General features: G+C 43.0%; 95 protein-coding genes and 2 pseudogenes (1 of these 97 running past the window's edge). 39 read left to right on the top strand and 58 right to left on the bottom strand.

What is annotated here, in order from left to right:
- The 9 genes from EYR97_RS14170 to EYR97_RS14130 form a co-directional block, all read right to left on the bottom strand.
- Positions 1-985, bottom strand: partial view of a Na/Pi cotransporter family protein gene (locus EYR97_RS14170; RefSeq protein WP_131094317.1) — the 5' portion only. The gene continues 680 nt to the left of window position 1, outside the view; only the first 985 of its 1,665 coding nucleotides appear in the window; it begins with the start codon at positions 983-985; its stop codon lies beyond the left edge, outside the window.
- Positions 986-1,205: 220 nt separating this feature from the next.
- Positions 1,206-2,348 (bottom strand): kelch repeat-containing protein, encoded by a 1,143-nt coding sequence (locus EYR97_RS14165; protein ID WP_131094316.1) that lies wholly within the window; start codon positions 2,346-2,348, stop codon positions 1,206-1,208.
- A 6-nt stretch (positions 2,349-2,354) separates the two neighbouring features.
- Positions 2,355-3,623, bottom strand: a complete 1,269-nt coding sequence (locus EYR97_RS14160; RefSeq protein WP_165478049.1) for an oligosaccharide flippase family protein — start codon at positions 3,621-3,623, stop codon at positions 2,355-2,357.
- Positions 3,624-3,677: 54 nt separating this feature from the next.
- The gene (locus EYR97_RS14155; RefSeq protein WP_165478048.1) at positions 3,678-4,157 is read right to left on the bottom strand and encodes a glycosyltransferase; all 480 of its coding nucleotides are present in this window, start codon (positions 4,155-4,157) and stop codon (positions 3,678-3,680) included.
- Positions 4,154-4,597 carry a hypothetical protein gene (locus EYR97_RS14150; RefSeq protein ID WP_207308060.1) on the bottom strand — a complete coding sequence of 148 codons (444 nt, stop codon included), beginning with the start codon at positions 4,595-4,597 and terminating at the stop codon, positions 4,154-4,156. Before EYR97_RS14150 ends, EYR97_RS14155 begins: the two co-directional genes overlap by 4 nt.
- Before the next feature lie 238 nt (positions 4,598-4,835).
- Positions 4,836-5,786 carry a glycosyltransferase family 2 protein gene (locus EYR97_RS14145; protein WP_131094312.1) on the bottom strand — a complete coding sequence of 317 codons (951 nt, stop codon included), beginning with the start codon at positions 5,784-5,786 and terminating at the stop codon, positions 4,836-4,838.
- A gap of 10 nt (positions 5,787-5,796) precedes the next feature.
- The gene (locus EYR97_RS14140; protein WP_131094311.1) at positions 5,797-6,903 is read right to left on the bottom strand and encodes a glycosyltransferase family 4 protein; all 1,107 of its coding nucleotides are present in this window, start codon (positions 6,901-6,903) and stop codon (positions 5,797-5,799) included.
- 24 nt (positions 6,904-6,927) lie between these two features.
- The gene (locus EYR97_RS14135; RefSeq protein ID WP_131094310.1) at positions 6,928-8,199 is read right to left on the bottom strand and encodes a hypothetical protein; all 1,272 of its coding nucleotides are present in this window, start codon (positions 8,197-8,199) and stop codon (positions 6,928-6,930) included.
- A complete protein-coding gene (locus tag EYR97_RS14130; RefSeq protein WP_131094309.1) occupies positions 8,199-9,083 on the bottom strand; it encodes a sulfotransferase in 885 nt (294 codons plus the stop codon). The genes EYR97_RS14135 and EYR97_RS14130 overlap by 1 nt, the downstream gene beginning before the upstream one ends.
- Before the next feature lie 655 nt (positions 9,084-9,738).
- Between EYR97_RS14130 and EYR97_RS14125 the strand changes: the two genes are divergently transcribed.
- The 12 genes from EYR97_RS14125 (at position 9,739) to EYR97_RS14080 (ending at position 22,834) form a co-directional block, all read left to right on the top strand.
- The gene (locus EYR97_RS14125; RefSeq protein WP_131094308.1) at positions 9,739-10,719 is read left to right on the top strand and encodes a VWA domain-containing protein; all 981 of its coding nucleotides are present in this window, start codon (positions 9,739-9,741) and stop codon (positions 10,717-10,719) included.
- A gap of 3 nt (positions 10,720-10,722) precedes the next feature.
- Positions 10,723-13,563, top strand: coding sequence for an SLBB domain-containing protein (locus tag EYR97_RS14120; protein WP_131094307.1), 2,841 nt, complete (start codon positions 10,723-10,725; stop codon positions 13,561-13,563).
- Between the two features lie 14 nt (positions 13,564-13,577).
- Positions 13,578-14,549, top strand: coding sequence for a hypothetical protein (locus tag EYR97_RS14115; RefSeq protein WP_131094306.1), 972 nt, complete (start codon positions 13,578-13,580; stop codon positions 14,547-14,549).
- A gap of 20 nt (positions 14,550-14,569) precedes the next feature.
- Positions 14,570-14,743, top strand: a complete 174-nt coding sequence (locus EYR97_RS21915; RefSeq protein ID WP_165478047.1) for a hypothetical protein — start codon at positions 14,570-14,572, stop codon at positions 14,741-14,743.
- Between the two features lie 68 nt (positions 14,744-14,811).
- Entirely contained in the window at positions 14,812-15,162 is a 351-nt protein-coding gene (locus tag EYR97_RS14110; protein WP_131094305.1) for a hypothetical protein, read from the top strand.
- 197 nt (positions 15,163-15,359) lie between these two features.
- The gene (locus EYR97_RS14105; protein WP_131094304.1) at positions 15,360-17,252 is read left to right on the top strand and encodes a PAS domain-containing sensor histidine kinase; all 1,893 of its coding nucleotides are present in this window, start codon (positions 15,360-15,362) and stop codon (positions 17,250-17,252) included.
- A 136-nt stretch (positions 17,253-17,388) separates the two neighbouring features.
- Positions 17,389-19,011: an LruC domain-containing protein gene (locus EYR97_RS14100; protein WP_131094303.1), complete on the top strand. Its 1,623-nt coding sequence runs from the start codon at positions 17,389-17,391 to the stop codon at positions 19,009-19,011.
- A gap of 12 nt (positions 19,012-19,023) precedes the next feature.
- On the top strand, positions 19,024-19,578 hold the full coding sequence (locus EYR97_RS14095; RefSeq protein WP_131094302.1) for a hypothetical protein: 555 nt from the start codon (positions 19,024-19,026) through the stop codon (positions 19,576-19,578).
- Positions 19,579-19,897: 319 nt separating this feature from the next.
- A complete protein-coding gene (locus EYR97_RS14090) occupies positions 19,898-20,815 on the top strand; it encodes an alpha/beta hydrolase (protein ID WP_131094301.1) in 918 nt (305 codons plus the stop codon).
- A gap of 49 nt (positions 20,816-20,864) precedes the next feature.
- Entirely contained in the window at positions 20,865-21,374 is a 510-nt protein-coding gene (locus EYR97_RS22730; RefSeq protein WP_242635026.1) for an alpha/beta hydrolase, read from the top strand.
- 66 nt (positions 21,375-21,440) lie between these two features.
- Positions 21,441-21,800 carry an alpha/beta hydrolase gene (locus tag EYR97_RS22725; RefSeq protein WP_242635025.1) on the top strand — a complete coding sequence of 120 codons (360 nt, stop codon included), beginning with the start codon at positions 21,441-21,443 and terminating at the stop codon, positions 21,798-21,800.
- Positions 21,801-21,925: 125 nt separating this feature from the next.
- Positions 21,926-22,834, top strand: a complete 909-nt coding sequence (locus tag EYR97_RS14080; RefSeq protein WP_131094300.1) for an AraC family transcriptional regulator — start codon at positions 21,926-21,928, stop codon at positions 22,832-22,834.
- Between the two features lie 85 nt (positions 22,835-22,919).
- Here EYR97_RS14080 and EYR97_RS21910 read toward each other — a convergent pair whose 3' ends face one another.
- The 11 genes and pseudogenes from EYR97_RS21910 to EYR97_RS14025 form a co-directional block, all read right to left on the bottom strand.
- Positions 22,920-23,810 (bottom strand): hypothetical protein, encoded by an 891-nt coding sequence (locus EYR97_RS21910; RefSeq protein WP_165478046.1) that lies wholly within the window; start codon positions 23,808-23,810, stop codon positions 22,920-22,922.
- 133 nt (positions 23,811-23,943) lie between these two features.
- Positions 23,944-24,624, bottom strand: coding sequence for a Fe2+-dependent dioxygenase (locus EYR97_RS14070; protein WP_131094299.1), 681 nt, complete (start codon positions 24,622-24,624; stop codon positions 23,944-23,946).
- 20 nt (positions 24,625-24,644) lie between these two features.
- Positions 24,645-26,921, bottom strand: a complete 2,277-nt coding sequence (locus tag EYR97_RS14065) for a TonB-dependent siderophore receptor (protein ID WP_131094298.1) — start codon at positions 26,919-26,921, stop codon at positions 24,645-24,647.
- 225 nt (positions 26,922-27,146) lie between these two features.
- Entirely contained in the window at positions 27,147-27,863 is a 717-nt protein-coding gene (locus EYR97_RS14060; protein WP_131094297.1) for a hypothetical protein, read from the bottom strand.
- 200 nt (positions 27,864-28,063) lie between these two features.
- Positions 28,064-29,746: an alpha-glucosidase gene (locus EYR97_RS14055; protein WP_131094296.1), complete on the bottom strand. Its 1,683-nt coding sequence runs from the start codon at positions 29,744-29,746 to the stop codon at positions 28,064-28,066.
- Positions 29,737-31,074 (bottom strand): MFS transporter, encoded by a 1,338-nt coding sequence (locus tag EYR97_RS14050; RefSeq protein ID WP_131094295.1) that lies wholly within the window; start codon positions 31,072-31,074, stop codon positions 29,737-29,739. Before EYR97_RS14050 ends, EYR97_RS14055 begins: the two co-directional genes overlap by 10 nt.
- Before the next feature lie 285 nt (positions 31,075-31,359).
- On the bottom strand, positions 31,360-32,568 hold the full coding sequence (locus EYR97_RS14045; RefSeq protein WP_131094294.1) for a Xaa-Pro peptidase family protein: 1,209 nt from the start codon (positions 32,566-32,568) through the stop codon (positions 31,360-31,362).
- Between the two features lie 105 nt (positions 32,569-32,673).
- Positions 32,674-33,792 carry an adenosylhomocysteinase gene (locus EYR97_RS14040; protein ID WP_131094293.1) on the bottom strand — a complete coding sequence of 373 codons (1,119 nt, stop codon included), beginning with the start codon at positions 33,790-33,792 and terminating at the stop codon, positions 32,674-32,676.
- Between the two features lie 135 nt (positions 33,793-33,927).
- Complete coding sequence (gene pedF / locus EYR97_RS14035) at positions 33,928-34,425, bottom strand: cytochrome c-550 PedF (protein ID WP_131094292.1); 498 nt, start codon at positions 34,423-34,425, stop codon at positions 33,928-33,930.
- Between the two features lie 179 nt (positions 34,426-34,604).
- Positions 34,605-36,382: pseudogene (locus EYR97_RS14030) on the bottom strand (PQQ-dependent methanol/ethanol family dehydrogenase).
- Positions 36,383-36,556: 174 nt separating this feature from the next.
- Positions 36,557-37,429, bottom strand: a complete 873-nt coding sequence (locus EYR97_RS14025; protein ID WP_131094383.1) for an ABC transporter substrate-binding protein — start codon at positions 37,427-37,429, stop codon at positions 36,557-36,559.
- Positions 37,430-37,725: 296 nt separating this feature from the next.
- On the opposite strand from EYR97_RS14025, the gene EYR97_RS14020 reads away from it, so the two are divergent.
- The 16 genes from EYR97_RS14020 (at position 37,726) to EYR97_RS13945 (ending at position 55,190) form a co-directional block, all read left to right on the top strand.
- On the top strand, positions 37,726-39,030 hold the full coding sequence (locus tag EYR97_RS14020) for a hypothetical protein (RefSeq protein WP_131094291.1): 1,305 nt from the start codon (positions 37,726-37,728) through the stop codon (positions 39,028-39,030).
- A gap of 10 nt (positions 39,031-39,040) precedes the next feature.
- Positions 39,041-40,006 (top strand): PQQ-dependent catabolism-associated beta-propeller protein, encoded by a 966-nt coding sequence (locus tag EYR97_RS14015; RefSeq protein WP_131094290.1) that lies wholly within the window; start codon positions 39,041-39,043, stop codon positions 40,004-40,006.
- The gene (locus EYR97_RS14010) at positions 39,997-40,728 is read left to right on the top strand and encodes an ATP-binding cassette domain-containing protein (protein ID WP_131094289.1); all 732 of its coding nucleotides are present in this window, start codon (positions 39,997-39,999) and stop codon (positions 40,726-40,728) included. Before EYR97_RS14015 ends, EYR97_RS14010 begins: the two co-directional genes overlap by 10 nt.
- A complete protein-coding gene (locus tag EYR97_RS14005) occupies positions 40,728-41,510 on the top strand; it encodes an ABC transporter permease (RefSeq protein WP_131094382.1) in 783 nt (260 codons plus the stop codon). The genes EYR97_RS14010 and EYR97_RS14005 overlap by 1 nt, the downstream gene beginning before the upstream one ends.
- Entirely contained in the window at positions 41,507-43,135 is a 1,629-nt protein-coding gene (locus EYR97_RS14000; protein WP_131094288.1) for a leucyl aminopeptidase, read from the top strand. The genes EYR97_RS14005 and EYR97_RS14000 overlap by 4 nt, the downstream gene beginning before the upstream one ends.
- Positions 43,136-43,305: 170 nt before the next feature.
- Entirely contained in the window at positions 43,306-43,377 is a 72-nt protein-coding gene (pqqA, locus tag EYR97_RS22720) for a pyrroloquinoline quinone precursor peptide PqqA (RefSeq protein WP_071953288.1), read from the top strand.
- A gap of 113 nt (positions 43,378-43,490) precedes the next feature.
- Complete coding sequence (pqqB, locus tag EYR97_RS13990) at positions 43,491-44,411, top strand: pyrroloquinoline quinone biosynthesis protein PqqB (RefSeq protein ID WP_131094287.1); 921 nt, start codon at positions 43,491-43,493, stop codon at positions 44,409-44,411.
- Between the two features lie 5 nt (positions 44,412-44,416).
- Entirely contained in the window at positions 44,417-45,178 is a 762-nt protein-coding gene (pqqC, locus tag EYR97_RS13985; RefSeq protein ID WP_131094286.1) for a pyrroloquinoline-quinone synthase PqqC, read from the top strand.
- Entirely contained in the window at positions 45,178-45,537 is a 360-nt protein-coding gene (gene pqqD, locus EYR97_RS13980; RefSeq protein ID WP_242635024.1) for a pyrroloquinoline quinone biosynthesis peptide chaperone PqqD, read from the top strand. The genes pqqC and pqqD overlap by 1 nt, the downstream gene beginning before the upstream one ends.
- Positions 45,527-46,681 (top strand): pyrroloquinoline quinone biosynthesis protein PqqE, encoded by a 1,155-nt coding sequence (gene pqqE / locus EYR97_RS13975; RefSeq protein ID WP_131094284.1) that lies wholly within the window; start codon positions 45,527-45,529, stop codon positions 46,679-46,681. The genes pqqD and pqqE overlap by 11 nt, the downstream gene beginning before the upstream one ends.
- A 40-nt stretch (positions 46,682-46,721) precedes the next feature.
- Positions 46,722-47,456, top strand: a complete 735-nt coding sequence (locus tag EYR97_RS13970; RefSeq protein ID WP_131094283.1) for an insulinase family protein — start codon at positions 46,722-46,724, stop codon at positions 47,454-47,456.
- Positions 47,457-47,490: 34 nt separating this feature from the next.
- Positions 47,491-48,321, top strand: a complete 831-nt coding sequence (locus EYR97_RS13965; RefSeq protein WP_131094282.1) for a hypothetical protein — start codon at positions 47,491-47,493, stop codon at positions 48,319-48,321.
- A gap of 136 nt (positions 48,322-48,457) precedes the next feature.
- Positions 48,458-50,980, top strand: coding sequence for a TonB-dependent receptor (locus EYR97_RS13960; RefSeq protein ID WP_131094281.1), 2,523 nt, complete (start codon positions 48,458-48,460; stop codon positions 50,978-50,980).
- Positions 50,981-52,226: 1,246 nt separating this feature from the next.
- Entirely contained in the window at positions 52,227-53,456 is a 1,230-nt protein-coding gene (locus EYR97_RS13955; protein ID WP_131094280.1) for a porin, read from the top strand.
- Positions 53,457-53,535: 79 nt separating this feature from the next.
- Entirely contained in the window at positions 53,536-54,360 is an 825-nt protein-coding gene (locus EYR97_RS13950) for a hypothetical protein (RefSeq protein ID WP_131094279.1), read from the top strand.
- A gap of 170 nt (positions 54,361-54,530) precedes the next feature.
- Positions 54,531-55,190, top strand: coding sequence for a response regulator transcription factor (locus EYR97_RS13945; RefSeq protein WP_131094278.1), 660 nt, complete (start codon positions 54,531-54,533; stop codon positions 55,188-55,190).
- A 120-nt stretch (positions 55,191-55,310) separates the two neighbouring features.
- On the opposite strand, the gene EYR97_RS13940 is transcribed toward EYR97_RS13945, so the two are convergent.
- From EYR97_RS13940 to EYR97_RS13905, 9 genes are all read right to left on the bottom strand, one after another.
- Positions 55,311-57,500: a PAS domain-containing hybrid sensor histidine kinase/response regulator gene (locus EYR97_RS13940; protein WP_242635023.1), complete on the bottom strand. Its 2,190-nt coding sequence runs from the start codon at positions 57,498-57,500 to the stop codon at positions 55,311-55,313.
- Positions 57,501-57,592: 92 nt separating this feature from the next.
- The gene (locus EYR97_RS22455) at positions 57,593-57,817 is read right to left on the bottom strand and encodes a hypothetical protein (RefSeq protein WP_242635022.1); all 225 of its coding nucleotides are present in this window, start codon (positions 57,815-57,817) and stop codon (positions 57,593-57,595) included.
- The gene (gene nosP, locus EYR97_RS13935; protein WP_131094277.1) at positions 57,804-59,003 is read right to left on the bottom strand and encodes a nitric oxide-sensing protein NosP; all 1,200 of its coding nucleotides are present in this window, start codon (positions 59,001-59,003) and stop codon (positions 57,804-57,806) included. The genes EYR97_RS22455 and nosP overlap by 14 nt, the downstream gene beginning before the upstream one ends.
- Positions 58,972-60,843, bottom strand: coding sequence for a 4Fe-4S binding protein (locus EYR97_RS13930; RefSeq protein ID WP_242635021.1), 1,872 nt, complete (start codon positions 60,841-60,843; stop codon positions 58,972-58,974). Before EYR97_RS13930 ends, nosP begins: the two co-directional genes overlap by 32 nt.
- A gap of 369 nt (positions 60,844-61,212) precedes the next feature.
- Positions 61,213-62,730: an aldehyde dehydrogenase family protein gene (locus EYR97_RS13925; protein ID WP_131094275.1), complete on the bottom strand. Its 1,518-nt coding sequence runs from the start codon at positions 62,728-62,730 to the stop codon at positions 61,213-61,215.
- Positions 62,731-62,881: 151 nt separating this feature from the next.
- The gene (locus EYR97_RS13920) at positions 62,882-63,535 is read right to left on the bottom strand and encodes a response regulator transcription factor (protein ID WP_131094274.1); all 654 of its coding nucleotides are present in this window, start codon (positions 63,533-63,535) and stop codon (positions 62,882-62,884) included.
- Positions 63,532-64,833 carry a sensor histidine kinase gene (locus EYR97_RS13915; RefSeq protein WP_131094273.1) on the bottom strand — a complete coding sequence of 434 codons (1,302 nt, stop codon included), beginning with the start codon at positions 64,831-64,833 and terminating at the stop codon, positions 63,532-63,534. Before EYR97_RS13915 ends, EYR97_RS13920 begins: the two co-directional genes overlap by 4 nt.
- 110 nt (positions 64,834-64,943) lie before the next feature.
- Positions 64,944-67,112, bottom strand: coding sequence for a M3 family metallopeptidase (locus EYR97_RS13910; protein WP_131094272.1), 2,169 nt, complete (start codon positions 67,110-67,112; stop codon positions 64,944-64,946).
- A gap of 187 nt (positions 67,113-67,299) precedes the next feature.
- A complete protein-coding gene (locus tag EYR97_RS13905) occupies positions 67,300-68,184 on the bottom strand; it encodes a LysR family transcriptional regulator (RefSeq protein WP_131094271.1) in 885 nt (294 codons plus the stop codon).
- Between the two features lie 99 nt (positions 68,185-68,283).
- Here EYR97_RS13905 and EYR97_RS13900 point away from each other — a divergent pair, with 99 nt between their 5' ends.
- Both EYR97_RS13900 and mmsB read left to right on the top strand, forming a co-directional pair.
- Positions 68,284-69,783, top strand: coding sequence for a CoA-acylating methylmalonate-semialdehyde dehydrogenase (locus EYR97_RS13900; RefSeq protein ID WP_131094270.1), 1,500 nt, complete (start codon positions 68,284-68,286; stop codon positions 69,781-69,783).
- A 17-nt stretch (positions 69,784-69,800) separates the two neighbouring features.
- Entirely contained in the window at positions 69,801-70,676 is an 876-nt protein-coding gene (gene mmsB, locus EYR97_RS13895) for a 3-hydroxyisobutyrate dehydrogenase (protein WP_131094269.1), read from the top strand.
- Positions 70,677-70,760: 84 nt separating this feature from the next.
- Here the strand turns inward: mmsB and EYR97_RS13890 are convergent, their stop codons facing one another.
- The 7 genes from EYR97_RS13890 to dld form a co-directional block, all read right to left on the bottom strand.
- On the bottom strand, positions 70,761-71,105 hold the full coding sequence (locus tag EYR97_RS13890) for a hypothetical protein (RefSeq protein ID WP_131094268.1): 345 nt from the start codon (positions 71,103-71,105) through the stop codon (positions 70,761-70,763).
- On the bottom strand, positions 71,072-72,778 hold the full coding sequence (locus EYR97_RS13885) for a hypothetical protein (protein ID WP_131094267.1): 1,707 nt from the start codon (positions 72,776-72,778) through the stop codon (positions 71,072-71,074). The genes EYR97_RS13890 and EYR97_RS13885 overlap by 34 nt, the downstream gene beginning before the upstream one ends.
- Before the next feature lie 23 nt (positions 72,779-72,801).
- A complete protein-coding gene (locus EYR97_RS13880; protein ID WP_131094266.1) occupies positions 72,802-73,983 on the bottom strand; it encodes a cytochrome-c peroxidase in 1,182 nt (393 codons plus the stop codon).
- Positions 73,984-74,054: 71 nt separating this feature from the next.
- The gene (locus tag EYR97_RS13875; RefSeq protein WP_131094265.1) at positions 74,055-74,288 is read right to left on the bottom strand and encodes a hypothetical protein; all 234 of its coding nucleotides are present in this window, start codon (positions 74,286-74,288) and stop codon (positions 74,055-74,057) included.
- Positions 74,289-74,297: 9 nt separating this feature from the next.
- Positions 74,298-77,045, bottom strand: a complete 2,748-nt coding sequence (locus EYR97_RS13870) for a TonB-dependent receptor plug domain-containing protein (RefSeq protein ID WP_131094264.1) — start codon at positions 77,043-77,045, stop codon at positions 74,298-74,300.
- Between the two features lie 3 nt (positions 77,046-77,048).
- Positions 77,049-79,850, bottom strand: a complete 2,802-nt coding sequence (locus tag EYR97_RS13865) for a cadherin-like domain-containing protein (protein ID WP_131094263.1) — start codon at positions 79,848-79,850, stop codon at positions 77,049-77,051.
- 205 nt (positions 79,851-80,055) lie between these two features.
- Positions 80,056-81,789 (bottom strand): D-lactate dehydrogenase, encoded by a 1,734-nt coding sequence (dld, locus tag EYR97_RS13860; protein ID WP_131094262.1) that lies wholly within the window; start codon positions 81,787-81,789, stop codon positions 80,056-80,058.
- Positions 81,790-82,083: 294 nt separating this feature from the next.
- Here dld and EYR97_RS13855 point away from each other — a divergent pair, with 294 nt between their 5' ends.
- Positions 82,084-82,929, top strand: a complete 846-nt coding sequence (locus tag EYR97_RS13855) for a thioredoxin family protein (protein ID WP_131094261.1) — start codon at positions 82,084-82,086, stop codon at positions 82,927-82,929.
- A 19-nt stretch (positions 82,930-82,948) separates the two neighbouring features.
- Here EYR97_RS13855 and EYR97_RS13850 read toward each other — a convergent pair whose 3' ends face one another.
- The gene (locus EYR97_RS13850; RefSeq protein WP_131094260.1) at positions 82,949-84,421 is read right to left on the bottom strand and encodes a DEAD/DEAH box helicase; all 1,473 of its coding nucleotides are present in this window, start codon (positions 84,419-84,421) and stop codon (positions 82,949-82,951) included.
- Between the two features lie 616 nt (positions 84,422-85,037).
- On the opposite strand from EYR97_RS13850, the gene EYR97_RS13845 reads away from it, so the two are divergent.
- A complete protein-coding gene (locus EYR97_RS13845; protein WP_131094259.1) occupies positions 85,038-86,363 on the top strand; it encodes a mechanosensitive ion channel family protein in 1,326 nt (441 codons plus the stop codon).
- Positions 86,364-86,395: 32 nt separating this feature from the next.
- Here EYR97_RS13845 and EYR97_RS13840 read toward each other — a convergent pair whose 3' ends face one another.
- On the bottom strand, positions 86,396-86,824 hold the full coding sequence (locus tag EYR97_RS13840) for a hypothetical protein (RefSeq protein ID WP_242635020.1): 429 nt from the start codon (positions 86,822-86,824) through the stop codon (positions 86,396-86,398).
- A 167-nt stretch (positions 86,825-86,991) separates the two neighbouring features.
- Positions 86,992-87,591 carry an HTH-type transcriptional repressor FabR gene (fabR, locus tag EYR97_RS13835; RefSeq protein ID WP_131094257.1) on the bottom strand — a complete coding sequence of 200 codons (600 nt, stop codon included), beginning with the start codon at positions 87,589-87,591 and terminating at the stop codon, positions 86,992-86,994.
- A gap of 199 nt (positions 87,592-87,790) precedes the next feature.
- On the opposite strand from fabR, the gene EYR97_RS13830 reads away from it, so the two are divergent.
- The 3 genes from EYR97_RS13830 (at position 87,791) to sthA (ending at position 91,579) form a co-directional block, all read left to right on the top strand.
- On the top strand, positions 87,791-88,735 hold the full coding sequence (locus tag EYR97_RS13830; protein WP_131094256.1) for an alpha/beta fold hydrolase: 945 nt from the start codon (positions 87,791-87,793) through the stop codon (positions 88,733-88,735).
- A gap of 148 nt (positions 88,736-88,883) precedes the next feature.
- Positions 88,884-90,011, top strand: coding sequence for a fatty acid desaturase (locus EYR97_RS13825; protein ID WP_131094255.1), 1,128 nt, complete (start codon positions 88,884-88,886; stop codon positions 90,009-90,011).
- Positions 90,012-90,157: 146 nt separating this feature from the next.
- On the top strand, positions 90,158-91,579 hold the full coding sequence (gene sthA / locus EYR97_RS13820; RefSeq protein WP_131094254.1) for a Si-specific NAD(P)(+) transhydrogenase: 1,422 nt from the start codon (positions 90,158-90,160) through the stop codon (positions 91,577-91,579).
- Between the two features lie 62 nt (positions 91,580-91,641).
- Here sthA and EYR97_RS13815 read toward each other — a convergent pair whose 3' ends face one another.
- Positions 91,642-91,947 (bottom strand): pyridine nucleotide transhydrogenase, encoded by a 306-nt coding sequence (locus EYR97_RS13815; RefSeq protein WP_131094253.1) that lies wholly within the window; start codon positions 91,945-91,947, stop codon positions 91,642-91,644.
- A 124-nt stretch (positions 91,948-92,071) separates the two neighbouring features.
- Between EYR97_RS13815 and EYR97_RS13810 the strand changes: the two genes are divergently transcribed.
- Complete coding sequence (locus tag EYR97_RS13810; protein WP_131094252.1) at positions 92,072-92,644, top strand: uracil-DNA glycosylase family protein; 573 nt, start codon at positions 92,072-92,074, stop codon at positions 92,642-92,644.
- Here EYR97_RS13810 and EYR97_RS13805 read toward each other — a convergent pair.
- Positions 92,641-94,858: pseudogene (locus EYR97_RS13805) on the bottom strand (EAL domain-containing protein). The gene EYR97_RS13810 and the pseudogene EYR97_RS13805 sit on opposite strands and share 4 nt — an antisense overlap.
- Positions 94,859-95,008: 150 nt before the next feature.
- Here EYR97_RS13805 and EYR97_RS13800 point away from each other — a divergent pair.
- Complete coding sequence (locus EYR97_RS13800; RefSeq protein ID WP_131094251.1) at positions 95,009-95,914, top strand: TIGR03899 family protein; 906 nt, start codon at positions 95,009-95,011, stop codon at positions 95,912-95,914.
- Positions 95,915-96,120: 206 nt separating this feature from the next.
- Here the strand turns inward: EYR97_RS13800 and EYR97_RS13795 are convergent, their stop codons facing one another.
- The 12 genes from EYR97_RS13795 to EYR97_RS13740 all read right to left on the bottom strand — a co-directional run bounded on the left by EYR97_RS13795 (position 96,121) and on the right by EYR97_RS13740 (position 108,877).
- Entirely contained in the window at positions 96,121-96,876 is a 756-nt protein-coding gene (locus EYR97_RS13795; RefSeq protein WP_131094250.1) for a phosphoadenylyl-sulfate reductase, read from the bottom strand.
- Positions 96,866-98,587, bottom strand: a complete 1,722-nt coding sequence (gene cysI, locus EYR97_RS13790) for an assimilatory sulfite reductase (NADPH) hemoprotein subunit (RefSeq protein ID WP_131094249.1) — start codon at positions 98,585-98,587, stop codon at positions 96,866-96,868. Before cysI ends, EYR97_RS13795 begins: the two co-directional genes overlap by 11 nt.
- The gene (locus EYR97_RS13785; protein ID WP_131094248.1) at positions 98,587-100,410 is read right to left on the bottom strand and encodes an assimilatory sulfite reductase (NADPH) flavoprotein subunit; all 1,824 of its coding nucleotides are present in this window, start codon (positions 100,408-100,410) and stop codon (positions 98,587-98,589) included. The genes cysI and EYR97_RS13785 overlap by 1 nt, the downstream gene beginning before the upstream one ends.
- Positions 100,411-100,578: 168 nt before the next feature.
- Positions 100,579-101,334, bottom strand: coding sequence for a TIGR04219 family outer membrane beta-barrel protein (locus EYR97_RS13780; RefSeq protein WP_131094247.1), 756 nt, complete (start codon positions 101,332-101,334; stop codon positions 100,579-100,581).
- A 3-nt stretch (positions 101,335-101,337) separates the two neighbouring features.
- Positions 101,338-102,330: a DUF2333 family protein gene (locus EYR97_RS13775; RefSeq protein WP_131094246.1), complete on the bottom strand. Its 993-nt coding sequence runs from the start codon at positions 102,328-102,330 to the stop codon at positions 101,338-101,340.
- A 171-nt stretch (positions 102,331-102,501) separates the two neighbouring features.
- Positions 102,502-102,864, bottom strand: a complete 363-nt coding sequence (locus EYR97_RS13770; RefSeq protein ID WP_131094245.1) for a hypothetical protein — start codon at positions 102,862-102,864, stop codon at positions 102,502-102,504.
- A complete protein-coding gene (locus EYR97_RS13765) occupies positions 102,864-103,064 on the bottom strand; it encodes a PspC domain-containing protein (RefSeq protein WP_131094244.1) in 201 nt (66 codons plus the stop codon). Before EYR97_RS13765 ends, EYR97_RS13770 begins: the two co-directional genes overlap by 1 nt.
- Positions 103,065-103,142: 78 nt before the next feature.
- Positions 103,143-103,811 (bottom strand): phage shock protein PspA, encoded by a 669-nt coding sequence (gene pspA, locus EYR97_RS13760; protein WP_131094243.1) that lies wholly within the window; start codon positions 103,809-103,811, stop codon positions 103,143-103,145.
- Between the two features lie 281 nt (positions 103,812-104,092).
- A complete protein-coding gene (locus EYR97_RS13755) occupies positions 104,093-105,325 on the bottom strand; it encodes an FG-GAP repeat protein (protein ID WP_131094242.1) in 1,233 nt (410 codons plus the stop codon).
- A 185-nt stretch (positions 105,326-105,510) separates the two neighbouring features.
- Positions 105,511-105,798 carry a hypothetical protein gene (locus EYR97_RS13750; protein WP_131094241.1) on the bottom strand — a complete coding sequence of 96 codons (288 nt, stop codon included), beginning with the start codon at positions 105,796-105,798 and terminating at the stop codon, positions 105,511-105,513.
- Between the two features lie 191 nt (positions 105,799-105,989).
- Positions 105,990-106,964, bottom strand: a complete 975-nt coding sequence (gene dusA, locus EYR97_RS13745; protein WP_242635032.1) for a tRNA dihydrouridine(20/20a) synthase DusA — start codon at positions 106,962-106,964, stop codon at positions 105,990-105,992.
- A 197-nt stretch (positions 106,965-107,161) separates the two neighbouring features.
- Positions 107,162-108,877, bottom strand: a complete 1,716-nt coding sequence (locus EYR97_RS13740; RefSeq protein WP_165478045.1) for an alpha/beta fold hydrolase — start codon at positions 108,875-108,877, stop codon at positions 107,162-107,164.
- A gap of 282 nt (positions 108,878-109,159) precedes the next feature.
- Here EYR97_RS13740 and EYR97_RS21905 point away from each other — a divergent pair, with 282 nt between their 5' ends.
- The gene (locus EYR97_RS21905) at positions 109,160-109,315 is read left to right on the top strand and encodes a hypothetical protein (RefSeq protein WP_165478044.1); all 156 of its coding nucleotides are present in this window, start codon (positions 109,160-109,162) and stop codon (positions 109,313-109,315) included.
- Between the two features lie 11 nt (positions 109,316-109,326).
- Here the strand turns inward: EYR97_RS21905 and EYR97_RS13735 are convergent, their stop codons facing one another.
- From EYR97_RS13735 to EYR97_RS13715, 5 genes are all read right to left on the bottom strand, one after another.
- Positions 109,327-110,556 carry an AraC family transcriptional regulator gene (locus tag EYR97_RS13735; protein ID WP_131094238.1) on the bottom strand — a complete coding sequence of 410 codons (1,230 nt, stop codon included), beginning with the start codon at positions 110,554-110,556 and terminating at the stop codon, positions 109,327-109,329.
- Positions 110,557-110,740: 184 nt separating this feature from the next.
- Positions 110,741-111,511, bottom strand: coding sequence for an ABC transporter substrate-binding protein (locus EYR97_RS13730; RefSeq protein WP_131094237.1), 771 nt, complete (start codon positions 111,509-111,511; stop codon positions 110,741-110,743).
- A 45-nt stretch (positions 111,512-111,556) separates the two neighbouring features.
- Positions 111,557-111,958: a phosphate ABC transporter substrate-binding protein gene (locus EYR97_RS13725; RefSeq protein ID WP_131094236.1), complete on the bottom strand. Its 402-nt coding sequence runs from the start codon at positions 111,956-111,958 to the stop codon at positions 111,557-111,559.
- A gap of 21 nt (positions 111,959-111,979) precedes the next feature.
- Positions 111,980-113,176 (bottom strand): porin, encoded by a 1,197-nt coding sequence (locus tag EYR97_RS13720; RefSeq protein ID WP_131094235.1) that lies wholly within the window; start codon positions 113,174-113,176, stop codon positions 111,980-111,982.
- Between the two features lie 23 nt (positions 113,177-113,199).
- Positions 113,200-114,822, bottom strand: a complete 1,623-nt coding sequence (locus EYR97_RS13715; RefSeq protein ID WP_131094234.1) for a methyl-accepting chemotaxis protein — start codon at positions 114,820-114,822, stop codon at positions 113,200-113,202.
- 247 nt (positions 114,823-115,069) lie between these two features.
- Here EYR97_RS13715 and EYR97_RS22045 point away from each other — a divergent pair.
- The coding region (locus EYR97_RS22045) for a hypothetical protein (RefSeq protein WP_207308059.1) at positions 115,070-115,343 on the top strand (274 nt) is incomplete at its 3' end.

Below are 115,343 nucleotides of genomic sequence, written 5' to 3'. Positions count from 1 at the left end.
GTCGCGCAGCCTTCTCCTCAACTGACGTAAAACGCCTTTCCAAAAAAGAAGCAAGTTTGTCGTTAAGGGGAAAAATCAACACCACACCAAGTACGTTGAACAGTGTGTGAAATATTGCGAGGGTAATTCCTGGATTGGTTTCAATAGTAAGCCACTGTGTTAATGCACCTATCGCACTTAGCAACAAAGGCAAAATGAGCCCTGCAACAATAGCGGTAACCACATTAAACAACACCTGAGCGGTAGCAAGCCGTTTGGCGCTGGAAGTTGCGCCAATTGATGCTAGCAGCGCTGTGGATGTAGTACCGATATTTGCGCCAATAACCATAGCTCCGGCGGCATACAAGCCAATAATTCCCGATGTCGCCGCGGTAATGGTTAATGCGATGGATGCACTAGAAGATTGGGTTAATACCGTCATAACAAACCCAATCGACAAGTACAAAAAGAAACCTTGTAAGCCAGTAGCAGTAAGCTGACTAAGGTCAAATGCACTCACCATGCCTTCAAAGGCGAGTTTTAAAGTATCGATACCCACAAAGAACAAACCAAAACCCGCTAACGCCATTCCAACAGATGCCAAACGGCTTTTCGGTTTCACCAGTTTAAGCAGCATTCCCATTCCTATCATGGGTAGCGCGAATGCCTGAATATTAAACTTAAACCCGACTATGGCCACCAACCAGCCTGTCATGGTAGTACCGATATTTGCTCCATAAATGATGCCTAGTGCATGACGCATGCTAAGTAAACCAGCATTAACAAAACCAAGTGAGGCCACGGTTACAGCACTGGAAGACTGCACAAGCGCTGTCATTAGTGCGCCAGAAAAAATGCCTTTAAGCGGTGTATTACTCCACTTAGCTAAAAAAGCACGTAATGCGCTTCCTGCGGCTAATTTGAGACCATCGGTCATCATACCAATAGCAAGTAAAAACAGGCCTAATCCGCCGATAACTGTGCCAAGTAATACAAGGTTATCCATAAGTCTCTTTTTCGATAGTTAAGCCACAATAAACTCTTGCGCGACGAATCGCTTTCTCATACAGAAGAGTTCAATTGGCCTAAACACTATATGTCGGGTTGATTTAAGATAGTGTAGACAAGATTATAAGACTGGGTTGGGAAACGTCTTTGCTCTGCATCAAACAAATGGGCGGCACCTTATCATGCGCCCATTGCTGTGCTCGTACTGTTAGAGCCTGTTAATTCGAAAAGTGTGCGGAAGGTAAAAAAATACTCATTCTGTTGCTGGTTTGGTTTCCCCCCGCTTCAAGGGCACCAGCAATAACAAAAATGCCATCTTCAGTTGCAATAGCGCCAAAGCCATGACGAGGTTTGGGCATATGGCTTAGCGCTTGCCATGTGTCAGAGGCAATGCTGTATTCCCAAACATTACTGTAAACACCGCCACCATTATCGAAAAACTCACCTCCAAATACATAAATATGCTCATTTACGGCAGCGCACGCTATACCGCCTTGTGCCTCGGGCAGTGGCGCAAAAGTTTGCCACGTTTCAGAGTTCATATTATAGGCTTCATGTGTAGCGAGATTTCCCCCTTCAACGGTTCTACCGCCAATGGTGAAAATCGTATCTTTTACCGTAACACTACATGCACTATTTCTGGCTGTGGGCACCTCTTTTCCATACGACCAAGAGTGGGTGTCCACATCAAATATTAAGTGAGTATTTACGTCGGTTTGGTCGCGCCATTGACTATTCTGCTCGCTTTGCAACGGGCTACGTCCAGTGACCAGGTGAACCTGTGATCCAGACACTGCACCAAGGGTTTCAGCTAAAGGCGTCGGCATATTGGCAATTTTCTTCCAATTACCTGTCATCCCGCCTTTCTGATGCTGTGAATCGGTTTGAGTTGTTTTAGGGTTAGTAACTAACTCAAGTACGTCAGTACTGTTTTGCCACATAACATTTTCATCAATGGTAAAACCACCAAAAGCCAATAACCTGTCTTTTATCACTACCAACATAGGATGGTGACGCGGCTCGGGTAAACGCGGTCCTTCAAACCATTGCTTATTATCGAGGCTGTAAACAACGACACGGTCTGAAACACCAATGCGATTATCGTCGACATCCGGTGACAAACCACCCGCAACAACGATGTACCGCTTATACATTACAGGGTAAATTTCTTGCACCTTATAAGGCAATGGCGCAGCTTCACGCCATTGCGCTTTTCCTGTATCTGGTGCTGCTAATACGCTTGGAATAGCGTTACTTAGGCAAACAGCTAAAACTATATTGGCGAATAAATATCGACTGACTCTGACCATAAACACAGTCCGCTTTGTTTTTTGAGAACGCCAATATACCGAGTTTTTCACTCAGTATCACGCCTTCCAAAAACACAAAATATTAAACCCCAAGTACTTTTTAACCTGATATACACCTAATAAATTTTGCGACGCGACGCCACATGCATAAGCCACCGATGCGCCAATTAGGTTGTATTCAGGAATTAAAACTACTCCTAGTCCAACCGCGACCATTCCACTGGCAATCATGTTGTCTCGCACTTTGGTTTCATGGCCTGTCATTGCCAGTAAATGCCCTACTGAACCCGTTGCGATGTTAATAAACTGCCCTACTACCAGAATCATCAATGCTGTTGCTGCGTTTCTAAACTCTTCACCAAACAAACTCATTAGCCAAGAAGGAAACAGTAAAATGAATATCGTGACTGGTACGGTGAGGATCATCATTCCTTTAACAGACATAAGCGCTAATCGCTTAACTCCGGCGGCATCACCGGACGCATGCATTGCAGCAAATTTTGGCGCGGCAATAGCATTTACAGCAAATAAGATAAAACTTGTAAGCATCGCGGTGCGCTGCGCAGTTGCAAAGAAAGCCACTGATTGTGCATCGCTCCACATCCCCAACATGATTTGCGATGACCATTGAATGACTTGATGAACCACTGCCACAATCCACAGAGGCATGCATGTGGCGCGGAGTATCGCCGATGAGAATTGACTGGAAGTCTCTACAACTGGTGCCGACGAAGCCCAAAAATATTTACCTAGCAGTAGCGTAACAATACTGGCAATAACAAAATAGCCAGCCATATATTTGGCGTAAACTGCCGGCAGAACACCAAACTGAATGAGTATAACGATGGGCAGAAAAACACTGGCCACCAACATAGATTTCGATATTTGCTTAAGCCCCTGTAACACATGAGCATGAACTATATACAGTGCAATGAATGGCGTAGCCAACAGCATGGTTTCAAATACTGGGGTAAAACCCGATAACTTAAAGAGAGTGTCATTTAGCGCCTCGGCACTAAGCAGGAACACTAAGGTCAATAACAGTGTTAGGCCAAAAGCCCATGATGTCGCCTTGACGTATATACTGTGAATTTGGTTGCTTGTTTTACTTTCTCTGTCACGAGCAATAAAGCGCACTACAGCTTGGTCTAAGCCTAATCTACCGATGGTGGCAATTATCATGACTAGCGTAAACCCTAAAAAGAAGAGCCCCGCTTCATGTGCCCCCAATGCCCGTGTTACCACCACATTTAGTGCAAACAAGCTAAGTGCAGCCAACACTTTAACCACAAGGCCGGCCAAACTACCCAGCAACATCTCTTTCATGTGTGGCTCGGCCAGGTAGTCTCGCCATCTAATAACCCTAAACATGGGTGTATACTACCCTGCTGCCGAAATAAAATTGTCTATACAATTAAGCAAATCTGGGTTCGCGTACAAGCCTAAAGAGCCGCCTTTTAAGCATGTCACATCATCTAATGTCGAAAGTAGCTGTGATTTGTCATAGGTAACATAGCAGCCATCCAATGATTCAAAGTTGCGACATGTTGCAAGCTGGTGCTCATTGCGATGCTCGCCAAGCGCCGCAATTCGCGGAAACACAATAACCGGTTTCGATGCAATGAGAGACGTTATAATTGAGCCCATCGCCGCATGAGCTAGTACAAGAGAAGCTTTATCGAACTCCTGCTTGTAGGCAGCCTCATCGAGAAATGAACAATACTGCATGTGCTTGGGTTGATATTGGCCTTCACCTATTTGTGCGAATATCTCAATATTCGGATTTGTTGCCGCCCACGAATCGATTATTTCAACAAAGCGGTCAAAGGGTAATTGCGTGCCAACGGTAAGAAAAATCATAGCACTCTCCCTGAAAATTGCGGTCCAGTAGGCTCTACTAAATTTGGCCATTGAGTTAGCCATAAGTCAGCAAAAGCGCCTGCTTTTTTACCTGACAATGACAATTCTTCCGCATTGGCAATACTGTCTATCCATATGGTTTTTGCGCCAATCATTTTGCCTAACATCATCGCAAAGAAACCTGGTGCTGCCCCACTAGAAATAACCACATCAGGGCGTTTGGTTAGCATTACCCAACTCATTTGCGCGAACAAGATAAGCAGCTTTAATTTCTCATTGCCATTGGCATCGATAACCTGAGAATAGTCTTCTCCCATACCCTCGCGATATTGGTTTGACACATAACTGGTTTGATAACGGTCGAAAACAGGCTTAAGTCTTAAAAGTTGAATTAAGTGTCCGCCCTGAGAAGCTACAGCTAAAAGTTTTTTCTTTTTCATGGTGATACTCCATTAATAGCGACGGTCAATACAACGATTGTACTAACGACAAAGGAGTATCAGCAAAGCACAGGCCAACTTTATTTTTATAAATTAATCAATAAATTAACTTGAAATCAGCATTCAGATAGATTTGCATTTCGCAAATTGAAAATGCGTTTTGAAGGTCACTTATGCAGAATGCAAAATAGAGACAAAATAGAGAAAGCACTATCGATGAAATTGTAGTGAAGGCACACTACAGTGTGTTGATAGCGTAGCGTTGTTTACGGTTCCACCAGTGGCGAATGAGTTGGTGAAAGGTGAATAATGAAGGTTGTGCAGAAGCACGCTTGCACAATACCCAACCTCTCCACTTCGCAGCGACTAAAGCGTCTTCTGTAATACTTTGTCGATAGTCAATGGCTTCCAATAAATTATCGAAACAGCCTTGATGTTTTGCTGCGATGTGTTGTTCTGTGATACGGCGTAGCAACGCAAAGACGCTAATCAATTCTGATAAAAAGCGTACTTTATTTGCCCTTGATAATGAGCTTGGCGCTTCCGTGCGATAATACAAAGGTTTATTAACAAATTGACAACTCGCCCCAGTCAACAGCAATTGACAATAAAACAGTAAGTCTTCTCCACTTTTAACATGAGTTGAAAATCGCAAGCATTCTATTTTTTTTGCATTGATGAGAGGCTTAGTAGCTCCCAACCCGTTTTTAACAAAATAAGCAGCGTCAACAGGAATGCTTTCTCCTTCTGGGCATAAATTGCTGTGCTTAGTTGCATAACTAATGTGGTTATCTTTATCTGCCAAAAAGTAGCTGTCTATCACCATATCAACGCGTTTAGTAAGCGCAACCTCTAGTAGTTCGGCAAGCCTTGTTGGCGCAAACCAATCGTCAGCGTCAAGCACGGCTATCCAGTCTCCCGTCGCATGCGCTATAGCTAAATTGCGCGCAGCACTGGGGCCTGAATTTTCAAGTGTTTGATGCACACATACCCGTGGATCGCGCATAGCGTAGTATTTTGCTATCGAAAATGTATTGTCTGCTGAACAATCATCTACAACTATAAGTTCAACACAATAATGCGTTTGCTTCAAAACAGATTCAATTGCCACACCTAATGTACTTTCAGCATTGTATGCAGCAACAATCACTGATATTTTCGCCGTATTTTGTTGCGTGGTATCCATCATGAATGCGCTTTTAACGAAATACTGTGAGTTCGTGATTTAATAAGCCATCGAGTACATCTCTAATTACCGTTAAGTTGGCCGTACTTGAATACGCCACATCGTAACGCTTGCGAGAGTTCCTTGCCGCCAGCTCAATAAGCTCTCGATTATTGATGTACTTGGCGATTGCATGAGCGAGTGCTTGATGATTGCCAGGTTCAATAAGCAAGCCTGACTCTTCATTTGGTATTGCTTCCGGTATTCCACCTACAGTGGTACTAAGCACGGCTAATCCTGCTGACATGGCTTCAAGAATAGCAATAGGTAGCCCTTCATTATGTGACGGCAATAACAGTAAATCTGACTCTTTCATCAACTGGTATTTTTGCTCGCCTGTAACCCAACCAATAACCTCGAAATAGTCATTCAGCTGTCTCTCATCAATTAATGCCTTGAGCTGTTCAATTTCGCCATTTCCCCCTACGGTAATGGAAAACCCAGAAACGCCTTGCTGTTTCAGCATGTCCACTGCGTCAACGAGATCATAGATTCCTTTTCGTTGGCCTATGTACCCTAAAAATAACAGTTTGACCTGTTGATCATGATTAAAACACCGAGTTGCGAACAACTCCTCAAATACCGGCGAAGGAAAGTTATTGATAACTCGAATATCAGGGTTATTTGAAATTGAGCCTACATAGTTTGCCCAGTACTGAGAAAGTACAAATACGCTGTCGGTATTGTTTAACACGTAACGCACCAGCGCTTTGTAAAACCAACCCGCGTTATCGTAGGTACGTGCAAATACAGAACCGTGCAAATGAAAGATAACCTTGCATTGAAATAACCTACAGATAAAAACGAATAAGGCTTTGCGGTAAATACTTCCTTTATGAGAACCATGAAGATGACAAATGGCAATTTTTCCGCTTATCAATAAATGTAATAACGCTGCCAACGCAGCAAAATAGACATAGAAACGCTTTATGAGACTGCCATCATCATGGGAAACAATAAGGTAGCGTTTGTAATCATCATAGACACCGGCTTGAATGTGATTTTCAATAACAGCGTGGATCCCTCCTCGCGCTTTTGTTCCTACGATAGCAACACCTTGGCGTTGAGTTTCATTGTTCATCGTAATTCTCCTACAACAAAAAGCTTAAGAGTTTAAAACTGGCTCTGGTTCTGGCGCGTCTCGGCGCCATCCATTTGCATCACTTTCCAGCAATGTAATAAACCAACCAAAAATAGTAAGGTGATAGAGCGATTGCGCATTAGACGAGAGCGCACTAGTTAGTAAAAGTAAGAAAAGAAGTAGGCTTGCTTCAGGGCGCTTAAGCGCACACACCATAAACGTCATAGAAAGTAACAGAAGGAAATAGCCAGGCAGGCCAGTTTCACCAATGACATGGGGCCAATACGTGTCGTAAAAATACTGACCGAGCTTTATCCACCATAAATCTTTCATGGCGTTGTATTCATAGACCTTCGCCACATCAGCCGCCGCATGACTTCCTATGGTTCCCCAACCACCACCTAGAAAATCACTTTCAAACAATACAAAAACCGACTCGACCAAGAAAATGACTCGTGGTGATTCAAAGTTTTCAAGCACATGCCAAACATTGTTTTTATCCCAACTTAGGTAACCGATTAGCCACGTAAAAAAAGCAAAGACAATCAAGGACAGAATAAACCGGTAGTCGAAGTTGAAGATGCGCTGTACTTTCAATGCAAGCAAGGCCATAAATAGCAACATAAGTTCAAGACGTTGAATGGCACAAAAGACAAAGACAATACAAAGAAATACCAATGAGTGCCCAAAGCGAATATGACCTCTGTGGTATTCAACGCTAATAAGTACCGCGGCAATGGTAAAGAACAATGCCGACTGACCGGGATGCCAAAACCAGCCAACAAAACGAGGGACTAGACGCCCGCCAAGATGGCCGGGCTCAAAATGGCCTCCACTTTTAAATAGAGCATCATATGCCCCCGGAGCTCCGGCCTGAAAAATGATAAGGAGAATACATAAAAAGATAAGGGGCTTAATAACTTTAATAGTGCGCGATGTCCAAATTTCATCACAACGTGCTACGGCAAAAAGCATGACCATAGGGAAGAATTTTAGCTCGTGATAAAGCTGAACTAGTATGATCTTCATGCCTTTCTGGTTAGCTAAGGAAATAGCAATACCATAAAGCAAGTACCCAATATAGAAGCCCAGTGCAGCCCACCATTGGTAATTTAAACGCGGTCTAATAGTGGTAACCAGCAAGCCAATTGCAATAATAGGAAAAAGCTTCTCAAATAAATCAAAAGGGCCATAGAAAGTAAGATTGACCTTTTTGACCATAAGAAATATCAGTTCTAGGATAAACATCCCGAACAGGATATGAGGCACAATTGAGGTTTGCTGCGCAGTGTTCATTACTGATACAACGACTGTAATAACTGTGTATCTGGTGTATTCGGATGGATTTTGGCCCGTTCATCCTCGAGTAACCGAGTAAAGAAAGTACGTTCTTCTTCAGTCAAAACAGGCTTTTTTCCTGTATTTCTTTCTACCAATTTTCGCTTCAACGTGGTGACGAACTTTTCAGGAAAAAGCGAAACAAAAAGCGTTTTAGCAACAGACTGACGCATGAGTATCTTTTGTAATAGTTTCGAGTGAGGAATACCAGAACGGTTAGCAAAGTCTTGCTTCCAATTGATGTTGCTTATTCCAATAAAATCCGCAATGTCACTCATAACCTTGAGGTTGTCTTTTGCATAGTCGCCATAGTCAATCACTTTCAATCTGTCGCCTAGCAATGAACGGGCAAACTGGGTTGCTTCAACAAAGCGGCTTGACTTGATGTTTTGCCAAATAGGTAGGTAGTCGTCTCTTGCACCTGACAATTCGTGAGACAACGCTTGTTTAAATGTCAATGTTTCACGGGCATCTCTTACTAGGTGTGCATATGCAGAGAATGCTCTATCGATGGGATCTCGTAGCATTACAATGTATTTTGCATTCGGAAACTGCGCATTAATGTGCCTGAGCACATCAGGATGTTCGATAGACATCGCAGAGCCATCTATTGAGATTTTGTTTGGCTCGTACAACGCGTGATACTTAGCTTCATCAGTAACAAACATCTGACGAACAGTGTCATTATCTGCTGGCCCTGAGAATACGTCGCCTTTAACTTTAGCAAAATGAAAATGTGGCTCTTTGCGCTTTGTTTTCGATACATCAGGATGCTGCATCAATTGGTTGTACAAACTTGTTGTCGCACACTTTGTAAAACCTAATATGAATACGTCTGGCATATTTTGCTTCCTCTATTGTGCATTTGCTTATGCTGCCTACACTACTTCTAAATAGGCCTCTTAATGGGCTTCTTAATGGATAGATCTGCGCTACTCACATTGTTCAGCTAAACCCGTTGCTAACTTTCAGTTGTATGTTGGTTTATGTATATTGGTAGGCAGATATATATTGCTAGATATTGCTAAATTTGTGCCAGCGAATTTATCTCTACAACCCCACCTCTCTTACCCCATGATTTTTTTAAAAACTATCCTTTAAAAATAGAGAACTAATGAATAAACACTGCCATTTTTCGCAATTCGCAATCTGCGAATCGCCGTTTTTAGAATGCGAAAAATTCCTTTTTTGCAACTTTGCTTTAACAGGCTTAACTGGATGCAAGTGACATGTGATTGAGTCACACATTTAAGGTTTTTTCATTTACAAATCTTACAGTTAGCACGAGAAATTACACATCCATACTAATTTTTAATCCGCATGGAGTAGTTCTTGCTCTCTCCTATTAAGCACCGCGCATTTCTTTGCGAACCTAGATTTAAATTGGTTCCCACAAGAAACTCGACGCGGTGATGCACTGTAGCTGTCCGCTCTGCCCAAGTAAGAAAGTAACAAGGTAAGAAGGTGACAAAGTGAGAAGGTGAAAAGGTGAGCCAGATGAAACTAGCACAATGGATTCAAGGTATCGTTTACTTAGGGTTACTCAGTAATCTCTGGGGCTGCATTGCTACAGAAAACCTCGTACATGTTCCTGAGCATTCTCACATGGCTAGCGTTGATGATTACAACACAGCACTGCATCGCCAAACCGTTCATATATTTAATCCAATGCCCATCGATAACCGTGTAGCGCAATTTAGATTAGAGCCCCGCGTCGAGCATCTTGTCTTTGTAATTGACCAAAGTTCAGCCCTAGACAGAGAGTTTCGTGGCATTGATACGCGGTTTTATGCCAAAGAAGTTATTCGTAGGTTTGTTAAAACCATGCCAAATCAATCTTTTAGCAGTACGGTGATAACGTACAACGATGCGCAAAACCCACAGATTTTCGCACCGCTTGATGCCAGATTCAGTGTTGCCCCCTTGTTACCCAGTGAACTTGAGAATGCGCTATCAGGCGACCGTGCTTCACAGCATATCGAAGTGCAAACACTTTCTGTTGCGTTGGATTTCGTGTCAGAACTGGTGGGGAATTTGGCAGGTCCATCGGCGGTTGTTTTAGTTACTGCGTGGTCACAAATTGATGAATCGGTCGAACATGCTGTCATGCGTATGCGTCAGCGTGTGTCTTTTGCTCACAATGCCCACATCCTCATGCCAGAGTCCAGCGCCATCAACTGGCCGCACAGTCAAGCTGGGCTATGCTTCTACACCATTGGCGTTGGTAACAGAATGTCACGTAGTCGCTTGGAAAATGCCGATAGCTGTGGCTTTTCAGCAGCGGTAGATAAAGTAGCACAGTCTAGCACCATGGCTAACTTTGTAGAATCGGTGCTGTACAAAGGCCCAGCAGACGAAGACAGAGATGGTATCTACGACTATCAAGACAGATGCCCAAATACTCAACTCGGCAAAATAGTGGATTACAGCGGCTGTCCCCGTTTCCCTACTAATCGCTTTGCGCAAATGGAGCAGTAAATCATGAAATTGATGACACAGTTTGTACTTGGTTTTATAACCACAGGTATTGTCTGCACACATGTTTTTGCTCAAGTTGAGCGCATGGGGGTGGCAACATTGGAAGATAAACAGCGTCGCCAAGCGATAGTTTCAGCGCAAACGCCAGAGCTTGGCGAAGTAACGTCTAACCTTCCCATCGTTATACAGAGAGACGAAAATGATTTCAGCGAACCAACCACGCAACTTGAGCAAAACGTTTCGCAATCTCTGCGCCCTGTGAGCCTTGAAGAAGAAATTCTACAGCAACGCGTTCAGAGCAAATTAACCCTCTTTGGATACGATATGTTCGCAGGTGTTTCAACCACCTTTGCCCCCATTTCAGATATGCCGGTTCCTTACGATTATGTTATCGGCCCGGGCGATACCTTTACGGTTCAGGCTTTTGCAGCCACTAACGTGCAGTACAATTTAACGGTAACAAGAGAAGGGATGTTGCTCATTCCCGATGCCGGTGCAGTTACAGTAAGTGGGCTTACGTTTGAAGAAGCTAAACTCGCTATTTCAGAAGCCATTGAAACCAAGCGTATAGGTATCAAAACCATTGTAACCTTGTCTGAATTTCGCTCTATACAAATCATGCTTGTGGGTGAAGTTTCAAAACCAGGAAGCTATTCAGTAAGTGGTTTTTCAACACTTATTAATGCACTTGTATCAAGCGGTGGCGTTAAGCGCACCGGTTCATTGAGAAACATTCAAGTTAAACGTCACGGCAAGTTAATTACTACGTTAGATTTGTATGCGCTGCTTTTGCAAGGCGATGACAGTGCAAACATATACTTGCGTCAAGGTGACCTTATTTTTGTTCCTCCCGTTGGCCCTACTGTAGGTATTGCAGGAGAAGTTCTACGCCCAGCAATCTACGAGATTTCACAAGAAAACAATGCTGCGCAAATTCTTGCACTGGCTGGCGGTTTGCTGCCCACCGCCAACCCCAAAAATGCGCAAATAGAAAGAGTGACCACTAGTGGTATGTATACCCTTATGCAAGCCAACTTGGCTATTAAAGGTAGTAATGAAACATCAGCCAACGTCCAAAACGGTGATCTCATTCGCGTATTCCCCGTGCTGGATAAAATGGATGATGTGGTGTTGCTTTCTGGCCATGTTTTAACACCCGGTGGCTTTCAATGGTTCGAAGGCATGAGAGTGTCAGATCTTATTCACTCAAAAAGCATTCTAAGACAAGGTGCCGAGTTTGATGCAGCTATGATCCAGCGAGAAGACCGCACTGACAAGCGCACGCAAGCCATATATTTTAATCTTCAAAATGCCATTTCCGATAAATACACGAAAGACAATTTACTTCTACACCCAAGAGATCAAGTCATCGTTTTTGATACTCACTCACCGCGTGCAAGCCAATTGTCAAAAGTAGTAACCAAAATGGAAAATGAAGCAACAGCGAGCGCACCTGTTAAAGTTGTTGATATTAAAGGTGCTATCCCCCACCCTGGCACGTACCCTTTACATATGGGGGCGCGTTTGCTCGATATGATTCAGTATGCCGGAGGATTAGAAGGCGGCGTTGATTTGGAGTATGCACTGCTTGCGCGTACCGACTTGATATCTGACCGTCTCTATTTTGTGAGAGTATCGCTAAAAGAAGCTCTGGTAAACAACCTTGACCACAACCCTATACTTCAGCCCAAAGACAAAGTATTTCTCTTTAATCAAGACATAGACCGCGCATCACTGATAAAGACACCATTAGAGCGGGTTAAACGGGAAACACAATTTGGTCAGCAAGCGCCGGTCGTTCAGGTGAGCGGTGCCGTCTTTCATCCCGGCAGCTACCCTATGGTGCCCGGAATGCGTGTTGAAGACTTAATTAGCGCTGCTGGCGGCATGAAAGAAGAAGCTTATGGCGTAGCCGCGACGTTATCTCGTCAAGTATTGCTGGACAGCGAGTTCAGCAGAACAGATTCACGAGCAATAAGCTTAACGAAAAGCGACCCGCTACTCGATACGACCAACCTAATTCTACATCCTAAAGATCATCTTGTGCTTAGAGTAAAACCTGAATGGGTGCAATCACCACAGTACGTGCAAATTGAAGGAGAAATTACTTTTCCGGGTAAATATCGAATAGATAAAAGGGAAACCCTATGCTCGTTAATGCAAAAGGTGGGTGGTTTCACAGAAGATGCCTATCTCTTCGGTACCGTTTTCTTGCGGGACAGTGTGCGCCAAAAAGAGCAACAGGCCCTTGATAGAGTGTTCGACCAACTTGAACGCTTACTGGCCGACGCACACATCTCACAGGGTGTGAACAAAGATGAAAAAATGCCAAAAGACCAAAGGGCTAAAGATGTGTTTGATGTACTGAAAAATATGTCTCCGGAAAAGGCATTAGGGCGCATGGTCGTAGACGTACATAGCGCTGTGACGCGCTGTGATGAGTCATCAGATATCGTGCTAGAAGATGGCGATCGTATCGTAGTTCCAAAATATCAAGACGAAGTGAGTGTTATAGGGCAGGTCTACTTTCCCACTTCTCACAAATATCGCAACGACCGTGCAGCACTTGACTATATTGGCCTTAGTGGCGGTGTAAAAGAACTTGCGCAATATGAGCACGCTTACATTGTACAAGCCAATGGTGAAGTGATGTCGGTGCGCTCAAGTACTAGCTCGTGGGGCTTATTTAAGTCTCCTGCTAACGTAAAAGTCACACCAGGCTCAACCATCTTTGTGCCATTAAGTGTTGATCGCATTAATGGCAGAGAGTCTGCAGAGAAATGGGTAGATATTTTTTATAAAAATATCATTTCAACTGCCATGTTAGCTAACTTGCTAAACTGAGTAGGAGTTTTGTTATGACGCATCATACGCACGCCCAACGAAATAGCAGCACAAAACACGTTGCTGAATACGAACTACTGCTAAAGTTTTTACACCAGCTTTTGCGTTACAAATTCCGCATTGCATTGGTTGCCATTGTGGGATCGGCAATTGTCTTCGGTCTAAGCTTGCTACTGGAAAACCGTTACTCTTCTCAAGTTACTGTTGCTATAAATATTAGTGAAGATCCAGGTGGCATACAGCCCAACAATTACCGCGGCGTAAACACTATTGGTGTTTTGGAGTACGATTTTATTATTGATGGTAGCCAGGCCAATGAACGTGAACGCTTGTTAGCCAGAATGGACTCCTTTGGTTATATCAGCGCGTTCATCGAACAACAAAAATTATTGCAGTGGCTCTACGAAGACAGCTGGGACGAGCAAACTCAACAATGGACCGATGGGTTTGCGCCTGACATGCGCGAAGCGGTAAAGAAGTTTAAGTCAGACGCGCTTTATGTATTCACTGATAAAAAAACTGATTTGTTAAATGTGCGTATTACCTCTAAATCCCCTGAGTTTTCAGCAAAACTTGCCAATGCCTTTGTAAAATCATTCAACGAATACCTGCGCATGCTCGATTTAGACGAAATAAAGAATCGTAGAAATTACTTAGAGCAGCGTTTAAGCGAAGTAAAGAATACAGAAATACAGCGCTCTATTTTTCGTCTGCTTGAAACGCAACTGGCTGTGGAATCGCTAATAAATGCCAGAGCCAACTACCCGCTAGAAGTTATTCAGCCAGCAACTATTCCTTTGTTTGAATCCTTCCCTGCGCGAAAGCAATGGACAGCGTTAGCACTAGTGGCGTTGCTATTTCTTGGCGTAGGCTTCGTTGTGTGCATGAATGTAGGTATAGCGCTATGTCGAGATTTAAAAGAATACGCTCTTGAACACGAGCCTAAGAAGCTCAACCCGCCCAAACCAGCACATTATGTAAAATAAGATATGCAGGAGAATAAGGCATGAAAACATTAGTTCAGAGAATTATACAAATAGCGGGTAAAGCGCAATTCGACAACCACGCTCTCTCATATAGCATATTGTATTTGTTAATGGTTGCTCCTCCCCGTGCTCTTGAAATTAAGCACAAAGAAAAAAAGACGATGGGGAGCTTGCTAGAGTTCCCACTTATCTAGTGGTCTCTCTTGAAACCACGTTAAGAATTGCATCTGTATTGATAATTGCAGCATGTATAGAGCTTCTCATGGGTAATACACTTTATGAACTGCATCGAGTAGACACTTTTTTTGTTACTTTAGTAGTTGTTGGCGCTGTCCACAGTGCTACCTATTATCTAGTTTTTGGCTTATCACTCACAAGCGCCACAATGACGCAATTGGTTTTGCTTTACCGGGTTGTGCGCAATATTTGCTACTCGCTAACGGTAAGCTTTATAAGTGTTGTTCCAATCCTAATTTGGAATTGGGACCACGGGTTATCCCCCTTTGATGATGGACTGGCCTTAAGTAGTTACCTGATAACAGCCGCTTGTTTCCTTTTCATTGGCTTGATAGAAGCTTTGCTGATGAAACGCATGCCCTTAGGCACAACCTAAGGGTTATAAAATGAAAAGTACTTTAAAGTGAAGAATAAAAGCTTAAATAATAGAATTAATAAACAGTGAGTTAGAAGTTACACCCCATAATTACTTGCAGAAAATTGGCTTTTTTAGGGTATTAAAACAATACTTCGTAGGTAGCTTTCAAACATCTTCGTTTTATTCATTTTGCCGTTCTCTTCATAGGAGATAGTGTGAACAGATTTTTTCACAAGATAATATCTGAAAACTCTCCCGATCAGCTTGAGCAATTACTTTCAACTATGCTCGAACAATCTGTTGATGGTATCTGTATCATCGACGAACAATATCAGATAATAGGCAGCAACGATGCGTTTAAAGCTATGGTCGGATACTCTGCGGATTCTATCCAGAATTTGAATCTAAAGAATGTCGATACACAGCTGACAACCGAAAGTCACTTAGGACTGCACCAGTATTTTTCAAAAAATTCATCCTGTTTTGAAAGGCAATTAATAAGAAGAGATGGCTCTCTCTTCCCCGCGCAAGTATCAACCAGTATTGCCTCCGATGCCCAGCAAACATTTGCTTTTTTGATGATAAGGGATATTAGTGAGGAAAAAGCGTCAAACGAAGCACTACTTGAATTTAAGAGTATTGTTGATAAGACATTTGATTGTGTATTCATATTCACTCCCGACACACTTAAGTTCACCTATATAAATAGGGGAGCCAGAGAGCAAGTGGGTTATAGTTTTGACGAACTTAGCAATATGCACCCTTATGACATTAAACCTCATTTCGACGAAGCTAAGTTTAGAAAGTTTGTACAACCGCTACTTGATAACGATGTGGATTCACTAAGCTTCGACACCGTTCACCAGCATAAAGATGGGCATCTGGTTGATGTGAACATTTTGCTTCAACTGGTCACGGCAGAATCGGGAGTACAACGCTTTATAGCAATTGTACGTGATGTAAGCGAATACAAAACATTGCAAGAACAACTTCGTCATTCTCAGAAAATGGAAGCCATTGGCAGACTGGCAGGAGGTGTTGCACACGACTTTAATAATCAGCTTGCGGCGATTATGGGCTATGCGGAGTTAATAAGTCACAAAAGCGATGATAGCGATATACTGAATTACTCTAAGCGGATTGCCGAAGCATCACAAGTCTCTAAAAAATTAACGGAGCAACTGCTAACCTTTTCAAGAAAAAATGAACTGCAACTTGCAACGGTCAATGTCCACGACTTGATTAATGAAACCATGCAGCTTCTAAATCACACCATGAGTAAACAAATTACTGTGGGTGCTAATTTAGAAGCGACGGCTTTTCATGTGGTAGCCGATAAGGCCTTGTTGAAGACAGCTATTTTGAATATTGCCTTAAACGCCCGCGACGCCATGCCTGATGGTGGCTATCTATTTATAAATACCGCCAGACTTCCCTTTGCCGAATTCAAAGATGAAAAGTATGGTGAGGCAATACAAATCACAATATCGGATACGGGTTTCGGTATTGCTCAAGACAAACTTCTTCAAATTTTTGAGCCATTTTATACAACCAAACCCCAAGGAAAAGGAACGGGTCTGGGATTGTCTTCAGTAAAAGGTACTATTGAGCAACATGGGGGGATAATTAGCGTTTCCAGTGATGAAGGGAAAGGTACTACGTTCACCATTATTCTACCTGTATTATCGCCAGAAAACATAGACGACACTGACAAATCAGAACCAGTGCTAGAGAAGAAGGCGCCTAATAAAACAATATTACTCGTAGACGACGAGCCCTTGGTTAACAGCGTATGTTCAGAATTGTTATCTTTGCTGGGTTACTCCGTCATCTCAGTTAATTGTGGAAAAGATGCGGTAGCAACCTACTTAGCACAGGGCGATGACATCGACCTTGTTATACTCGATTATATGATGCCCGAAATGGATGGATTAAAAACGTTTAAGCTGTTAAAAAATGCTGACCCCACTGTAAAAGCCATTATTTCATCGGGTTACCTAGCTGACGCCAATATCACTGATTTAAAACAACAAGGCATCTTAGATGTTATCTCTAAACCTTTCACCTTAGATGAGCTTAAGCAAGTACTTGAGAACATTAAATGCTAATTGCATTGCATTATGCGAAAAATGTTTGAAACAAACAGCTTAAAATGATTTTTCTTCAATAATTACAAAAACTTAAACAACTGGCACACTTATAGCCTCTATACCTCTGTTGCATTTTCAACCAAGAGGAAAAGCTATGAGACACGCATTAATAGTCTGTGTTGCACTTGCCATTACCTTCATATCAACACAGCTGCATGCTGTTGAAGTTATTAACGGACAATATGTATGGCGCTTTGCTTCTGACCAAGCTTGGCCGAATGGTTATGAACTCACCACTGGAAAACCCGATGAGTTAGTCTATATAAGTTCATACCCAAATGATTTTTTTGACCGTATTGCCAACGCACTGCCAGAAAGTGAATTAAACGAAGCCTTTATCACTGATGACGCAGGGTCGACTATCCATTTGATAGAAGACGGGGAAGTGTTCATTACTTTTTTACACGAAGGCGCTGGTTATAGAAACGCTTTCGGCTACTTCACATTTGATCCCAGCGCTTTGCCAGCAACCCGTTTTGACGTTCGTGAAACCATCGTGTTTCCCAATTTGTCTTACCCTCATTTGCGTCAAGGTGATAGAGTCAGCATTGGGCATTTTCCTGCAGGCACCAGTATCGGCTTTTTCATTGCAGCGAACGGTTTCTCTAGCGATACAGGAGTGAAGAGCAGCGCAGTTCCCTATTACTATTCGTTAAAACACCTGAACCCAGAATCAAGTGAAAACCTTCGCCAACACATGGCAACCTTATACGACCCTTATGTACAAGAAGTAGTATTAGGATTCGAAGATTTACCACGGACTTGGGGTGACAACGATTTTAACGATGCCGTATTTTCTGTTAAGACCACCCCCTCTAGTGCATTAGATACTGCTGACTTGATAACAATACCTGAAGCAAATGACAGCGATGCTGATGGTATCGCTGACGCACTGGACGAATTTCCAAACAACTATCGTCGCGCATTTAGCAGCTATTACCCTTCAAACAATAACTATGTGTCACTCGCATTTGAAGACAAATGGCCGCGCTTGGGTGATTACGACATGAACGACTTAGTTATTCGCGAACGCTTGCAAACTATTTATAGTGCCGAAGGTACAATTACCGGCTTTAAACTTGAAGGGTTCATTGATGCCCGTGGCGCAGGTTTCAATAATGGCTTTGCGATGCGCATAATGAACACAACATCGTCGTTGTTTAAAACAGGTAGTATTAATGTAGATGGTCAGCAATTCACACTTAACGCCGAACAGGGACAAACCAATACCGTGTTAGTGCTGTGGGATGACACACATGACTTTACAGCAACAGATGGCGAAGGTGACTGCAAATTTTTCAATACGGTCAAAACATGCCCAGAGTATGCCCCAGTGCCTTTTACATTGGATGTTGAGTTTACCAATGGCATTAACGCGCTGTTGCATTCCGACCTCGATTTTTTCATTTTCCGAACAAACAAACGAAGTCATGAAATTCACTTTGCTGGCTATCCACCTACTGACAAAATGGACTACACATTGTTTGGTCAGCATGCCGATACCTCAGACCCTGATACAGGTCGCTTTTATAGAAGCGCAGAAAATCTAGCATGGGGTTTAAAAGTAAGTGGAACTTGGTACTACCCTCGCGAATACAAAGACATTGTGTGGTGCTATGCCGATTATGAAACCTGGGTAGAAAGTTCGGGAGAACAAGCCAAAGACTGGTTTCAAACCAGCAATCGCGACCACCTTTACTATGTACCTAATCGCTAAGAGGGCCTGACAATGGATTATCAATTCAATAAAACATTATTTTTTATGCTAACTGTTATATTTTGTCTTGGGATACTTAGTGCTTGTGGAGGTGGCGGTGGTAGCAATTCGTCAGCACCTAGTGAAACGCCTGCGCCGGCTCCAGCCCCTGTGCCTAACGACCCTGACGAAAATGAAGATGAAAACTACTTACCTGATGAAACAGGTTTAGACAACGAAGCAAACAACTCGGAACAATTATATATACAACCTGATTTTACATTTGATACGCACAAAGTAATCACCCTGGACATCAGTGCAATAAATGCCGACGGCCGCGCAATAGGCAATGCACTAATGTTCATTTCTGTGGTAGACAGTGACATCAATGAGCTAACCGATGAACGCCTACAGCAAAAAGCCTTACTGACTGTTGCACGAACTAATGCCAATGGAGAAGTATTGCGAGAAGTTGAAACAGCGAATACTGCAACCAAACTGTTAATTGAGCTAAATACCGTAGGAATAGAGAATGAAGTACTGGTTACGTTAACAGACAATAATTATGTAAATTATCAATTCAAATAACATTGGTTTGAGCTGGTCTTGTGTAAACAGTTTCAGCTTAAAAAGCACTATCAAATACCTGCTCTACAAGGAAGTCACAGAGCAGGATGCATTTATTCTAAATATACTACTTTCAGCTTTCCCCCTTGCCAGAGACTGATTGCGAGTTGGGTTTTCCATAACTAAGTACAAAATCACATTTCAGGCAATCAGTTCGTCATTTTAGGCAAACATTTCAACCGCTCACTTTCTATACTTATTCCCGTAGCGAATGCTGATGTAGCAATAAGGCAAATCAGCATCAACAGATGATTTAGGTTTAAGCTTAGGAGCGTTCAACATGAATAAAGTCAACTTCCCAAATACAAATGGTCTAGAAATCACTATGGCTGGACTGGTATTTCTTCCCAAAGACTTTGACGAGTCAAGCACCTACCCAGCGGTTGTTGTTTCTCACCCAGGCGGTGGAGTGAAAGAGCAAACAGCTGGTACATACGCTGAGAAACTGGCTGAAAATGGCATTGTTGCTCTGGCTTACGACGCATCTTACCAAGGAGAAAGCACAGGCACACCGCGTCAATTGGAAAACCCTCACGTACGTACTGAAGATGTCAGTGCTGCTATTGATTATTTGACTACTCTTCCTTATGTAGACAACGACCGAATTGGCGCGATGGGCATCTGTGCTGGCGCTGGTTATACCGCCAATGCTGCTATTAACGACAGACGAATCAAAGCCGTCGGTACGGTCAGTATGGTGAACATCGGTCAAATGTTTAGAAATGGTTGGGACAACAACGTAAAAGACAGTGATGCACTGCCTTATTTGCAAGCAGGTTCTGATTCAAGAACGTCAGACGCCAGTGGAAATGATACTGCGACCATGCCAATGGCGCCATTGAAAGAGGAAGATGCGCCCAATGAGGAGCTTCGCCAAGCGTGGGAATACTATCACACTGACCGAGCGGCATACTGTACTGCACCAGGTTTTGGTACTGCCAGAAGCTTAACGCAACTCATTAGCTACGATGCTTTCTTTAAAGCAGAAGCATTTCTTACCCAGCCACTTTTAACCGTAGTTGGTAGCAATGCTGGTAGCAAGTGGATGAGTGATGATTTGATGGAACGCGCTGCATCAACAGATAAAACCATGCATGTTATCGACGGTGCCAACCACATGGATTTATACGACGGCGAAAATGAAATTAAAAGTGCGATCAGTGTATTAGCCCCTTTCTTCAAGCGAACTTTAGCTTAATTTCCAACGTAGCAGAGGCCCCTATTGCCTCTGCTAAAAGGAGAATATTATGAACATTCAAAACGTTACTTTTCAGAATCACAATATGAACTGGCCAATAGCTGCATTAGTGCTGTACCCAGACAATTTTGACCAGAATTCAACCTATCCAACAGTCATCAGTGTACACCCGTTTGGCAGTTGTAAAGAGCAAACCTCAAGTGCCATTTATGGTAAGGCACTAGCGCAAGCGGGCTATGTTGTTATTGCTTTCGATGCAAGTTTTCAGGGTGAGTCTGGTGGTTTGCCCAGATTTATTGAAGATCCGTCACAACGCGTAGAAGATATCAGTCGAGCTATTGATTATGCCGTATCGCTACCTTATGTGGATTCAGATCGAATAGCAGGGATCGGCGTTTGTGGTGGTGGGGCATATATTATTAATGCTGCATTAACCGAAAAACGACTGAAAGCAGTAGTTGGCATTACGCCAGTGAACCTTGGGCGCTTATTTCGTGAAGGTTTCAGTGAGTTTAACCCACTTGGTGCGTTAATTACGATGGCAGAACAGCGTACATAAGAAGTAAGAGGCGAGGCACTACAGGTTAATGAACTTCTGCCGCCCTCTCCCGCTGTGGCAACTGAAATGGGACTGACAGAGCGAGATGTGTTTGAAGCAACGGATTATTACAAAACGCCGCGTGGACAAAGTGAAGGTGGTGCCACAAGAATGGTGTTTTCTAATGCCCAGCGCATACTAAGTTGGGATGCATTTGCTTATACCGAAACGCTACTAACACAACCAGTTATGACCGTAATAGGCAAAAATGTTGGCGCATTCGGTGCTTATCGAGATGGTCAGGAAGTCTATGGTAAAGCGACGACAAGTAAAGACCGTCGACTCGTAGAACTCGACGACATTTCACATTACGATTTGTACGATAAGGATGAGCCAGTTTCAAAAGCAATGGCACAGATTCTGCCATTTCTGGAAAAACACGTATAAAAAACGCGCCTCACTACCTGCAATCGTAGCGAAAGTACGCCGCTCATTGATTTGAGCGGTATATCAATAGGTATTGCAAAAGGACATGCTCGACACCTACAATCAATATTACCAAGGAATATCCAATGAATCCTGAGCAAAAGACGTTGATTAATGAAGAGCTACTTCAATTGGTAAAGGAATTTACTCGCAAAGAAGGGGATTTTGAATCAGGCATTCAGGGTTTGACAGTTCATGTTTGTAATGCCCCCACAGAGCCCTTACATTGTATCTACACTTTAAGTTTGGCCGTTGTCCTTCAAGGTGGCAAAGAGCTTTTACAGGACAATGAGGTGACTTACTGCAATGCTGGTCAAGCAATGCTCACTACGTTTGACCTACCCGTCGTATCTCATGTGTCTACTGCATCTCGACATGCGCCTTTTATTGCCCTGATCCTAAAATTGGACTACTCGCTTATTATGCAAACATGTGCGGAATTGAAACTTTCAAAACCGCCAAAAGACATGAAATTTCAAGCGTTATCCTCGTATGAAGTCGATGAAGGTCTTTTAGATTCATTAAAGCGACTGCTAGCGCTAGAGAAACAACCGTCACTAAAAAAAGGGTTGCTGCCTTTAGTTGAAAAAGAAATTGTCGTAAGGTTACTTGATAGCCCCCATGGTATGCACCTTCGTCACATGGCTGCATTAGGTTCACCCAATGGGAATGTATTAAAAGCGGCCACTTGGCTAAAACAGAATTTTTCCCAAGCTATTGGTATGAACGAACTGGCTGAACAAGCACACATGAGTGCTTCTACATTCAGGCAGCATTTTAAGGCGTTAACCGGCACCAGTCCATTGCAGTATTTAAAAACCTTACGACTACAGGAAGCAAGAGATCAAATGCTGGTTAACGGTGTTGATGCGACGCTGGCGAGTAATTTAGTTGGTTATGAGAGTTCATCGCAGTTCAGTCGGGAATATAGCCGTTTATTTGGCCTTCCGCCCCAAAAGGATATTCAACGTTTGCGACAAACACATAAAATGTAATAAGGCAACAAGCTGGCAAAGTGGTCTCATTGCTTCTTTATATTTCTCAATAACTCGCTTGTTGCTAACTGGTAGTGGCACAAGATTAATTTATTCCAGAAGTTAAAATATCATTGATAGCAATTTCAATAGCTCCGCGCAAATTTGGTATGTCTTGAGCAGGCAAATAGTTGGTGTGCGCCTCTATGAATTCAGGTCGTGTGTAAAGCAGCTTAATAGCCGAGTTAATTCGTTCTATGTGGCTTGCTCCCTGTTGCGTACTTGGACAAATGACGTGCCCTGATACAACACTTGGATTACCAGCAATAGCATAACTGCGCACTGCAACGGGCATGTCTTCACCAAAATTTCGATAAACGGTTGCAGGAAAAAGTAAAGCAAAATCGGACTTCCCATTAGCGAACATATTCATGAACCTTGAATAGTAAGCATCGTTCGCTACCCGAAGAATTTGGTTCTTATCTACTTGCCCTATATCCGCATCAACTTTTTCACCAAAGGAATAGAACTCGGGCAGCACAATAAAAGACTCTGGATAGGAAGCCAAAACGTCGTGTATGCTTTGAACTTCACCATCCGCGTTCAAAAAATACTCATTAATAGGCGGAAGCGAAGCTATTTGATAAAAGCGTTGTGTTTGGAAAAAGTTCAGAGGCAATGAGTAAAGAAAGCTTCTTTCTCGCTCCGGCGATTTAATTCTATTTAGCACACACACGTTTTCCCCGTTCTCCATATTAAGAAATGAACGAACCAGAGGGACATGAAGAACAGGTGAAGTGTAGCCAAGTTCGTCAAAAAGCATTTGCACGGTATCTACCGCGGTTGAGTAAGGAACATCTTGCAGATTAACGCGCTCTGTAAGAAACAAATTATCAGCGTGAAAAACAAGGTCATCACCCTGCTCCTGGCGACTGATATCATTTGCATATGCGAGTCTAATCAACAATATTAATAGAACCATTACGGCTCGGACCATTTACTGTCCCTCGTAAACGTTAACGCTGTATCTTACTTCGCAACTATAGCATTAATTTCCTTAGTGATGAGCAAATAAAAATAGTTTGTAAATTTGAACTACAAAAGATATCCACATTATGCCATTTGTATTGTTACAACTGGGCGTGCTTGCGAATGAGGTTGTGATAAACGTGATGCAAACTATCTAATTGCTCTCTAGACACGGTATTGTTGTTGATGAGTTGCTGAATATTCTGATCTAATTCGTAAAGAATTTCACGCATGTGCGTATCGGCCACAAGACTTTGCATCCAAGTTATCGCGGCTACTCTTACACCGGATGTAACGGGAGTAACTTTGTGCAAACTGCTCGAAGGATAGGTAACAGCATCTCCCGCTTTGGGCTTTACCCGTTGTTCGCCAAATTCTGTCTGAATGACCAGTTCCCCCCCTTCGTACTCGTTTGGCTCAGATAAAAACAATGTCATCGACATGTCTGAGCGCAAAACTTCCGAGGAATTAGGGATCCTCATGATTGCGCCGTCAACATGTAAACCATAGGTTTCACCATTGGTATAACGATTGAAGCAAGGAGGGAATATTTTTTGCGGTAAAACGGCAGACACCAACTTGGGTGTCTCACCATATTTTGCCAGCAGTGCATTGGCTAGCTGTTTCACCGTATCGTTGTTAGCATCTGCTTGGGCATTGTCTTTCACAGCGGCCGACATGCCCATAGCAGTACCCTTACCATCTAACCATGGTACTTGATCGAGATGTTCGCGAAAAAGAGCGACTTCTTCTTTACTGAGAAGTTGTTCGATCAAGACCATGGCGATTCCTTAGAGCTGGTTTAGAACTGGTAAGTAACGGTTGCGCGAAGTGACTGACGATCACCAATGTACATAAACTTCGGTGCACGGTAAGTCGACGTATAGTACTCTTTATCAAATAAGTTTCCTAGGTTCACACGCACAGTCAGATCATCAGTCATATTGTACAATGCGAAAAGATTGACTAGTGAGTATGAAGGTACTTCAGGACCATTTGAACCTGTATCTGGTTGACCACCGGTCATTTTGTCTTTATAGGTAAAATCACCACCAAATGCAAAATCTTCGGTTAACTGGTAACGAGCCTGCGCATAAAAGCTCTTATTGGCAAACAACGCCAGTGGGAGACCAACACTATCTGGGTTAGACGCAGATTCAAGAATTTCTGAGTCCATCACGGCACCATTAATCTGAATGCTCAGATTTTCTGTCACCTGACCGTTTACCGCTACTTCAACACCAGTAACTTCGTTTTTACCGGTATTCAATGCCCCAGTCACGTCGTAGCCACGACCAGAACCTTCCATAACGTCATCTTTAGTCAGCTTGAATGCAGAAACCTGAACAAATAGAGACTCGTCAATAAGTGACATTTTCGAGCCAATTTCAATGTTTTGCACATTCTCTGGGTCTGCTGCTGCATTGCCATCTGAATCGGTACAAACACCACCATAACCACAGTTACCGCCTACATCTGACTCACCACCGTTGATATTTGATGCGGTACCGTATGATGCATAAAGATTGATATCGTCTACTACTTCATACACTACACCAAGGTGACCATTAACAAGCGTATCGTCAAATGCATATAACGCTTCGCCGCTGCGGCCTACTGTATTATTGCTGTAATCATAGGAATCGATACGAATACCAGCAAATACCATCAGCTCTTCAGTTAATTGCATGGTATCCATTACTGAGACCGCGCTGACTTCATAATTATAATCAGCTGTAAAGTCACCTTGATACGCGGCAGAACGGTCGATAACGGTATTCAGGCCACTTACGGCTTTACCGTTGGCATCAAGACCACAGAACGTGTTGCTTACACCACCGCGACCAGAAGCCCAACAATTTGCTACTGAAGCAGAACCCGTATCAGCATAACGTCCATTCAATACGGAGTAATCTGCATACTCAGCGCTAAATAACAGCTTATGATCAACTGAACCAGTCGACACATTGCCAAACAGGTTTAGTTGCGTTGCAAAATGTTCAACATCCTGCCAGTTAGAGTGTGTGCCAAAAGTGAAAGTGGTATAGCCATTGGTTTGGTTAGTAGCGTCTTCTTCTGTCGCATAGCCAGTAGTCCCGCCTGCACTTGTAGCTAAATAACCATTGTCGGTTTTACCGTAACGAGTGATATTGTATATTTTCCAGTCGTCATTAATTTCGTATTCAACACGCACTGTGCCTGATAGCGCCTCTGAAGTCAGAAAATCACCTTTTTGCGCATACACGGGAATATCTTCAAATATGACGCCGTTAACAGCCGTTGAGCCCAAATCTGGTACGTCTTCTGCTTTTAGATAGTAAACATCAGCCCATACTTTGGTTTTCTGAAGATCATCATATAAACCCGACAGCAAAATACCAGTACGCTCACGTTTTGCACCATCGCGCTTAGGAGCATCTTCAGTCGACGTCATCACGTTTATACGCGTTGCGAAGTTATCAGATAATGGCGTGTTTACGTCAACCGTACCACGCAAGTAGTTATCTGTACCAAAGCCTACGTCTACACGACCAAAGTCATACCCTAGGTTGGCCTTTTTCGTAATACTGTTGATTGCGCCACCAGAAGAGCCTCGGCCTGCAAAAGTTGAGCTTGGGCCTTTTGTAATTTCAATTTGTTCAACAGAGAAACTTTCACGAGTATTCATACCTGGGTCACGCAATCCGTCGACGAAAACGTCTGAGCGGGCTTCATGACCACGAATAATATAACGATCACCGAAAGCATTACCATTTTCACCCGTACCTAAAGTGACACCAGCTTGGGTAGACAATACTTCTTTTAAGTCACTGCGTCCCATTTCTTCAATTTGGTCTTTGGTAAGAACAGTAATTGTAGCAGGTGTATCGACTAGGTCCGCCATACGGCGGGCGTCACCTGATTTTTTGACGTTATAAATAGAATTTCTAACACCGTGAATCTTGATGAGTTCAACTGCTTGTTTTTCTTTTTCAGCAGAGGATTGTTCGTCTTTGGTCTCTTGCGCATAGGCCGAAGAAACACTCAATGCCAACGCGGTAAGTAGTGCGCCAGAGCCAAGTTTATCTTTGTTAAACATAGTCGTTCCAGTGTTTTTTTAAAGTGTGTTTTCAATAAAGCGCGAAGAAATATAAATACAAATCATTATCATGTAAAGTTTTAGTTTCATTTCAAATGATGCATATTTTATGTGGATGGAGTGCTGAAATTCCGAAGTGAATAGGCGAATTAGAAAAGAATGAATAAGATGAGGAGCAGATCTCGATTTAAAACCCGCTTTCCATCGTTTTTGTTTGTTGCGACATTAGGCCAACGATTGAGCAGCTCTTCTTACAGACAACAAGAACACCATGAGACTAGTTAAGGAGAAGACCCCTGGTGCAGAGACAGTACCAACCTCCGATGCATTATAGGTTAGGCTTGTTAGGTTAAACTCAACAAAGTTTCGCTCACGCGTTCCAGCTACATTATCTAAGTCGTACCTATCAACATAAATCATCCCGTAATTTTTCACTAAGCCAGCTAAATCGCTTTCGTTTAATGAAAATGAAGAATTTAAGTCACTGCCAATGCCCCACCCTAAATCTACATAACTCATAATATCTATTAGTGCATAGGTGCTTTCGAATCTATTTGAGTCTGAATACTCATCTCGGTCTTCAATATTGAAACGAGATAATGAACTATTACTAGAGGTAAGTAATCTGTCTTTATTGGTGTACGCTGCACTGCTTGAATTACTGGCAAAAACTGCTTTTTCAGAAGATGAAACAAATTCTGTTTGACTATCAAAATCAAAAACCGTTGCACTTCCATTGCCATCAACAGGAAGGTTATCCAAATCAATGATAAATGAACCCGAGATAGTGTCACCAACGCCATAGCCAAAATTAAAACCCGTCGAAGAACCGGGATTCGCCTCAAAATAGACTTTACCGGTATAGTTAATGGTTATAACTGCAGCCGATACTAAGCTGGAAAATGAGTAAATTACACAAGAAAGAAAAAGTTTTCTAAGCATCGAGAACATCCTTTTAGTCGACTAGTTGTGTGAGCAGTGCTTGATTTAATGGTTCTGCTCAAATAACAAGCAAAAAACATTCCCTAATATTAATGTATAAATATCAATATATTAAAAACCACCTCTAAACTAATGTAAGTTTTTTCGACAGTCCTATATGTTTTTAAAACATACCTGTTAGCTGCTTCAAGACTTCACTGTCACTCCAATCTCAACACTACCGCTTGCCATGGAGCCAATTTATAGTCGTTAGCTGTTTTCTCTAAGGCCTGATAGTTGTTAATGAGTACTTCGCATTGTGCTGAAGCTTCAGGGAGTTGTACCACCTGTTCCTCACTTGAGTAATTCAAAACAACTAGAATAACGTCATCGTCTAAAGAGCGGGTGTAAGCATAAATATACTTATCATCAGGTAACAATAAATTGTATGCACCATAGACCAGTGTGAGATTGTCTTTTCTAAGCTTTGTCAGTTTGCGAAAAAAATTCAAGGGCGAATCTGGATCACCTTCCTGTGCAGCCACGTTAATGTCAGTGTAATTGCCTGTTACTTTTAACCAAGGTGTGCCTTCACTAAACCCTGCATTTGTAGTGCTATCCCATTGAAAAGGTGTTCTGGCATTATCACGCCCGCTAAGCTTGTGTGACTCAAGTAATTTTTGCGCATCGCCACCTTCAGCAACCGTCAGGTTGTACCAATTGATGGTCATCAAATCATTGTAGTCTTCAATGCTTTCAAACTTGGCGTTGGTCATGCCAATTTCATCTCCCATGTAATAGTAGGGAGTGCCGCGCATGGTTAGCAAAAAAGTACTGAGCAACTTCGACGATTGTTCACGGTGTTCGGGAGAGTCATCGCCAAACCATGTCACTTGCCGCGGAAAATCATGATTGGTATGCCACTGGGTGCCCCACCCCTTTTCGTCAAAAGCAGTTGCCCATGCACTCATGATTTTTTTGAACTTCACCAAATCCTTATGATCATCGTTGACAATTTTGCGCGCATCTAGACCTAGCTCAACATGTTCAAAGTGATAGTTCATGTTGAGCTCTTCACGATCTTCATCTACAAGGTCGTGAATATTTTCGAGGTTTGTACCCGGCCCTTCGGCCACAGTCATGATGTCGTAATGCTGGAGTACTTCGCGGTTCATTTCGTGTAAATACTGATGCAAACGCGGTCCACTGGCATACACATCAATCATCTTGTCGCCATGTACACCTTCAAATTCAGGGTAGCCGTCGTGTTTCGAAATGAAGGTGATAACATCCATTCTAAACCCGTCAATGCCCTTCTTAAACCAATAGTGCATCATGTCAAAAATCTCTTGGCGCACTTTAGGGTTTTCCCAGTTTAAATCTGGCTGGGTTTTGTCGAAGTAATGTAAGTAGTAGGCATTAGTTTGTTCATCAAACGCCCATGCACTGCCTTGTTCATCGAAATAAGACCAACGCTCAGGCGGCGTTCCTTTTTCTGCTGGCCACCAGTGGTAATAGTCGCGATAAGGGTTATCACGCGATGACCGCGAAGCTTTAAACCATTCGTGCTCACTGCTGGAATGGTTCACCACTAAATCCATCACCACTTTAATGCCTCTGGCGTGAAACCCTGCAAGCATTTCTTCAAAGTCGCTCATGGTTCCGAAGTCATCCATGATGTCGCGATAATCCGATATGTCGTAACCATTGTCATAGTTCGGCGACTTATATATTGGGTTTAGCCAAACAATATCGACACCAAGTGATGCGATGTAATCCAGCCGTTGAATAATACCGCGTAAGTCGCCTATGCCATCGCCATTTGAGTCTTGAAAACTGCGTGGGTAAATCTGATACACCACGCCTTCTTTCCACCACTGGCGACTCATATCTTTTAGCTGCATTGTTGTTTCTCCTGATTAGCCAAGTGATCAGGTTTTGAATTGATACGCAGTGCCAAACCAGCGCCGACGACGAACAATATACCTGAAAGCGCAAGGGCATTTCTGGGGTCTCCCGCCAGTAGCGAGTCGTAAATATAACCAATTGACAGCATCTCAAGAATTTGAGGAAGGCAGATCATGCCGTTAAGCAGTCCCATGTATACGCCTACACGAGCAGCAGGTGTTACATCGGCTGCAATAATAAATGGCACTGTCATTACCGCTGACCAGCCAATACCGATAAGTGCCATACAAGCAAACGTCATTGTAAGATCGGTAGTAAGTTGCATGGATAGGAAGCCAATTCCACCAATGAGTAAAAATAACGAGTAGGTTTTTGCATCACCCAACTTTTTCACAAAAGCGACGATGATAAATGACATAATGAGCATGGTAATATTCATTACCGTAAATGCCATCCCAACTTGCGCCGTTCCTTCTACAAAGCCTGGACTTTCAGGTGTTGGAGCATTGTAAACATGACGAGCGATAGACAATGCTAAATACTGCCACATAAGCGGTAAGCCAAACCATGTTACCAGCTTAACCCACCAAATCGCTCTGAGTGATTTAGGCATTTCTTTCAGCGCATTCCAAAGCTCGGTAAATACATGGGCCACACTTTTGTGCTCTCTATTGGCATGAAAGGCGGCCATGTCCTCTGGTGGATATTCCTGCGTATTGAAAAACGACCATGCAGAAGAAATAAGAATTACCACCACACCGACAACGAAAGAATACTTCACAATTTCTGGGATCTCTTTACCATCGGTTTCAATTGATACACCAAAGGCAATCATGATTAGCGGCATTAGCCCTGCTAACATCTGCCCTGCTGCGACCATGAATGATTGAAGCGCATAAGCGAAGGGACGCTGTTGGTGGTTGACCTTATCTCCAACCAAGGCGCGATAAGGTTCCATCGCGGTATTCATGGCGGCATCCAAGATCCAAAACAACCCAACAACCATCCAAAGTTCAGGCACATAAGGCATAAACATAACGGCGATAGAGCCAACAAGTGCCCCCATCATGAAAAAGGGCTTACGCCGACCAAAACGCGTCCACGTTCCGTCACTTAATACGCCAATAAGCGGCTGTATGAGCAGCCCAGTAACCGGCCCGGCCAACCATAAAATAGGCAATTCATGCTCTGCCGCGCCATGATAACGAAATATGGGGCTAAGGTTAGCTTGTTGTAACCCGAACCCATATTGAATACCGAAAAAGCCAAAACACATGTTCCAAACTTGCCAAAAGCTTAAGCTTGGTTTTTGCGAATCTTTCATATTGAAAACTCTTGTTGTTTAAACACACATAGGGCCTTGCTTGTCTTTTTCGTACCCTTGATCATTTGGCCCGTTTGTTTATCTACGTTTTAAGTTGATGTGAAACGAATAGAACAAATACACGAAAGACACAATTAAATGCACAATTTAATAACATAATCACAACAAAACTTAATCGATTAAGCTAATTCTGTCAATTAATCTTTAAGCTAAACAGGAAAAAAGGAACAAAGAGGTAAGGAGGAGTATAAATACGTATGTAACAACGAGAAAAAAAGCCCTTGGTTAAAAGGGCTCGTCAATAGATTTACTGGGTTGTGTGAACCACTTGGGGCCTGATTCCGTCACATAAAAATGATCTTCTAAACGTATACCAAATTCATTTGGTACCACAATCATAGGTTCATTGCTAAAACACATGCCGGGCGCTAAAGGATGTGGATTATCCTTAACTAAGTAAGGCCATTCGTGTATATCCATTCCTATACCGTGCCCTGTGCGATGTGGTAAGCCCGGTAAGTTATAGTCTGGTCCTAAGCCGTCAGCCATTAAGCTTTCTCTGGCTGCTTTGTCTACATCACCACAAGGCACGCCAACGCGAACTGCATTAAACGCAGCAAGCTGTGCGCGCTTTTCACTTTGCCACATATCAGCTTGTTGCTTCGTTGGCTCACCGTAGCAATAGGTACGCGTTATATCCGACAAGTAACCGTGTACCTTACATCCCGTATCAATTAAAACTAAATCATTCTTCTTGAGTATTTGAGGATCTTTAACACCATGAGGAAACGACGTCGCTTTTCCGAATAGCACAATACAAAAGTAGTTACCAGTTGCCCCCACCTTCTTGTGTGCTTCGTTGATAAACGCTTCAACTTCGGTGGTGGTTATACCTTCATACAAAATGCTTGCGGCGGCTTTGTGAACGGCTAACGTCATATCCATGGCTCGCTGGATAAGCGCGAGTTCATTGCCCGACTTATGCATTCTACAATGTGCCGTAACCTCGCTGCCATTGATAATGACAACATTTTCTGACAGCGCTTTATTAAAACCATCCACAATAAAAAAGGCTGTCGATTCATCAACCGCTACTTTACTGCCACCGGCCTTGTCGATAGATGCGAGTAAGCTCGAAAATAAAGTGTATGGGCTTTCATGTTCTTGCCACCCGACAATTTCGCCACTTATTAATTTGCGTTCGTTTAACGAGTCAATTTCAAACGTTGGGGCAATATAAATCACCTCGCCTTTGGCCGGCAAAATAGCGCCCACCAAACGCTCGCTGGCGTACCACTGCATGCCAGTGAAGTAACTCAAATTAGTGCCCGCATTAAGATAAAGCGCCCCAATATCATTCGCTTGCATGTAAGTTTGCGCTTTGGCAATACGGGCTAGATACTCCTCTTTTTGAATAGGTTTGAGATCGCTGGTCATTATCGACAACTCAGCCAGTGCCTCTTCGCGGGTTTTCCCACCAATTCCTATTGTCATTGATAAACCTCTTATTTGCGTGTGTTAACCTTTGCAGTACGTTTTCGCAACAAAAACGTACCGCTTAAGATCATCACGCTTTAGTTAGAACTTAAATTTTGGATTTTATAATGCACTTTTCCATGCATCTTCTGGTAGCAAGTAAAGCCCTTTCTCACAATGGGCGCCTTGCTTCACGATATGCCCTATGCCCTCGGCCATAACCGCTAGCGTCACATCAAATGCATTCAAACTGTCGCCATAGCCTGCGGTTAAATTAAACATGGAACCATCTGCCAGTAAGAAGAGGGTTTTGCCGTTTAGTGAGTAAGCATTAACGTAAGGCATCGGTAGGCTGTGAGATGCATTTTCTTTTAAATAGGGCACATCTATTTCTTGCGCCACGTGCCCCACATTAAGAATGAAGGTACCGTCTTGCATTGCATCTAGATGAGCTGCACTAACGACACCATAAGCGCCCGTTGCAGTAGCGATAACATCGGCAGTTTTTACTGCATTATGCAATGATACCACTGGCCAACCATCATACTTTGCCTGTAGTGCGCGAGCTGGGTCGAGTTCAGCCACACTTACTTGTGCGCCGAATGCTTTCGCGCTTGCTGCAACACCTTGCCCAACCAGCCCATAACCAATTACGACAACGTGTTTTTCATGTAACGTAAGGTGCGTGGTTTGAAAGAAGGTCTGCCATGCACTTAAACCAACCATGTGGCGGTTGTGAAGGCCTTCTTTCACAGGCAAATCATCCCAGTTAAAAATAGGATAATGCGGTGTCATACCATTTAAGCGATTAATACCAGAACCTGTCGCTTCAAGGCCTGCAGTAATAGTAGGTACCGCTTTACCTTTTTGAACATTCTCGTGCAAGCGTGTGGTGAGATCAGCGCCCATTTCACAAAGATGGGTCGGCTGCCACGCTAGCGCTTCATCAAAGGACACCGACCAATCATCATTGGTCATATCTCGCCACGCATGAGCTACCGCACCTTTTTTAACAAGATGAGCCACTACATCATCTTGCACGGTAGTCGGGTTACAGGTAGTAAGGAAAACTTCACAGCCACGAGACAACAAACCTTCAACCAAGGGCGCCATTTTAAGGTCTAAATGCATATTACAGGCAAGCCTTACACCCGTTAAATTAGGTAGGGCAGCAATAGATTTTTGCGTGCGCGGCATATGAAGGCGAGCCCATGCTAATTCCGCCTGAAAGTCTTGATACATGGTGGATTACTCAAAGATAAACGTTGGAAGGCATGATACGTGAGAAGCGGCTTTTACTAAAGAGACTCTTTTACCGCAAAGAAAAAAGCCGGATGACGAAGTCAATCCGGCTATCAGGCAAAACCGTACTAAACACTACTCTGCTTCAATTTCACCTTCTTCAATTGCCACTACTCGACGGGCTTCAACATAGGTTTTGATCGCCCATAGTGTTTCTTGATCTAAAATAGGGTCTGATTGCCCTTCAGGAATGCCACCTAGCGCAGGCATCCCCTTGGCAGAGCCAAAGCGCAAACGTTCGACAAACCATTCGTCGTCTTCAAAACTCTCAGGATCTAATTCTCGAAGGTCAGGGTTGATACCGCCAGACTGGGCGTGCAGTCCATGACAACCTGCACAGTTATTTGCGTAAGCTGACTCACCAAACTTAACTATTTTGGTTTTGGTTTCGGAATCTAATTCACGGTAAGGGTTTTGAAACACCCACCCATCTTCCGACTCATCGCCATCAGTAATCTTCGGCATTGCAGAGCTGTCAGCCCCCTGTGGGATCACATTTCCATGCGCCGAAACCTGACTAGCGACACCGGTTAACATCAAAGCGGCTATCAATAGTGATAATTTTGTTTTCATAATTCATACATCCCAAGAAGACTTTGATTTAAGTATACGTGTGGTAAAAATTGAGGTAACTCTACTTTGGTTTTGAAAGCCTCCTTCTTTGGGAGGATAAAAATACATGTGATAATGCCAATAAAAAAGGCCAATGACTTTCGTCATTGACCTTTCATTTGTTTTGAAAAAACTACGCCTTAGTTTTTCGCAACTTGCTGATAACGCTTAGGTAGTTTAAAGGTCCAAACCGTTCCGCCTTGGTTGAAGTGCTTAACGCGCTTGGCGACTTCCCCCCCCATAACGGTACTGCACCACCCCAACCTGACAAGACTGAGATATACTGTTCACCATCCATTTCCCACGTTACTGGTGACCCTACGATGCCTGAACCTGTTTGGAATTTATAAACCACTTCGCCAGTTTTATCATCAAAGGCCATCAAGTAACCTTCTGGGTTGCCGGTCCACACCAGGCCACCACCTGTTGTTAACACACCACCCCATAACGGTGAGTAGTTGTTGTAGCGCCATACCGTTTCACCCGTTTTAGGGTCAATAGCTTTAAGTACACCAATGTAGTCTTCATTCACTGACTTAATGGTAAAGCCTGCACCTAAATAAGCCGCACCTTTCTTATATGATGTTGGCTCATTCCAAATATCCATTTCCCACTCATTTGAAGGTACATAGAAAAGCTCGGTATCTTGTGAATAGGCCATTGGCATCCAGTTTTTACCACCAAGGAATGCAGGACGTGCTACTACTTGCGAGCCTTGCTTACCATCAACCGGGCTACCTGGACGGTTGTCTTCGATGTAAATAGGACGGCCTTTCTTATCAAGACCCGATGCCCAACTTAATTTATCAACAAATGGGAAACCGCGAATGAAGTCACCGTTTTCTCTATTAAGTACATAGAAGAAGCCGTTACGGTCAGCAGTGGCGGCTGCTTTTACTGTTTTGCCATTTTCGGTGTAGTCGAATGAAATTAATTCGTTAACACCGTCGAAATCCCAACCGTCGTGCGGCGTAGTTTGGAAGTGCCAAACAATTTTTCCAGTGTTAGGGTCGATTGCTAAACGCGATGAAGAGAAATAGTTATCGCCAGGGCGAAGGTGAGAGTTCCAAGGTGCAGGGTTACCTGTTCCAAAGAATAGCAAGCCAGTATCTACGTCATAAGTACCGCCTAGCCATGTCGCTGCACCGCCGGTTTTCCATAAATCAGCAGGCCATGTTTTACCTGGCGCGCCACCTGAAATACCGTTTTCAACTTTTTTGCCGTCTTTCCATATATAACCCATGTGGCCTTCAACCGTAGGGCGAACCCACAATTGCTTACCCGATTTGGCATCATAAGCATATACCTTGCCCACGATACCAAATTCACCACCCGAAATACCGGTGATCACTTTGCCATCAACAACAATAGGTGCTGCGGTAATTGCATAACCTGCGCGGTAATCTTCTACCTTTTTCTTCCAGACCGTTTTACCCGTGTCTTTATCAAGTGCAACCAACTTCGCGTCGAGTGTACCGAACAATACAAGGTTGTCGTACAATGCTACACCACGGTTAATGACGTCACAGCAAGGCATAATACCGTCAGGTAAACGCGCTTCGTATTGCCACAGCTCTTCACCTGTTCTTGCATCAATTGCCCATACACGCGAATAGGAACCTGTTACGTACATCACGCCATCTTTAATCAGTGGCTGAGATTCTTGACCGCGTTGTTTTTCACCACCTAAAGAAAATGCCCACACTGGACGTACTTCTTCAACGGTGTCTTTGTTAATGGCACTTAAAGGGCTATAGCGCTGCGCTTTAAGGCCCATACCATACGTGACAACATCGTCAGTTGTGGCTTGGTCATTTTGAATATCTTTGTCGGTTACAACAGCATGAACGGGCGTAAATGTACTTGCACAAACCAGCATCGATAAGGCAATTTTTTTAATTGGCATTTTATTATTCATAACGGTTCCTAGTTGCATGTAGGTCATGAAATTGTCTGTTATTCAGACTATTCGTTATGGTTAGCATAGCTAGGGGTGTTGTATATGCCTATGCAACAGCGGAGTGAAATGCGTCCTCCTTTAGGAGGAGGAAACCACGGGAAGATTCCCCTTTTTTATTGCTAAGGCTATCCTTTACTGATAATAGGGAGGCATCTCGTAGACAGTAGAATACTTATCAAAGATCGCCTGCATCTTACCATCAATCACCAACGCGGTAATAACATCGCCCACTTCATAAGACAGTGCGCGATAGTCGTTGTGAACCGCCAAACCAATATCCCATTTCTGCTTTCCAATAAGTGGAAAGGCATTTGCAGCCAATTTAAATTGACTACTATCGACAAACTGACTGAGGTACGAAATTTGTGAACGAAGGCCCATAACAGCCTCAATTTCACCTATCTTCATTGCATCAAAGGCAAGTGCATTAGTGGCGTAGTGAGAGGTTTTCTCCCGTAAGCGCCCACCAAAAGCAGAAGTAAGATAAAAATGAGGAATGCTGTCAATTTCCGCACCTATGGTGTGATATTGAAACATGCCCATGGTTTCCACTTCGGGCAAGGTTTTTGTGTTGTGAATAATTTGCCAACTCTCGCGGTGATAGGGAGCGAACATGTGAACAAGCTCGTTCACCAAAAGCCCAACATCATCGCGTTTTTGTGAAAATGAGCGGTCGTTGGGCGCACGCATCATCACATCAGCTTTGATGCGGTGGATGATGTGGCCCTTCCAAAGATAATTTCTAAAGTCGTCTTCTGTGGTCTCACCCGGCGTCATCCATACCAGCTCTAACGTCACCTCCAACGCACGGGCAATTTCATTGGCAATATCAATATCAATACCCTTGGCTTCATTTTCTTCTAAAAAAGAGAACGGCGGATAGTCGTTGTATACCGCTATGCGAATAGTGCCGCTCTCCACAATGTCATCAAGCGAGCGGGCATTGCTTTTACTGTTAGTTAACATTGCACAGCACAACAGCAATAGCGCCAGTGAAGAAAACATAAAACGAGAGCGAGTACGAAAACGTTGCATGGGCAATACACCTCAACCAATTATATTCCACGTATATTAAGGGCTTAGTGAGACTTTACTAATGCTACTTTAGCGCCATAGCTTTCCTCCTTTAGGAGGATTTTATTCGGGAAAAATGCCATATACCCTTAGCACATAACCAAAAGGCGGATGACAGGTAAATAGCACGCTGCTAACAGCTGAATAGCAGGCGGCTAGTAGGCGAAAGCACGGCATTCAAGCAGCGCATTAAACACGCACTAACACGGTATTAAGAAAGAGGCATTATGACAGTCCATTGCTCTAGCACCCTTTTACGTGCAATAAATTTTGTATGCTTAAAAAGCGCTGTGGCCAGTTTAGGCGGTGTTAAACACGGCCTAATGAAAACCCTTCTGCTATCCACTTGCACGCTCCTAGCACTTAGCACGTATACCTATGCCCAAGAAATACGCAGCGACATAGACACTATTTCAATACTGCATATACAACTACTTCAACCAAGTACGCCTGGCACACCTAGCTATTTGAAAAGACCTGTCAATAACGGTGTGGCCGGTGCAGCTATTGCCATTGAAGATGCCAACATAACTGGTAAGTTTTTAAGCTATCAATTGTCAATGCAAAGCCTAAGCGCGCCTACAATTACAGAAATCAAAACACAATTGAATGAGCCAAACTATCACAACGCAAACGCTATCTTGCTCGATGCGCCTAGTAGCGATTTTCAGGCTGCGATATCTGTACTTCAACAACGCCTGCCTGAAGCGGTTATTTTCAATATAGCGAATAGTGACGATGCGCTGCGCACGTTATCGTGTGGCATTCCTCTTGTTCACAGTATTCCAAGCTATCAAATGAAAGCCGATGCGTTAGCACAGTGGTTTCGAGTAAAGCGTATCAAGGAGATTCTTGCGCTACACGGAAAACACCACAATGACATGGCTTTCCTTTCAGCGTTTAAACAAAGTGCCAAGAAGTTCAAACTTGAGCTTGTGGATGTAAAACAGTGGAGTGACAGTTTTGACCTTAGACGCGCGGCGTTTTCGGAAATACCTCAGTTTACGCGCACGAAAACGCGCTACGATGCCGTCTTTACTGCAGATTTCGATGCACAGTTTGCTTATGCGCTCCCTTTTAACACCTACTATCAAGTACCGGTTGTCGGCGATGCCGGCTTAAAATCATTAGGATGGCATGCCACACACGAACAATGGGGCGCACGGCAACTACAAAACCGCTTTACTGAAACTTTTAACCGCCCAATGAATGAAGTGGATTTTGCCGCCTATTTAAGTGTTATAAGTGCTGCCACGGCAATTCAACAAATGACTTCCGATGCGCGAACAAGTGATACCAAAGTAGGCCAATCACTTGCCCTTACGTTGCTAAATGATGGTTTTACCGTAGCCGCTTATCGAGGGCGCCCACTTTCTATTCGCCCAAGTACAAAGCAAATAAGACAGCCCATTACACTTGCGCACGAAGATGCTCTTGTCACACACGCACCGTTAGAGGGCTTTTTACATCAAAATGATGAACTCGACACCCTAGGCAACATCAACACCACGTGTGCTAAGCACAACAATTAAAGGAAGTATTATGAAATTTCGCCTTGTTTCACTGCTGTGTAGTTTGGCTAGCTTTACTGCTTTTGCGCTTCCTCAAGCCTATGTTACCAACGAAAAAGACAACACCATTTCGATTATCGATATGCAAAGCTTTGACGTGGTAGACACCATTGACGTGGGAGAAAGACCAAGAGGGTTTATATTAAGCGCAGATCAACGTCATGCATATATCTGCGCCTCTGACGCTGATCGCATTCAAATTATGGACTTGTCCAATCACACCATCGTCGGCGACCTTCCCTCTGGCGCAGACCCAGAGACTATTGCCCTGCACCCCAATGGCACCACAATTTATACCGCCAATGAAGATGATGCGTTACTCACTGTGATTGATATTCCAAGCGGCGAGGTTATTTCCCAAATTGATGTTGGGGTTGAACCTGAAGGCTTGGCGGTAAGTCACGACGGCAAGATGATGGTGGTCACCTCTGAAACCACTAACATGGTGCACTGGATTGATACGCAAACGCACGAGAATGTGGCCAATAGCTTAGTCGACGCCAGACCTCGCGATGCCCACTTTACTATGGATGATAAATATTTGTGGGTTAGTTCAGAAATTGGGGGAACAGTCTCTATTTTTGATACGCAGACAAAGCAAAAAGTACACACGCTATCTTTTGAAATAAAAGGGGTATACCGCGACAAAGTACAGCCGGTTGGGATTGTTTTAATGAAAGACAGCCCCTATGCCTTTGTTGCGTTAGGTCCTGCCAATCGTATTGCCGTCATTAACACCGAGACCTTCAAAATTGAAGATTACATTCTGGTCGGAAGGCGAGTCTGGCAGCTAGCATTTAACGAAGACCAATCATTACTTTTGTCAACCAATGGTGTCAGTGGCGATGTTTCAATCATTAATACAACGAGCCATAAGGTTGAGCACACGGTGAAAGTAGGGCGTTATCCTTGGGGCGTGGCGGTCAAATGGAAGTAAACATTAGCGCCCTTTTCCATCGTTACGGCCAGCGCGAAGCGCTGTGCGATATAACCCTTGCATTGCGCCCCGGACTTACCATGTTATTGGGCCCAAATGGTGCGGGAAAAAGTACTCTATTTGCGCTTATAACCGGCCTTCAAAAAGTGGGGCGGGGCAATATACATTTTGACGGTAAAGCGTTAGCGAGTAACAGAACACAAGTACTCAGCAAAATGGGCGTGGTCTTTCAACAAAACACCCTAGACGTAGACTTAAGCGTTCAACAAAACTTGGCTTACTTTGCTGCCCTGCACGGAATGAGTATAAAAGACGCACTAAAACAGGTAGGAGAACTACTTGAACAGCTTGAGCTTACCGAACGCCTGCATACCAAAATACGGGATTTAAACGGCGGTCACAGACGCAGAGTTGAGCTAGCGCGTTGCCTCATTCATCGCCCTTCCCTGTTATTACTCGACGAGCCCACCGTTGGGCTAGACATCGCCTCACGCCAATTAATTTTTGATGTTGTACAAGACTTAGCGGATAAAAGCGGGATCACCGTACTTTGGGCAACCCACTTATTCGAAGAGGTGAAGCCTCAAAACCAATTGATAGTGCTTTCAAAAGGTCACGTTATCGCAGATGGTCGTTGTCGGGATTTACTTACCCTGCACAACCAGCCCGATATCGAGCATTTATGGCAAATTTTCATGCATACGCAGCAAAAGGTGAAATAATGTATTGGCGTTGTTTTGTTGGGGTATTAACACGTGAAATGCTTAAGTTTTGGCAACAACGAACTCGTTTATTAAGTGCATTGGTGCGCCCATTGTTATGGCTGTTTGTGTTTGCCGCAGGGTTTCGCTCAGCCTTAGGGTTATCAATGATAGAGCCCTACGACAGCTACATCTTATACGAAGAGTATATCGTACCTGGTCTTTCCGCCATGATCGTGCTGTTTAACAGCATGCAAAGTTCACTGTCGATGGTGTACGACAGGGAAATGGGCAGCATGAAAGTGCTGTTAATGAGCCCGGTTCCTCGCCCTTTTTTAATGGGTAGTAAATTAATTGCCAACACACTGGTATCGGCCATTCAAGTGTATATCTTTTTTGCCTTTGCACTCATTTTAGATGTGCAGCTGTCTTTAGCTGGTTACCTGTATGCCTTACCCATTATTGCGTTGCTGTCTCTTTTTCTTGGATCATTAGGGTTGCTGCTTGCTAATTACATCAAGCAGCTCGAAAACTTCGCTGGCGTCATGAACTTTGTCATTTTCCCCTTGTTCTTTTTATCAAGTGCCCTGTACCCGTTGTGGAAAATGCGCGAAGCGAACGAGTGGCTATATCAAATATGCGCATTCAACCCTTTTACCAGTGGCGTCGAACTGCTGCGTTTTGCCCTTTATGAAAAGCTGGCGACACAACCGTTGCTGATTATTATTGCGCTGACTGTGATCACCTTTACTTTTGCCGTAAGAAGTTTTCGTCCGAAAGCCAATAAAGGGCGCTTTGCATGAATAAGGATAACAACAACGAATACTCCTCGTTTTACAAAGCGAAGGCAGTACCCCTTGTTATTGAGCATGAACCAGCCGCCGAACTAACAAGCGATATATCAACAACCCTTAGTGGTAAAGAAACTGATTGTTTATTGCTGTTAATAACGTCAACTCAATTTGCAGCGTTGGAACATTATATCGGCCGCGATGCTATCACTTATGTGCAGAGCGTAGCCTGTGATGAAGGCTTTAAAGCACTTCCCTCAGAAGTATTGTTATTACATCGGGTAGCCCCGCTTAAAGCAAAACGATTGGTTCTTGCGGGTATTGATGACAGTGAGCTTGCAATGCTGTCATCCAATGTAACAAACGCGTTACCACCTCAGCTTTGTAAAACCCTGAAGAACATATTCAAACGAATTCATTCACTTTTTAACAATATAGCTCACATATCGCTTGTGATTGACCAGCCAGACAAGCTTGCCTGTGAATGGTTCTGCCGCGCAGCCCTTCGCACATTTTTAGACACGACATATCAGTTTGAAGGTTATAAAACCCAAGTTAAAGCAGACAAAAAAGGTAACAAGAGCAGTGTACCTAAAGCGCTCACGCTCATTACTTCACGTGCTACAGAATCAAACTCACCCGATATTACCGATGTGATTGCGCAAGAACTGGCACTTAACGAAGGTATTAGACTTGCAAAAGATCTCTCTCACATGCCAGCTAATCTCTGTACCCCAGATTATTTGGCCAATACAGCACACGCACTAGGTCAGGCGTTTGATACCATCCGCGTCAATGCGCTTGGTCAGTCTGAACTGAATGACTTAGGAATGAATGGCTATTTGGCAGTGAATGCGGGTTCTGCTTTTGATGCCTCCATGCCAATCATTCATTACACGGGAAACCCTGTAACTGATGCAAAACCTATAGTTTTAATAGGTAAAGGCGTAACCTTTGACAGCGGTGGTATTACTCTTAAGCGCAGCCCTGATATGCATCATATGATTTACGATATGGCGGGGGCCGCTTGTGTGCTCGGTGTCATAAAAACGGCAGCGCAACTAGGTTTAAACCTAAACATAATTGGTATTTTGGCAACCGCTGAGAATAGTATTGATGGTGGAGCTTATCGCCCGGGCGATATCATTGCCATGCACGCGGGGCACACGGTTGAAGTGATGAGTACTGACGCGGAAGGTCGCATGCTGATGGCCGATGCCATTAGTTATAGTCAACAGTTTAACCCACACGTTATTATTGATATTGCTACGCTAACAGGGGCCGCTATTACCGCGCTTGGCCATCACACCAGTGCATTGTTTTGCAATTCGCCTTCGCTGGAAAGCGCGTTAATGCAAGCAGGTGATATAGCAAACGATAGGTGTTGGCCATTTCCCCTTTGGCCTGAATACCAAGAGGCTATTACGTCATCACATGCTGATATGATGAACACGGGGATAAATTCGCCCGGCGCCATTTCTGCGGGCTGCTTTTTGTCGCGCTATGCCAGTAACACGCCATGGGCCCACTTGGATGTAGCCGGTACAGCGTTTAAGTATGGCGAAAAATTGTCGGCTACTGGTCGCCCAATCCCCTTATTGTTGTCTTATTTATTAACACAACAAAACACGCGATAGTGCCTATTCATTTTTGCTGAAAAAATGTACAAAAAAGGTGGGCACACTCTGATACTCCTTGTTCAAAATCATCAAAATTCATGACACTTCTCCTCCCTTAGTAGGATATCTGTTAACAGATATTCAACATATACTTATTCATGAATTTAAACAGCTAGAAAGGAAAGATTATGTGGACTAAACCTCAATACACAGAAATGCGCCTTGGTTTTGAAGTAACGCTGTATATCAATAACCGCTAGGCTCGTCCTATGGTGTTTATCATTAAAAAGGCTGCGTTTGCAGCCTTTTTCAACTCAGTCACACTTCATTTTTTGCGTTCTTCTACGCATAACTCTGCATCTTTGGGTGGTATATGCACGTATTAATTCTCGGCGCAGCGGCCGGTGGCGGCTTCCCACAATGGAATTGCCATTGTGAAAATTGCAAAGGCGTCCGCACAGGGTCTATTGACGCAAAACCACGCACACAATCGAGTATTGCCGTGAGTACCGACGGCGAGAAATGGGTACTCATTAATGCATCACCTGACTTACGTGAACAAATTAATAGTCATCCACAACTATGGCCGGCGCCTCATGTAAAGCGCGGCACACGTATTAGCGCAATTGTGCTTACCGATAGCCAAATCGACCACACAACCGGCCTACTTACCTTAAGAGAAGGGTTACCTTTACCGGTTTACTGTACCGATGTAGTTAAAGAAGATTTAACCACCAGCTTTCCGCTTTTCACCGTTCTCAAACATTGGCACGGAGGGTTGCAACAACACACTATCAGTACCAATTACGCCGACAGTTTTGTACCTGAAGGTGCAGACGGTCTGACGTTCCAACCCGTGGTGCTTGAGTCAAATGCGCCGCCCTACTCGACCTACCGAGACAACATTGTGAGCGGTAACAATATTGGCTTAAAGATTACCGACAACGCATCGGGCAATGTACTGTTTTATGCGCCAGGTTGTATGCAGGCCAACGATACCGTTAAACAAGTCATGCGTGAAGCCAGTTGCGTATTGTTTGACGGCACGCTGTGGGTGAACGAAGAAATGATTGATCACGGCTTTAGCAACAAGCTAGGTACCGATATGGGGCACATGCCTGTTAACGGTGATAACGGTGCAATCGCCTTGCTGAACGACTTTAATGTGGCCCGTAAAGTACTGATCCACATAAACAATACCAACCAAGTACTCAATGAAGGTTCATGTGCCTATAGAACACTGACACAACAGGGTATTGAACTTGCCTACGACGGCATGGAAATAGAGGTATAACGCCCATGAATAACCCGTGGTCAAAAGCAGAATTTGAACAAAAATTAAGAGAAAAAGGCGCTTATTATCATATCCATCACCCGTTTCATAAACGCATGAATGCTGGGCTGTGTGGCGTTGAAGAAATTCAAGGCTGGGTTGCCAATCGACTTTACTATCAAATGGCGATCCCCGTAAAAGACGCGGCTATTTTAGCAAATTGCGAGGACGTGGCGGTTCGACGTACTTGGATCCAACGCATTATCGACCACGATGGTCGCGAAGGTGAGACCGAGTTTGGCGGTAAAGGGGGCATAGAGGCTTGGTTGCGCTTAGGTGAAGCGGTTGGTCTAAAGCGCGAAGAGCTGCTTGATGAAACCCACTTATTGCCCGCAGTAAAGTTTGCCGTAAACGCCTATGTGAACTTCGCTCGACGTGCGACTTGGGAAGAAGCCGCTTGTTCTTCACTTACCGAAATGTTTGCACCAGAAATTCATCAAAGCCGTCTCGATACTTGGCCTCATCATTACAAATGGATTGATGAACAAGGGTTTACTTATTTCCAAATGCGATTAGGGCAAGCTCGCCGCGATGTGGAGCACGGCTTACAAATTACCCTAGATCACTTCACAACCCGTGAACAGCAAGAACGCGCTTTGAATATTCTTCAATTTAAAATAGATATTTTGTGGAGTATTGCAGATGCCATTTGCTTTGCCTATGAATACAAACGCAAACCCTTTGATGGCATTGCCGACCAACGGGTATGTCATGTAGGGAGGTTTTAATGACTATGTCGAATTCGCAAGATAGTGTCTCTGACAATGTGACGGGCTCGGGGCTTACTCAAGAGCTCACTCAAGAGCTTTCTCAAAAGCTCGCCAAAGCCCCAAAACTAAATCGGCTATTCAGGCTACAGTTTGAAAAGGCACAAGATTGCCACGTACTGCTTTTTCCCGAAGGCATGATAAAGCTCAACCCGTCAGCAGCAGAAATTTTAACCCGTGTTGATGGTGTTAAAACACAACAAGAAATATGTGATGAATTACGTGTTGCTTTTCCCGATGCCCCCGAAGACTTAGACGAAGATGTAAAAGCATTCTTACTTCACGCAGAAGAGAAAAAATGGGTTGTTTATGTCGAATGAAGTTTCGCAAGACACAATTACGCCACCATTATGGCTATTAGCAGAAATTACTTACCAGTGCCCATTACATTGCCCATATTGCTCGAACCCAGTCAACATGGAAGAGACACACAATGAGCTGTCTACTGACCATTGGAAAAGAGTACTAACCGAAGCACGAGAAATGGGCGCAGTCCAACTTGGCTTTTCTGGTGGTGAGCCCTTACTGCGTAAAGATCTAGAACAACTTGTAGAGCACGCTCGTGAACTAGGCTTTTATACCAATTTAATTACCTCAGGCATTGGCATGACAGAAAAGCGCATTGCAAAATTGAAAGAGGCTGGGCTTGATCACATTCAACTGAGCTTTCAAGCAGCGAATGCCGAAATTAATGATTTAATTGGTAATAAGCGTCATTCATTTGAGCAAAAACTCAAAATTGCAAAGCTGGTTAAGCAGTACGACTACCCAATGGTGCTTAACTTTTGCATTACCGCACAGAACATTCATGAAATTGAAGATGTTTTAGCGCTTAGTACCACACTTAACGCTGACTTCGTTGAATTGGCGACGGTGCAATACTATGGTTGGGCCTATGAAAATCGCGATCATTTGCTTCCCACCGCTGCGCAGTTAAAAGAAGCGGAAGACGCAGTTAATCGCTACCGCGCAAAGCAACAAGATAGTGGCCCCAAATTCATATTTGTTACACCCGACTATTACGAGTCGCGTCCCAAAGCGTGTATGAATGGCTGGGGAAGTACGTTTTTAACCGTAACACCTGATGGCAGCGCGCTTCCCTGCCATAGTGCGAAAATATTACCGTTAACGTTTCCTAATGTTAAAGCGCGTTCTGTTCATGACATTTGGTTTAATGACTTCAGTTTTAATCACTTTCGCGGTGACAGCTGGATGCCTTCACCCTGTAAAGACTGCGATGAAAAAGACAAGGATTTTGGAGGATGTCGTTGCCAAGCGTATTTGCTCACTGGGGATATGAACAAGACAGATCCTGTATGCAGTAAATCACCCGATCATCATTTAATGAAGTCGATAACCGATAAAGCAGGAGAGAAACCCAGCAAAGCAATTAAGTATCGGTCGGTGGATAAAAAAACTAGATGTGAATATGGTTTAAACGCAAGCCAATCTTACGCCATATGATCAGACACCAGCCACTCTGACACCACCAAGATTAAAGCTAATGACAATGCCAAGCACACAGTATATACAAACCGACAACCCAGAGCACTGTGCTGTGTTCGCCGTTAGAACGCCAGCAGTTGGACATAGCGGCTTGTCGCATTTAGCTGAGCACATGTGCTTTAGAGGGTCGAATCAATACCCAGCTGATTTTGAGCTGTTTGTACTTAACAGCACACTGCCGATTTCCATCAATGCAACGACCTATGCCGATTATACGTTTTTCTATGTTGTCACTGCGCATAACGCCTTGTTCATTAGCGCGATAGACTATCTGTATAGGGGGTTGTTACAGCAATGCTATGGTGAAGATGTATTCGTTTCAGAGCGTGATGGCGTACTGTACAACGAACTGGCCATGCTAGAAGCCAATAGCGACTATGCATTAAATGCCGCTGTCCGATTAGGCGATGACCACAAACACGCTTACGCACACGCGGGCGGGTTCACGCATACCATTTCCCAGAATTCTCTGGCTGACTTGGTGAGCTACAAAAGACAGTGGTACACACCTGAAAATATTAGCGTCGTCATAAGCTCTTCAGACAGTGAATTGTACGAACAAAGCAAGCAATATTTGCTTTCGGCGATCCATCAAGACAACTCAGCAAGCAATTCAACAAGCAAGACTGTTTACAAGGTAGCTAACAGGGTGGCCGATGACGTCACAGATACAATACCTAAAGCGAAGAACGACAAGGCCCCCGAAATACTGACTGAAAAAAACGCATGCTGATTTAGACAACAAGCCTAGCAGTTTAGAAAGCAATGTGGACGACTCACAAAGCGAGCTCACAGAATACCAAGTGTTTACATGGTGGTTCCCCCATGCTTTTTTAGCCTCACTACAAGCAAATATAAACAAATTGCAACGGGCTGTATCTGCTGATGATAGGGTAATTATCGATGACGAGGTGAATCAAAACGGTGATATTGCGCTTCGGCTTATTGCGCAGCATCACGCCCTCTATAAAAAACTGAAGCATTTTACTCGAGTTCTTAACAGCCTACCTGTTCGCGTGAAGAAAACCCCTTTTCAAGATAAGAAACTTCCCCAGCAAGTACAAAAGTCCATTGACGCTTCAAAAGTCATCACGCCAATACCGGCTAAACAAGATAGAACAGCCATATGGAAAACGTGCTGCCAATCAGTGAAGGCCAGTCGTGCAATTTCACTTGCTCAAGCTGATAAAAAAAGGCTCGGGCAACCATTAGCGCATTTACAAAAGCCTGCGAATGCAGAGTCTCTAACTTCTTCTTACTTTGCGAAAGAGTTTAGTCAGCTTACTGACAGTGAAAACATCCCTGCCTTGCCACGTTTATTAACGACGTTAGCAAAAGCATCGCATGCTGATGCTCCATTTGTAACCGAAAATAATCATTGGGTGTATTGCCTTTCTACTCTGCCTAGTGATCAGATTTTAAGATTAGTTCAACAGAGTGCCTTTTGGCAGCCCCGTCTGTCCGGTGAATGCTACGCCATCGGCGTAGGAAGATTTGAGGATGAGCTATATTTTTATGGAGCTCAAGATACTATAAGTACACAACGAGACGCTTGGTGCAAACAGCTATTCGAAAACGCCATGTTGTTTGTGGCGTAATTTATGATTCATAAGGTATTTTTGGGAAAAATCACTAGTACCAATTTATGACTATTCCTCACACTTAAGGAGGATATTTTTCGGGAACAACAAGGTTAATACTGACGTTATTACTTAATAATAAAAAGTCAGTATTATGAAAACACTCAAGCCCTTTGTACCGTTTCAACATGCCGCACTCACTGGTGCAATCTTGGCAGTATTTCAGTCAAGCGCCTTTGCTGACAGCGCCATGCTCGATTATGAAGTAATTGAGGTAAAAGGTGCCACCACACTGAACACCAATATAAGTGCCCAGGCCACGTTTGGTAATGCTCAACACCTTACCCAACAAGATATAGAAAACAGTGTCAGCCGTTCTTTGCCGGAATTACTTAAAACTCAGCTAGCCAGCGTTAATCTTAACGATGTGCAAAACAACCCTTTTCAACCAGATTTACAGTATCGTGGGTTCACTGCTTCACCACTACTTGGCCTACCGCAAGGTATCTCTGTGTATATCAATGGCGGGCGTGCAAATAATGTCTTTGGCGACACCGTACACTGGGATTTAATGCCCTTAGATGCTATCGATTCAGTCTCGCTGTATTCTGGCTCTAACCCGCTTTTTGGACAAAATACCCTTGGTGGTGCCCTTGCACTTAATACTAAAACCGGCTTTACGTTCAATGCCAATGAAGTCGACTTAACCATTGGGCAATTTGGGCAACAAGGCGCTTCATTCGAGAGCGGCGGTGTGATTTTTGAAAACTCAGGCGTCGGTGAAAGCGCAGGCGCTGTGGGAAGCGATACATCAACGAGGCCGCAAGGTTGGGCATATTACATTAATGTAAATCATTACGAAGAAGATGGATGGCGCGACTATTCACCTTCTGAAGTGCAACAACTTTTTAGTTCGTTGGCTTATGCCAGTAAGTCTATGAATGTAGACTTTAACTTCTTTGTTGCCGACAACGCTTTACTGGGCAATGGAGCATCACCAGTAGAGTTACTTGAAATTGAAGGGCGCAGTGCTGTTTATACCCATCCTGACCAAACTGACAATACATTAAAGCACTTCAATTTCACTGGCGATTTTGTGTTATCAGACAGCCTAACCCTGTCAGCAAACGTCTTTTATCGCGACAGTGAAACCCAATCCATCAATGGTGATGACAGTGACTTTGGCGCATGTCAATTTGCCGATGGCCGAGTTACGCTGTGTGAGCTAGAAGACGATGATGACGATTTTGAAGATGCTAGCTCTGAATCTGAAGACCATGCAGACAATGACGATGGCGATGATGACCACGATGACGAACTGCCCGTTGTAGGAGAATCTGATGACGTTGAAGCAGTTGAATTTATTGGCTACGAAGAAGGAACTGCACTTGCTGAAATAAGCGATGTTTCTCCCGATGACATTGACGGTACTTACAATACTGGTTTAGCTAAATCAAAAGCCTTGGGTATAACAACCCAATTGGCCAAACAATACAGCTTACAGGGCTATCCGTCTGAGCTCGTTATTGGGGCGAGCTATACCAAAGGTGATATTAATTATGCCGCTGATACCACGTTTGGCATATTGGAAAACGAAAGTGTAGAAGACTCTCGCACCGTACTGCCCATACAAGGCTTAATGTCAGAAGAAGCCCGAGTACGCCTTGATGTGGATACCACAGCGTGGTCGTTATTTTTCTTAAATACCACACAGCTTAACGACAATGTGTCGCTTAACCTTGGTGGCCGATTCAATCGCGACCATGTCTTGATGGAAGATTTAAGCGCTGATGGCGATGATTCACTCGATGGAGACCACCGCTTCACACAGTTCAACCCTGCTATTGGTGTTGATATTCAACTGTCGGAAACGAGTGCCTTGAACATAGCCCTGAGTCAGTCATCAAGAACTCCCAGTCCAGCGGAACTAAGCTGTGCAGATGAAGACGACCCGTGCCGCTTACCCAACGGATTTGTTGCTGATCCACCACTTGATCAGGTGGTAACACAAACGCTAGAGGCGAATTATTCGCTGAATCTGGATAATGCTTACATAACATTGAACGTCTATCGCAGTGAAAGCAAAGACGACATTATTTTTCAACAAGCAGGTTCAGTGGCATCAAGAGGCTACTTTATTAATATTGACGAAACACGTCGTCAAGGTGTTGAGTTCAGTTTCGACTCTGCATGGAAAAACCTGTCTTATCGAATTAATTACAACTACTTAGATGCCACTTACGAATCGACGTTCACTTCATTTAGCCCATTTAACCCTAAAGGCCCAAACAGTGAAGTAAGGCCGGGCGATACCATACCCGGTCAACCAGCGCATTTAATAAAGCTTTATGCAGATTATGCATTGTCTGACAAAGCCTTATTAGGAGCCGAAGTTATTTCAGCATCTAGCCAATATTTTCGTGGTGATGAAGCCAACGAAAATGAAAAAATTGATGGGTATGTTATTGCCAATGTGCACGCGAGTTATGTGTTTAATCACAACATTACCGCGCAACTTAGGATAAATAATCTCTTTGACCGTGAATTTGAGACCTTTGGAACCTACGGTGAGGCGGATGAAGTACTAGAAGATATTTATCCGAGCATTCAAGGAAAAGCCTTTGTCGGGCCAGCTCACCCTCGTATGGTGACCTTTAACATAAAAGCGCAATTCTAAAACTGGTGGTGCAGTTTATCGCCAATTTGTTATAGAGCCTTGATGTTATTAGAGAATGTTTAATTCCTGTAAATACTTTTTCAACTAGATGCGAGTTACGCTACTTGCATCTAGGCCAATTTGAGTAATGAACTCACGAGACCCGCTTAAACTCAACGATACATAAGTCGTTACGTATATTACACGTTCTATTTAGTCACAGAGATACCCGACAACTAAACTTAATACGGCCTTCTTTGCACTTAGATCGCAAAACCCATTTACAAAAAAACAATAATAATTATCATTATCGCTTACATTAATAAAAAGGAAGTTATTTAATGAGAGTAATTTTAATAATTTTGAGCTCAATATTATTTACTGTGAAGGCGCAAACTCAGCCCACGAAGATCATAGGCATTCATACCTGAGTTCATATAGCCGTGGATATAGGGATACAAACGACATTTGTTACAAGCCGCTCATGACAACAGGGATCGTACTGGTTGTGCTTTTGTTGGTGCACACTACTCAGTAGCACAAGATATGGTGGAAGCGGACCCTGTGGGCAGTTTCTCTATAAAATAGATCAAATTGGCAAGAACAGGAGGGCATATGCGAATATTAAGATTGATCAAGTTGCAACAGTGGATACTCATAGGCATTTTTTTAGGTTTGTGTTACGTTTCTAGCCAGATCTATTCAGCACTGTTGTCCATAATTTTGTTTATTTTTATTTTACAGTTGATAGATGACAGGTTGAATTAAAACTCGGTAGTCGCTATTCAGCGACTACTTTTACAATGTTCCCGACGCTTCGTTTATCGATCCGGCAGCATTCAGCATGCGTTTATCCAATCCCAACACGAAAATACTATTTCGGGCTTTTTGGGTTTGCACGTAATATCAAAATGCGTGCATAAGTGAAATTATCAATCGTCATTTAGTCGATGTTTCGTTCCTTTCCCTAGAGCCTGTAAGACGTCAATCCGAGAATTCAACAAAAGTAAATTAGGACCTCTTCAGTATCGAGAATACATTCGCACTCTTTTAATTTCTTTGGCTAAAAAATTAACGCCACATATTAAAAATCCCGCTCTTATCTGCTCATTTTTCCCACTACTAAAGAAGGAGATTAACTCGTCTTACGTCCTATGGCTCAAAAAACGATAAAAACTATTATCAAAAGTACTGAACTTCAGCGTTAAAAAAAGCCATTACAACAATAAAAATTGTTATCCAACACTATCAATATTGGGACAGTAAAATGAAAATTAAAACCTTTTCAAAAACGTGTTTATCACTTGCCATATTAAGTTCATTTAGCTTGCACAGTTACGCCGACGAAGAGAAATATTCTTGGAATATTTCAGGTTGGATTAACGAAGGCTTAACTTACTACGATGATGGTGTTGGAAGTGATGTTGCGCAGTTGTCTGATAACGGAACAACACTGGGCAGTCGAATTACGCTTTCTGGTAATTACAAGCTAGAAGAGCAAGGGATGGATGTTGGTTTTGAAGTTATTATTGAACCACTCTCTGGCACACCCAACTTTGCGGGCGGTGGTCACCAAACACCACTTCTTTTCGCTAACCAAGACAATCTTGACACGTTTAACGGTGGCGACGTGGGTCTTCTTGGCAGCAGCATTTACGTAGGTGGTGATTGGGGTAAACTCACTATTGGTTTGCAAAGTATGCCCACTGACAACATCGCTGTATTGGCAGACCCTTCTGGTACTATTTGGTCTGGCGTATCTCCGCTATTTAGAGCCAATGGCTTTTTCATTCGCGGCGTTGAAGAAGGTTCAACCAACGTTGCTTGGGGCCAGTTTGCACAGTGTCTTGCAACACCAGGCCTTGGTATAGGTATCGATTGTAATGGTATTTACCGTAACGGCGTTCGCTATGACTTACCAGCAATGGGCAACGTAAGTGTTGCCGTAGGTTACGCGAACGACGAAATTTATGACATAGCGGTGAAGTACTCAGCTGAACACGAAGGCATTAAAACCAACTTACACGCAGGCTACTCTGTGAATAAAGATGGCGGTAGTAATGTTGGTGGTAATAGCTCGTCTACTCTTCAATTCCAAGCTGGTTTGATGCACGTAAGCTCTGGTGTATTCGGCGTGGCTACCTATCAAATGGAAGAGGCAGATGATGCCATTGTAGGCTCGGGCGATGACACTGACGCATACTACTTTAAAGCAGGTATTAGAAAACAATTCAATAGCTTAGGCGACTCTGCTTTTTATGCTGAATACGCAACTTATAATGACCAATATGGTATGGCGCACTTAGATGGTGTAACGGGTTCTGAACTTAGTCAATGGGGCTTAGCAGCAGAGCAATACTTTGGTTCACGTTTCCTAATTTACGCAAAGTACGAAAATTTAAGCCTTAGCGTAGATGGTTCTGATGCTGCACGAAGCGCCTACAACAGTGCGAAAGATCTTAGCCTAGTTCAATTAGGTGGAACGGTATTCTTCTAGCTAACACCTTATTTCTACCTTTTAACAAAGCGAGATAAAAATCTCGCTTTTGCCTTTTGTATTTAGACAGGATATTAATATGAAAATTACACGTTCAAATTTAATTTTTATTTCAACTATTACTTTGCTGTTTTTTAATATTAACCTGTCTATAGCAGAAGATATTTGGCAAGAAGATAAAAACACCTATATTAAGATTTCTCCCTCACAAGGCGTTAATAATTCTCACCCATTTTCACTTTCTAACGAGGCCGTTTCTAAAATTTTGACGTCTATTCACGTTAAAAAAAGCAGCAAGAGTACAGAGCTATTATTCAGTGAAGAGCAAATAACGTTACTTTCAAATTATCTTCCCATAGCACTGTCTAAAGCAGCCAGTAATGAGGATGTGATTTTTGCACTCAGTCAGAAAAAGAGCTCGTTAGGCGGATTAAAAACCAGCACCTATTATGTGAGTGGGAGTGCTTTTGTCAGCGAAGGCAAGCTAAACATTCTTATTGGCGAACACAACAAGGTAGCCAATCGCGCTTATGAAATGGCTTATGACCCTACCAACCAAGGTATCGTTGAGTACGACTTTAATTTTGGTAATCGCATAAAGCCAAAATTTGGCTTTGATACACCAGTCTCTTTTACTGCCAACGGGTTAACATTGGCCAACAATAACCGCAACGACTGGATTGTATCGGAATTAGACGTTCAGCCAATGCCGTCAATGGCCAAAAATACAATGATGGTGTCGACTAACGCACAGCCGACAGTGATTAAAGCAAGCATGCAAGAAAATGAAAAAAGCGATGACCTGGTAGCGAGATTTAAGCAGCTAGAAGCATTAAAAAACGCCAATTTAATTAGCGAAGAAGAGTACAAAATGAAGCGAGAGCAACTTATTGACGAGCTATAGAACAAAAGCCCTTCTAGTACTGATTTTAAAGGCGTTTTTATTATAAGCTTTTGGTCTTATTTAGCTCTATCAATGTTGCATATATGTTAACATGACTATAATTAATGTTGACGTAAAAGTTACTACCAAGCTATCAGTCACGGCTGCGTTTTTAGCTAAGGAAATAGAGTATGCACAAGATCCTAATAATCGACGATCACCCTATCTTTCGTCATGCCATGATTACCATTTTGGGCAAGAAGTTCCCTGACTCAGAAACCCTTGAAGCCAACTCAATTTCAGAAGCATTAACACTGTTAGAAGAAAACGAAAACTTCGATCTGATCATGCTTGATTTAAACATGCCTGAAACCTGTGGTTTAAACGGCTTATTGGAAATACGCAATCAACACCCCAATGTACCTGTTGTGATCATTTCTGCGGAAACGGAAAAGCAAAATATCTTGCAGACTATTTCCTATGGTGCCGTAGGCTTTATTTCGAAAAGCAGTAAAATTGAAGAGATTGCAGCGTCAGTGGAGTCTATTTTTGAAGGTAATGTGTGTCTTCCTTCTGAAATACTTCGCACAACGTCAAACCTTACTCGTGTAAAGAACGACAACGGCATATCACCAGAGCAAATTCGCTCGCTTACTCGCAAAGAGCTAACCGTGTTGAAATACCTAACTCAAGGGTTAGCGAATAAAGTGATTGCCTACGAACTTAATATTTCAGAAACCACCGTGAAGTCTCATGTGTCGTCTATTTTGAAAAAGTTGGGCGCCAGTAACCGCGTAAAAGTAGTGGCCAGTGCGGCCAACATCGATTTTAATCAATACGTTTTCAATTAATCGACGTTTAATAACGCCTTCCAACTTGCCCTTAGCAAATGTACCAAGTACAAGTTAATACTAAGGGCATTAAACACCGCAAGCCCAATGCTAAATTACCTCTATTTTTGCATTCAGGCATTACAAGCTAGTGATAAGCGCAGCCTTTAACACCGCCGAATTAACGGGCTTATGCAGCAGTTGAATGTCTGTCCCTTCCAATTGATTGATCAACGATTTTGAGTGATTAGCCGTACAAATCATAATGGGCAATGACGGATATTGTTGACGCACTTGTATGGCAATATCTAGTCCGGTTTCATCTTCGTCCAAATGATAATCTACAATTAGCATGTCACAGTCAGAGAAATCTCCATTGTTCACTGCGTTACACTGTGCGTAGCCAGAAAACGTATCTACTTCCATATCCCAATTGGCAAAGAGCGTTTGCATAGCTATTCGCATATTGGCATCGTTATCAATATGCCAAATTTGCTTTGAGACCAGTTCGGCTGGCAATGGTTGCTCAGCATCAAAATAATAACCTTGGTCTTCTGGGCTTGAGTAACTTTCTGCCAATGGAACACAAACCGTAAAGCATGCCCCCACGCCTTCTTCAGAACGCACGCGCACATCGTGCTCCAAAAGCTTACTCATTTTATCAACTATGTATAAGCCTAACCCCAAACTATAGGAATAGTTGAAGTTATTTTCTAAACGCGAAAACTCTTTAAAGATAACTTTTTGATCCGCTTCGCTTATGCCCACACCTTGATCATAAATACTGATTTCAAGTGTGTTACCAACCTGCCTTGCTGCAAACAGTACCTTGCCATTAGCGCCGTATTTCATGGCGTTTATCAGTAAATTTCGCAGCACCCTGGATAAAAGATTAACATCGGTGTCAACAAAGGCTTCAATAAAGCGGTAACGAAAATCAACGTTGTAATCTTTGCTGATATGGGTAAATTCTTCAGCTAATTGAATGAGCAATGGGAGCGCATTTTCTTGTTGTTTATCCGGCTGTAAAACACCGGCATCGAGTTTTGATGTTTCAATAAGCGCTCTTATTAACCCGTTCAAATCTGACAGAGAATTATCTAACGCATTCACTATGGTAGCCGCTGAGGCATCCACTTGATCTTTTAGTGCTTCATTGAACAAGATAGCAGCACTAAGAGGCTGCATTAAATCATGACTGATAGCGGCTAAAAATTTACTTTTTGAATTAATGGCATCTTGTAAAGCCACATTGGCGTGATTGAGCTCTCGTGTACGTTTTTCTACATTCGATTCAAGTTGATCTTTCGCTGCCTCTAACTGCAACTGACTTTCGACTTGTTGCGAGACATCAGTTGCTAGCACAAAGTGCCCGGTTATCTCTCCCGACTCGTCAAAATGAGGCAGGTAAACTTTCTGCAAAAAACCCACTTCACCATGCGCATTTCGTTCCTCACTTTGAAAACTAACGACTTCTCCCTGATTAACTCGCTTCAGGTACTTGGTTAGATTTGGATAAACATTCTTTAAATGGCTCCGCTCCATGGGCATATTATTGAGTTCGTCTTCAGTTACACCGTACCAATCTCGATAACCTTTGTTGGTATACTGGAATTTTTTGTCTGTGCCGATATACGCAATAAGTGCAGGCACGTTATCTGTGATCATCCGTATCCAGCTTTCATTTTGCTTTAACGTTTCAGCATATTGATGCTGCGAAGTGACATTGGTAAATGTACACAGGGTATTGCCATCAGGCAGTATGGCAATGTTTCTTTCTACCACTAAGTTGTCGTGAACAATTTGCGTTCTTTCCCCCGCCATCGAAAGACTCAGCCCGCTCCACTGAGCACAATTTTGCAGGGCGTAGATGTTTTTGCAATTCATGATCACAAACGGAGGCACATTGGATTGCACCAAAAATGTATTATTCCAAAACGCAATACCGCCTTCTTTTTCAATAAGTAAAATACCCACATCAACGTTATCAATAACGCTCTGGAGCAACTTATTTTTCTCTTTGATAACCTGTTCGTAACGATTTGACTCGTTGAGTTTTACCTCAGTAATATCGTTAAACAGGATAACTTTACCGCCTTCTTGCGTTCGACGATCGGTGACTTGATACCAACGACGATTAGACAATTGATAAATTATACGTCCTTCAGGATCAGCGGGCAGTGCACTTCGAATTACACCAGAATGTTTGGCGGCTTGGGTAATGTCATGGTAGTTGTCACCGATTTTAGGGGTAATAGAAAGATCGTCCCACACTGTTTCAAAATGGCGATTGAAAAAGATGATGCCACCTAACCGGTCAAGCAATACCATTGCTTGGTTTGTGCTTTCAATGGCATCGTGCAGGCGCTGCTTTACCTTATTGGTTTCTTCATGGGCACTGACAAGTTCCGCGTTAGATTGCTCTAATTTTTGGAGTACGGACTGTAATTCTCGGTTTTTTGACTGACCTTTTCTGACAATTGCACGGAATGCTCAAAGGCTCTATAGCTATGGTGATTGAACCCCCCTTCTTCCATACGATACATAAGTGCAGCATTAATTTTTTCTAACTTTTCGTTCTCAGATTTTTGAAAGGCGAGTTCCTTTTTAAGAAGTTCGATTTCATCACTGTGGTCACTCTGCTGCAAAGTACACCCCCGTGAAAGTTTGATTAAGATGGACGGAGTGGATGTGTTCACCGTAAGCATTAAACCCAGCCACATTGTATTTTTGCTGAAGGCGCTTTATTTCATCATCTTTATTGCCTTGCTGAATTTCTAATCTTCGTAGGAAGCAATCGCAAGCATAAATAAACTCAGGCTCTCCAAATTGTTCTCGTAATGCATCCAGCTTACTTTCTAATGCATCTATACAATCCCCTAGCTGCACAAAGGTAAGAATAATGCCAAGGTCAATAGCACAGTAGAAAGTTATCGCATTGGTCGTTAAATCGACCTTTTGAATAGATCTGATGAAATATTTCCCCCCCACAAGAACGGCAAGCGGGAACATCGAAAATACATCAGGCGTGAGATCTTGTGCTTTCATTCCTAAAAGGCTGGCGTAATATTGCGCTGCGGGTTCGCCATTAATTTCATACACCGTACGGGTTTCAGGATCTGCATTAGTCACCACTAGCTTTGATACTGGCGAGTTAATATGGTCAATTGAAAAAACAGTAAAGGGCTTTTGGGTTCCTACTAGTAACAATACCGCTGCATCACTATAGAATTTCCCATTGTAAAAAACATAGGTAGCCTCTAGTTTAAGATCATCACCTGCGCTTCCTCCTAAGTGGGGAATGTTACCAAAAGCGGTGGCGAAGGTTTCTAAAAAGTGTTCTTCATGGCGCGACAACCCGTCTAGCATGGAAATGACAAAATGCTGTTCTGTTTCGTAGCGTTTTTCGCGACTTTGTAAAGTGCGTCTAAGGCTACTGGCAATCTCATGGGCTTCATCAAAGTTGACTTCACCTAGATTTGGTACAAGTGCAGTAGCAATGGAAAACTCCGACTTTAAAAAAGCCACCGCAAGCAGTTTATTAGTGCCATAACCATTTTTGTTAAATTCACCTGCACTTGTGCACCCTACAATATTGACGTTGGGAAACCAGTGCAGTATTTCTCGCGTGACGTCTTCTAAATCAAAAGACGTGGTGGTGTGAAATAACAAGAGCTCGATATCTTGAGGGCGAGCACTGCGAAGGATCTCTTGAGCGACTTCGCTACAGGCCTGCGTAGCGCCATAAGCCTTTACATCACTTTCACCATCAGCAGTAGAATAAGCCGATGTAGCTGGCTCGCTAAGCGCTGACAGAATTGAGGTTTTTGACACGAGTAGGCACCTTTTTCTTTTTATATTTATCTATTTTGCACATGTCTGAATTATTTAGCGTAACAACACACTCTAAACATTGAATACATTCACCGTAGTCAATTTGACCATTTGACTGTATGGCATCGATACCACACTGCTTCTGCTTACAGAGCTGACAAGGTGAGCCACACTCCGCCCGACGGTCGAGTAACTTAACTAATGGGAATCGCCCCACAATAGCAAGCCCAGCACCTAACGGACACAAATACCGACAGTACACTTTATGTATTTTTAAGCTTAGCACCAAAAGAATTACCGCATATAAGACAAAAGGCCAATAGCGCACAAAGTGTAGGGTAACCGCCGTTTTGAAAGGTTCTAATTCAGCCAATTTTTCTGCTAACGTAAGAGAATAAAAAGAGGAAGCAATAAGCCCGAGCAAGAGCACGTATTTGACTGCCTGCCCATAGCGGTGATGTTGCGGCTTTATTTTAATTTGAGGAATTCGCAATTGTTTTGCAATTACCGCCATTATTTCCTGCATGGCACCAAACGGGCATAGCCACCCGCAAAATAGTCCTCGCCCCACTAAGAAAAGTGAGACAAATACAAAACACCACAAAATAAAGATGACGGGGTCGAGTAAATACACATCAATAGAGAAACCGTCGACCAAGTCCAATAGCAAGGTATATATGTTCACAACGGACAACTGACCTTGCGCATAGAACCCAATAAAACACATCACAAACACCAATGAAACCGCACGAGAGATATGTACAAAGGTTGTGTACCTTGTCAATTTCCTCTGAGTCGCAAAGAATACTGAAAGCAACAGTAGATAAACCACAGTTATCGAAATTTCGACCGTGCGGTCACGCCAAATTTTTACCCATAAAGGCTCTGGCTTGGCTAACGCGGCTTCAGGGTTTTCAATAAACAATTCATTTGGCAGAGTAAAATTGAAAGAAAAAAGATGCTCGTCTAGCTCAAAGAAACTCGGCTTAAAAGGCAAACTAATGGCGATATCCATAGGCTGGTCTAATGAAAGTCCACCTTTGGATTTTATGCGCAATACTTTTATATCTTTGTACTGAGGTATTTCTTGCGTAAAGGAAGGCTCGTAAAAGCTATAAAAGTCGATATCGCGCAGCGCAATCGGAAAGCCACCTTGCAATACTTGTAAGTGCTCCGGTGTGGTTTGGGGAATAAACTCTGGGCTAACAAAGCTAAAGCCCTGTGTATTTATAACCAATAATGCCAACTCACCGGGTTTTAGGTTCTCTTTCAAACGTTGGTATTCTTCTTCACCCAATAAATTGCGACCGACAATGGGAATACTGAGGAAAGCGTAATAGTGCTGTGAGAATATCTGAGTTTTTTGAATGCTGCTTTGGCTACTATTTGGAATTTCTTCGCTGTCCTCAATACTAAAATCGATGATTTCAAGCGCCTCGTTCGCCGCAGTTATCACCTCTCTTTCAAGGCCGTCAAAATCGTACATATTAATTGTATGCTTTTGTATGTAGCCTTTTTCCAATAGCGCTTCAAACGACAATGGCTCGAAAAAATCTGGAGCGACAATTTTGTTACTTGGTGCGATAAAGCCATCGAGTTTCGCCCGTGCAACTGCAAGCGCTGAAGTGACAATAGTATCGTTAATTACCAATACTGAAACGGTGGCTTTGGTTACGCCATCAAAATATGTGGCATCGTTTCCAACGTTACTTTTGCCACCAATAATAAATCGCTCTTTGATATTGTGGCTTTTGTATTGTGCGACAAAATCAAACATGGCTTGTTCGCCAAGCCCGTGTAAGAAAATAGGCTCACTGTGTTCTTTGACAAATAAACCCATGAAATTTCCTTGTGGATCTAAACCAATCACAACGTTTACTGGCTTTCCCGAAAAACCGATAAAGTCGACAAAGTCGTTTGACTCAAATACATAACCCAATAGTTGCTGTAGTTGATAAACAGGCGTAACGGCAATATCGGTATGGGTTTCGCCTACACGGGTTGCGGTAGGAAAAATCTTTTCAATATGGCTAGGTATATCTGTGGCGTCATTTTGTGCCTGGCAATTGGCAACAAAAAGTCAAAAAAGAAAAAAAGAGAGACAAAAAAAGAAAGTATTTTACGCATGATGTGTGTGCACATAGTGATTGTGCGCAAGGCAATTGCGGGCAGTACCAACGACCGAGATATCGGCACTGCCCCGTACCTACTAGAAGAAACCTAGTGGGTTGATGTCATAGCTAACTAACAGGTTTTTAGTTTGCTGGTAGTGATCAAGCATCATCTTGTGTGTTTCACGACCGATACCAGATTTCTTATATCCACCAAACGCTGCGTGCGCTGGATATAAGTGGTAACAGTTAGTCCACACACGACCGGCTTCAATAGCACGACCTACTCTGAACGCGGTGTTGGCATCACGACTCCACACACCAGCACCTAAACCAAAGCTGGTGTTGTTCGCTATTTCAATGGCCTCTTCTTCCGTTTTAAAGGTTTGAACCGCGATTACAGGGCCAAAAATTTCTTCTTGGAATACACGCATGTGGTTTTGACCTTTCAAGATTGTAGGCTGGATATAATAACCGCCGCCAAACCCTTCAAGTTGCTCTTTCTCACCACCGGTAACCACTTCTGCACCTTCAGCTCTGCCGATATCGATATACTTCAAGATCTTCTCAAACTGCTCGTTAGACGCTTGCGCACCTACCATGGTGTCAGTATCAAGTGGGTTACCACGTTTAATCTTCTGAATCTTCTCGATAACCTTTTCCATGAACGCATCGTAAATATCTTCATGGATGATGGCACGCGAAGGACAAGTACAAACTTCACCTTGGTTGAAGTAACCCAACACCAAACCTTCAGCACATTTATCAATGAACTCAGGCTCGTGATTCATAATATCAGGGAAGAAAATGTTAGGCGATTTACCACCTAGCTCAACCGTTGAAGGAATAAGGTTTTCCGCCGCACAACGAAGAATGTGGCCACCTACAGGCGTTGAACCGGTAAATGCAATTTTCGCAATGCGCGTACTTGTTGCAAGGGCTTGCCCTGCTTCTGCACCAAAGCCGTTAACGATGTTAAGTACACCAGGAGGAAGCAAGTCTTGAATAAGCTCAGCGAACAGCAAAATAGACACAGGCGTTTGCTCAGCTGGCTTAAGCACAACAACGTTACCGGTAACAAGCGCTGGTGCCAATTTCCACGCCGCCATCAACAATGGGAAATTCCATGGAATAATTTGACCAACAACGCCGTACGGTTCGTGGAAATGGTATGCCACAGTGTTTTTGTCGATTTCGCCAATAGTGCCTTCTTGGCTACGAATACAACCCGCGTAGTAGCGGAAGTGATCAACACACAGTGGAATATCAGCATTAAGTGTTTCACGTACTGCTTTACCGTTATCCCATGTTTCGGCTACCGCGAGTAACTCTAGGTTTTCTTCAATGCGATCGGCAATTTTAAGTAAAACATTTGAACGCTCGGCAACAGAGGTTTCCGCCCAGCCTTTCTTCGCTGCATGCGCAGCATCAAGTGCTAACTCGATATCTTCTGCAGTAGAGCGTGGAATTTGTGTGATATCGCTGCCGTCAACCGGTGACGTAGCAGTGAAATATTCACCCTTCACCGGTGCAACCCATTCACCGTTAATAAAATTTCCGTAGCTTTCTTTAAAGCTAACGACTGAACCTTCACTTCCTGGCTTTGCATAAATCATAAGATACACCCTTTGAATAAGTAACGCGTGTTGAGCGCTTCATCTGGTTTGTTGTGTAAAATGATAATCGTACTTTTATGCCGTCTTAACCATAATTCGATAGACCTAAATGACTCCTACTTTAGGAGGGGAAAAAAGGTTTACCGACAGGTTAATCATTAAGTGAAGTGGAAAACTCACTATTGCCGATATAACCGTACTTACTTGCAAGCCCAGTAAAATCAGACGGTGACGCATTTAATTTGCGTTTAATCACGGTAAGCGCATTCGATATAGTCTTAGAAGACACTCCCAATTCATCAGCAATAGCGACTCGGGATTTTTTCATGGCAATAGCAATAAAAATTTCGAACTCTCGCTTAGTAAGTTTGGTGCTAAGGTCCATATTGGTGTCGAGCAATTGATTGGCCAAATTCACAGCTAAGGCGCGTTCAATATACTCTTGTCCTTTTCCAACAACTTTAATCGCGGAAATCAAGGTGTCAGGAGGGCTACTCTTACTGATATAGCCCATGGCCCCCGTTTGCATGGCACGCTGCAAAATAACGCTGTCTTCAAACATGCTAAAGAAAATGATCTTTAACTTAGGATATTTCTCCAAAAACTGACTCGCTAACACTAGCCCACTTTCATTGGCTAAATTAATATCCAAGATCATGATATCAATTGTTTTTTCGCCTAGCACATCAAATGCATTGGCGCTGTCACCGGCGTCAAATACGCCGAGTGTTGGCATCATGGCATTAAGTAATGCACGATAGCCTTCTCGAACCACAGCGTGATCATCAACAATGAGTACATTCATGCTACTGCTGCGTCCATATCTTGTGAGTACCCTCGAAGCGTTAAATTCAACGCAACCTGGACACCGCCGTGTGACGGCGATTCAATGTGGCATGATGCCCCTATACAACGGGCCCTACTGCGCATAGATGACAACCCAATATTTTCTACAATATGAGTACCTAGCCCCTTCCCATTGTCTTTAACCACAATACTCAAATGACATTTATCAGCATGAATTTGAACGCCTATTCGGGTAGCTTTGGCATGTTTCACCACGTTGTTAAGCGCTTCTTGCACAAAACGGTAAAGGTGAATATCCCGTTCTCTATCTTCTTCGTAGTCTTTTAAATTAATCGACACGTCCCAGTGGGTATTTGGCAGCGCCACTTCTTGTTCATAGACCAAACGTTCAAGTGAAGCCTGTAAAGTAACGCGGTCCAAAACAAGCGGGTGAAGACGGGCCGTTAGCTTTCTAATTGCATCGCTTATTTGATGTGCCATCACCTGTACTTTATTCGCTGAAAATTCAAGGGCTGCTCGCTCCTTGGCATTAACTAATATGTAGGCGTGCGCTTTAATCGTTGTTAACAGCTGCCCCACATTGTCGTGTAGTTCCCTTGCCAGATAAGTACGCTCTTGTTCTTGTAAAACAGCCAATTGCTTGTCTATTTGGATCAGTTGTTGTTCTTTGGTTGTCAGCGAACATTGAAGATGCTGGAAGCGCTTTATAACCGTATTCATCTCTGCAATATCAGAATGCGGTAAAGCGGTTGTTTCTTTTCCCTCACTGAGCTTGGTTAACGCATTAGCCAATTGTGTTAGTGGCGCTAAACGCTGCTTTACAGCAATATGCAAGGTCGCTAGCAATAAAACAAACGTTGCAAAAAACAAACCAGCTACAAGCCCAAAGAAATGTAGGTTTTGCGCAAGTTCAGTGGCGTCTTGTGGCTTAACCACTAAATAGTAGTTTTCGTGAATGGGGATGATAACTGGCGTGGCATCGTATATGCCTTCGTTTGCATTTGCGCTTTTTGCTGTGCTTTCACCAAAACTATTGCTTAGCTCGAGTGAGTTATAATTTTCTAAAAGACGACCAGTAAAATATTCTGCAGATAAATGAGGACTGGGCTCAACTATCGCTTTAAGCTGCGATGCGGGAATATTCAGTTGCACCATTTCACGAACTTGAGCAAGCGCACCGGATGTTTCTTCTGCGATATTACTTTTGATGTGAAAGTACACCAAGCAACAAAATACCATAAAGCAGCCGATAAAAACGGCCACTATGGTAGATGCTATTTTAGTGAAGCCTGACATGTACGCCCCCATAATCCTAATGATACAGACTTATGCTAGCCATAAGGTAATGAAAAGCACATCCTACATAGGGGGCGATTTCCTCCTACCTAGGTAGGAGAGTTTTCGGTTTAGTCTATCTTCTGCTTCAGGCCTCGACGGATTAATATCGCATCTGTTGTTGGTTCTTGACCGCGGAACGCTTTGTAAGACTCCATCGGTGGACGAGAGTTTCCAGTAGCAAGAATGTGCTTACGGTACTTCAAGCCATTTTCTAACGTTAAACCACCGAGTTCTTGCATGTATGCAAAGGCATCAGCTGCTAGTATTTCGCTCCACATATAAGCATAGTAACCAGCAGAGTAGCCACCGCCCATAGAATGAGAGAAGAAAGCACTGCGATAGCGAGGGGGAACATAGTCGATGTTAACACCGTGTTTCGCCAATGCTTGTGTTTCAAACTCGTTTATATCAGTAGGTACTGCATCTGCAGAGATACTGTGCCATTCCATATCAAGTAATGCAGCAGACATGTACTCTAGCGTATCAAAGCCTTGGTTAAAGGTACGCGAACGAATAACCTTTTCGAGCAATTCACTTGGAATAGGCTCACCCGTTTCATAATGCTTAGCATAGTTTGCAATAACATCAGGATACGCAGCCCAATCCTCTTCAAACGTAGAAGGGAACTCTACGAAATCGCGCGATACAGCAGTACCCGCTAGTGAAGGATAGTTCACTTCTGAAAGCATACCGTGTACACCGTGGCCCATTTCGTGGAACATGGTAGTAACATTGTCATAGCTTACTAGCGTAGGTTCACCTTCCGGCGCTTTTTCAATGTTCATAACATTAACAACCACAGGCTTTTGATTTAAAAGCTTAGATTGTCCAACGAATGAACTCATCCACGCGCCACCGCGTTTACCGTCACGTGCGAAATAATCTGCATAGAAAATAGCTAGACTCTTGCCATCGATATCAAATAATTCATACGCCTTCACGTCAGGATGATAAACAGGTAAGTCAGGACGAGGCTCAAAGCGAATTCCGAACAACTTGTTCATGGTGTAAAACACACCATCCTCTAGCACACGATTGAACTCAAAGTATTGTTTAACTTCACTTTCATTAAGGTCATAACGGGCTTGACGTACTTTTTCTGCATAATACGCCCAATCCCATGGCTGCAATTCTGCATCCGTCAACTCTGCATTCATCAAACGCTGAATGTCTGCAGCTTCCTTTTCTACATTTTCAATAACCGCAGGCACCATGCTATCAAGCATCGAATAAACAGCTTCAGGTTTACCTGCCATTTGTCTTTGCAAGCTATATTCTGCCCAACTGTCATAGCCCATTAGCGCCGCCTTTTCTGCGCGCAGTCTCGCTAGTTTCAATACGATTTCGCGGTTGTCGTTGTCACCTGACTGTGCTCGGTTAGCTGAAGCTTCCCATACTCGTTGACGTAGTGCTCTGTTTTCAAGTGAAGACAAAATAGGCTGTCGCGTGGTATTGGTAATGCTAATCAGATAGCTACCCTCGTGCCCATTTGACTTTGCAGCTTCCGCCATCGCGTTAATTTGACGCTCACTTAAGCCCTCAAGTTCGCTGCGATCTGTTACCACAACAGAAATGGCTTTAGATTCAGCCAACAAGTTCTGAGAGAACTTTGTGGTGAGTGAAGACATTGCCTCGTTAATTTGGCGTACTTTCTGCTTTTGCTCTTCATTTAAGCGCGCACCGGCATAAACAAAATCGTCATAGGTTGTTTCTAACAAACGCAACGACTCTGCATCTAATGAAAGCGTCTCTCTTTGATTGTAAAGCGTCTCTACACGCTTAAACAGGGCTTCATTTAGATTAATATTGTCAGAGTGAGCTGCCAGTTTTGGCGCAAGTTGTTGCTGAAGTTCACGCCGCTTAGGATTGCTGTCTGAACCTGAAAGATTATAAAAAACACGACTTACACGTGTAAGTAACGCGCCACTTTTTTCAAGAGCGACCAATGTATTTTCAAAGGTTGGCGCAGCAGCATTGTTAGCGATAGCGTCAATTTCCGCTGCATGCGCTTTCATACCTTGTTCAAAAGCGGGTAAGAATTGGTCGTCGCTTATTTTATCAAACTGCGGCGCTTGATAGGTTAAAGGGCTTGCGGTCAAAAGTAAGTTAGGCTCTGCTTGTTGCTGTAAATCCGCTTTCATAGTTTCGTCTGTATTTTGTATAGTTGCAGGCTCTTTAGTGCACCCCGCGATGATAAACACCGAAGAAATCGCTGCCGCCAATAAGGTCTTTTTCATTATTTTTCCCTGGTTTGTTATTAACATTATACTTAGTTAACAAATGTTATATCATAACAATAAGGAAAATAGTTTTTTGATCTCAAATCAACGCACTTTTACCGAAAATGACGTGACCTTTTTACTGTTTTAACCCTGCCTATACGGGTATGCGACCTTAAGCTGGCTCTGATTGCTAAATAGAAAATCATTCAACAAACCGACTGCGGTTAAACTGAACTTTCTCAAGCAGCCACGATGAAAACGCCTGAAACTTAGCTTGAGTGTACGTCTCCTTATGACTGGCAAGCCAAAATGTGCGCTTGATATGGATATCTTGCTGTAGCAAACGGACAAGCCCTGCCTGATGCTCTGCGATAAACTTTGGCAATATGCCCACGCCAGCGCCATTCACTAACATTTGATGTTGCGCGTTGATACTGGTACTGCGCAGAGCACTTAGCTGTGAAAGTGCCGTTTCTTCAATAAACTTAAGCTGTGGTGCATAAACCAAATCTGGCACATAACTAACAAGGTTGAAGTGGCGAAGGTCGTGAAGGCTCTTGGGTTTTGCGCTTTGTACCAGTGTTTCGTGTGTATATAGGTAGAGCTCATAGTCGGTCAGTTTCTGTGTTACCAATAATCCCTTGCTCGGTTTTTCAAGCAAAATCGCCATGTCCGCTTCCCGTTTGTTTAGGTTAAGAAAGCCACTGGTGGCAACCAGTTCAATACAAATCCCTGGATACTGGGCTTTAAAATCGGGCAATAGCGGAGCTAAAAACCAACTCCCAAACCCTTCGGAAACACTGACTCTAATGGTACCGGCTAAATGCGAGCGCTCGTCGCTAAGCTCGTTTTGCGCCTCTAGAAAATAGTGTTCCGCCTTTTCTATATAACGCACCAATTCACTGCCTTGGGAAGTAAGTACATATCCCTTTTTGGTAAGTTCAAATAAATTACAGTTAAGTGAATCCTCCAGCTTTTTTACACGACGAATAAGTGTTGTAGGGTCAACCTTAAGCCCTTTTGCTGCAATAGCTACACGACCATTCCTAGCTAAACCTAAAAACAATCTCATGTCATCCCAATTCATCAAAAACACCTGCATTTTTACAGCACCAAGCTGCAAGTATAGGTATTGCTATTGCAAACACAAGGTTTCAATATTGTAAAAAATCACGGGAGTTTTGTTATGAAAAAAATTGTTCACTTTATTGCAGGCAAAGACTATTCAGATAGTACTGAAAACACCGCACCAGTGTTTGCACCGAATACCGGTGAAGTACAAGCCGAAGTTAGCTTAGCAGGCGAAGCAACACTGGCTTACGCCATTGAAAGCGCAAAAGCGGCGCAAGCAGAATGGGCAGCAACGAATCCGCAACGACGTGCTCGCGTGATGTTCAAGTTTAAAGAGTTGGTTGAAGCCAACCGTGACCGTTTAGCGGCATTGTTATCAAGTGAACACGGCAAAGTGTTAGTAGACGCACAGGGCGATATTCAACGCGGTTTAGAAGTTATTGAATTTGCTTGTGGTATTCCACACGCTCAGAAAGGCGAATACACAGAAGGTGCTGGCCCAGGTATCGATGTATATTCAATGCGCCAAGCACTTGGCGTTGTAGCGGGTATTACCCCGTTTAATTTCCCAGCGATGATCCCTATGTGGATGTTTGGGGTGGCCATTGCTTGTGGCAACGCGTTTATCCTTAAGCCTTCAGAACGCGACCCTTCTGTACCAGTTGAGCTGGCTAAATTAATGATGGAAGCAGGCTTACCGGCAGGTGTACTAAACGTAGTTCACGGTAACAAAGAAGCGGTAGACGGTATTCTTGATCACCCCACCATCAAAGCAGTTAGCTTTGTTGGTTCATCGGATATTGCTAACTATGTGTATGAGCGCGGTGCGCGTGCAGGTAAACGCGTACAAGCCATGGGTGGCGCTAAGAACCATGGTATCGTGATGCCAGACGCTGACCTTGATCAAGTAGTTACTGACCTTGTGGGTGCCGCTTATGGCTCTGCCGGCGAGCGTTGTATGGCGTTACCTGTTGTTGTTCCTGTTGGTGAGGACACTGCTGAGAAACTCAAAGCCAAGCTTATTCCTGCTATCAAAGACATTATGGTTAGCCACAGTGAAGATCCTAATGCCCACTACGGCCCAGTAGTAACAGCTGCCCACAAAGAGCGAGTAGAAAGCTACATTGAACTGGCGATCGAAGAAGGCGCAGAGTTGGTATATGACGGTAGAACAAGTCAAATTCCAGCTGACAGTAAGGGTTACTTTATAGGCCCTACGTTCTTTGACCACGTCACCAAAGATATGCGCTCTTACCAAGAAGAAATTTTTGGCCCAGTGTTACAAATGGTGCGTGCTAAAGACTTCAACGAAGCTGTTAATTTGGCCAGCGACCACCAATATGGTAACGGTGTGGCGATGTATACTCGAAACGGACACGCTGCCCGCGAGTTCGCTCAACGCGTAAATGTTGGCATGGTAGGCATAAACGTACCAATTCCAGTGCCCGTTGCCTATCACACCTTTGGTGGTTGGAAACGTTCAGCGTTCGGCGATACAAACCAACACGGTATGGAAGGCGTGAAGTTCTGGACAAAAGTAAAAACCATTACACAGCGCTGGCCTGACGGTTCTGACTCGAACGACAACGCTTTTGTCATTCCCACAATGGGCTAAATGAAGAGGACAAGATAATGACGAATGTAGCATTTATTGGCCTTGGTAATATGGGCTCGGGCATGGCTGACAACTTGGTCAAAAATGGCTTTAACGTAACCGCCTTCGATTTAAGCGAAGTGGCCCTTGCCAAAGCCAAAGAGTGCGGGTGTCACATTGCTGACAGTACACAGCAAGCGGTAGCAGATGCAGATATTGTGGTAACCATGCTGCCTGCGGGTAAACATGTGATGGACATCTACGCTTCTCAAATTCTTGAGAATGTAAGTACCCAGACCTTGCTGATTGACTGCTCCACTATCGATGTAGAAACCGCGAAAAACGTTTCGGCCCTTGCCAAAGAAAAAGGTATTAGCATGTTAGATGCACCTGTTTCTGGCGGCGTTGCCGCCGCGGCAGGAGGCACACTGACCTTTATGGTTGGCGGCAATGCCGATGCATTTGAAAAGGCCCAAGGTGTGTTAGGCGCAATGGGTAAGAAAATTGTACACGCTGGCGGCCATGGTGCAGGCCAAGCGGCCAAAATCTGCAACAACATGCTTCTTGGCGCCACTATGATTGCCACCTGTGAGAGCTTGCAACTTGCCCAAAAATTGGGGCTAGACCCACAAGTCTTTTTTGATATTGCATCCAATGCTTCTGGTCAAACATGGTCGATGACAAGCTACTGCCCAGTAAAAGGCGTTGGCCCACAAAGCCCAGCTGACAACGACTTTGCAGGCGGCTTTGCCTCAGCGCTTATGCTCAAAGATTTAGGGCTTGCCATGCAAGGGGCGAAAGGTGTGAATGCCCAAGTCCCCATGGGAGAGCTAGCAGCCAAGTGGTTTGAAATGCATTGCGAAGAAGGCAATGCCGGCATGGACTTTTCCTCTATTATTAACCGCTTAGCTTAGTTCAACGTGATTTAACTTAACATTTAGCAGGGTGTGCTGATTATTAACACACCCTGTTATGCTCTGCACAAAAATAAACAGACTCTAACCAAAAGGGCAGTAAAAATAACGAGCCTGTTCGTTTGTAGGTTGTAATACGTCAAACTTGCCTACTATTTCCTCGAAAGCCTGAGGCCTCATAAGCCGAAGAACTTGCATAAGCTCTAGATGCTCTTTGTTGACATCAATTTCATAGTTGCCCATTAGTAATATTACGCCTTTGACAAGGATTTCATTGGATTCACTACTAGACATAAATTGATTGAAGTGCTGTACGCTGGCCTGCAACCATAAATAGAGAGGATCAGGAAGAGGGGCTCCTGAATAATAAGGCACATTTTGCGCAATTACCCTCTTTAGCGCGGCAAGATCAAACGCTTTCGCAGCCAAATACAATAAACTACGCCCGTATGTGTCAAGTTGATAAATATCAAACCCCGCGTCAATGAGTACCCGAAGTGTGCCTTCGTAAAGTATTCGACTGTTAAAATAATTGAAATTGAACGTTTCGGGAACCCCCCCTTGGCAAGAAGTGCTTGGTACGCGCGAGGCTCCTGCTGAATGTACTGATGCATAAGACGTTCTAAACTAACATCCGATTTTGTATCAAGAACAGCCATTTCTTCGACACTAGGTATCTCGCCGAACATCATATTCCGTTGAAATGTTGAGTTCGATTGTGACATTCGCACTTCATCCGCTCTTTTGCGCAAGTAACAAGAAGGGATCAATGGAGAAATGTCGTACCACTGATAAAACTTCGCTTCAGCGCTATCACTATTAAAACTATCCCTATCTATGTGGATCATTTCAATTTGACGTTTAATCTCGCTAACCAAGGTTTTGCATTCCGTACTTTGTAGCTCTAATTTCGCCGTCTCGGTTGGCTTTGACAATGCCTCTCTTCTGTTCATTTCACTGGCAAGTGCTTTAGTCCTTGAACTAGGAGTAAAAGGCGTGCGCTGCAATGCCTCTACATTTACACCGAGTGATTTGAGTTTATCACGCTGCTCTTTCCAATAGTCACTCTCACCATTATTGGCACCGTGCTCATTGGCTAAAACAATACCTGCCTGATTAACTTCCTTCGGTGCTAATTTCGCGCCCATTTCTATTAAACGATTCACTTGTTCTACGATAGGTGAGATACGATTATGCAGGGCTAAATTTGCTTTTTCGGTGTCCTCGGTGCTCTCTATCTTTAGCAGCATTTTCTGTCGAGACAATCCTTGAAACATGTAATCCAACGTAGAATTTACATAGGCTTCGGAAGTAAATACCTCTCCTCGGTCCAATAAATACTCTACCACCTTCGCTTTCCCAGCTTTTGCAGCCTCGTCAATAATTCTCAGGCCTCCTAATATTGCTATAGGTCTACTTGCATCAGGTAACTGTTCAATTAGTGTAATTAATTGTTTTTCGGATAACGTGGCTTTTTCGCTTAAATCATCAATCCAAATTGCAGTAAAAAACCAAGCCACGTCCTCATTTGTAAATATATCTTCGCCGTTGTCAAAGTTACGCTCCCCCGCCCCCCATCTGTCTAAAAGCCACTGAGCAGGAACTTGGTTTCTTTGACCATTTTCGAGCTCTGTGTAATACACAGGCAAGTGCACTTCACGCGCCTTTTTAGAATCAAATTTCCACTGAACATCAGGCATGGTGTTTGCCATCTTTGCAGCCTCAGACGCTTTTCTTAGATTTCCATTCAGCGTCAGAGCGCCTGCAATTTCGAGCAGTGTATAATCTGACGAATAATCGTTGATATTGGTGCTCATCTTTGAACTGACTTGGCTTTGCATTAACTTTTGCTGAACGTCCAAACATTCATCGTAAGTAAGTGGCTTATCTTCAGATGAAATGGGTCGCTGACTTTGCGCTATATCACTTGGTTGATGTGTACGTTTTGGAGTACCTTCGTCAATTTCTGGCACCTTTCGAAAATTGGCTTCAGATACTGAAATTTCATTAGGTCTTAAAAGAATTACAACAGCTAGAATTGCAGCAATTATCAACACAATAAGCGCTGAAATAGCCATCCAATTAATTGATTGTTTTCGCATAAAAATCCCTTTCATTTTTGCGTCTACTCCGGCTTTGGCACCCGTGCAGGCGGTGCAGTTATAGCCTCTAAGAAAGCCACTAGCGCGTTAATTTCTGCGTCACTTAAATCGAGTTTTTGTAATAGTGATGATGTAATGGGTGATAATGGGTCGTCTTCATCTGGTTGAGTGGGATTGCCCCCATTGTTGTAGATATTCAAAATACCTTCCATACTTGAGAACAAGCCGTTGTGCATCCATGGCTTTGTATTCATGACCCCGCGTAGACTAGGCGTTTTGAACTTGCCAACGTCTTTTGGATCACCTGTAACATTGTAACGACCTAGGTCTTCATACTCACGCTTATACCAAGTCAAACCCAAGTTATGAAAGTTGTCGTCGGTAAATCGAGGGCCGTGATGACAATTAACACATCGGGCTTTTCGTCGGAACAGATCAAGCCCCCACAACGCGTCGTCACTTAGTTTTCTACTATAGCGCTGCTGCTTAGCAGTATCATTTTCACTTAAAGACATCAAAAAGTAATCAAAATCACTTTTTCTTGATTTTATTGTGCGCTGAAAACTAGCCAACGCTTTTGCAATATTCGTCGCTGAAAGGCTGTTTTCGCCATAAGCGTTTTCAAACAATGTGACATAGGAAGCGTCGCCCGCCAACCGTTCGACGAGATCCTCAAGATTAAAGGCCATTTCAACGGGATCTTGAATTGGCATTAACGCCTGTTGCTCAAGCGATGCAGCCCTTCCATCCCAAAAAAATGCTTTGAGAAAGCCTACATTTTCTATAGTAGGAGCATTGCGCAAACCCGTCTGTCTGTCATGCCCAAACGACACGCGTTTCCCGTCGCCCCACCCTAAGTCAGGGTCATGGCAACTTGCGCACGCAATTTGCCCAGACGCCGATAACTTACCATCGTTGAACAGTGTATATCCCAGCTTGTAGACAGCATCTGAGTATGGACTTTCTGCTGGATGTTGAATAGGCGGCAGTAATCCGAGTTCTACAAAATCGACAGACTCATCGACGTGCGCTTTAGGCCACAATGTTCTGGGTTTTGAATAAGCTTTGCGAAGTGCTTGAAAGTCGACACCTTGGTAGGCTTCAACTTCCGCTTCGCTGATTGTTAAGCTTAGTGCATCCGCTTCACTCACCAATAGAGTAAGCGCAATAGTACAACATAGATTAACGACTACGCACCGTAACATGTATATCCAAACTCTCGCTCTTTACAAAGTTTACACGTTATCGCTCTCGATAAACGCACTTACAATACTCACTACTCGATAGTAAGCGTTTCTTGTGTAGAGTCAGATTTTACTAGACGTTTTGCCTCTTCCATTGCGTTTTCGCTTCTTATTTCAACACAGCCTGACTCTCGCGCTTCGCTCATCGCAGTCAGTTGTGCGTTAAATATTTGTGCTTGTTTAAGAAAATCTTTAGCACCAATATCAGCGTCGGCGTTGTAACACAGTTGAGCAACAACAAGTGTGCCGGCAACAAGTAAAGTCATAGTTATCTCCTAATAATCGTAATTAATACCAAACCAGACTTGTCGTCCAAGCTCTAGTCCGGTGGTAAAGGGAGCGACCTGATGAGTTCGCGAATTAAATAGATTAAGTACTTCTGCGCTAAGTATAATTTCGTGATTTTTGGCTAGGTTCCAGTGGTACCGGAGATTTGCATTCACAAGCCAAAATTGCGGCCGCTTGGCAAGTCGATAGACCTGATACTCTCGCTGGGTAGAAGTACAGCCCGAACATACTTGTGTAGCGTCAGAAAAGGTTTTCCTATCTGAGGTAGGATAAATGGCTTCTTGCGACCCCATGTAACGAGCGTGAGCAGAAAACTCCCAGTTGCGCCAATCCATTCCCCAGCTTACATTGGCAATTATTGGGCGATTGGTATCTTGTTGCTCTAACGATAAGTCGTGACGGGTAATTAAGTTGAGTTTAGTCACTAATACACCGCTTTCGTTATATGTGTCTGTGCGAAGGTAAATTAGCTCACTGTCGTCATATGTATAATTTAGCGACTGATTGCCTACACTGCCTTTAACCGTATCACCATCAAAATTACGTCTACTTGTGGTATTGCTGGCGTGAGAAATATTCAATTCCACATGATGCTGTGCAAAGTTAGCCATCCACGTTATTGAATAACGCTGATATTCACTTTCACCATTATTTTGTGCAAAGAGGATTGGTTCCCCTTGCTCTCCATACCCTTTTTCACGATTAATACTGTCTTTATTGGTACGGTCGACATAACGCAGCTCCAACAACCCACCTAATAGGGGTTGACGGTACCCCAACGTAATTTCATCACCATAGGGAGTAGCTAAGTCGTTGTAAACGTATCTTGGGCCTGATGGCACAACTGCCGACTGCCACTGACCAGGCACATTTTGAAATGTATTTCTGACCTGCGAGATAAACGGCGTTATCGCACTATTTAGCTTATAGTTGAGTACACTGCCCTGATAGTAGCGATTTGCACCAAGGATAACTTGGTACTTTTCCCACAGTGTATATTGTGCGCGAATTCGAGGGGCGAGATCATGATTGGCAAAAAAATCATTGTAGTCGTATCTAACGCCCGCGGTAATATCAAATGTAGGCCATTCAAGTGTATGTTCGTAATAAGCTGACGCACTGACCACTGAGGCTTCGCTGCGCGACTTGGGAGATATCTGTCGCGTTTGAAAATACTGACCTGAGGTAAGTATATTCTCTTGGTAAAGTAAAAAATCGTCAGGGTCTAACAAATTAAGTGGACGCCCCAATTCAGCTTCAATAGCTGAAATAGGACGGTGGAACGTCGTATTTACACAATCTAGAATATAACTACCGCAGTTCACATTGGCATTGAGTACACTGCCGTTGTACAAAATAGCATCTTCTAGCCTGTCAAAAACTACGTTTTGATGAGTTATCGCATATCCCGTTGATACGTAGTTATCAACGTCTAACCAAGAAAATCGTGTTGAAGTAAAATCCTGTCGAAAGCGTATATCATTTTGGACTTTTTCAATGTCACCGTATCCACCTTCGGGGCTTGATATGCTGTCATTGTAATCTCCCCATGCCTTACCCGGTACATTCTTCCACGAAAACCACAAATTAGGCGCAGTTTTACTATTTTCACTTTGATTCCAAGATAGCTGAGTGTCAACACTCCCCCAATCTCTTCTGGCATCCCATGCTAGTAATGCGGATGTTCCACCACCGTCAATGGTATAATCACTATTTAATGTAAGTTCGTCAAAGTAGTCGCCTGAATATGGGGCGTACAACAGCCTAAGTTGAATATCATCTTTATCGGTCAAGGCGTAGTCAAACTTCACCATGGCATTGGTATTCGTTTGTACTTTCTCACGCAGTGAACCTAATTGGTCGTAACTTTCTTTCGATTCTAACTGCTGGAATTGCGCTACCATTCCCAATTTGTCAGTAATAGGTAAAGACAAATACGTACTGAAATCAAGCTTTGAAAACGTGGCTTCATCTAGGGTGGATGTACCATCGAAGTCATTGCTGTAGAAACGGTGGTAACGAATTAAATTGTCACCCGTTCCCCTCAAGCTCATACCAAAATGTGGGTGCTTTTCCGCATTTCGCGTATTAGCTAGAACCAAACCACCAGAAAAGTCACCGTAGCGCGCAGGAATATTGCTATCGTAAACCGTTACATCTTCGAGTAATTTTACGTTGATAAACGACTGTTGACTGTGGCCCGATACATCCTGCACAAGGTTTCTGTCAATTTGCGCATTACCTGTGCTCAACTTAGAATTATTAACCACGCCATCTACTTGGTAGGCAGTTTGATAACCTTGTGTACCTGCAATCGATACCTCTGCTGGACGAATATTTGATACCTGTGTGGCGGAATAGGCCGACTCACTAAACTGCACGCCAGGCAATACCGCGAGGACATCATTTAAGTTTCCGTTACCAAATGAGTATTGGCGTAATAGATCTTGGTCTAAGACATACGCCCCCTCAGCGGTGACAGACAATGGAACTGGACGAGCCCCCGTTACCGTAATGCGTTCGACGTTGTAGCAGTTCTCAGAATCAATCTCACAATGAACCGACGGTTTTGACGCACTATTAGCGTTGTCGTTGGTCTTTGACGCTAATGCCCCCACTACAGCCTTCTCTTGGGCTGATGTAGCTTGTTCAATATCTGTAAGTTCATCGCTATAACAAGGAGATACAGATATGGCCAGCATTACACTGGCCATTACTTGAATAGAGATCTTCATAAACTATTGTTTACTTGGGTCCAATGGGAAAGCATCTTCACTATCAGGCGTGCCGTCGTTGTCGCTATCGTCATCAAGCACTAAACCAGACGCGAGAATACTTTCTTCGCTCGCAGAAGGCGCAAAGAAGTTAGGCATTCCGTCAAAGTCCGTATCAACTGTAGCAATGCTCACTGCCGTAAAATCATCTTTTACAGACAAAGTAGACGCCACTTCAGTTTGAATTCCGTTTATCTCTACTGGACCTAAAGACGAATCATTGGCCAGTGACAACGCCTGTTCAAATTCACCAATAGAGCTTAGGTGACTTGCATAAATAGGAATAAACTCAGCTTTTTGCAGCACATTGGCATCAACTAGCTCTGCTAATCGCGTATCAACAACACCTTTCCATACGGCTTTAGCCGTTTCAAATGCCGATGCATAACCTTCACTGCCTGCTGCATTACGCAAAATAGCTAGGAACTCAGCATAATCACCTTCTCTGCGGATGTAAGAATAAAACTCATCGGTTAATTCCCCAACCTCTTCTGGGATGATATTCGCTTCTATAGCATTAAGCGCAACAATAGCTTCGTTGTAGTACTGCTGTGCTGCCGTGAAGTTGCCACCTTTTGCCAGTTGCCAGCCAACAAACGACTTTAAAGGTGCAAGTTGGGCATGATCACCTTCAATTTTAGCAAAGTTAGTGTTGATATTAGCCAATAAGCCATCTGAAAAATCAGGCGTGCTGACAAGGTTTGCATACTGAAGCATATAAGCATTTGCTCTAATCGCATCGCCAACGGTAATATCTTCATCAGTATCGTCACCATCAGCAAAGCGACTTTGAGCAATAGAAGTACATTGTTGAACAGCAGTATCAATAAGTGTGGTTGCTTCATCAAGGCCGCTTAAACGTGCTACAAGTACCGCTTCGTTGATGAGCATCTCACAACCTGTACTCCCAATGTTTAATGTGTAGCCTTTTTCCTGCTCAAAGTAAGCGTCAGAGACCAATACATCCAGCCCTTCTTGCAGATAAGCAATAGCGGCTTCGTACTCGCCTTGTTTACGCAGCACATAAGCGGCACCTGGATTAGAAGTATTGAATGCGACCAGGGTAGTAAAGTAATTGCGTAAATCAGTTTCATCTTTTGCCTCTTTAATAAGCTGTAAGGCCGCAGCTTTATCTTCCATATTTCGCACTTGTGCAAGTAATAACGCGTCCGCAGCATCTGATGCAATGCGAGCATGCCTAGAACTACTTTCAGGTAGACCTGACAGTAGAGTGTCGATCCCCGCTTCTGGATACAAATTCACAAAGGACTCTGTTGCACCTGCTATGCCATAGTCGTATTCAACACGGGTAACTTCCCAATATTCGTCAACTTCACGGGGATAGTTCTCGTCGTAATTCACAACGCCGTGCAGTGCTAGTAAGTCTGCCATCGCACCTTTAGCATCATCAAGTTGATTCAGCTCAATGTAGGCTTCAATAACGTCAAATAATGCTACTTGTCTTATCTTGTAAACAAACTCACCTTCATTACCATAACGGTCATTAGTAACTTCTTGAGCAGGTATAGTTTTAGCGTAGCGCTGAAGACGCTTCGTTTGAACAAGTGCTAGGTCAAATAAGGTGTTGTTATTTGTGGATTGCCATTGTGCAATGGTGTCATCAACAATGTCTCTATAGCCAAAAAATGTACGCAGAATAGAAGTAGAATAACCATCTTCGGCTAAAGAAGAGAAAAGTAAGTCAAGAATATTATAGGCCTGATTGGCACTGGCAAAATCCCCCGCTAAACGGTAGCTGTCTGAAAGATCATTGAAAAAGTCAACATCTGTTGAATCAAAAGCGCTCAAACCTTTAGAAGCAACAAATTGGGTATACAGGGCATTTGCTTCATTACGCAATATTTGTGCTTCTTCAACATTACCACCTTGTTGATAGCTATTTGCGACGTTTACCATGGCAAAAGCGCGTTGCGCGTCAGAAACAATATTCGCGCTATTAAGGCGGCTCTCTACTTCAGATGTAAGGCCTGCTTTGGCGTAGCCTTGAATGATATTTGCATTAATAATGCTTTGGCTTTCATCATCTGTTAATTGGGCATTGATAGCTTCAGCGCGTTTCAAATGAGACTTATCACTCGCGTAGTAATAGTATGCTCTGTCCAGGTTGCTCGTTGTTGCACTACTTAGCGTTATTTCAGCATTCGCTTCACCGCCATTCCCATCAGAAATAGTTACCTCGAAGCTGTCACTTACTAATGTAAGGTCGTTAGGAGTATAAGTTACCTCACCGGTCGTAGCACTAACATTAAGTGTTCCGTTAACCGCTGTTCGGGTTACCTCGTAACTTATCGTGTCACCATCGATATCTGATGCAGAAATTTGGCCTTGTTTCGTTTCACCACCCGAAACAATAACGGTAGTTGAGGAAAACTCGGGGTCGTCATTAACAGGCGCAATAGTCACTTCAACGTTTGCAGTTGCTGTTGACTTACCATCAGACACGGCAATAACAAAGTTATCCGAACCATTAAAATTCGCATTGGGTTGGTAGGTAGCAACACCAGTTTGAGCATCGATTTGCACGGTCCCATTTGCCGCACTATTCGAAAGGCTAAACGTCAAACTGTCATTGTTTTGATCGCTCGCAGCAACCGTTAGCTCGCCACTGGTGTCTTCGTCAACAGACAGGGAATATGCACTTTGAGAAAAAGTAGGCGAGCTGTTTGATTCGCTACCACCACTGCCGCCACCACAACCGCCAAGAATGACAGCGCCACAAAGTAAAGAGTACTTGAAGTGTTTCATTAGAGTAAGTCCTTGAAAAATTCCGAAGGATCTTAATCTAAATAAAAACCATTATCAATAACACTATTGTTTATATTGGGTATTCAAGAAATTAGAGTAGTGACACTGTCCATAAAGTCTCGGCATATAAAAACAAAAAAGCCACCATAGTATTAGTTATGGTGGCTTAGTGCGTTGCTCTTTGCGGTATCAATGATTGATGGGCTTAGTGTCGCCCCCCACAACAATCACCAGAGTGCTCTGCCCAATGCTTTAGCTTGGTAGTTTTACCAATGCCTGGGTTAAAGCTATTAGTTGGGTCTAGCTCGCGATAAAAGTTTTTAAGTGCATCTTTGGCAAAATACTCATGACCTACATTGTGTTCGGCAGGATACTCTGCACTACGCTCATCGAAAGTTTTCAGTATTTGACCTTTTAGCGCTTTGGCATCAGCCCCTTTCTTAAGTACGTAATTTTGATGCATCACGTGGCAAAAAAGATGTCCGTAGTACAATTTGGTGTCTATTTGATCATCTATCTCTTTAGGTAGTATTTCGAACCAGTCTGGATCGTTGCGTCGTAACGCTACATCAATGGTCATCATAGCGCCTACCGATTTACTATTCATAATGTGATAGCGACCAATAGCACCACCTGCCACAAAACGATGTAATATTGCTTTGTCCGCTTCATCTTCGGTACATTCAAAATAACCACCGTCATTGGTTTTGAAGAACTCATCAAGATACGCTTTGGCTTCATCAACCCCTTCATTGCTCATCTCTAAGATCCAATGATGTTGATACTTATCTCGGAAGGCTTCCATCCTTTTGGGTAAGTGATTTGGAAACAGGTAACTGAAATATTGCATGACTCTGTCTGACATTTTATTCGGTAAGAAACCCAGTTTGTCAGTAAACGCATCAAACTTGCGCTTGAATGCAAAGAGTTTTGGGATGAATTTAGCACCCAATTTGCTAATGACAATAAACATGTCCTTGCCGTACTTTTTAGATACGTCGTAGCAGTCTCGGTGCAAATACTCGCCAGAATCCGGTAGATGTTTAAAGGTAGATAAAATATCTCGTCTTACCTTTGTGAATACTTCTGCGTCATTCGACCCCACATAAAACACTTGTTTTCTTTCAGGAATGGGGAAGGTGTCTAACCTCACGGCAAAGACAGCAAGCTTTCCAGCACAGCCTGATGCATCGTGGAGTCTGCGGCCATCGTTGTTAAAACGAGAAGGCGTATCTGAATCTACGTCACGTACACGTTCGTCATATTCATTGTCAGAGGCGCGCGCATCAGGATGCTTAACATCACTTTCTGTGTAGCGCTTATTTTCTAAATTGCTAAGTATATCTTCAGGGGTATCACCCAACTCAATACCCAAGTTATTTACCAGGGTTAATTCACCATTAGCGTTAATTTGTGCAAATAGCGCAAGCTCTGTATACGCAGGGCCGCGTTTCACCAATGCGCCACCTGAGTTGTTGCAGATACCGCCAACGATAGACGCCCCAATACACGATGAACCAATAACCGAATGAGGTTCACGACCATAAGGTGCTAACGTTTCTTCAAGACCAAATAAAGTACTACCTGCGAGTCCTACTATTTGCTTACCGTTATCTACAAGTTGAATTTCATCAATGCGCATTGTGCTGATAATAACGATAGGACGGTCGTAGTCTTTCCCGTCAGGGGTTGAGCCACCCGTAAGCCCTGTATTAGCCGCTTGCATAATTACCGCTACATCAGCTTTTACGCACAATTGAAGTAGCCGCCATATTTCTACCAATGTACCAGGGCGAACCACGGCAAGTGCTTCACCTGCACCAAATCTAAATCCTTTGGTGTAAGGCTGCTTTTTCGCTTGGTCAGTTAACAAATAGGCTTGCCCTACTACATCGCGCATAGATGCAATCAAAGACTGAGTGTCAACGTTTACGGTCATGGTTCTCTCTGAGTTGATGGGTTCTAAGACATGGTTGGTGACGAACTATACACTAAACCCCAATTGAACACAGGGTGCAATACGACTTTCTGTCAAACATTTCACTATATGTAATGACAATAGATAGGAAGACTTCACTACAACTCTACAGGGTAAAACTTTGCAATAATGTTTTGCGATGAACATATAAACGTGAGGAATTTGAGAAGTATATCAGTACAGTTAAAAAGCGCTTTTGTGATACATTACTCAAGAGCACGCTCTAGTAATTAACCGGTATTTTTGGCAAAAGACATGAACGCAAAACAGAACAACACACATTCTTTCATCAATTCTTTAAGAGACAGTTTACGTTTTAAAGCACTATTTACGCTCTTTTTATCCTTGTCTGCTTTATGTTTAACCGGTTGTGAAAGTACGCTAAATAGCTTGCCTTATCGTTATGTTCCTTCCCCTTCACCTTATCAAGATGTTGTAGATGCCCAAGCTCGTGCCCTTGCCGACAACAAACTCCTACTGGTTGTGTTAGGCGCCCAGTGGTGCCATGACAGCACAGGTCTTGCAGAGCGATTTTCTACACCCGATATGCGTCTTATTCTAGAGGCGCACTACGAAACAGTATTTGTTGATGTGGGTACACTTGAAGACAGAAGAGATATCACAACGCGATTTAATTACCCTATTTATTATGCAACCCCAACGGTAATGGTGGTAGACCCGAAAACCAATGCCCTACTTAACCGCACAAGCATGGCCAAATGGGGAAGCGCCAACAGTATTGCACTTAATGAATATATTGCCTACTTCTCTTCATTTCCTGCCTATACAGCACAGCAAAAACAAGCACTTGCTGGCTGGTCAGCAAATTCACAAGAAGCTGCTTACAATGCGCAGCATGCAGAGCGCCTTCAACTCGCTTACAACCAACTCGGGCCACTATTAGCAAGCGACATAAATGGCACAACACCAGAAGGCTTCTACGACCTTTGGAAAGAAGTGAAACAATTTAGAGGTGCGCTTCAACAAAGTATGGAGAAGCGCGCAGTATTAAGCGTGGGTGAAGATGGCCAAGGGAAGAATGAAGCGCAGACAACTCCAGCACTGCGCCACTACCACCCTTTTTCGTGGGAAACTGACTAAAACGTTCTGATCTTACCATTTAACTTGCGTTAGAAGTACGCGTGTTATTAGAACGTGAATTAGAGCCTGAACGCGCTGGCTGATTGTTGTTTGAATTAGTGTTCTTCCTATTATTTCTGCGAGTGCGCTGCGGTTTTGAACTATTTCTCTCACCTGCGTTTTCACTTTTACTGTTGTTTCTAGCAGAATTTTTTGTAGCGCTACTAGGCGTTCTTTTCTTCGGACGTCTCTTTGTATTATCCGATTGCTTTGACTTGGTGTTGTCGCTACTACGTTCGGTGGCGCTGCCCTCAGTTACTTTCGGCTTTTTGGGCTTTTTCGGTTTTTTCGGCTTAGACAAAGTGGTTACGGGCACAACTTGTTGTGGTTCAAAACCGTCAATCGTCTCTCTTGGCAATAATTTTTGAATCAGTGTTTCAATATCTTTTAGGTTTTGCAGCTCTTCTGCACAGACAAACGACCACGCTTGTCCTGTCGCCCCTGCACGACCTGTTCTACCAATACGGTGTACATAATCTGCCGCGGTATTAGGTAAATCTAAATTAACCACCACAGGTAGTTCACTAATATCGATACCTCTAGCAGCAATATCCGTAGCCACCAATACATTAATGTCGCCCTGTTTGAAGTCAGCTAACGCTTTGGTTCTGGCTCCTTGGCTTTTATTACCGTGAATTGCTGCACTAGGAATTTTGGAGCGGGTTAGCTTCTCAGCAATTCGGTTGGCACCGTGTTTAGTACGGCTAAATACCAACACTTGCTTCCAACCGTGCTGTTTAATCAAAGTGATAAGCGCGTTGGTCTTTTTCGACTTATCAATTTCAACGAGATGCTGCTCAACTGCATCAACGGTCGAGTTCGCCGGTGTGGTAGAAATACTGACAGGATCGCGAGTAATTGTCTTAGCAAGCTCAGTGATCTCTGGTGAGAAAGTAGCCGAAAACAATAGGCTTTGTTTCTTCTCGGGTAAAAGCTTAAGTACTTTTTTAATGTCGTGAATAAACCCCATGTCCAACATACGGTCTGCTTCATCCAGCACCAATACTTCCAATTGCGAAAACTTCACAGCGTTTTGCTGATATAAATCCAGTAATCTTCCAGGGGTTGCAATAAGAACATCCACCCCTTTTCGCAATGTCATCATTTGTGGGTTAATACCCACGCCGCCAAACACAACCGCCGTTTTAAGTGGTAAAAACTCACTAAAGTGGCGAATACTCTCTTCTACCTGTGCGGCAAGCTCTCGCGTTGGTGTTAAAATCAACGCTCTTACATTATTGGCAGTAACCTTATTACCTGCCATTAGTCTTTGTAATATCGGAAGCCCAAAGCCTGCGGTTTTGCCCGTCCCCGTCTGCGCAGCGGCTAGCACATCACGGCCTTGTAATACCTCTGGAATGGCCTTTTCTTGAATTGGAGATGGAGATGTGAACCCTCTCTTTTCAATTGCTTTGAGTAACGGTTCGGCTAGCCCTAACTGGGTAAATGACATTAACTAACTCCTGAAAACAGTAATTTTGCATGAATGAATACGTACCAATAGCTAGACTGAGAGCGCTCAATAGCTAGTAGCATAAGTGCTATATTGCTAACCGCGTGGGGTTATAGATTACAGTGGAAACCTAAAGAGATACGCCAATGCCTGATATGGCTATGTGGTCTTTGGAATAGGGATAAAACGTATACTTTCACTCTTACAAATCGCGGCGCGGAGTCTACCATCAAGCACACACACACGCCAGCACAAAATTTAACCAAACCGCATATTTCACCGTTGCCCCTGCTGCGCATTTTTTCTATCTACACGACAAAAACATCTTTTTCGAAGAAGTAAAACCATTCCTTTCGAATCAGCCTTCCGGTTGACAAGGAAAACAAAAAGTCTCTTTTAAATCAAAGGTATATATTTAAACAGTTAGATATTTCATGCAAATTTTGTGCTTTCGCATGGCAATAAGTATCCAAGAATAAAGAATCTGTTAACTCAATATCCAAAAGTCACTGCAAGGCGAATACCAAAAAAAACTTTACGATATCTGATATAAAAGATACAAAGCGCGCAACGAATCACCTATTTTTTAATAGGCTTAACAAGTGAAGAAGAAAACATGAATGTTGAAAATTTAACGATACACCTTGAGGAAAAGCTGGCGCTCATTAAAGCATCGGTTATGTCTGACAGTTTTCTTATCCAACTATTGACGATTGCAGTAATTTATTGCGTCGCCTTTGTATTTGCTCGACAAGTCAAAAAGCCATTTAAGTTCACGCGAGAAGTACCTACACAAGGTGCGCATACCTTGCATAGCTTCATGTACAACTTGGGTGAAGCACTGTTTCCTCTTATCACCATAAGCATGTTAAAGCTGACAACAGTACTAGGCGCACAATTTCAATTTGATGCCTGGCTACTTGAGATAGCTGTAGTTGTGGCACTTATGCTATTTGTGAATTCACTTGTACATGGCTTTATTGAAAATAAGACCTTTGCCTCGTTTGTGCAGTGGGTTGGCTTGCCTATTTTGTTTTTACATTTAGTCGGCGTTCTCCCCCTGATAACCTCGGCATTGTCTACCATTGTTGTATCTATAGGGAACATTGAAGTTTCAGCCTATGGTGTTACTCGCGTATTGTTGTTTGGAGCGCTTTTATTTTGGTTGGGTAGAAGCTCAAACGCCATTGGTCAGGACATCATAAGAAACCACAAGTCTCTTGATGTCTCGACAAAAGAGGTTTTTTCCAAACTGTTTGAAGTTGCCCTCTTCTGTGTCGTGTTCTTGTTATTGCTTAACGTAATGGGCATCAACTTAACTGCCCTTGCGGTATTTGGTGGTGCTGTGGGTGTAGGCTTAGGTTTAGGGCTACAGTCCATCGCCTCTAATTTTATTTCAGGGATTATTATTCTGCTTGATAAGTCGTTGACTGTGGGCGATTACGTCGAGCTTGAAGATGGTCAAAAAGGCATAGTGAGAGAATTTAAGATGCGCTACGCTGTGCTTGAAACTTACGATGGTAAAGACGTTCTAGTACCTAACGAAAAGTTTATTAATGCTGTGCTAATAAACTGGACCCACAAGAACCAGAAACAGCGTTATCGCATCGACTTTTCAGTGGCGTATAAAACAGATATTCGCGCCATGGTAGAAATAGTAAAAGAAGCTGTTGCCGCTCACCCTCAAGTGATTAGCGGTGATGACATTCCTTTTGAAGAGCTACCTGACTGCGAAATTGATAGTTTTGGGGATTCTGGCGTTAACATGTTTGTTGAATTCTGGATGGAAGGTGTTGATGACGGAAAAAACCGTGTAGGAGGCGACTTGCTTCTTATCGTTTTTGAAACTCTGCGTGAGCACGATATTGAAATACCGTTCCCACAACGAGAGGTTCGAGTTATCAACGAACAAAGCATTGGTATTCGCAACACAACACCATAGTTACCTTATATAAATATGTGCATCGCGCTTGGTTAAAACCGAGCGCGAAGTATCTCCCATTGCCACTGATGATCATGTAGCCCTAGCGCTTCGATAAACCTTGCATAATCAACTTCTCCCATCGCGCTAGCTACAGTTTTAAGCTGAGATTTAGCTTTGATGGCCTTTACTTGCAACAATTCCAACCGCTTGTCAGCACGCTCATCAAAATTATCTGCAATAATGAGGTTAGCCTTGTCGGATGCTTCCCAAGCCGTAATAACGAGTCTTAGCAACTTAGCATATACTTCTACCATGGATTTTCGCTTGAAAACACCTTCAAACACAGAGCTATGTAGACTTTTTTGAAAACTCGCCTCAGTTTCTTGTTGAGTCAAACTGGAAAGCTCGTTTAAGCAAGAGAGAATGGTATGAAGAAGACGAAGGTGAGACGCACGGCCAAGCTCAGTAGAACTCAGCATGTTGATATCCTCACTCAACATTTCTAGGTTAACCAGCGCTCGCTGTAATGTCGCCATCGTTAGAAGGTAGCCATTGTTAAGTTGCCCGTCAGCAATTACTTACACTAAACCTTCAGTGTAACGAATTCACTTCGCCTTGGCGATATTTAGCGACCATTGAAAAATGACTATTTAGCTTGAGGTACTGTTGCGCCGATTTGAACAAACTTTAACTGAGCTTTGACCCGTTCACCAATTTCAGCGCGCAATTTTTCGTCTGCTTCAAGCGCCTCTGCACCAGCACTAAAAACAAGTCGCACCATGGCATCGGCCTGTAACTGTGCACAGGAATACTCAACGCCTTGCTGTTCAATGATGTAGTCGGTGAGTTCATCAATAAAATGCTGAATTTCTCTGAAAACGGCTAAACGATACGCAGATGAGGTTCCCGTATGTTCACGCAATAACAAACGAAAAACGTTCTTGTTCGCCGCAATGAATTCCATAAAGGTTTCTACAGAGGTGTGAATAACACCGCCACCTGATGCAATTCTGCGTCTGGCTTGTCGCATTAATTGTCTTAAGGCTAAGCCAGCTTCATCAACAAGTGTTAGGCCCAATTCGTCCATATCTTTAAAATGACGATAAAACGACGTGGGAGCAATACCCGCTTCTCTTGCCACTTCCCTTAAGCTAATCGCAGACAAGCTTCTGTTTTCATCTAACAGCGAAAATGCAGCATGAATGATATTTTGGCGGGTTTTTAATTTCTGTTCTTGTCGACTCACAATAGTACCACTTTTAAGGGGCCATAAGGCCTAATGTTCTAGTCTATCGCAAGAAAGAGGTGGTCGAGAAGCTTAAATTTACTAAAGCCAACATAAGCTTTCGAGAAAAGTTGCATTTACGGAATGTCGTTCTAGCGACAGTACTTATTGGCGTCTATCTTGTACACTTGCCCAACAGCGTAGTGAAAGATGCACTCTGATGAATAAAACACAACTTAGCGAGTTAGGCAGCACTCTTAAACAATGGTATCGAGCCGGTCAATATTACGACTATCAAGGCCTTAGTATCTATTATCAAGATAGTGACAGCAATGAGATTAATCACACGGGTGACGCACTCGACGCGTCATCTACACGCCCTGTTTTATTACTTATTCACGGGTTTCCAACTGCAAGTTGGGACTGGGTAAAGATATGGCCTCAACTCAGCGAACATTACAGGGTCGTTACGCTTGATATGATTGGCTTTGGATTTTCTGACAAGCCCGTTAATTTCAAATATAGCATTGCAGAGCAAGCCAATGTGTTTGAAGCACTCCTTCGCCACTTAAATATTAAGGATTTTCATATTGTCGCGCATGACTATGGTGACACCGTTGCTCAAGAATTATTGCATCGACATGCACTCAAAGAACACCCTTCAGGCGAATTAGAAATTAAGAGTGTTAGCCTTTTAAACGGCGGCTTATTTCCAGAGTCACATCGCCCTAAGCTGATTCAATCACTGCTTAACTCTCCACTTGGGAGTGTGATAGCGAAAGTCATCAGCAAACGAAGTGTGGATAAAAATATGCGCTCTATTTTTGGTCAATGTAGCCAACCCAGCGAACAAGAACTCGAAGAAATGTGGCAATTGATCAGTTTCAACAATGGTAAGCGCATCTTTCATAAACTCATTGGTTACATGACAGAGCGAAAACGCTTTAGAGACAGATGGGTAAGTTCGCTAACACATGCAAAGTGCCCTATTCAACTTATCAATGGCACTGCCGACCCCATTTCTGGTGAACATATGGTCAAGCGATTCGAAACGCTAGTCTCTATCAACAATATCCATAGGCTCGAAAATATTGGGCACTATCCTCAGATGGAAGCTCCAGAGCCGGTTAGCAGTGCCATCATCTCTTTTATAAACAAGAATTAAGTAAAAACTAGACACAAATCAATACGAAATTTGGCAAATTTACTATAATTAAACTTTACACATGTAAGCGGAACATTTGTTGGTTTTGCTTGCCTGTAACCTTGTAAAACGATAAATTAGCGAACAGTTGTAAGCCAAGTTGTATAAAATGAAAAAACCTCCTCTTATCCTAACGAACGTGCTGGTATTTATTATCTCTGGCGCGATTGCATTTATAGGTGTGCCACTGTGGGTGATGCACCAAGGTATAGACTGGGCGGAAATTGGAGCCGCAGTCTTCTTATTCTATTTCACGGGTATGTCAATTACCGCAGGATACCATCGCCTATGGTCTCATAAGACCTATGACGCGAATGTGGTTGTGCGAGTAGTATTGGCCATTGGTGGCGCAATGGCGCTACAAAACAGTATATTGCACTGGTCGTCTGATCACCGAATTCACCACCGTCATGTAGATGACAATGACAAAGACCCTTACTCTGCCAAAAAAGGCCTGTGGTTTGCGCACATAGGTTGGATGTTAAGAGAGTACCAAGCCAAGCGTTACGATGACTACAGCAACTGTAAAGACCTCCAAAAAGATAAGGTCGTAATGTGGCAACACAATCATTACCTGCCTATCGTACTAATCGCTAACTTTGGTATCACTGGGCTATTGGGGTATTTAAATGGCGACGTATTAGGCATGATATTAATAGCCGGTGTATTGCGATTGGTTTTGGTTCATCACGTAACGTTTTTTATTAATTCACTTGCCCATTTCTGGGGTAGCCAACCATACACCGATAAGAACACAGCAAGAGACAATAGTATTTTAGCGTTCTTCACGTTTGGCGAAGGGTATCATAACTACCATCATATCTTTGAGTATGACTACCGAAATGGGATCCGTTGGTATCAATTCGACCCAACCAAATGGCTGATCAAGGGCCTCAATTATGTAGGCTTAACTTCAAATCTTCGCAAAGTACCTGAAGAACGCATAGAAAAAGCATTGGCCGCAATGCAGTTACAACGTGTCAGTGAAAATGCATCGCTTTTACCTAATGCCGAAGAAATGATGCATACCATTCAACAAGAATACGATTTGTTAATGCAGCGAATGGCGGAATACTATTCCACCAAAAAGCGGGTAATGCGTATAAAGCAAAAAACCTTAAAACGCAGCTTAGAAGGTTTAGAACTTGCCTATAAATACAAAGAGCTAAAACACGCCTTTGCGGTTCAGAAAGAAAAATGGCTACAGTTGCAAACATTGTCGTTGCAAATGGCCTAAATAGCTTTCTATTAACAAGTACACCATAGAAACCACATAAACCGCTGTTTATGTGGTTTTTTTATTACCTAAGACTAGAGTTGGAATTACAGAATCAGTAATGTAGTACTATCATTGAGAAAAATAGCAACGTTGGGAAAGGCAGAATGGCAACAAAACAAAAAGTAAGTACTCCGTCTTATCATTATGATGCAATTGTAATTGGCACAGGGCCTGGCGGCGAAGGTGTTGCAATGCAGCTTGCCAAAGCTGGGAAGAGAGTTGCTGTAGTAGAGCGCTATGAAGCCGTAGGAGGTGGTTGTACACATTGGGGCACTATCCCTTCTAAAGCATTACGCCACTCTGTTAGTCGTTTAATTGAATACAATACGTCACCACTATTTGCTGATAATCACTTAAGTAAAAGCTTAACGTTCTCAGATATTATGCGTCATGCAAGTGGTGTGGTGAAAAGTCAAACCCGTCTGCGCTCGTCTTTTTATGACCGAAATCGGGTCACTCTATTTCATGGCGAAGCAAGCTTTGTTGATGCACATACCCTAGAAATAACACGCAAGGACGGTTCAAAAGATACCGTTACCGCAGGTCAAATTGCTATAGCGACAGGCTCTCGCCCTTATTGCCCGAAAGATATCGATTTTAACCACCCGCGCATTTACAACTCAGATACTATTCTTTCACTTAACCATGACCCAAAATCGATTATTATTTATGGAGCTGGGGTTATCGGGTCAGAATATGCCAGTATTTTTAGAGGTCTGGGTGTTAAGGTTGATCTTGTCAACATGCGTGATCGCTTACTTTCTTTCCTCGATACTGAAATATCAGACGCGCTAAGCTATCACTTGTGGAATAACGGTGTGCTTATTAGACACAACGAAACCTATTCATCTGTGGAAGCAACAGAAGATTCAGTTATCCTCAATTTAGAGTCGGGTAAACGCATGCGTGCCGACTGTTTATTATTCGCTAATGGACGCACGGGTAATACCGATACACTTAAACTTGAAAATGTTGGTATTAAAGCCGACAGTCGCGGACAACTTAAAGTAAATGAAAACTACCAAACCGAAGTTGACAATATCTATGCTGTGGGTGATGTCATAGGCTATCCAAGTTTAGCTTCCGCGGCATACAACCAAGGCCGTTTCGCTGCAGAAGCGATGCTTGACGGAAAAACCCACGCAGCTCTGGTTGCTGATATTCCATCGGGTATATACACCATCCCTGAAATCAGCTCTGTTGGTAAAACAGAACAAGAATTAACCGCAGCAAAAGTGCCATATGAAGTAGGAAGAGCACAGTTCAAACATTTAGCTCGGGCACAAATAGCATCAACGCAAACCGGTAGTTTGAAAATACTCTTTCACAGAAAAACGAAGGAAATATTGGGGATCCATTGTTTCGGTGAACGTGCTTCTGAGATTGTTCATATCGGGCAAGCCATCATGCAGCAAAAAGGCGAAGGTAATACTATCGATTATTTCGTCAATACAACGTTTAATTATCCAACTATGGCCGAAGCCTATCGCGTTGCCGCTATTAACGGTTTAAATAGAATATTCTAGCGCAAACAAAAAAGCCGGCGCTAAAACGCCGGCTTTGAAGATATGTTTTACATCAATATTGACTAATTGAAGTTCGCAGCCAGTGCATTCAATGCATCTTTATGTGCCACGATATCAATGTGCATATTCTCTTGATCGAATGTCATTGTTGCAATAGCGTAGTCACCCTGACTCTCGCTAGCAATGTCGATGAGTTTAGTTTGAGCATCACGGAAACGAATGTTGTTACCGATTTGGTCGGCCATACATTGGTTATTCATTTCGAATGTTTTCGCATCCATGCAATCGAAAAGCTGGTTGCTGCCAGATTCCGCATGCGCAATACCGAATGCAACTGATAATGCTAAACCTAGTACTACTTTACGCATGTTTCTTCTCCTGTGTTACAGTACATTACTGTTAAATGTAAATATACTGTATATACATTTAAGAGTCAATCCAGATCACAGTAATGTGACAGAAGTATGACAATGCGAAATATTTGGAAAAAAATTGTCTGAGCTCGATAACTTACTAGGTAAAATAAGGGGTTGCACGCTATGTAATGGGGTATTACCTCACTCCCCTCGCCCTATTTGTTCTCTAGATAATAAGTCTAAGATCCTTATTGTCGGCCAAGCTCCGGGTAAAAAAGCCCATGATAGTGGTATTCCATTTGACGACAACAGTGGCACTCGTCTTCGTCATTGGTTAGGCGTATCTTCCGACACGTTTTATGATGAAACTAAAATAGGAATTCTTCCTATGGGTTTGTGCTTCCCAGGTTATGTGAATGGTGCTGACGCGCCACCGAGAAAAGAATGTGCGCCGAAATGGCATCCATTATTGCTACAACAAATAAAGCCTGAATTCACGATTTACATCGGTCGCTATGCACAGCAGCACTATCTTCCTGAATACAAAACACTTACTGAAGCGGTAAAACACAGTACGTCAACGCATTGTGTTTTACCTCACCCTTCAGGTAGGAATAACCGCTGGTTAGCAAAACACCCGTGGTTTGAACAGGACGCTTTACCTGAACTTCGCACGCGCGTTGCTTCAATATTAAATCTTAAGGTTTAGTCCTGCTTTTTCAAGAAATCGAGTAGTGCATCAAATGGCATAGGCTTCGCGTATAAATAACCCTGTGCTTCATCACACCCTAGTTTGATCATATAACTGGCTTGCTCGCGCTTTTCCACGCCTTCGGCTATGGTCAACAAACCGAGTTTATTACCCAAAGTTACGATAGTTTCGGCTAGTACAGCGCTTGCCCCAGGTTTAATATCTTTAACAAATGATCTGTCGACCTTTAAACGATCTAATGGCAATTGTTGCAAATAGCTCATTGACGAGAAGCCGGTTCCAAAATCGTCGATTGCAATCTTAACGCCGAACTCTTTTAACGCCCGTAATGCATCGATGACAATTTGCGGTTCGTCCATTACCACACTTTCGGTAATTTCCAGTTCCAACAAACTGGGCTCGCAGTTCGCTTCAGACAAGGCATGTTTCACCTTATCTACAAACAAACGGTCTCTAAATTGCGGAATAGAGATATTTACCGCAACCCGTAAGTCTCCGTAGTCAAGTTCGCGTAGTTGCTGCAAACGCCGACAAGACTCTTCTAATACCCATTCACCTATATCAACAATGAGGCCGGAATATTCAGCTAATGGCACAAATACCGCAGGTGAAATATAGCCGCCTTCACCATCAGGCCAGCGTAACAACCCTTCCATACCTACAACTTTTTCACTAAGTAAATCAACTTGCGGTTGGAACCAAAGTTCTAGTTTTCGAGCACCAAAATCGTTACGTAAGCGGCGGATCATGTCTAACCGCCACGTAGTCTGGTCTTCAATATCTTTGGCGTAATACTCAAAGTTATCGCTAATATTCTTCTTCGCACGGTTAAGCGCTATGTTGGTGCGTTTGAGTATTTCGATACCAATATTGCGTTTGTTATCAAGCTTACATAGCCCAACGGTAACATTGACTGGTAAGGTGTGATCGCCTACCTGGTAAGAGCTTTGAAAAATTGCATTAATGTTTTCGGGAGAAACCTGCGATTCTGGACCAATTAAACCAAATACATCGGCTCCTATACGCCCTTTTTTCACGCTGTCATCAAACGAGGCTTGGAAACGATCGCTTATGGCACGCAGTAATTCGTTTCCAACTTCTTGACCGAGCCCATCGTTAATGTCAGAAAAGTGATTAACGTCTATTAAGGCAACACAGCAATTTTCACAAGAGAATATATGAGGTTTATCAAGCATATTGATAAATTCATTGCGGTTTGGAAGACGAGTTAGCCAGTCTCTAAAAGCCGCATTTCTCAATTCATGGAACAAGTTTACATTTTCATAGCCTACCGAAATACTCGAAAGGAACACTTCCAACAAATGTTTATCTAAATCGCTAATCTCGTGAGTTTGGCGAACATAAACTGCCGCTTCAAAACCCGCCCGACTGATAAATAAAACCGAAAACCCATATTCAAATATGTGTTTTTTAAAAGCGAAGACATCGAGAAATATTGTCTGATATCTCTTCATTGTGAATATCTTCTACGGGCTTATTTATGAACCTTGCATACTCCCCCGCCGCGCCAAGAACATAGACATCTTCGTCTTCTCGGTCGATTAGTGAACCCGCTCGGGCACACAACAACCCTTCTGAATCTAACCCAATAAGCGAACTAATTTGTGTCACTACACCTTCGCAAAACGCTTTTACAGAGTGCTCTTCAAATAAATTGGCAGAGGAAGTAATGATTTTCTCAAGCCCAGCTCGGCTTTGACTGATAGTGACAATTTGTTGGTATGAACGAAGAGAAGATATTATGGTTGTTAGAAGCTTTGCACGGGTGAGCTCGGTTTTCGTTTTGTAATCATTAATGTCGTAAACTTTAATGACTTGCTCTTCGGGGGCATAGCCTGGTTGACCTGTACGAAGAATAATACGAGGCTCAAGAAGGTGCATATCTTCTCGAATGTATTTAACCACCTCGAAACCAGCGTCATCAGTTTCCATTACTACATCGAGTAATATGATGGCTATCGTATTGCCATACTCGTGCAATACCTCTTTTGCCTGTTTAGCCGAATAAGCGTGAACGAAGTTCAACTTGCGATCGTTAACAATAAGATCAGCCAACGCTAGGCGTGTAACTGTGTGAATTTCTTCATCATCATCAACAATGAGAATATTCCAGTCTTTACCTAAATGTACTTGTTCTTCTGTTGAACCATCGTCGTCTAAGAAGATTAATTCATCGTTATCGTAATCCATTGCCGACTTTACCACTCATTTCCTCAACCTATACAATACAAGGATGCGCTACTCCTTGTGTAAAGGCAACGATTACATTGATAATTAGGTTACGCAATGCAATAGTGCTTCTATTGTATCGTTATTTTTATAATTAATTACAACATCCATATGAAGATTACGCCGCAGCATTTTTCACAAGAGGTTAGAAAAACCCAACCACCTCAAGAAAAATCGACATCACAAACCAACGATACCACGCCAGTTGAGCGCTCTCCTGTAAACAGCAAGGTCGATATGAGTCGCCAGCGCATGCTGTCTTGGTTTGCCCGTGTAGGCATAAGCCCTTCAATGCTCTCACCCGACCCCAAAAAGCAAAAACACGCTCTTGAACGAAGAAAGCAAATTTTGGAAACTCAGAAAGCGAGTAACCTTCAAGCCGTCTTAAATATAGCACTAAATGTAACAATCAACGAACAAACCAGTGAGAATCTCGACCCTGATTGGTTTTTTGCATTCAGTACCATGTCAGAAGAAATCTATAGCCGTCCAATGCAAGAATTATGGGGTAAAATTTTCGCTGTTGAGGTTGCACGACCAGGCAGTTTTTCATTGCGTACATTGCAACTGCTCAAAACATTAACCCATCGAGATGCAAAAATATTCGCAAAAGCCGTGAGCATTGCAAGCAAGCGCAACAACGACCCAGTGCCCCGAATACTTGTGGGCTATCACAAACGCAAAGGGTTGTTATCGTTCCTAAAAAAGCCCGTTCCTGAACAATTAAACCTTTCCACGGTAGGATTGAGTTACCCAGATTTACTTTCTCTTCAGGAAATGAAACTTATTTATGCCAGTGAAATAGAAAGTGGGGAATACAATGAGGGGCAAAAGGCTTCATTGCGATGTGTGAATGACAGTATAAACTTAACCTGCAGAGCACCCGGTGTGGCTTTGGTTTACTACAAATTCACGCCTGTAGGCAGCGAGCTTTATACCTTAGTAGGTAAAACGCCAAATGAGTCTTACATCACTGCCATAAGATCCATACTTGCTGAAGTGTTTGATGTCACCTAGAAGAGTTTAGGATGAGCTTGATACTCATTTAGTTATGACGCTTACGCCGGCAATTTAAAGATTGCTGAGTGGGTAATTATCTGTGCGGACTGGTATTAAGTGCCTAACTTGCTTTATTTAAGCACTGCGCTACCTAATTAGGAGCAAGGCAACAGCCTTGCCCATTAAGTACTCGCATGACAAGACTGGTGCCTGTTTAAGTGAATCTAGATTCCGTCACCGAATTCGTGTAACCCACATTCTCTTTTTAAGCCAAAGAAACGAGTATCTTGCTCACTCATACCTTCTTGCAATGACTGCGTAGTATGCCAATCGCCAATAGACACATAGCCTTGCTCCCACAAAGGGTGATAGTCAAGACCATTGTCTTTTAAGTAGTAATGCAAGTCTTTGTTACTCCAATCGATGATTGGATATAACTTAAATTGCTTACCCACTTTCTGCAGTACAGGTAGTTTCCCACGTGTATCAGACTGGCTTCTGCGTAGCCCCGCAAACCAAGTTCCGGCTTTAAGATCACTCAAAGCACGTTGCATGGGCTCTACTTTGTTCATTTTGTTGTACTGCTCAATACCCTCAATGCCTTTTTCCCACAAACGACCAAACCTCGCCTCTTGCCATGCTGATGACATATCAGCACGATAGACATGCAGGTTTAGTTTCAATTTATCAACTAGTTCGTCAATAAATTGATAGGTTTCTGGAAACAAATAGCCGGTATCGGTGAGCACAACCGGCATATCCGGTTGTGCTTGCGTCAACATGTGCAGCATCACTGCTGATTGGGCACCAAAGCTCGATGAAACAATGTGCGTATCAGGTAAATTCTCTAGCGCCCATGCCACCCGCTCTTGCGCTGTCATTTTCTCCAGCGTTTCATTGATATCAGCAAGCGCTTCCTTACTGATATCAAGTGAAAGAGTTTGCTGCTGTGATGCTGTACTGTTTACACTATGCGTCATAGAAATCTCGTGCAGAGTCGATTACTGGTTTAACAACACCAGCGCGAACCACAAAATCACCAAAAGCTTCACCCGCATTGCGCTCTTTGGCCCATTGGCCCAATAACACATCGAGTTCTGCCATGATTTCCTGTTCGCTGATATTTTCGCGATACATACGTGGAATACGTGTACCTTCTCTGTCGCCCCCTAAATGCAAGTTGTACTTACCAGGGCCTTTACCAACTAACCCTACTTCAGAGAGCATGGCGCGACCACAACCATTCGGACACCCTGTTACTCGGAAGATAACACTGTCTTGTTCAAGACCATGCTTCGCAAGTAACCCTTCAAGTTCGGTTACCGCATCAGGTAAATAACGTTCGGCTTCTGCCATTGCTAGCGGGCAAGTAGGCAGTGCTACACACGCCATAGAATCAAGACGTTGATTTGAAATTGCCGGAGCAATCAAGCCATGTTCTCGAGCAAGAGACTCTATAGCCGCTTTGTCTTCTGGTGCAACACCTGCAATGATAAGGTTTTGATTAGCCGTTAAGCGGAAGTCACCTTTGTGAATTTTTGCGATTTCTGCACAGCCAGTTTTAAGTGTCTTATTCGGGTAATCTAAAATACGGCCGTTCTCAATAAACACCGTTAAATGGTATTTTCCGTCAATACCTTCAACCCATCCAAAGCGGTCTCCGCGACCAGTAAATTCATAAGGTCTGCTTTCCTGGAATGTCACACCTGCACGCTTTTCAACTTCAGCTTTGAAGTTTTCAACACCAACGCGCTCTAATGTATATTTGGTTTTTGCGTTCTTGCGATTAACTCGGTTACCCCAATCACGCTGTGTAGTCACAACGGCAGCGGCAACATCTAATGTACTGGTCAAAGGAATAAAACCGAAGTCACTTGCTTTACGCGGGTACGTGCTCTTGTCGCCATGGGTCATGGCAAGACCACCACCTACCAATACGTTAAAACCAACCAACTGGCCATTTTCTGCAATCGCCACAAAGTTAAGGTCATTTGCATGCACGTCAACGTCATTTTGCGGCGGAATAACAACCGTTGTTTTAAATTTACGTGGCAAGTAGTTGTCACCCAAAATCGGTTCTACTGGCTTTTCGGTAGTTTCTACTTTCTCTCCGTCCAGCCAAATTTCAGCGTAAGCGCGAGTCTTAGGTAATAAGTGCTCGCTTATTTTCTTTGCCCACTCGAAGGCTTGAAGATGAAGTTCAGACTCAACAGGGTTAGAGGTACACAACACGTTGCGGTTAACGTCACCTGCTGTGGCAATGGAATCGATACCCACTTTATTGAGCATTTGATGCATCGACTTAATTTTCGGCTTCAACACACCGTGGAACTGGAAAGTTTGACGGGTTGTAAGACGAATACTGCCGTACAAGGTTTGTTCAGCGGCAAATTTGTCGATAGCGAGCCACTGGTCAGGCGTAATAACCCCACCAGGTAAACGTGCACGAAGCATAACGTTGTGCAATGGCTCTAGCTTTTGCTTAGCGCGATCAGCTCGAATATCGCGATCATCCTGCTGATACATACCGTGAAAACGAATAAGCTGAAAATTATCAGCCGTAAAGCCACCGGTAAGTTGGTCTTTTAAGTCGGCTTCGATGGTGCCGCGCAAATTATTACTTTCGCGCTTTAAACGTTCGTTGTCAGCCAGTTTGCCCTCAACGATAAATGGTGATTTTTCGTTACTCATTAATAGACATCCTTCTGATAACGCTTCGCTTTACGTAACTCTACAACATAGGCTTTCGCATCGGCTTCAGATTTACCACCGTGCTCTTGAACAATAGTAATAAGGGCATTTTCTACATCTTTAGCCATGTGCATTGCATCACCACACACGTAGAAATGCGCGCCCTGTTCAAGCCATTCGTACACCTCTTTGCCATTTTCCAACAAGCGGTGTTGAACGTAGATTTTTTCTTCTTGGTCACGAGAGAACGCAAGCGTAATTTTGTCTAATAAGCCTTCTTTCACGTACCCTTGCCACTCAACCTGATACAAGAAATCTTGCGTAAAGTGCGGGTTACCAAAGAACAACCAGTTTTTACCTTCAGCACCTTGCGCATCGCGTTCTTGCATGAATGCTCTAAATGGCGCAATGCCTGTACCTGGACCAACCATGATAACTGGCGTATTTGGGTCGGTAGGCAAACGGAAGTTATCGTTGTTTTCTACAAACACCTCTACTTCACCGTTTTCCTCTAAGTATTCACAAAGGAACCCAGATGCACCGCCCTGATGACGATGACCAAAAGCTTCATAGTCAACATGTGCAACAGTGAGATGAACTTCCTCTTCCACTTCAGCTTGGCTTGATGCAATAGAGTATAAACGCGGCGTTAATGGACGAAGTGCATCAACCAACTGTTGAGCAGATAGCGTCCCTGGATGGTCGCGAACAATATCAATAATCTGACGCTCAGCCATATATGTACGTAGCTGTGCTTTGTCTTCCATCAATGCAGCAAGGCTTTCTGAACCTGTTGCTGCTTGGTATGACTTGATGAAGTTAGGATAGCTAAGCGTAAGCTCTAATTTAGAGGTTAACGCTTCAACAAGTGTAGTTGTAGTATCAGCTACGATAACCTCTGTATCGCCATCAAGTGACAACAAACCAAGTAGTTCAGACACCAAAGTGGCAGCATTCTTAAACCATACTCCTAAGGCATCACCGGGTTGATAAGTAATGCCAGAATCTTCAAGGCTGATTTCAATATGGCGAATATCTTTTACTGAATCACGGCCTGTGATTTTTTGAGAATCGATTAACACTGCCTTAAAAGGCGCTTTTTTGGTGTACGTTTGTGAAGCAACACCTTGCACCGCAACGCCGGCTTGTACTGCTACCGCTGGGGCTTGCGCTGCGCTGAAGTCATCTTTTAACGCTTCAATAAGCTTGGCAAGCCACGCTTCGGCCTCTGCTTCATAGTCAACATCACAATCTAAACGCTCAACAATGGACTTACCGCCAATTTTGCCCAAGCGCTCGTCAAAGTCTTTACCGGTTTGGCAGAAAAACTCATAGCTACTATCGCCTAAGCCCAGTACAGCATACTTAGTATTGGCAAGCTTCGGTGCTTTTTTGCCGCCCAAGAATTCATGCAATTCAATGGCATCATCTGGCGCATCACCTTCACCATGGGTACTTACAAACACCGCTACGTGGGTCTCCCCTTTCAAGTTGCGAGGTTTGTAGTCGGCCATACTCACTAACTTACTGCTATAACCAGCAGCTTCAGCTTTCGCTTGGCACTGTGCAGCAATACCTTTGGCGTTACCTGTTTGTGAGCCGTAAAGAATGGTTAGGGTTGGCGCATCACCGGCTGGTGCAGTTGCGCTTTGTATAACGGGAGCAATCGCACCACCTTGAGCAGCCGCCATTCCCGCTGCATAACCACTTACCCAGGTAAGTTGATCACGGTTTAAGCCTGCAATAGCTTGTGTGATTGCATTCCATTGTTGTTCGTTTAATACCGCGCCTGGCGCTGAATTAGAATTAGAATCTTGTGACATAGTCTTTTAGCCTTTTATCAATGACGCTAAGGCTAACGACTTTCTTCAAGAAGAGAAAAGAATAAATGAAACTTTTTTATTACGTAAAGTGCTTAAAAGCGACATTGAAATAAAAAAACGGCGTTAAAGGAAGCCCCTAACGCCTTATTAAATTTTGTAGCAAATGGCTTAAAAGTGCAGTTCTAGGCCTGCAAAAACACCATCGAACTCCATATCGGCATACACATCATCGAGATCTTCAATGTCGACGGTTACGTTTCGGTAACCTAATTGCAGTGTCATATCTAGTGCGATGCTTTCTATAAAAGAATATTGAAGGGCGACCTGATAATCGCTGAGCTCATGATCATCAAAAGAGAGATAGCTTCCTTCAAAGTAAGCAGATAAACCGGTAAAGGGTAACCCGAGCTGTACTTTTGAGTACGCCATAGGAACAACACCAGAAAATTCAGTGGCCCCTGAAGTATTACTCGCCCTATCCACAACAAAAAGATCGCCATCGATGTACTTAGCGTTTATCCCTAAATCAAAGCTCACTAGGTCGTTATCAAACAACTCGTAATAAAGGATAAAATCGGTAGCGCTTATTTCAACATCCGTACTTACCGTACTGTTTGCAGTATAAAGCTGACCGTCAAATGTCAGATTCGAGCTCAACACCGTAGAGCCTGAATTATCGAGTGATGTGTGATTTATCTTTACGTTTGGAATGAAAGGCAACGGGTGTTCTAAGGCAACATATAACGCCGTGTTAGTTTCATCGTCAAAGTTAAAATCAGCGGTATTGCTAGTATCGGCAAAGCCACCCGAGGTGTCTGTTTGCCACATTTGAGCACCGACATATACGCCGGCAATGGTATCTGCGTAAGACGCTTGCGATAGCATTGCACAACCTAATGCAGCAACAAGAAGACCTTTTTTCATTCATTATCCTTGATTAAGCAGTTCTGATAGTTCAATTAAAGCGGCATTTGCCCTGGAAATATAGTTTGCCATGACCAATGAGTGATTGGCCAGCAAGCCAAAGCCGCTACCATTTAAGATCATAGGGCTATATACGGTTTGCTGAGTAGCCTCAAGCTCTCTAATAATTTGCTGCAAACTAACCAGAGCATTTTTATCTTCCAGTACATCATAAAATTCAATTTCAACGGCTTTTAAGAAGTGTAACAATGCCCACGTTGCACCGCGTGCTTCATAAAAGTTGTCGTCTAATTTCCACCAACTCGTTTGGACCACACGCTGGCTAGCGACAGGTGAAGATTGGCGAGCATTAGCATCACCAGCCAAGTCGGTATTCACTCGCGCTGATCCTACGCTGGCACTGAGTCTTTGTGAATAGCTACCCAAACGTTTTTCGACCTGTTTCAACCATTCGCGTAAATTATCAGCACGGGTATAAAATTGACTGTCTGATTGACGGGTGTTGGCCAATTCATCGCGGTACTGCTTAAGTAATGCAATGCCATCGGCATAGCTTGACTCAGATGAAGGCAACGTCCAGCTCTTGTGATCCATATTGAATTTAGGATGTGCTTTGGTAAGGAATGAATTCTCTACTGATTGAGACTGGGAGCGACTGAAGTCTTTGCGCATAGATAAAGCTAAATCGCGGATCATTTCCAACGCGCCAAACTCCCACGCAGGCATGTTATCTAGAAATACACTTGGAGGAATGACATCATTAGAAAGGTAACCACCGGGTTTATTAAGAAGGGTTTCCGACACATCAATCATGGTGGTAGTGAGTGTATATCCAGCGACTCGCGTTGGATTTTCTATTGATGCACTTTGCTCAACGCGCTGTCGCACGTCGTATGCATCAGGCGACAGACTCCAGTACCAGCCGATTAGCCAAAAAATTACAACGATTGCTAACGAACCGCTTACTATCCATTTTGCGTTAATTGATTGTCTCATATAACACCAACCTTCCTTATAATGACATATAGCCGGCCAGGGCCAGCTATATGTACTGCTTAACTTTCTTTAATTTCTTAAATTTGCGTGTGGATTACAATTTTCATTGATAGTCGTGCATATAACATCATTATTTGATAACTAAACACAACTTAAATTCATTTATAATTCCTATAATGATTGATGCATGTTACCGTCATTTTGACGCTTATACCGTACAGAACTTCTATTTTTCAACGCATATAGTGCGATTACAATAAGGATGATAGGCCAAAATGCACTTACGCCAACAGCAAGCAATGCTAAAAACCCAGCACCCAATGCTAAAAGGATAGTCCCCAACACACTAACTGCAACCACAAAACCAACAATTGCCAAAACAACGCCTATCAATGTAAGTACCGCCACATTTTCCCAAGGACTTAGCAACTCGTCAGACATAACCAAGTGCATTCCTAACCAATCATCAACCAAGGTTCCCATGCAGTTCACCACAATAATGGCAATAACCACAGCGAGTAGAAAATTTTTCATTACACCATCCTCGGTAAAAGAATAACGGCGGCTATGTAAGCAACAATGGTAATAGGTGTAGCAACGAACAAACTTACAACCGCCGCAGCACGAACCCAAACCGCATCGATATCAAAGTAGCGTGCTACGCCTGCACAAACACCTGAGATAACGCCTGAATCTAAATCTCTATACATACGTTTTTGTGATGGTATTTTCATGTTCTTCTCCAAAATTCTTTACTTTGCTCTTTGCGATTTTCGTTCGACTTTACGTCGGTTTAGTAAGAAGAGAGTTGCCTAAGCAACCTTCTTCTTTTTAAGTTCAGCCAGTTCTTTCTCGATTGCTTCATCTGCTTCCATGACATCAAACTGTGCTTGTAATGATGCAGCATCACTCGACTTGGTTAGATCGTAGGCATCAACTTGCGCTTCTAGATAGTCGATACGCTGCTCGTAATTTTCAAAACGTGTCATCGCATCATCAATTTTGCTTTCATGGTTGGCTTGCTTCACTTTCAAGCGGGTTTGCGCTGAGTTTCTGCGCTGAACCAAGGTTTTTTGCTTTGCTTTGGCCTCAGCAAGTTTGCTGTTTAAGCGCGATGTATCTTCCTGAATCTTCTCAATAGTTTCTGTTAAGTGCGCTTGCTGTTCTTCCAGTGAGGTCAACTTCGCAACATACTTTTGCTTTTCAATCAGCGCAGCCTTTGCCAATGCTTCCTTATCGTTATTCATCGCAAGCTGCGCTTTGTCTTGCCAGCCATTAATTTGCTTTGTTGCCCCGTCCATTTGACGTGTTAGCGTTTTTTGCTGCGCAATATAACGTGCGGCATCAGTGCGAACTTCAACCAATGTTTCTTCCATTTCCTGAATAATCAGACGAATGATTTTTTCTGGATCCTCAGCTTTATCTAACATTGCGTTGATGTTTGCCTGAACAATATCGTTAATACGCGAAAACATACCCATGATTATTTCTCCGTTAAGAATGTTGTTTGGTTTCCAGCCCTGTATCACATTGTGTGTTGTTCGCTGGATTCCTCATTACTATTACAATCGGCATGCCAGAAAATTAAAGCATTGATTTCATTAGATTATTTAACATAAAGGTGAACTAAAGAGGAAGTACAGAGAAAGAGAAAAACCAATCATTGGTCATATTGACCACAACATTTAGTTTTTTGACCAACACGAAAACGGGGAGAACTCGACACCAAGTTTGATGCCGATTTTGATATTTATAACGCTATCTAATTTTTGTCAGATAAATCTATCACGTATGCTGCACCGGAAGTTTCGCCATTGTCATCGCGATGAGGGGCCGCAATAATGGCCGTACTATTTGATAATGAGACGTTCCAACCAAATCTGTCTTCTGATAACCCATCTATCGCAAGTATCTTTCGCTCAAGACGCCATCGTTTATGTTGCTTTTTGAAAACGTAGGCGGCACCCGCATCACTATCTTTAGCATCATGGTGCATTGCACTGATTATTGCAGTGTCATTGCTTAGCGCCACGCCACGCCCAAATCTATCATCTGCATTACCGTCCGGCGCAATGAGCTTTTGAGTTTGTTCCCATGTATTATTTGAACGCTCGAAAATATATGCTGATCCCGCGTCAACACCAACTCCTTCTATGTCATCCCTTCGTGCAGAGATTAATGCGGTATCACCGTGTAGGGCGACTCTTACGCCAAATATATCAGTCTTAGCACCGTCGCTCGCCATGAGCTTAGCCTGTTGACTCCACTGACTTCCATTGAATGAAAAAACGTAAACAGCGCCTGCATTTTCTGCTTTTTCATCATTTAAATCGGCACCAACTAGAATGGTATTGCCATCTACAGCTACACTAATTCCAAACAAGTCACCCGCCATGCCATCATCTGCTGTTAGTTTGCTTTGAAACTGCCAACTATCTTGACTTCGTGAATAGACGTACACAGCCCCGGTGTCTTCGAGAGGACTATCGCTGCGGGGAGCACCAATAACGAGGAATTGCTCAGTTAGGCCAATACTCTGACCAAAGGCATCCCCTTTCTTTGCATCTGTTGCCGTTAAAATTTGCTGCTGAGACCAATTAGATTCTTCATATTCAAATGCAACCACAGCCCCTGCATCTTCTGCTGCATCATCTCGATTTCTAATACCGAGTATGGCAATGCGGTTTTTAAGTGCTACTTTACCGCCAAGCGTGTCATTAGAAAAAGCAGGAGTTACACTTAGTTTTGCCTGTTGTTGCCAGCCTGATCCTACTTTGGTGTAGACATATGCCGCACCAGCATCCTCATGTAGGTTTATATCAGCTTTGTACGCCCCTACCAGTGCGGTAGTGCCATCAACAGCGACACTATACCCAAAGTAGTCCTCTGTCTTACCGTCACTTGGTAACAGTTTTTGCTGTTTAGCAGAGCTTGTGAAAGTGGTTATGAGGGTAAGGCTTAGTAAAACCTTTAGACAAATAGCGCGTTTTATCATTGTTTTATACATTCAGGGTTTATACACGGGAGTGAATGTTATTTACGCTATGGTGCGAAAAAGTGTTAAGCAATACTTAATCGATGAAACTGAAAATGTCTGAGATATAAAAAAAGCGCCTAAATGGGCGCTCTCTTCATTATATTCAACTTTTCAGCCGCTATTAATAAGCGTCTAGTCAGTGTTTAATCAGCATCGACTTGGCTTAATTCTTCTGTACCATCAGTACTTACCACCAAATCCGTAACACTTACGCGTCCAGCATCAATGTTTTTCTTTCCATCTAGTTCGAAGTGGTAAGATGTATTTGCAACTGATTGATAAACATCGGCGCTGATTTCATTCGCTGTCACCGTAACCATACTAGTTACCATGTCAGTTAGTAAAGATTGAAGCACTGACTCTTGCGCGCTCGCTGCGCCGCTCATCATGCTTGCTGAAAGTAAAGTCGCTGCAATTAGTGAAGTTTTCATAATATCCCTCGGAGTTAGTCAGTACAACAACACACCGTCGTTGTGATACTTACGTTATTGCGAGAGCTGTGCCAAGTTAGAAAAAACAACTTAAACCACTAATTTAAAACAACTTTTAAAAATCCTCACCCAAATCTTACTTATAAAACAGATTGAACAAATATTAAACTTTAGTCAAAAACACCACTACGTTAGTCTTTTTGACCATTGTAGTCATCAACCTCTTTCTGCGCTTTCTCAACTGCATCCAATGCATTCATTAACAGATCAGGATCGGGGGATTTTCCCGTACCATTCTGACTTAGATACCGGCGCCAAATTCGACCTCCAGCCTGACCTTGATAAAGCCCCAACATGTGTCGAGCTGCATGCCATGGTTTAAAGTAAGGTGAGTCTTGACGAGCAATATATTCTTGCATCTTAACGACGATGTCGCGACGATGCATTACATCGCTGTTGTCATCGCCAAAAATCAGCGCATCCACATTCGCCATTATGTATGGGTTTGAGTACACTTCTCGGCCCATCATTACACCATCAAGTAACTCAAGCTGCTCAAGGCTTTCATCAAGCGTTTTTATACCGCCGTTAATACTAATTGAAAGCTCTGGTCGCGCGGCTTTAAGGCGGTGAACCCTTGGGTAATTCAACGGGGGAATTTCCCTATTTTCTTTAGGGCTTAACCCTTTCAACCACGCTTTTCGCGCATGCACAATAAAGGTGTTACATCCCGCATTTGCAACCACATCAATAAATTGTGCAAAGTCTTCATCTTCATCCATGTCGTCAATGCCGATACGGCACTTTACCGTTACAGGAATGTCAACTTCAGCCTGCATGGCAGCAACACACTGTGCAACCACATCGGGCTGTGCCATCAAGCACGCGCCAAAACTGCCATTTTTTACCCTGTCACTTGGGCAACCAACATTGATATTTACTTCGTCATAACCACGCTCTTGTGCCAATACAGCACAACGTGTCATATCACTTGGGTCGCTTCCTCCTAATTGCAGCGCAACAGGGTGTTCTTCTTGGTTGTAACCAAGGTAGTCGCCCTTCCCATAAATAATAGCGCCAGTGGTGACCATTTCCGTATACAGCAGGGTATGTTTTGACATTAAACGCAAAAAATATCTGCAATGACGATCGGTCCAATCGAGCATTGGAGCGACAGAGAAGCGGCGATTTAAGGGAGTGATAGACACAGGCAAACCTTTATAACTCATAGATGAAAGCGTTGGCGCGAAAACCAGTTACACCGTGTTTCCACGCGCGGCGCGTATAGTACCTATGTTCAATAAAAAACAATCTTCCTTCACAGAATTTAGCCTAGTACACACTTCACGAACTTACTCCCCCACTACTGAGTGGTCGTCTGGATGCTCGTCTGATTGGTAGTGTAAGTGGTTGTGTAAGCTGTCGTCTGTTCTGCCATTTTTACTATTTGTGATGCTATAAGTTCAGGGTTTCGCTTGTGAATGTTGTGCGAATCGGTGTCAACAATATATTGCTTCTGATGCTCACTGTCTTCAACAAGCTGTTTGTGTAGTGCTAGCCACACTGGTCTTCCCTCTTTGGTTTCGGTAATTGAAAAGGGGTGTTCACTTGGGTTACCAGCAGAAAACACTGCCGTTGGAATGGCAGCAGGAATCGATTTTACCGAAGCAGAAGCGTCGTCCATTTGTTCAATAATTAGTGCATATTGCGCGGCTAAGTGCGGTGGCATGTGACCTAAAATCATCTCATCTTCTTTTTTTACACCTTCTGCATCTAGCTGCATAAAATGTTTGCGCTGGGCGAAGGTTGCCGGCTCAACCATTACCATACCCTTGATCTCATCAGGATAGCTTTCAGCGTAACGAGCAGCAATCATACCGCTATAAGAATGGGTTACATATAAAATAGGCTCGTCAATCGACAATGCAGTAAGTAAAGCCCTTAAATCAGATAAATGCTCTTCAACCGTTCTCGCTTTAGCTAGCTCTGGCGGGGCAGTGAGCTCGGTGCGCGTATAAGCAATAGTGCGAATATTCATAGGTAGTAGGTCAATAACGTACTGCCATACTGAATGTTTTGTGCCAAAGCCAGCATCGAATACCACAACGTTACTTCCTATTCCTTCATCCTCATACATCAACTCAACGTTATTCACGTTTATGCGGGCTGTTTTCGCATTCACACCTGACTGACGAAAAAGGGCATCGGCATCTTCCATACGTAATAGTGTGCTAATAGCCACCATTTTGTCTTCGGCGCTGTTGTAATAATGCTCTGCTATTTGACTGCCCATCCAATATCCCATATCAGCTGGTTGTTCATTGGCGGACGGCGCATAAAGCCACGTTCCGTAGCCCTTATTATGTTGCTGTTCAATAAAAGCTTTCCATAATTGAACGGCATGATGCTCTCCCCACGTTTTACGCGGTTGCTGTAACAAAGAGGGTTTATCTAGATACATTGACGAGATGAAATCAGCAGTGCCTTCAATCAACGACATTTCGAGTAAATTGAAAACAAAACTGGTTCTTTTTGTTGATTGATATTGTGCGACATGCACCATCTCATGCGCGATATATTCTAATAATAGTACTTTTGCCTGTTCAAGGTTATGAGCTTGTTGACAGAGGGTTTCAAGCGCAAGAATAATACCGCTGGGCGACGCTGTTGCAGCAATATTATTTGCTCCAAGCACTATGCTAATTGTCTCGGCAGGCTTGGTGTCAGTACCCGAAGCTACTTTAGCCACCATAGCTTTCGCTTCAACTTCAATGGCTTTAGCGGCAGGAAGACAGACATCAACGGCATGCGTGTAGTTTTGCGGTGCTTGGCTAATAGATGCGTGCATTTTTTCAGCTGACTGAATACTGCTCATGATACTTTTAACGCCAACACCTGCGTTCGCTAAGTAATTATCTTGAAGTGCTTCTACGCTAACAGGGATATCTGAATTCAATAGCTGAGCAAAGCGCTCTGCGTCACCAATGTCAAATGTAGTGGCACCTGCAAGTTGGCTACCACACAGTAGTCCGCCAAACATAGCCATTAGTTTTAAAAAACGATTGCGATGACTTCCCATATTCATTCCTCTTAATTGAATACCGCTTAATGCTTTTAAACACTGCGACGTTAGCCGACTTATCTTTTGGGATGACCAACTAAACAAACGCACTTAAACTTGGCTTCAAGGGTACAAATATGCAGAGAAATAGCGTCCAGATTGATAAGTTAGGACGTACGAATAGCTTCATTAACTGCATTTAGCTGAAATTGAAAGGCATGTTGCTGGTATTTATTACCACTATGATATGGAATAGAGGCGATGCTATCGGTTTAGGCCAAGTTACGGGAAGTGAAAAGCGTGAATAACCATTTAGAAATTAAGCAAGGACACTATGACTTGCCACTTTCTCACTATTTCCGCAAACAAGATATGCTGAATAGACTTTGGCAACTGCGGAAACACACCCCAAATGGTTACTATTTAAAGCGCGGGCATCAGGCGACAACCTTGTAAGCTGGTTATTATTAAACTGCCAAAAGCATAGATGATCTAAACTGAGTTGGCGTTTGACCTGTTATTTTTTTAAATACGGCATTGAACGCGCTTTTTGAAGAAAAACCACTGTCCATTGCCAAGTCTAACAATTTTGCATCAGGGCTTTCTTCTAACTGTTTACAAAACCAGTTTACGCGGTAGGCATTCACATATTGATAAAAGTTCTGCCCTGAAATGGTGTTGATAGCCTCTGAAACGTAATGTTTCCCAAGCCCTAATTGTTCACTCAGTGATGTCAGACTTAGTTGGCTATCGAGATAGGGTTGCTGCTCTTGCATATAACTATCGATAGCGCTAAACACCTCGTTAATAGTGCTGCTTGGTAATTCAGATTGCTCTTCTAGAGCAACTTCTTCAGCTTCACTCATGTCACTTTCACTATTAATAGAGCAATTAACATCAGGTTTTTCGCTAGTTCTATCTTTAGAGTGATGACTTGTGGGATGATTATTTACTGTATGGGCGTCTGAAGTTTTGGTGTTTAAACCTTGCGTATTTTGCACAATAAAAAAGTGAGGCTCTTTCAAATGCAGCGCCCCCAAAAAGCACAAGAACAGTGTAAAAAGGATATCGCTGGCCAATGCGAGAAAATAAACGCCACTGTAAAAAGCCGACAAAATCTCAAGCAACCAGAGCAACACGTTAACGGCAATGATAACGGTTAGACCTTGAAATACAGCCGGCTGAAAATTGGATAACTCATCTTCCGTTTGCTGCTTATAGCGAGCGATGAGCCCAAAACTTTTGGAGAAATAATAAAATGCCTGTCCATACAAAAACACCATGGCAATGAGATGCTGAATATCAAACTCTACACCGTTGTCACGAAAATCAGCTAATTGCACTTCCGACATAAATGCGTAATCGGCATTAAGAAGCAAACAAACTAGTAGAGGAACGAATTTTATTATGTCGCGTTTAGATAAACCTTTACTTCGGATAGATAATGCAAGATACAAATACATTAATGCACCAAAAGAAGCTGGTAGCCAAAGTGCAATAATGTGAAAAGCGCTTAACACACTAGAGGGTGAATTAATAAAAACAAGTGGGCTAACGGCATACACTGACCAGGCAAATAGCCATATTGCCAACACTTTACCCGCAGGGTTTAACTTGCCTGAAACACACAAAATCAGGCACATTAGCAGTGCATTAAATGCACCTATGGCATGAAAATATTGAAGTAAAACGCCCACTACACCCTCACTGCATTCTTATCCGTTCTTGTAATTTAGTAATTTTGTGAGTTAAAGCGTTAAGAGTTTACTTTTTTTGAAAGGCGTATTGTAGTTAATAAGTACCAAGTATTTCGTTACGATTTGTAAACTAAAAAGAAATCTACAACGTTGCTAATTCAATTCTTGCAACCTTATCTAAAGGTTACTTTTCTTGTTTTGGCGTTTGAGCTTTAACATTGAGAAACTTTACGAATAGCTTATCGATGAAACCCTCTTCCAATAATTGATTTAAGTGTTTATTAAATTGCTCCTCAAATAGTTTCAAATGGGGCGATTGCTTCGAAAGTACGAATTTCACTTTTCTTTCCAGCATCCGTTCAGAAATCTTTATTTCATCAAAAATATCATTTTCTCTCGCATAGTTAAAAAATGAAATTTCTTCAGCTAATACACCATCTATACGTTTCAGTTTAAGTAAGCGAACCATTTGAAGCTCTGATTCCAAGAGAACTAATGGCTTTAAACAAACGCTATTTTGCCACCTTCCTGTGGAGGCTAAGATACTAAACTTACTCATCATATCCAAATTTTCACTGTGAAGCGGTGTGCTATCCCAAGAAATTAAACTGAAATTTCCAATGTACATTTCGTCAGAGAGCCATACACCGTCTGAAAAATCATCCTCAACTTCTAACGTACTCAAGGCTCCGTCAAAGTTTCCAGTTTGAAGAAGCCTCGCTACCCTTTTTCTCGGAGCTACATGAATGTTGAAGTCTAAGTTCATCCTCTTAAAAATTTCACGAATGATCTCTACATTTATGCCTGAAAAAGAACCATCAGGTTTTTCAAAAACATAAGGGGACATATCTGCCCCAGTTAACAAAGACAACCTTGACAATGAAGCTTCTTCATTTGCCGCGACGCTTCCTAGCGAAGCTGTCAACAGCAAAGCAAAAATAGAATATACTTTCATAGTATTGATACGCGGGCAGAGAGCCCTACCACCCGCAACATCTCATTAAAACTCAGCGACTACTTTAACGCCGCCAGGGCTTTTCCCCGACACAAAACCTATTGCGTTAGGGTCCGAAGCAACCATTTCAAGTAGCTGTTGTTCACTGTCGACAGCGACAGGAGGCTCCCCTTGCCCTGTAAATATTAACCTCGCCCAATAAGATTTAAGTTGAGCGGGTGTTTTATTAAGCACTGAATCAACAAAGTTGAGTGTGACTTCATTTTCTTCGCCCAAACTGACCGGTTTAATGGTTTCGCCATTTTCGAACTCTAGTTTTTTACCAAGGAAAATATCAGCAATATCACTTTTGGTCAGAACTGCAGTATTACTTGGATGAACGATAACACTTAGCGCCTGACTACCAAATGACAGCAACATAAGTCCAATTACTGTTGTAAGTCTCAAAAAAGTAAACATCCTAACCTCTTAAAAAACAAAATCTAAACCAAATGAAGCGATAGAGTACTTGCCATCCACGTGCGTCTTATCTTCACCTTCAAAATAATCAAATTTCAACGCCGCACTGGGGTGAAAGTCGTAACGTAAAGAAACACCAATACCGTCGATGGTATTTTTAGCGAATACATCGTGAAATCCACGGGCAACTGCGTTTAAAATAGGGTGTTGAATTGATTCAGTTTGAGAGTAGTTAGTTATATGTTGTTGCTGCTCACGTCGAAATAAGACAACATAGTCACTAAATCGATATCCAACAGAGAGGTACCACGCTCGAATCTCAGTAAGCAAGGTATTGTCGACATCGTATTTCGCATATTCAAAGCTACTTAAGAAATTGTTGTAGTCAATGTCATATCCCGCATACCAATATTCTGCATCTTTTCCCTGATATTCAACCAGAGTAGCTAATTGCTCCACTTGTTCTGGAGTGGCTCCATTTTCAAGCGCCACTTGACTACCGGGTACAATTAATGAGCGGAAAAATTCATTCAGTGAACCATCTGTAAATTCACCTACAAAGCCTCCAGCAAAAACTTTCCACCAATCTTTGGATACCTCAAGGCGACCTAAAAAGATATCATCTAGTCCTATTGACTCATCAACCCCCGTAGAAGCAACGGTGATATCACCGTCCCAATTTCCATACAACCACTTGGTTGAAATATTGTATCCATGGACACGGTGATTGGTGTCAAGAGAGATCCCTTCAACAGTGTTAAAGTCGAAGCCAAAATAAACCGACTTTGGTAAACGCCCAAAGTTGTGCGCATAACCAACAATTTCATATTCAGATTGGTAGAATATGGGGTTAGCAAATTTCCCAACACTAACTTGGTAGTGATTATCAAATTTATAAGATATATATGCCCAACGGGCTTCTACATCAAAATCTTCCGTTCCATCAGCAGTAAACTGAATGGTGGCACTTAAACCATCACCCAAGTCAGCTTTTGCTTGTAAACCAAATATACTTTCATCTTTGAAAGAAAGTTCTCCATCTTCAGGTAAATTAGCAAATGGGCGTTGTATTGAGTCGGTATCGACATAGGTTCCACGAACCGAGCCAAACCCATTAAATTTGATCTCCGCTTGAGCTACCGACGCGAACATTAAACAACAAGATGCAAGCACTTTGTACTTGGTCTTGACCGCATGTCTTTTCATTACGAGTTCCTTTAAATTAAAATTTAAACACTAAATTGGGAGGTAATTTTTGTAAGTTCATCAGAAAGTTGAGCTAATTTGGCACTCACTGAGGCAAGTTCATCTGAAGATTTTTCATTCTCAAAAGCAGACGAGATAACTTCATCGATGACGCTAGAGAAACTTTCTGTCATTTCAACCTGATTACTCGTTGATGACGCTATTTCGTAGGCAAGAGCCGTGACTTGAACAATGTCAGCAACAACGTTTTCCAGTGATGCATTTGCACTTTCAATCTCAGAGAAACTTTCCTCAGCCTTGGATTTAGAACCGTCTAAACTAGTAGAAACAACCCTAGTGCGGCTTTGAAGCTTTTCGATCATTTTATGAATATCAGTAGCAGAGCTTTGCGTTTTGATAGCAAGATCCCTTACTTCGTCTGCTACTACAGCAAAACCTCTTCCAGCTTCACCAGCGCGTGCAGCTTCAATTGCAGCATTAAGAGATAGTAGGTTAGTTCGAGAGGCAATGTTTTGAATGACATTCAAGGCATCTGTAACTTGATTGACATCAATTAAAAGTGCCTCCATTTCTGTAACTGCATCTGCTGCTGCATCACGAAGTGACTTAATTGACAAAACAGTGTGAGAAAACAGTGCTCTACTTTCATTAACTCTATTATTACTACTATCTGCCAGTTCCTTAGCTTCATTGGACTTGCTTGATATAAGATGTGATTCCTGCAATATACCTTCAATGTTCTGCCTAGCGCGCTTAGCATTTGATGACTGAACATTAGAAATTGCGTGCGATTCTTCCGCCGCAGAAGAAACATTGAATGCATGGCCAGTCAAACCACCAGAAAGACTTACCACGCTTGAAAATGCTTGGCTTAGTTCGGCCATAAAACCATTAAACGCGTGAGACAACTGACGAATATCGTCTAAGCCACTTTCAGGTAACCGGACCGACAAGTCACCATTACCCGTTTTGAATGTATCTAGCGAACTAGTAAGTTGTGAAATTGACTTTGATAAACTTCGCTGCACAGGAACAGCAACTAAAACGGCCAAAAGTATACTTAAAAAACCAATTGAAACACCGATAATTATGACCCTGCTGCTACCATTTTTGGCAGTTTCAATATTGCTTGCAAGCCTAGCTACAGAATCTTCTTTAAACTCCGTAAATTGCCTGCTTACTTCTTCAAGCAAAGCATTCATCTTTTCGCGATCTTGAGCAGAAGGAACATAGCTCGCTGCGCCATTTCCCGTTAAAGCCGTAGAAATGCGACTTGCTAATTCGAAGTACTCTTGTAGCGGTGTATTTTCAACGGTGTACTTCTTTTCACTTTTGGAAATAATATCGACAAGAGTTTTATTAACCATTTCCAACTCTTTGTAGGCAAGCGCTGCCTTGTCAATAAACTCCGTGTCTCCGGTAACTACAGCGGTAAGAAGATCGTCAGAAATTTTGTTTAACAAAAGAATACGATTTTCTGAAATACGTTGTATTGGATAGTCAGTTTTAGCTAACTCATCCAACAATTTCACCGTTGCAGAGCCATTAATAAGAACTGAAAGTTGAAAGATACTAAAACACACTATACCAATAGCAGTTATCGCGTATATTCGCACTGCTATTGTGTTTACATTCAAGGGAAACATTTTACTACTTTACTACCAATTTCAACGACCAAAGCTTAAGTTAGCGTCGAACAAAATAGTAAATATTACTTTTCGTACAAAGTTCTGTGCACTTAGTACAAAAATGAAATTAACAGTTGGCGAATAAGGTCTTAGAGTTGAATATACCTTTGCGTAATTAAACAAAAACTACTAGAGCTAAGTCCTCATTTCGTTGCACACGCTAAATATAATAGATTACTAATATAAGAAAGGCACTATTCATAAAATGACAAGATTTTTTGTTTTACTCTGTACACTATTATCGCAGATTAACTTAGCAAACTCTGAAAGCTTTAGTTCACTCGAAAGGTCCGTAGTCTTTGAAGCGCTTAAAATTGATGGAACACTGTACTCGGAAACACTAGTATTTGATAAGAATAATACGTTATGGATTGGCACTCAAAATGGTGTTACTAATTTTGATGGTTTCTCTAGTGAGCGCTACCTTTCTTTCAAAGAAGATTTAAAAGTTACTGATAATTACATATTAAATTTATTCT

It is taken from the genome of Alteromonas sp. KUL42 (assembly GCF_006538325.1).
Lineage (GTDB): Bacteria > Pseudomonadota > Gammaproteobacteria > Enterobacterales > Alteromonadaceae > Alteromonas.
Note: the sequence above shows the minus strand (reverse complement) of the source record. Positions and strands in the feature narration are given on the sequence as shown.

Coding starts and splice junctions, on each gene's coding strand:
- EYR97_RS13880 (WP_131094266.1), bottom strand. CDS start 73,983: ATGTTACGGTGCGTAGTCGTTAATCTATGTTGTACTATTGCGCTTACT.
- EYR97_RS14120 (WP_131094307.1), top strand. CDS start 10,723: ATGAAATTGATGACACAGTTTGTACTTGGTTTTATAACCACAGGTATT.
- EYR97_RS14025 (WP_131094383.1), bottom strand. CDS start 37,429: ATGTTTTCTTCACTGGCGCTATTGCTGTTGTGCTGTGCAATGTTAACT.
- EYR97_RS13775 (WP_131094246.1), bottom strand. CDS start 102,330: ATGAGACAATCAATTAACGCAAAATGGATAGTAAGCGGTTCGTTAGCA.
- EYR97_RS14050 (WP_131094295.1), bottom strand. CDS start 31,074: ATGAAAGATTCGCAAAAACCAAGCTTAAGCTTTTGGCAAGTTTGGAAC.
- EYR97_RS13750 (WP_131094241.1), bottom strand. CDS start 105,798: ATGAAAACTTCACTAATTGCAGCGACTTTACTTTCAGCAAGCATGATG.
- EYR97_RS21915 (WP_165478047.1), top strand. CDS start 14,570: ATGAAAACATTAGTTCAGAGAATTATACAAATAGCGGGTAAAGCGCAA.
- EYR97_RS13795 (WP_131094250.1), bottom strand. CDS start 96,876: ATGACGCATAGTGTAAACAGTACAGCATCACAGCAGCAAACTCTTTCA.
- EYR97_RS13825 (WP_131094255.1), top strand. CDS start 88,884: ATGAAAAAACCTCCTCTTATCCTAACGAACGTGCTGGTATTTATTATC.
- EYR97_RS13970 (WP_131094283.1), top strand. CDS start 46,722: ATGACAATGCCAAGCACACAGTATATACAAACCGACAACCCAGAGCAC.
- EYR97_RS14020 (WP_131094291.1), top strand. CDS start 37,726: ATGACAGTCCATTGCTCTAGCACCCTTTTACGTGCAATAAATTTTGTA.
- EYR97_RS13900 (WP_131094270.1), top strand. CDS start 68,284: ATGAAAAAAATTGTTCACTTTATTGCAGGCAAAGACTATTCAGATAGT.
- EYR97_RS13770 (WP_131094245.1), bottom strand. CDS start 102,864: ATGAAAAATTTTCTACTCGCTGTGGTTATTGCCATTATTGTGGTGAAC.
- EYR97_RS14095 (WP_131094302.1), top strand. CDS start 19,024: ATGGATTATCAATTCAATAAAACATTATTTTTTATGCTAACTGTTATA.
- pqqB (WP_131094287.1), top strand. CDS start 43,491: ATGCACGTATTAATTCTCGGCGCAGCGGCCGGTGGCGGCTTCCCACAA.
- EYR97_RS14090 (WP_131094301.1), top strand. CDS start 19,898: ATGAATAAAGTCAACTTCCCAAATACAAATGGTCTAGAAATCACTATG.
- EYR97_RS14115 (WP_131094306.1), top strand. CDS start 13,578: ATGACGCATCATACGCACGCCCAACGAAATAGCAGCACAAAACACGTT.
- EYR97_RS13785 (WP_131094248.1), bottom strand. CDS start 100,410: ATGTCACAAGATTCTAATTCTAATTCAGCGCCAGGCGCGGTATTAAAC.
- EYR97_RS13765 (WP_131094244.1), bottom strand. CDS start 103,064: ATGAAAATACCATCACAAAAACGTATGTATAGAGATTTAGATTCAGGC.
- EYR97_RS13855 (WP_131094261.1), top strand. CDS start 82,084: ATGAACGCAAAACAGAACAACACACATTCTTTCATCAATTCTTTAAGA.
- EYR97_RS14150 (WP_207308060.1), bottom strand. CDS start 4,597: ATGAAAAAGAAAAAACTTTTAGCTGTAGCTTCTCAGGGCGGACACTTA.
- cysI (WP_131094249.1), bottom strand. CDS start 98,587: ATGAGTAACGAAAAATCACCATTTATCGTTGAGGGCAAACTGGCTGAC.
- EYR97_RS13945 (WP_131094278.1), top strand. CDS start 54,531: ATGCACAAGATCCTAATAATCGACGATCACCCTATCTTTCGTCATGCC.
- EYR97_RS14060 (WP_131094297.1), bottom strand. CDS start 27,863: ATGCTTAGAAAACTTTTTCTTTCTTGTGTAATTTACTCATTTTCCAGC.
- EYR97_RS14145 (WP_131094312.1), bottom strand. CDS start 5,786: ATGATGGATACCACGCAACAAAATACGGCGAAAATATCAGTGATTGTT.
- EYR97_RS13930 (WP_242635021.1), bottom strand. CDS start 60,843: ATGGGTTTATTTGTCAAAGAACACAGTGAGCCTATTTTCTTACACGGG.
- EYR97_RS22725 (WP_242635025.1), top strand. CDS start 21,441: ATGGGACTGACAGAGCGAGATGTGTTTGAAGCAACGGATTATTACAAA.
- EYR97_RS14160 (WP_165478049.1), bottom strand. CDS start 3,623: ATGAAAGAGATGTTGCTGGGTAGTTTGGCCGGCCTTGTGGTTAAAGTG.
- EYR97_RS14100 (WP_131094303.1), top strand. CDS start 17,389: ATGAGACACGCATTAATAGTCTGTGTTGCACTTGCCATTACCTTCATA.
- EYR97_RS14040 (WP_131094293.1), bottom strand. CDS start 33,792: ATGTATCAAGACTTTCAGGCGGAATTAGCATGGGCTCGCCTTCATATG.
- sthA (WP_131094254.1), top strand. CDS start 90,158: ATGGCAACAAAACAAAAAGTAAGTACTCCGTCTTATCATTATGATGCA.
- EYR97_RS13940 (WP_242635023.1), bottom strand. CDS start 57,500: ATGGTATTGCTTGACCGGTTAGGTGGCATCATCTTTTTCAATCGCCAT.
- EYR97_RS13955 (WP_131094280.1), top strand. CDS start 52,227: ATGAAAATTAAAACCTTTTCAAAAACGTGTTTATCACTTGCCATATTA.
- EYR97_RS14125 (WP_131094308.1), top strand. CDS start 9,739: ATGAAACTAGCACAATGGATTCAAGGTATCGTTTACTTAGGGTTACTC.
- EYR97_RS14055 (WP_131094296.1), bottom strand. CDS start 29,746: ATGCAGCTAAAAGATATGAGTCGCCAGTGGTGGAAAGAAGGCGTGGTG.
- EYR97_RS14110 (WP_131094305.1), top strand. CDS start 14,812: ATGGGTAATACACTTTATGAACTGCATCGAGTAGACACTTTTTTTGTT.
- dld (WP_131094262.1), bottom strand. CDS start 81,789: ATGACCGTAAACGTTGACACTCAGTCTTTGATTGCATCTATGCGCGAT.
- EYR97_RS13870 (WP_131094264.1), bottom strand. CDS start 77,045: ATGAAGATCTCTATTCAAGTAATGGCCAGTGTAATGCTGGCCATATCT.
- EYR97_RS14015 (WP_131094290.1), top strand. CDS start 39,041: ATGAAATTTCGCCTTGTTTCACTGCTGTGTAGTTTGGCTAGCTTTACT.
- EYR97_RS13720 (WP_131094235.1), bottom strand. CDS start 113,176: ATGAAAAGACATGCGGTCAAGACCAAGTACAAAGTGCTTGCATCTTGT.
- pqqE (WP_131094284.1), top strand. CDS start 45,527: ATGTCGAATGAAGTTTCGCAAGACACAATTACGCCACCATTATGGCTA.
- EYR97_RS13905 (WP_131094271.1), bottom strand. CDS start 68,184: ATGAATTGGGATGACATGAGATTGTTTTTAGGTTTAGCTAGGAATGGT.
- EYR97_RS13950 (WP_131094279.1), top strand. CDS start 53,536: ATGAAAATTACACGTTCAAATTTAATTTTTATTTCAACTATTACTTTG.
- mmsB (WP_131094269.1), top strand. CDS start 69,801: ATGACGAATGTAGCATTTATTGGCCTTGGTAATATGGGCTCGGGCATG.
- EYR97_RS13960 (WP_131094281.1), top strand. CDS start 48,458: ATGAAAACACTCAAGCCCTTTGTACCGTTTCAACATGCCGCACTCACT.
- pqqC (WP_131094286.1), top strand. CDS start 44,417: ATGAATAACCCGTGGTCAAAAGCAGAATTTGAACAAAAATTAAGAGAA.
- EYR97_RS13815 (WP_131094253.1), bottom strand. CDS start 91,947: ATGCGTAAAGTAGTACTAGGTTTAGCATTATCAGTTGCATTCGGTATT.
- EYR97_RS13830 (WP_131094256.1), top strand. CDS start 87,791: ATGAATAAAACACAACTTAGCGAGTTAGGCAGCACTCTTAAACAATGG.
- EYR97_RS14140 (WP_131094311.1), bottom strand. CDS start 6,903: ATGAACAATGAAACTCAACGCCAAGGTGTTGCTATCGTAGGAACAAAA.
- EYR97_RS14070 (WP_131094299.1), bottom strand. CDS start 24,624: ATGGTCTTGATCGAACAACTTCTCAGTAAAGAAGAAGTCGCTCTTTTT.
- EYR97_RS14155 (WP_165478048.1), bottom strand. CDS start 4,157: ATGATTTTTCTTACCGTTGGCACGCAATTACCCTTTGACCGCTTTGTT.
- EYR97_RS13910 (WP_131094272.1), bottom strand. CDS start 67,112: ATGAAAAAGACCTTATTGGCGGCAGCGATTTCTTCGGTGTTTATCATC.
- EYR97_RS13800 (WP_131094251.1), top strand. CDS start 95,009: ATGAAGATTACGCCGCAGCATTTTTCACAAGAGGTTAGAAAAACCCAA.
- EYR97_RS13840 (WP_242635020.1), bottom strand. CDS start 86,824: ATGCTGAGTTCTACTGAGCTTGGCCGTGCGTCTCACCTTCGTCTTCTT.
- EYR97_RS13780 (WP_131094247.1), bottom strand. CDS start 101,334: ATGAAAAAAGGTCTTCTTGTTGCTGCATTAGGTTGTGCAATGCTATCG.
- EYR97_RS14135 (WP_131094310.1), bottom strand. CDS start 8,199: ATGAACACTGCGCAGCAAACCTCAATTGTGCCTCATATCCTGTTCGGG.
- EYR97_RS13885 (WP_131094267.1), bottom strand. CDS start 72,778: ATGCGAAAACAATCAATTAATTGGATGGCTATTTCAGCGCTTATTGTG.
- EYR97_RS13755 (WP_131094242.1), bottom strand. CDS start 105,325: ATGATAAAACGCGCTATTTGTCTAAAGGTTTTACTAAGCCTTACCCTC.
- EYR97_RS13740 (WP_165478045.1), bottom strand. CDS start 108,877: ATGGGAAGTCATCGCAATCGTTTTTTAAAACTAATGGCTATGTTTGGC.
- EYR97_RS21910 (WP_165478046.1), bottom strand. CDS start 23,810: ATGGTCCGAGCCGTAATGGTTCTATTAATATTGTTGATTAGACTCGCA.
- EYR97_RS13915 (WP_131094273.1), bottom strand. CDS start 64,833: ATGTCAGGCTTCACTAAAATAGCATCTACCATAGTGGCCGTTTTTATC.
- EYR97_RS14080 (WP_131094300.1), top strand. CDS start 21,926: ATGAATCCTGAGCAAAAGACGTTGATTAATGAAGAGCTACTTCAATTG.
- EYR97_RS14000 (WP_131094288.1), top strand. CDS start 41,507: ATGAATAAGGATAACAACAACGAATACTCCTCGTTTTACAAAGCGAAG.
- pedF (WP_131094292.1), bottom strand. CDS start 34,425: ATGAAAACAAAATTATCACTATTGATAGCCGCTTTGATGTTAACCGGT.
- EYR97_RS13845 (WP_131094259.1), top strand. CDS start 85,038: ATGAATGTTGAAAATTTAACGATACACCTTGAGGAAAAGCTGGCGCTC.
- EYR97_RS14065 (WP_131094298.1), bottom strand. CDS start 26,921: ATGTTTAACAAAGATAAACTTGGCTCTGGCGCACTACTTACCGCGTTG.
- EYR97_RS13920 (WP_131094274.1), bottom strand. CDS start 63,535: ATGAATGTACTCATTGTTGATGATCACGCTGTGGTTCGAGAAGGCTAT.
- EYR97_RS22730 (WP_242635026.1), top strand. CDS start 20,865: ATGAACATTCAAAACGTTACTTTTCAGAATCACAATATGAACTGGCCA.
- EYR97_RS13850 (WP_131094260.1), bottom strand. CDS start 84,421: ATGTCATTTACCCAGTTAGGGCTAGCCGAACCGTTACTCAAAGCAATT.
- EYR97_RS13875 (WP_131094265.1), bottom strand. CDS start 74,288: ATGACTTTACTTGTTGCCGGCACACTTGTTGTTGCTCAACTGTGTTAC.
- EYR97_RS13865 (WP_131094263.1), bottom strand. CDS start 79,850: ATGAAACACTTCAAGTACTCTTTACTTTGTGGCGCTGTCATTCTTGGC.
- EYR97_RS14010 (WP_131094289.1), top strand. CDS start 39,997: ATGGAAGTAAACATTAGCGCCCTTTTCCATCGTTACGGCCAGCGCGAA.
- EYR97_RS13730 (WP_131094237.1), bottom strand. CDS start 111,511: ATGAAAGTATATTCTATTTTTGCTTTGCTGTTGACAGCTTCGCTAGGA.
- EYR97_RS14045 (WP_131094294.1), bottom strand. CDS start 32,568: ATGACAATAGGAATTGGTGGGAAAACCCGCGAAGAGGCACTGGCTGAG.
- pqqD (WP_242635024.1), top strand. CDS start 45,178: ATGACTATGTCGAATTCGCAAGATAGTGTCTCTGACAATGTGACGGGC.
- pspA (WP_131094243.1), bottom strand. CDS start 103,811: ATGGGTATGTTTTCGCGTATTAACGATATTGTTCAGGCAAACATCAAC.
- EYR97_RS13925 (WP_131094275.1), bottom strand. CDS start 62,730: ATGATTTATGCAAAGCCAGGAAGTGAAGGTTCAGTCGTTAGCTTTAAA.
- dusA (WP_242635032.1), bottom strand. CDS start 106,964: ATGCTCGATTGGACCGATCGTCATTGCAGATATTTTTTGCGTTTAATG.
- EYR97_RS14005 (WP_131094382.1), top strand. CDS start 40,728: ATGTATTGGCGTTGTTTTGTTGGGGTATTAACACGTGAAATGCTTAAG.
- EYR97_RS13715 (WP_131094234.1), bottom strand. CDS start 114,822: ATGTTTCCCTTGAATGTAAACACAATAGCAGTGCGAATATACGCGATA.
- EYR97_RS14130 (WP_131094309.1), bottom strand. CDS start 9,083: ATGCCAGACGTATTCATATTAGGTTTTACAAAGTGTGCGACAACAAGT.